96 protein-coding genes and 3 pseudogenes (1 of these 99 running past the window's edge) are annotated in these 115,343 nt (G+C 49.2%); 69 read left to right on the top strand and 30 right to left on the bottom strand.

Annotated elements, in window-relative coordinates:
* The 13 genes from PXY01_RS00005 to PXY01_RS00065 form a co-directional block, all read left to right on the top strand.
* Positions 1 to 1,675 (top strand): condensation domain-containing protein (locus PXY01_RS00005; protein ID WP_246027739.1); only part of this gene is annotated, 1,675 nt, incomplete at its 5' end.
* A 340-nt stretch (positions 1,676 to 2,015) separates the two neighbouring features.
* On the top strand, positions 2,016 to 3,854 hold the full coding sequence (locus tag PXY01_RS00010) for a CAP and S-layer homology domain-containing protein (RefSeq protein ID WP_127566007.1): 1,839 nt from the start codon (positions 2,016 to 2,018) through the stop codon (positions 3,852 to 3,854).
* A 301-nt stretch (positions 3,855 to 4,155) separates the two neighbouring features.
* Positions 4,156 to 4,698 carry a hypothetical protein gene (locus tag PXY01_RS00015; RefSeq protein WP_127566009.1) on the top strand — a complete coding sequence of 181 codons (543 nt, stop codon included), beginning with the start codon at positions 4,156 to 4,158 and terminating at the stop codon, positions 4,696 to 4,698.
* Positions 4,699 to 4,802: 104 nt separating this feature from the next.
* A complete protein-coding gene (locus PXY01_RS00020; protein WP_127566011.1) occupies positions 4,803 to 7,046 on the top strand; it encodes a hypothetical protein in 2,244 nt (747 codons plus the stop codon).
* A gap of 51 nt (positions 7,047 to 7,097) precedes the next feature.
* Positions 7,098 to 9,038 carry a hypothetical protein gene (locus PXY01_RS00025; RefSeq protein WP_127566013.1) on the top strand — a complete coding sequence of 647 codons (1,941 nt, stop codon included), beginning with the start codon at positions 7,098 to 7,100 and terminating at the stop codon, positions 9,036 to 9,038.
* Between the two features lie 17 nt (positions 9,039 to 9,055).
* Entirely contained in the window at positions 9,056 to 11,170 is a 2,115-nt protein-coding gene (locus PXY01_RS00030) for a Kelch repeat-containing protein (RefSeq protein ID WP_127566015.1), read from the top strand.
* A gap of 581 nt (positions 11,171 to 11,751) precedes the next feature.
* Positions 11,752 to 12,159 (top strand): acyl carrier protein, encoded by a 408-nt coding sequence (locus PXY01_RS00035; RefSeq protein WP_127566017.1) that lies wholly within the window; start codon positions 11,752 to 11,754, stop codon positions 12,157 to 12,159.
* Between the two features lie 67 nt (positions 12,160 to 12,226).
* Positions 12,227 to 14,599, top strand: a complete 2,373-nt coding sequence (locus tag PXY01_RS00040) for a beta-ketoacyl-[acyl-carrier-protein] synthase family protein (protein WP_164744241.1) — start codon at positions 12,227 to 12,229, stop codon at positions 14,597 to 14,599.
* Entirely contained in the window at positions 14,599 to 15,666 is a 1,068-nt protein-coding gene (locus tag PXY01_RS00045) for a 3-oxoacyl-ACP synthase III family protein (RefSeq protein WP_127566021.1), read from the top strand. The genes PXY01_RS00040 and PXY01_RS00045 overlap by 1 nt, the downstream gene beginning before the upstream one ends.
* Positions 15,663 to 16,427, top strand: a complete 765-nt coding sequence (locus PXY01_RS00050; protein WP_164744242.1) for a CPBP family intramembrane glutamic endopeptidase — start codon at positions 15,663 to 15,665, stop codon at positions 16,425 to 16,427. The genes PXY01_RS00045 and PXY01_RS00050 overlap by 4 nt, the downstream gene beginning before the upstream one ends.
* A 45-nt stretch (positions 16,428 to 16,472) precedes the next feature.
* Entirely contained in the window at positions 16,473 to 19,877 is a 3,405-nt protein-coding gene (locus PXY01_RS00055; RefSeq protein ID WP_127566025.1) for an alpha/beta fold hydrolase, read from the top strand.
* Positions 19,874 to 21,337 carry an MFS transporter gene (locus tag PXY01_RS00060; RefSeq protein ID WP_164744243.1) on the top strand — a complete coding sequence of 488 codons (1,464 nt, stop codon included), beginning with the start codon at positions 19,874 to 19,876 and terminating at the stop codon, positions 21,335 to 21,337. Before PXY01_RS00055 ends, PXY01_RS00060 begins: the two co-directional genes overlap by 4 nt.
* Complete coding sequence (locus tag PXY01_RS00065) at positions 21,318 to 22,562, top strand: FAD-dependent oxidoreductase (protein WP_164744244.1); 1,245 nt, start codon at positions 21,318 to 21,320, stop codon at positions 22,560 to 22,562. The genes PXY01_RS00060 and PXY01_RS00065 overlap by 20 nt, the downstream gene beginning before the upstream one ends.
* An 84-nt stretch (positions 22,563 to 22,646) precedes the next feature.
* On the opposite strand, the gene PXY01_RS00070 is transcribed toward PXY01_RS00065, so the two are convergent.
* A complete protein-coding gene (locus tag PXY01_RS00070; protein ID WP_246027761.1) occupies positions 22,647 to 23,258 on the bottom strand; it encodes a TetR/AcrR family transcriptional regulator in 612 nt (203 codons plus the stop codon).
* 165 nt (positions 23,259 to 23,423) lie between these two features.
* Between PXY01_RS00070 and PXY01_RS00075 the strand changes: the two genes are divergently transcribed.
* Together PXY01_RS00075 and PXY01_RS00080 are read left to right on the top strand one after the other, a co-directional pair.
* Complete coding sequence (locus PXY01_RS00075; RefSeq protein WP_127566033.1) at positions 23,424 to 25,703, top strand: MMPL family transporter; 2,280 nt, start codon at positions 23,424 to 23,426, stop codon at positions 25,701 to 25,703.
* A 160-nt stretch (positions 25,704 to 25,863) separates the two neighbouring features.
* Positions 25,864 to 26,106, top strand: a complete 243-nt coding sequence (locus PXY01_RS00080) for a PepSY domain-containing protein (RefSeq protein ID WP_127566035.1) — start codon at positions 25,864 to 25,866, stop codon at positions 26,104 to 26,106.
* 81 nt (positions 26,107 to 26,187) lie between these two features.
* On the opposite strand, the gene PXY01_RS00085 is transcribed toward PXY01_RS00080, so the two are convergent.
* Positions 26,188 to 27,372, bottom strand: a complete 1,185-nt coding sequence (locus tag PXY01_RS00085) for a cellulose binding domain-containing protein (protein WP_218028195.1) — start codon at positions 27,370 to 27,372, stop codon at positions 26,188 to 26,190.
* Positions 27,373 to 27,777: 405 nt separating this feature from the next.
* Between PXY01_RS00085 and PXY01_RS00090 the strand changes: the two are divergent.
* The 3 genes and pseudogenes from PXY01_RS00090 to PXY01_RS00100 all read left to right on the top strand — a co-directional run.
* A pseudogene (locus tag PXY01_RS00090) lies at positions 27,778 to 28,490 on the top strand (NAD(P)H-dependent flavin oxidoreductase); the annotation flags it as partial.
* A gap of 105 nt (positions 28,491 to 28,595) precedes the next feature.
* Positions 28,596 to 30,980, top strand: a complete 2,385-nt coding sequence (locus PXY01_RS00095) for a GH36-type glycosyl hydrolase domain-containing protein (RefSeq protein WP_127566037.1) — start codon at positions 28,596 to 28,598, stop codon at positions 30,978 to 30,980.
* 49 nt (positions 30,981 to 31,029) lie between these two features.
* Positions 31,030 to 31,476, top strand: a complete 447-nt coding sequence (locus PXY01_RS00100) for a cell wall hydrolase (protein ID WP_127566039.1) — start codon at positions 31,030 to 31,032, stop codon at positions 31,474 to 31,476.
* 65 nt (positions 31,477 to 31,541) lie between these two features.
* On the opposite strand, the gene PXY01_RS00105 is transcribed toward PXY01_RS00100, so the two are convergent.
* Positions 31,542 to 31,946 carry a cupredoxin domain-containing protein gene (locus PXY01_RS00105; RefSeq protein WP_127566041.1) on the bottom strand — a complete coding sequence of 135 codons (405 nt, stop codon included), beginning with the start codon at positions 31,944 to 31,946 and terminating at the stop codon, positions 31,542 to 31,544.
* Positions 31,947 to 32,138: 192 nt separating this feature from the next.
* Here PXY01_RS00105 and PXY01_RS00110 point away from each other — a divergent pair, with 192 nt between their 5' ends.
* The 3 genes from PXY01_RS00110 (at position 32,139) to PXY01_RS00120 (ending at position 35,470) form a co-directional block, all read left to right on the top strand.
* A complete protein-coding gene (locus PXY01_RS00110; RefSeq protein ID WP_246027740.1) occupies positions 32,139 to 32,384 on the top strand; it encodes a hypothetical protein in 246 nt (81 codons plus the stop codon).
* Positions 32,385 to 32,572: 188 nt separating this feature from the next.
* Positions 32,573 to 34,282, top strand: a complete 1,710-nt coding sequence (locus tag PXY01_RS00115) for a pyrroloquinoline quinone-dependent dehydrogenase (protein WP_127566043.1) — start codon at positions 32,573 to 32,575, stop codon at positions 34,280 to 34,282.
* A gap of 72 nt (positions 34,283 to 34,354) precedes the next feature.
* Entirely contained in the window at positions 34,355 to 35,470 is a 1,116-nt protein-coding gene (locus PXY01_RS00120) for a carboxypeptidase-like regulatory domain-containing protein (RefSeq protein ID WP_164744245.1), read from the top strand.
* Here PXY01_RS00120 and pqqE read toward each other — a convergent pair.
* From pqqE to PXY01_RS00150, 6 genes are all read right to left on the bottom strand, one after another.
* Positions 35,434 to 36,537 (bottom strand): pyrroloquinoline quinone biosynthesis protein PqqE, encoded by a 1,104-nt coding sequence (pqqE, locus tag PXY01_RS00125; protein WP_127566047.1) that lies wholly within the window; start codon positions 36,535 to 36,537, stop codon positions 35,434 to 35,436. The genes PXY01_RS00120 and pqqE overlap by 37 nt on opposite strands.
* Entirely contained in the window at positions 36,528 to 36,806 is a 279-nt protein-coding gene (gene pqqD / locus PXY01_RS00130) for a pyrroloquinoline quinone biosynthesis peptide chaperone PqqD (protein ID WP_127566049.1), read from the bottom strand. Before pqqD ends, pqqE begins: the two co-directional genes overlap by 10 nt.
* The gene (gene pqqC / locus PXY01_RS00135) at positions 36,803 to 37,513 is read right to left on the bottom strand and encodes a pyrroloquinoline-quinone synthase PqqC (protein ID WP_246027741.1); all 711 of its coding nucleotides are present in this window, start codon (positions 37,511 to 37,513) and stop codon (positions 36,803 to 36,805) included. Before pqqC ends, pqqD begins: the two co-directional genes overlap by 4 nt.
* Positions 37,514 to 37,516: 3 nt before the next feature.
* Positions 37,517 to 38,440 carry a pyrroloquinoline quinone biosynthesis protein PqqB gene (pqqB, locus tag PXY01_RS00140; protein ID WP_127566051.1) on the bottom strand — a complete coding sequence of 308 codons (924 nt, stop codon included), beginning with the start codon at positions 38,438 to 38,440 and terminating at the stop codon, positions 37,517 to 37,519.
* 39 nt (positions 38,441 to 38,479) lie between these two features.
* Positions 38,480 to 38,551 (bottom strand): pyrroloquinoline quinone precursor peptide PqqA, encoded by a 72-nt coding sequence (gene pqqA, locus PXY01_RS23195; protein ID WP_127566650.1) that lies wholly within the window; start codon positions 38,549 to 38,551, stop codon positions 38,480 to 38,482.
* 145 nt (positions 38,552 to 38,696) lie between these two features.
* Positions 38,697 to 39,188: a hypothetical protein gene (locus tag PXY01_RS00150; RefSeq protein ID WP_127566053.1), complete on the bottom strand. Its 492-nt coding sequence runs from the start codon at positions 39,186 to 39,188 to the stop codon at positions 38,697 to 38,699.
* 140 nt (positions 39,189 to 39,328) lie between these two features.
* On the opposite strand from PXY01_RS00150, the gene PXY01_RS00155 reads away from it, so the two are divergent.
* The gene (locus tag PXY01_RS00155; protein WP_127566055.1) at positions 39,329 to 39,883 is read left to right on the top strand and encodes a manganese efflux pump MntP; all 555 of its coding nucleotides are present in this window, start codon (positions 39,329 to 39,331) and stop codon (positions 39,881 to 39,883) included.
* A gap of 65 nt (positions 39,884 to 39,948) precedes the next feature.
* Here PXY01_RS00155 and PXY01_RS00160 read toward each other — a convergent pair whose 3' ends face one another.
* Complete coding sequence (locus PXY01_RS00160; RefSeq protein ID WP_373864266.1) at positions 39,949 to 41,034, bottom strand: exosporium leader peptide; 1,086 nt, start codon at positions 41,032 to 41,034, stop codon at positions 39,949 to 39,951.
* 663 nt (positions 41,035 to 41,697) lie between these two features.
* Here PXY01_RS00160 and PXY01_RS00165 point away from each other — a divergent pair.
* Complete coding sequence (locus tag PXY01_RS00165) at positions 41,698 to 43,110, top strand: family 43 glycosylhydrolase (protein ID WP_127566057.1); 1,413 nt, start codon at positions 41,698 to 41,700, stop codon at positions 43,108 to 43,110.
* A 92-nt stretch (positions 43,111 to 43,202) separates the two neighbouring features.
* On the opposite strand, the gene PXY01_RS00170 is transcribed toward PXY01_RS00165, so the two are convergent.
* On the bottom strand, positions 43,203 to 43,637 hold the full coding sequence (locus PXY01_RS00170; protein ID WP_127566059.1) for a hypothetical protein: 435 nt from the start codon (positions 43,635 to 43,637) through the stop codon (positions 43,203 to 43,205).
* 164 nt (positions 43,638 to 43,801) lie between these two features.
* Between PXY01_RS00170 and PXY01_RS00175 the strand changes: the two genes are divergently transcribed.
* From PXY01_RS00175 to PXY01_RS00285, 23 genes are all read left to right on the top strand, one after another.
* Positions 43,802 to 46,306: a glycoside hydrolase family 9 protein gene (locus tag PXY01_RS00175; RefSeq protein WP_127566061.1), complete on the top strand. Its 2,505-nt coding sequence runs from the start codon at positions 43,802 to 43,804 to the stop codon at positions 46,304 to 46,306.
* Between the two features lie 531 nt (positions 46,307 to 46,837).
* Positions 46,838 to 47,647 carry an indole-3-glycerol phosphate synthase TrpC gene (trpC, locus tag PXY01_RS00180; protein ID WP_127566063.1) on the top strand — a complete coding sequence of 270 codons (810 nt, stop codon included), beginning with the start codon at positions 46,838 to 46,840 and terminating at the stop codon, positions 47,645 to 47,647.
* 17 nt (positions 47,648 to 47,664) lie between these two features.
* Positions 47,665 to 48,858, top strand: coding sequence for a tryptophan synthase subunit beta (trpB, locus tag PXY01_RS00185; protein WP_127566065.1), 1,194 nt, complete (start codon positions 47,665 to 47,667; stop codon positions 48,856 to 48,858).
* Entirely contained in the window at positions 48,855 to 49,667 is an 813-nt protein-coding gene (gene trpA, locus PXY01_RS00190; protein WP_127566067.1) for a tryptophan synthase subunit alpha, read from the top strand. The genes trpB and trpA overlap by 4 nt, the downstream gene beginning before the upstream one ends.
* Before the next feature lie 74 nt (positions 49,668 to 49,741).
* Complete coding sequence (locus PXY01_RS00195) at positions 49,742 to 50,785, top strand: Gfo/Idh/MocA family protein (protein ID WP_127566069.1); 1,044 nt, start codon at positions 49,742 to 49,744, stop codon at positions 50,783 to 50,785.
* Between the two features lie 23 nt (positions 50,786 to 50,808).
* Entirely contained in the window at positions 50,809 to 51,939 is a 1,131-nt protein-coding gene (locus PXY01_RS00200) for a DegT/DnrJ/EryC1/StrS family aminotransferase (protein WP_174721784.1), read from the top strand.
* On the top strand, positions 51,936 to 53,066 hold the full coding sequence (locus tag PXY01_RS00205; protein WP_246027743.1) for a DegT/DnrJ/EryC1/StrS family aminotransferase: 1,131 nt from the start codon (positions 51,936 to 51,938) through the stop codon (positions 53,064 to 53,066). Before PXY01_RS00200 ends, PXY01_RS00205 begins: the two co-directional genes overlap by 4 nt.
* Positions 53,059 to 53,979, top strand: a complete 921-nt coding sequence (locus PXY01_RS00210; protein WP_127566071.1) for a sugar phosphate isomerase/epimerase family protein — start codon at positions 53,059 to 53,061, stop codon at positions 53,977 to 53,979. Before PXY01_RS00205 ends, PXY01_RS00210 begins: the two co-directional genes overlap by 8 nt.
* Positions 53,976 to 55,313: a M20/M25/M40 family metallo-hydrolase gene (locus tag PXY01_RS00215; protein ID WP_127566073.1), complete on the top strand. Its 1,338-nt coding sequence runs from the start codon at positions 53,976 to 53,978 to the stop codon at positions 55,311 to 55,313. The genes PXY01_RS00210 and PXY01_RS00215 overlap by 4 nt, the downstream gene beginning before the upstream one ends.
* Entirely contained in the window at positions 55,310 to 56,419 is a 1,110-nt protein-coding gene (locus PXY01_RS00220) for an Ldh family oxidoreductase (protein ID WP_127566075.1), read from the top strand. Before PXY01_RS00215 ends, PXY01_RS00220 begins: the two co-directional genes overlap by 4 nt.
* Before the next feature lie 37 nt (positions 56,420 to 56,456).
* Complete coding sequence (locus PXY01_RS00225) at positions 56,457 to 57,374, top strand: Gfo/Idh/MocA family protein (RefSeq protein ID WP_127566077.1); 918 nt, start codon at positions 56,457 to 56,459, stop codon at positions 57,372 to 57,374.
* Positions 57,371 to 57,760 (top strand): DUF6917 domain-containing protein, encoded by a 390-nt coding sequence (locus tag PXY01_RS00230; protein ID WP_127566079.1) that lies wholly within the window; start codon positions 57,371 to 57,373, stop codon positions 57,758 to 57,760. Before PXY01_RS00225 ends, PXY01_RS00230 begins: the two co-directional genes overlap by 4 nt.
* A 72-nt stretch (positions 57,761 to 57,832) precedes the next feature.
* Positions 57,833 to 59,179, top strand: coding sequence for a nucleotide sugar dehydrogenase (locus tag PXY01_RS00235; RefSeq protein ID WP_127566082.1), 1,347 nt, complete (start codon positions 57,833 to 57,835; stop codon positions 59,177 to 59,179).
* A 27-nt stretch (positions 59,180 to 59,206) separates the two neighbouring features.
* Positions 59,207 to 59,899, top strand: a complete 693-nt coding sequence (locus PXY01_RS00240; RefSeq protein WP_164744246.1) for a B3/B4 domain-containing protein — start codon at positions 59,207 to 59,209, stop codon at positions 59,897 to 59,899.
* A complete protein-coding gene (locus PXY01_RS00245; RefSeq protein ID WP_127566086.1) occupies positions 59,900 to 61,177 on the top strand; it encodes an MDR family MFS transporter in 1,278 nt (425 codons plus the stop codon). It abuts the gene before it with no gap.
* 81 nt (positions 61,178 to 61,258) lie between these two features.
* Positions 61,259 to 62,518: an ATP-grasp domain-containing protein gene (locus tag PXY01_RS00250; protein WP_164744247.1), complete on the top strand. Its 1,260-nt coding sequence runs from the start codon at positions 61,259 to 61,261 to the stop codon at positions 62,516 to 62,518.
* Positions 62,519 to 62,554: 36 nt separating this feature from the next.
* Positions 62,555 to 64,036 (top strand): ATP-grasp domain-containing protein, encoded by a 1,482-nt coding sequence (locus PXY01_RS00255; protein WP_127566090.1) that lies wholly within the window; start codon positions 62,555 to 62,557, stop codon positions 64,034 to 64,036.
* A 131-nt stretch (positions 64,037 to 64,167) separates the two neighbouring features.
* Positions 64,168 to 65,913: an ABC transporter ATP-binding protein gene (locus tag PXY01_RS00260; protein ID WP_127566092.1), complete on the top strand. Its 1,746-nt coding sequence runs from the start codon at positions 64,168 to 64,170 to the stop codon at positions 65,911 to 65,913.
* A 126-nt stretch (positions 65,914 to 66,039) separates the two neighbouring features.
* Positions 66,040 to 66,714 carry a TetR family transcriptional regulator gene (locus PXY01_RS00265; RefSeq protein WP_127566094.1) on the top strand — a complete coding sequence of 225 codons (675 nt, stop codon included), beginning with the start codon at positions 66,040 to 66,042 and terminating at the stop codon, positions 66,712 to 66,714.
* Positions 66,715 to 66,800: 86 nt separating this feature from the next.
* Positions 66,801 to 68,543 carry an ABC transporter ATP-binding protein gene (locus PXY01_RS00270; RefSeq protein ID WP_164744248.1) on the top strand — a complete coding sequence of 581 codons (1,743 nt, stop codon included), beginning with the start codon at positions 66,801 to 66,803 and terminating at the stop codon, positions 68,541 to 68,543.
* Entirely contained in the window at positions 68,540 to 70,312 is a 1,773-nt protein-coding gene (locus tag PXY01_RS00275) for an ABC transporter ATP-binding protein (RefSeq protein WP_127566098.1), read from the top strand. Before PXY01_RS00270 ends, PXY01_RS00275 begins: the two co-directional genes overlap by 4 nt.
* 155 nt (positions 70,313 to 70,467) lie before the next feature.
* On the top strand, positions 70,468 to 71,055 hold the full coding sequence (gene hisB, locus PXY01_RS00280) for an imidazoleglycerol-phosphate dehydratase HisB (RefSeq protein WP_127566100.1): 588 nt from the start codon (positions 70,468 to 70,470) through the stop codon (positions 71,053 to 71,055).
* Positions 71,056 to 71,360: 305 nt separating this feature from the next.
* Complete coding sequence (locus PXY01_RS00285; protein WP_127566102.1) at positions 71,361 to 72,356, top strand: Gfo/Idh/MocA family protein; 996 nt, start codon at positions 71,361 to 71,363, stop codon at positions 72,354 to 72,356.
* Between the two features lie 66 nt (positions 72,357 to 72,422).
* On the opposite strand, the gene PXY01_RS00290 is transcribed toward PXY01_RS00285, so the two are convergent.
* Positions 72,423 to 73,133 carry a class I SAM-dependent methyltransferase gene (locus PXY01_RS00290; RefSeq protein ID WP_127566104.1) on the bottom strand — a complete coding sequence of 237 codons (711 nt, stop codon included), beginning with the start codon at positions 73,131 to 73,133 and terminating at the stop codon, positions 72,423 to 72,425.
* A gap of 145 nt (positions 73,134 to 73,278) precedes the next feature.
* On the opposite strand from PXY01_RS00290, the gene PXY01_RS00295 reads away from it, so the two are divergent.
* Complete coding sequence (locus PXY01_RS00295; RefSeq protein ID WP_127566106.1) at positions 73,279 to 73,629, top strand: LSm family protein; 351 nt, start codon at positions 73,279 to 73,281, stop codon at positions 73,627 to 73,629.
* Positions 73,630 to 73,669: 40 nt separating this feature from the next.
* Positions 73,670 to 74,170: a hypothetical protein gene (locus tag PXY01_RS00300; RefSeq protein WP_127566108.1), complete on the top strand. Its 501-nt coding sequence runs from the start codon at positions 73,670 to 73,672 to the stop codon at positions 74,168 to 74,170.
* Between the two features lie 48 nt (positions 74,171 to 74,218).
* On the opposite strand, the gene PXY01_RS00305 is transcribed toward PXY01_RS00300, so the two are convergent.
* Positions 74,219 to 75,793 carry a leucine-rich repeat domain-containing protein gene (locus PXY01_RS00305; RefSeq protein ID WP_127566110.1) on the bottom strand — a complete coding sequence of 525 codons (1,575 nt, stop codon included), beginning with the start codon at positions 75,791 to 75,793 and terminating at the stop codon, positions 74,219 to 74,221.
* A gap of 98 nt (positions 75,794 to 75,891) precedes the next feature.
* On the opposite strand from PXY01_RS00305, the gene PXY01_RS00310 reads away from it, so the two are divergent.
* The gene (locus PXY01_RS00310; protein ID WP_127566112.1) at positions 75,892 to 76,476 is read left to right on the top strand and encodes a D-glycero-alpha-D-manno-heptose-1,7-bisphosphate 7-phosphatase; all 585 of its coding nucleotides are present in this window, start codon (positions 75,892 to 75,894) and stop codon (positions 76,474 to 76,476) included.
* A 95-nt stretch (positions 76,477 to 76,571) separates the two neighbouring features.
* Here PXY01_RS00310 and PXY01_RS00315 read toward each other — a convergent pair whose 3' ends face one another.
* Positions 76,572 to 77,144, bottom strand: coding sequence for a hydrolase (locus tag PXY01_RS00315; RefSeq protein WP_246027744.1), 573 nt, complete (start codon positions 77,142 to 77,144; stop codon positions 76,572 to 76,574).
* Between the two features lie 125 nt (positions 77,145 to 77,269).
* Between PXY01_RS00315 and PXY01_RS00320 the strand changes: the two genes are divergently transcribed.
* From PXY01_RS00320 to PXY01_RS00370, 11 genes are all read left to right on the top strand, one after another.
* Positions 77,270 to 78,163, top strand: coding sequence for a TetR/AcrR family transcriptional regulator (locus PXY01_RS00320; protein ID WP_127566116.1), 894 nt, complete (start codon positions 77,270 to 77,272; stop codon positions 78,161 to 78,163).
* A gap of 165 nt (positions 78,164 to 78,328) precedes the next feature.
* A complete protein-coding gene (locus tag PXY01_RS00325) occupies positions 78,329 to 78,757 on the top strand; it encodes a MarR family winged helix-turn-helix transcriptional regulator (protein ID WP_127566118.1) in 429 nt (142 codons plus the stop codon).
* 9 nt (positions 78,758 to 78,766) lie between these two features.
* Positions 78,767 to 79,324 carry an NADPH-dependent FMN reductase gene (locus PXY01_RS00330; RefSeq protein WP_127566120.1) on the top strand — a complete coding sequence of 186 codons (558 nt, stop codon included), beginning with the start codon at positions 78,767 to 78,769 and terminating at the stop codon, positions 79,322 to 79,324.
* A 652-nt stretch (positions 79,325 to 79,976) separates the two neighbouring features.
* Entirely contained in the window at positions 79,977 to 80,738 is a 762-nt protein-coding gene (locus tag PXY01_RS00335) for a prolipoprotein diacylglyceryl transferase (protein ID WP_127566122.1), read from the top strand.
* Between the two features lie 2 nt (positions 80,739 to 80,740).
* Positions 80,741 to 82,180 carry a radical SAM protein gene (locus tag PXY01_RS00340; RefSeq protein WP_127566124.1) on the top strand — a complete coding sequence of 480 codons (1,440 nt, stop codon included), beginning with the start codon at positions 80,741 to 80,743 and terminating at the stop codon, positions 82,178 to 82,180.
* Positions 82,164 to 82,466, top strand: a complete 303-nt coding sequence (locus PXY01_RS00345; RefSeq protein ID WP_127566126.1) for a hypothetical protein — start codon at positions 82,164 to 82,166, stop codon at positions 82,464 to 82,466. Before PXY01_RS00340 ends, PXY01_RS00345 begins: the two co-directional genes overlap by 17 nt.
* A 223-nt stretch (positions 82,467 to 82,689) precedes the next feature.
* Entirely contained in the window at positions 82,690 to 84,066 is a 1,377-nt protein-coding gene (locus PXY01_RS00350; RefSeq protein ID WP_164744249.1) for a right-handed parallel beta-helix repeat-containing protein, read from the top strand.
* Positions 84,063 to 84,644: a nitrous oxide reductase accessory protein NosL gene (locus tag PXY01_RS00355; RefSeq protein ID WP_127566130.1), complete on the top strand. Its 582-nt coding sequence runs from the start codon at positions 84,063 to 84,065 to the stop codon at positions 84,642 to 84,644. The genes PXY01_RS00350 and PXY01_RS00355 overlap by 4 nt, the downstream gene beginning before the upstream one ends.
* Positions 84,644 to 85,465, top strand: a complete 822-nt coding sequence (locus PXY01_RS00360; protein ID WP_127566132.1) for an ABC transporter permease — start codon at positions 84,644 to 84,646, stop codon at positions 85,463 to 85,465. Before PXY01_RS00355 ends, PXY01_RS00360 begins: the two co-directional genes overlap by 1 nt.
* Positions 85,458 to 86,180, top strand: a complete 723-nt coding sequence (locus PXY01_RS00365) for an ABC transporter ATP-binding protein (RefSeq protein ID WP_127566134.1) — start codon at positions 85,458 to 85,460, stop codon at positions 86,178 to 86,180. The genes PXY01_RS00360 and PXY01_RS00365 overlap by 8 nt, the downstream gene beginning before the upstream one ends.
* Positions 86,181 to 86,220: 40 nt before the next feature.
* A complete protein-coding gene (locus tag PXY01_RS00370; protein ID WP_164744250.1) occupies positions 86,221 to 86,727 on the top strand; it encodes a redoxin domain-containing protein in 507 nt (168 codons plus the stop codon).
* Between the two features lie 97 nt (positions 86,728 to 86,824).
* On the opposite strand, the gene PXY01_RS00375 is transcribed toward PXY01_RS00370, so the two are convergent.
* Positions 86,825 to 87,277, bottom strand: a complete 453-nt coding sequence (locus tag PXY01_RS00375; protein ID WP_164744251.1) for an aegerolysin family protein — start codon at positions 87,275 to 87,277, stop codon at positions 86,825 to 86,827.
* 510 nt (positions 87,278 to 87,787) lie between these two features.
* On the opposite strand from PXY01_RS00375, the gene PXY01_RS00385 reads away from it, so the two are divergent.
* The 3 genes from PXY01_RS00385 (at position 87,788) to PXY01_RS00395 (ending at position 90,198) form a co-directional block, all read left to right on the top strand.
* On the top strand, positions 87,788 to 88,483 hold the full coding sequence (locus tag PXY01_RS00385) for an aminoglycoside phosphotransferase family protein (RefSeq protein ID WP_127566140.1): 696 nt from the start codon (positions 87,788 to 87,790) through the stop codon (positions 88,481 to 88,483).
* A gap of 20 nt (positions 88,484 to 88,503) precedes the next feature.
* The gene (locus tag PXY01_RS00390; RefSeq protein WP_127566142.1) at positions 88,504 to 89,298 is read left to right on the top strand and encodes an arsenite methyltransferase; all 795 of its coding nucleotides are present in this window, start codon (positions 88,504 to 88,506) and stop codon (positions 89,296 to 89,298) included.
* 450 nt (positions 89,299 to 89,748) lie between these two features.
* Positions 89,749 to 90,198 (top strand): hypothetical protein, encoded by a 450-nt coding sequence (locus PXY01_RS00395; protein ID WP_127566144.1) that lies wholly within the window; start codon positions 89,749 to 89,751, stop codon positions 90,196 to 90,198.
* 110 nt (positions 90,199 to 90,308) lie between these two features.
* Here the strand turns inward: PXY01_RS00395 and PXY01_RS23200 are convergent.
* Both PXY01_RS23200 and PXY01_RS00400 read right to left on the bottom strand, forming a co-directional pair.
* Positions 90,309 to 90,445 (bottom strand): annotated as a pseudogene (locus tag PXY01_RS23200) (excinuclease ABC subunit A); the annotation flags it as partial.
* A 46-nt stretch (positions 90,446 to 90,491) separates the two neighbouring features.
* On the bottom strand, positions 90,492 to 90,857 hold the full coding sequence (locus tag PXY01_RS00400) for a VOC family protein (protein ID WP_127566145.1): 366 nt from the start codon (positions 90,855 to 90,857) through the stop codon (positions 90,492 to 90,494).
* Between the two features lie 233 nt (positions 90,858 to 91,090).
* Between PXY01_RS00400 and PXY01_RS23205 the strand changes: the two are divergent.
* Positions 91,091 to 91,201: pseudogene (locus PXY01_RS23205) on the top strand (DUF4269 domain-containing protein); the annotation flags it as partial.
* Positions 91,202 to 91,210: 9 nt separating this feature from the next.
* Here the strand turns inward: PXY01_RS23205 and PXY01_RS00410 are convergent.
* A complete protein-coding gene (locus PXY01_RS00410) occupies positions 91,211 to 92,020 on the bottom strand; it encodes a lipase family protein (RefSeq protein ID WP_127566147.1) in 810 nt (269 codons plus the stop codon).
* Positions 92,021 to 92,325: 305 nt separating this feature from the next.
* Between PXY01_RS00410 and PXY01_RS00415 the strand changes: the two genes are divergently transcribed.
* Both PXY01_RS00415 and PXY01_RS00420 read left to right on the top strand, forming a co-directional pair.
* On the top strand, positions 92,326 to 93,585 hold the full coding sequence (locus PXY01_RS00415; RefSeq protein WP_127566149.1) for a stalk domain-containing protein: 1,260 nt from the start codon (positions 92,326 to 92,328) through the stop codon (positions 93,583 to 93,585).
* Between the two features lie 245 nt (positions 93,586 to 93,830).
* Complete coding sequence (locus PXY01_RS00420; RefSeq protein ID WP_127566151.1) at positions 93,831 to 94,436, top strand: P-loop nucleotide/nucleoside kinase family protein; 606 nt, start codon at positions 93,831 to 93,833, stop codon at positions 94,434 to 94,436.
* A 119-nt stretch (positions 94,437 to 94,555) separates the two neighbouring features.
* On the opposite strand, the gene PXY01_RS00425 is transcribed toward PXY01_RS00420, so the two are convergent.
* Genes PXY01_RS00425 through PXY01_RS00440 form a run of 4 tightly spaced genes read right to left on the bottom strand, consistent with a single transcriptional unit; the run spans position 94,556 to position 102,623 of the window.
* Positions 94,556 to 95,884, bottom strand: a complete 1,329-nt coding sequence (locus tag PXY01_RS00425) for a DUF4129 domain-containing protein (protein WP_127566153.1) — start codon at positions 95,882 to 95,884, stop codon at positions 94,556 to 94,558.
* Positions 95,881 to 96,984, bottom strand: coding sequence for a DUF58 domain-containing protein (locus PXY01_RS00430; RefSeq protein WP_127566155.1), 1,104 nt, complete (start codon positions 96,982 to 96,984; stop codon positions 95,881 to 95,883). The genes PXY01_RS00425 and PXY01_RS00430 overlap by 4 nt, the downstream gene beginning before the upstream one ends.
* 13 nt (positions 96,985 to 96,997) lie before the next feature.
* Positions 96,998 to 97,960, bottom strand: coding sequence for an AAA family ATPase (locus tag PXY01_RS00435; protein ID WP_127566157.1), 963 nt, complete (start codon positions 97,958 to 97,960; stop codon positions 96,998 to 97,000).
* Between the two features lie 46 nt (positions 97,961 to 98,006).
* On the bottom strand, positions 98,007 to 102,623 hold the full coding sequence (locus PXY01_RS00440) for a DEAD/DEAH box helicase (protein WP_127566159.1): 4,617 nt from the start codon (positions 102,621 to 102,623) through the stop codon (positions 98,007 to 98,009).
* Between the two features lie 191 nt (positions 102,624 to 102,814).
* On the opposite strand from PXY01_RS00440, the gene xerS reads away from it, so the two are divergent.
* On the top strand, positions 102,815 to 103,891 hold the full coding sequence (xerS, locus tag PXY01_RS00445) for a tyrosine recombinase XerS (RefSeq protein ID WP_127566161.1): 1,077 nt from the start codon (positions 102,815 to 102,817) through the stop codon (positions 103,889 to 103,891).
* A 67-nt stretch (positions 103,892 to 103,958) separates the two neighbouring features.
* Positions 103,959 to 104,960, top strand: coding sequence for an LLM class flavin-dependent oxidoreductase (locus tag PXY01_RS00450; protein WP_127566163.1), 1,002 nt, complete (start codon positions 103,959 to 103,961; stop codon positions 104,958 to 104,960).
* A 55-nt stretch (positions 104,961 to 105,015) separates the two neighbouring features.
* On the opposite strand, the gene PXY01_RS00455 is transcribed toward PXY01_RS00450, so the two are convergent.
* The 3 genes from PXY01_RS00455 to PXY01_RS00465 all read right to left on the bottom strand — a co-directional run bounded on the left by PXY01_RS00455 (position 105,016) and on the right by PXY01_RS00465 (position 109,522).
* The gene (locus PXY01_RS00455; RefSeq protein ID WP_127566165.1) at positions 105,016 to 106,833 is read right to left on the bottom strand and encodes an ABC transporter ATP-binding protein; all 1,818 of its coding nucleotides are present in this window, start codon (positions 106,831 to 106,833) and stop codon (positions 105,016 to 105,018) included.
* A gap of 83 nt (positions 106,834 to 106,916) precedes the next feature.
* Positions 106,917 to 108,659 carry an ABC transporter ATP-binding protein gene (locus PXY01_RS00460; protein WP_127566167.1) on the bottom strand — a complete coding sequence of 581 codons (1,743 nt, stop codon included), beginning with the start codon at positions 108,657 to 108,659 and terminating at the stop codon, positions 106,917 to 106,919.
* Positions 108,660 to 108,988: 329 nt separating this feature from the next.
* Positions 108,989 to 109,522 carry an ADP-heptose synthase gene (locus PXY01_RS00465; RefSeq protein WP_127566169.1) on the bottom strand — a complete coding sequence of 178 codons (534 nt, stop codon included), beginning with the start codon at positions 109,520 to 109,522 and terminating at the stop codon, positions 108,989 to 108,991.
* A 169-nt stretch (positions 109,523 to 109,691) separates the two neighbouring features.
* On the opposite strand from PXY01_RS00465, the gene PXY01_RS00470 reads away from it, so the two are divergent.
* On the top strand, positions 109,692 to 110,702 hold the full coding sequence (locus PXY01_RS00470) for a YpdA family putative bacillithiol disulfide reductase (RefSeq protein WP_127566171.1): 1,011 nt from the start codon (positions 109,692 to 109,694) through the stop codon (positions 110,700 to 110,702).
* A 107-nt stretch (positions 110,703 to 110,809) separates the two neighbouring features.
* On the opposite strand, the gene PXY01_RS00475 is transcribed toward PXY01_RS00470, so the two are convergent.
* From PXY01_RS00475 to PXY01_RS00495, 5 genes are all read right to left on the bottom strand, one after another.
* On the bottom strand, positions 110,810 to 111,721 hold the full coding sequence (locus tag PXY01_RS00475) for a polysaccharide deacetylase family protein (protein ID WP_246027745.1): 912 nt from the start codon (positions 111,719 to 111,721) through the stop codon (positions 110,810 to 110,812).
* 60 nt (positions 111,722 to 111,781) lie between these two features.
* Positions 111,782 to 112,852, bottom strand: a complete 1,071-nt coding sequence (locus PXY01_RS00480) for a phosphotransferase (protein ID WP_127566175.1) — start codon at positions 112,850 to 112,852, stop codon at positions 111,782 to 111,784.
* A 98-nt stretch (positions 112,853 to 112,950) separates the two neighbouring features.
* Complete coding sequence (locus PXY01_RS00485) at positions 112,951 to 113,733, bottom strand: SDR family NAD(P)-dependent oxidoreductase (protein ID WP_127566177.1); 783 nt, start codon at positions 113,731 to 113,733, stop codon at positions 112,951 to 112,953.
* Between the two features lies 1 nt (position 113,734).
* Positions 113,735 to 114,418 carry an MOSC domain-containing protein gene (locus tag PXY01_RS00490; protein ID WP_127566179.1) on the bottom strand — a complete coding sequence of 228 codons (684 nt, stop codon included), beginning with the start codon at positions 114,416 to 114,418 and terminating at the stop codon, positions 113,735 to 113,737.
* Positions 114,419 to 114,608: 190 nt separating this feature from the next.
* Positions 114,609 to 115,343 carry the final stretch of an amino acid permease gene (locus PXY01_RS00495; protein ID WP_127566181.1) on the bottom strand. It continues 924 nt past the right edge of the window, so the window shows 735 of its 1,659 coding nt (coding positions 925-1,659); the start codon falls outside the window, past its right edge; the stop codon is at positions 114,609 to 114,611.

Raw genomic sequence — 115,343 nt, forward strand, 5'->3', positions numbered from 1 at the left:
GTTGGAAGCCGAACTGGCGGATAAAGCATATGACACGCAAGATGCTCCTTCGAATGAGCTGGAGAAACAGCTTCACCACATTTGGAAGGACATTCTCGGAACGGGGCAGATGGGCATTCATGATACCTTCTTCGAATGGGGGGGCGATTCACTCAGCGTGACGCTGCTTGTAAACCGGATTCGTAAAAGTGTGCAAGTAGAGGTAACACTGCAGGAGGTGTTCCGAGAGCCGACGATCCGAGGACTGGCTGAACTGATCCAATCGAAGAAGCAAAGCCATCTCCGGCTTGAGCCTCTCACAGCGGCAGGAATTGAAGATATCAGCATCGAACCTGCTCCGAAGATGGAGGTATATCCTGTCACTTCCGCTCAGAAGCGATTATATTTCATCGACTTCCTCAATGGGGCGGGGACAAGCTACAATGTTCCGGTTGTACATCTTCTTACAGGCAATCTGCAGCGAGCTCGAGTAGAGCATGCGCTTCATCAGCTTCTTCTCCGGCATGAAGCATTACGTACTGGGTTTACCGTTGTCGATGGAGAAGTTATGCAGTTCATTGAGGATTCCTCATCATTCGAGCTAGAGCTCGTGGAGCTGAAAGAGGACGACGTGGAGCCATATTTGCATTCGTTCATCCGTCCGTTCGATCTGAAGCATCCGCCTCTTATAAGAGCGGCGCTCGCTTCCATCGGACAAGATCGGCATCTGCTAATATTAGATATGCATCATATCGTAACGGACGGCTTGTCCATGACGATTTTGACGAAGGAATTCGCCGAGCTGTACGAGGGTAAAGAACTGCCTCCTCTTAAAATCCAGTACAAAGATTTTGCAGCGTGGCAGCATAAGCGACAGCTTAGCGATTCTTATCTGAGACAGGAACAGTTCTGGCTGGAAACACTTGCTGGTGAGCTAAAGCCGCTGGAGCTGGCTATCGCTTATCCAAGACCTTCTACCCGAAGCTTCGAGGGAGCTATTATCGAGAGTGCTCTTGAGCCCGCTGTAAGTCTGCAGCTGAGAGAGCTGGCTGCACAAAGCGGTACGACGCTGTTCATGCTACTAATGGCTGCTTACTCGATTCTGCTCTCAAAGCACAGCGGCAGGGAGGACATCATTATAGGAACACCGATCTCGGGAAGGGTATCCCAAGATGTAGAAGGCTTGATCGGCATGTTCGTCGGCACGCTTCCGATGCGATATTTCCCTTCGAAACGTACCGATATTGTAACTTACTTGTCTGAAGTGAAGGAGCGGACGCTGAAAGCCTTCGAAAACCAGGAATATCCGCTCGAAAAGATGGTAGAGAAGCTCGGCATCCAATGGGAAACGAATCGAAATCCGCTATTTGATACGATGTTCCAATACGACCACTACGGCATGCACGAGATCGTTCCCCTGACGGAGCTGTCCGTCACTCCGTACTCCGTTGAACAGCGTACAGCTAAGTTCGACTTGACCATGTCCACTTCCATGGAGGCGGACGTACTAAAGATAAAGCTGGAATATGCAACAGCGCTATTCAGTCGTCCGGCGGCACAAGCTTTGTTGTCAGACTACATCAAAATTGTGACGGCGATCGTCAGCAATCCGAAGCTGCTAATAGGAGAGATCGAGCTTGAAGCTCCATCACTAGGTGATGGTGAAGAGGTAACAGCGATAGAATTTCAGTTCTAGACTCTAATAGTAGAGAAGGGGCTTGTCTAGAAGTTAGTCAGTGCAAACGGACTACCGGACATGCCCCTTCCTTCATTTCATCTTTAACGAATTCACAAACAGATAGATTATTGCAAGTAATACATACATTAGGCTTAATAGATCGCTTGCGATAGTGGCGCTCGTCATTTCAGGTTAAGGTGATTATCCCCTCAAACTCCTTGATGTCATTTCAGACATTATAGAGTTATTATGCTTACTGTTATTGTAAATTAACACATTATTACCCTTACCCCAAAACTATTATCGTGGTAAAATAGTTCTAATTTTTTTCAAATCATATTGTGAGGTCGAAAATCTTATGAATTTGGGATCTATATTGAAAAAAACGGCGATTCTAAGTACAGCTGTTGCCGTTACAGCGGTTGCTGCCCTACCTTTATCGAGCCAAGCCTTCGCCGCAAGCAGCAACGTGCAGCTTAATACCCAAACGAGAACCGAGCAAGATATTAAAACGAAATGGAAGCAATATTTGCCGCAAAAGTTTACATTAGATACTCTGTTTGCTGTAAAGCCTAAAGTAACCTCGCCATACAGCGCCGGTCAATTGAACAGCAAGGTACTTCAAGACGCTTTGAACGCGACCAATTTTGCCCGTTATCTCGCTGGGCTGCCTGATGACGTTACGCTTGATATGAGTCTAGAAACGCAGCAGCAAGCAGGAGCGGTACTGTCGGCTCGTCATGGTGCAATTAGCCATTGGCCAAGCAAGCCTAGCGACATGGCTGACGACTTCTATCAATTAGGATACGATGCGGCATCCTCCAGCAATCTGTCGGCAGGCCGAGACTCGCTCTATAATACCGTAATTTTTGGGTTCATGGCGGACAATGGAACGAACAACCTCGATACTGTCGGCCATCGCCGGTGGATCATAAATCCGCAAATGAAGAAAACGATGTTCGGACTAGCTTATAATCCGAATTCGAAGTACGGCTATTATTCAACGATGTACGCGTTTAATAGAGACCGCGCCGAAGATGAAGTCCAATATGACTATATCGCATGGCCGTCGGCAGGAGCCTTTCCAACCGATATCCTGACCGCGAATGACCCGTGGTCGGTATCATTGAACACTGATCTTTATGATAAGAATAGAACGAGCGAGATCAAGGTGACCATCAAACGGGAGAGCGATAACAAAACGTGGTCGTTGGAAGCTGGAGACCGAAACTACGAGGGAGACTACTTCAATATTAACACCGGCTATTATGGAGTAGACTTCGTCATTATTTTCCGGCCGGGCCATATAGGCTCCTACTCGGCGAACGATGTATACCAAGTGACAATCGATAATATTTATACTACAAATGGTGAGAAAACGTCGATTGCGTATAAGACCTCGCTCTTTTCAATTCAGGCAACCTATAAGAATACGAAAATGTTACGGCCAATGCTTGTCGGACAGACTATGAAATTTCCTGTTCTAGGCAGCCCAAGCCGCTACGTTTCTTCGGACAGCAGCGTCGCCAGCGTGGATAGCAAAGGCGTCGTAACAGCTCATAAGAATGGACATGCTGAGATTACAGTCGACGGATATTTAGGTTATAACAATCATACAATTAATGTTTATGTCCTAAACCAAGAGTATGTGCAGCCTGTAAGCTCATGGGCGAAGTCTAGCATCACGAAAGCAATCGAATACGGCATCCTATCTACGAATCCGTACTACGACGATCTTACTTCCGCCGTCACGAGAGAGCAATTCGTCGACTATATGGTCGGTATGCTAAGTGTGTTAGATCCTGACTTAAATCTCAATGATGACGACAGTAAGAAGTCACCATTTACCGATGTTGATGACGATCAGAGCAGCGTGATTTGGGCCTATGAGAATGGCATCATTAGCGGTACCGGGAAAGGTAAGTTCTCTCCAGATGCGACGATAACGAGAGAGCAAGCGGCCGTGCTGCTGTTAAACGTTTATCATTACCTTGGCGGCCAAGACAGCAGCGGCGCCAAAGTGACATTCGCAGACCAAAATAAAGTTTCCGCATGGGCCAACTCTGCCGTACAGCGCGCGGTACAGCTGTCACTGCTTGGCGGTGTGTCGGGTAACAAGTTCGATCCGCAAGGTAAGTATTCCCAAGAGCAAACGATCGTGACCATCCTTCGACTGTACGAGAAGTTTATGAAATAAGTGATGTCTGCCCATAGCTCATGTTGAATATTCTCTATTATGATTATTACACCAAGCACCATGATGTCATTCTATTTGACATTATGGTGCTATTTTAATTCCACGACTTACATTTCGAGTATATTTGACACAAAACATTGTTTTTCTGCTAGACAGTGTAAAGGTTAAAAGGATAAAATTGGTCTGTTGGTTGAAAGGGATATGAGACTAAAGCACCACTTCAATCAAGATTCAACCCATTCGCAGCTCGAGATTACATAAGTTTACACAATAATCATACTATTTAAGGGAGTTGAAGGTAATGTCCATTACGTACACGCCAAATTATGGGTTCGGATTCAACATTACGCTCGGTTTAGGTCAAGATAACAAAGCGGTCAACATTACAGCAGAAGACATTAGTGACATTAAGACAAAAGGCATACATTTTGAGCTTCCAGCAGATACGACGGTCGAGTTGGGCAGTCTATCGGATCTGATCGGTTGGTTAAACCAGCAATTGAAAAGCATCGGCGTGGACGTGTCTCTTCCTTCCGCCGCATCACCAGACTGGCCGACTGTAATCAAAAACATCTTCGATGGCATTCTCAATACAAAAGTAACCGTCACTAAGCTGTGCCTCGACCAAGATCCTCAAGATGCGGAAGGCAATTATCCACCGATTCGATTGATCTTGGCCGTTACGGGACAAGCGGTCGACCCTAAAAATCCTGATACGCCTAAGCCAATTCAAATTATTGACGGTCTGTTCAGCGTCATCGGCGGCGGCATATCGCTGGATAGAAATTATACGAAATCAGAAGAATCAGCAGATACGAACGATGATCAACCTGACAAGCAATAATTGCTAATTCCTTCGTTATTCGTAACGCGGGCGGCCTCGCTCTTCACCAACTTTGGCAGGCCGCTCATTTTTGGTCATTGCAAATGGGTTAGGGGATATAAGACATGAAATATCAATCCAAGACTGAAGGCGTCTTCTATCTATTCAGTACGATGCAATTCGACGTAGGGATGCCCGTTCGCCTATACGGGGCGATACAAGTTACAACCTCCGCAGATTTATATTTCGTGTTATCCAAACATTTGCCGTACGATCCGAAACTTGCGCCTATCGAAGAGGTTACGACTTCCATCGCGAATCCTCTCGGTTTAAAAGGCGTCGTACTCGAACAACTTGATGTCACTTCCCATATTTATAAAGATGCGAATCAGAATATGACGGCGGATACCTCGCTGCAAGCTTCGGCCCGTTTTCCGAATTTGCCAGGCTTCAACCTAGCTGGCGGTATCGTCTTCGAGAAGTCGTCTCCGCGGCTTGCGATCATCCAGTTAACGGCCAATCCTCCCTTAACGTTATCCCAATTCATCACTCAGGTCATTGGGGGAACGTGGGACTGGGCGGACAGCGTGACCAATCAGTTCGCTTTTCAATCAGGGATGCTGTATGCGCTCTCGGCTCCGCCAGACGCTCGACCGAATTATTGCTATGAATATATCAATAACAATCAGCCTGCCAACAAGATAACTTGTTATCCCGGCTATCATGCAGACGCCATTGTGCGCATATTCGGCAAGTACGATTTTCGAATTAGCCTTAGCGTAACAGGCAATACGATCCTATTAGAAACGACAAGCTTATCGAGCTTCGATTTCGATTTCATTACGTTAACCAATACGAACTTGAAAATAAGCACTCAGCCTAATCATAAATATTTGACGATCGGGACGGACGTCATCATTCTGAACACCTCTGTAAGCGGCACTGTCAACGCCAGCTATGACCTGACGCAAAGCGCATTCGTTGGCAATGTCAGCGTAAATCTCGGCAGCGTGGACTTGCCCACCGAGAGCGGGACAAGTTCGAAAGAAGTAACATTAGGGGTCGAATTTATGTGGACGAAAGACTCAGGGGCCGGCAGCGGATTCAGAATCACTAAAATTAGCGGATTGCCCGTTAATTCATTGAATTGGCTTTCGAAATATTTAGAAGTCTTGAATAGGGGCGGCGGCTGCGCCAAGATCGTCACCGATTGGATGAAAGGACTGACGCAAACTTCACTAACTCCTAAGCTAAACGGCAGTCCTTCCAAGACGTCAGACGGAAAGATGCTGGTCCCTCTGAAGCTCACTTATACCATTATGGCGTCGGGACATACGATAGCGTCTAATGAAATATCGTTCAAGCCTGTATTCGACATACCTAATAGTTTGAAAGAATTACCTATCGCGATCTGGCAATCCATTCTTGACAGCGCGGGTACGATCATTCCGCAAATCTTAAGTCAACCCGATACATATAAGGCGATTGCCGAATATTCTGCCCTGCGCGGCGGAGCGAGCGCGGCGGCACGATTTATTTGCCGCGCGCTAGAGAACGGTAATGAGAACGTTGCCCGATCACTGGCAGATGAATTCGCCGATCTAGTGGGCGGTGCCGCACTGGCGGAAGCAGCCGAGCTCATCGCCGCTCTATCGTCGGTCGCCATGCTCGGCATTCCATCCCTCGTGTCCGGTTTGGTCGGTTTGTTCAAATCGTTCTGGGATTGGATAACCGGTGAGGATAAGCAGAAAAAGAGAGAAGCGGAGCAAAAGCTACAGGAGGCAAGGGATAAAATCCAGAGCGCGCTCAACATCATCTTTAATAAAATCGATCAAATCCAAGCGATGATTCAAATTCAGTCACTCAACGTCTCGCTTGATGCCCAGTCAAATTACACCGCTGCATGGATGCTGAACGGCAGCGTAGAGGACAAGCTCGGAACGGGAGCTGTGCTGCTATATGCGTTCAGCTTGCTGCAAGGGACGCCAGGAACGGATGCTGCCGTGTGGCCCGGTACCAGCGTCAAAGTATTGACGAACGATCAAATGTCTTATCAGATCCCGCTCCAGCAAATTCCGAATCTCGAGCATTATCGATTCAACGCATCCGTCGTCTCGACTGTAAGAGGGCTGACCTTCCTGTACGACAGCACTAGACAACAGCTCGTGGATGCCATCGATCAGCTCGACGGGATCGACAATGGCAAGGCCAAGCAGTATGCTTCAGAGCTGCGCGAACAGGTAAACCAGCTCACGGCCTACAACACTTCAGGTATCGCGTCGAAGCCAGTATATGCTCATTTCAATATGCCGACGTACTTGCAAGTCGGACAGAGCATTATCGGCGTCAATACGAGGTTGAAAGGTTAACATGGATTTGATACCACTGAGGAATGATGGGTCAGAAAAGGAGAAGGGGACATGGCGAACAACATGATTCCAACGATTCTCAAAGAGAGATATTATGCAAACCAGCTATTGAACGTCGACGATTTCAATAGAGAGAGAGATTTCCACATCGCCAGTCGCGAGCTGCTTTCGAGCTTCTTCATCCAAAGCGGTATTCTGCAAGGACTTGACGTATCCCAAGGAAGCCAGAACAACGTGCTGATCTCGCCGGGCGCAGCAATCGACGAACGAGGAAGCTTAATCCTATTAACGGATCGCGCGCAGCTGGCAGACAACACAATTGTCGCACAATCCGGAAGCGTGGCGATCGATCTTAGTGCGGACGTCTATGCCAATAAGACGTGGCTGCTCGTCATACAGGCCCATGATACGCAAGTTGCGGATAACGCGCTGCAATGCTGCCCGATCTTGACGCTTCTCGAACCATCAAGCGCATCGCCAGATAGTACGCAAATACCGTTGTCTAAAATTACCGTCACTTCTACTGGCACAACGCCGGAAGACATTACGATCACGATCTCACTCGATTCAAGTGTACGCCAACTCTCCAAATTGCAGGCGATACGCTTGCCTGAGCTATTAGCGTCACAAATCCCTGATTTGGACGCGAGTAAGGTCGTCTCCGGCGTGCTGGATGCTGCTCATATTCCTGATCTGGATGCAAGCAAGATCGCTTCCGGTTTGCTGGACGCTGCTCTTATACCTGCTCTGGATGCGAGTAAAATCGGCTTTGGCGTGCTGGACGCTGCTCATATTCCTGCGCTGGATGCGAGCCTAATCGCGTCAGGAACGCTGGATGTCGGCCGATTGCCGAGGATTCCTGCCTCCCATATCACAGGCTTGCCGACCTCGGAATTGATCACGTATTGGGCGTCTAATACCGCAATATACAGCAGCGGGGGAGTATTAGCGGCGTCCTCCTTGGCAGTGAGTAAGCCATCTTGTGTTATCGGTCTGCTGAAGATCGAATCGGATCAAGGCAACACCTATATCAGCCTTGGAATGGGCTTTCCGAGTACGGTCATTCGTTTCGATTCCGATCAAATGTCGAGAAGTACTATGTCCTTTCACGTCTATTCGGATCGTACACAATATAATTTATCCCAGGAGGGAGGCGCGGAAGGGGAGACGGCGACATCCGTACAATTCGTCGGACTGGATACGTCTTACTGCTTCTCGCTTCTTGTTCCAGAGAATGAGCTGCCTGCGGAAAACCAAGGGAAAATATGGAGCTTAGTCACATTTGGTACGCAAAAGGTATCCGCTGACTCTATGTCGTCGAACAGCATCTCGGACATTATCCGGAACATCCGAGATGCGATATCGCCGTTTTCCTATATCGCATACGCAGTTCCAAGCAGCATCAGTGAGCTAAAAGCCTCTCTCGCACAGCAGCTCAAATCCGATGGCCTATCAGCTCAGCAGGCTGCTCCGATACTTGCAGCCCATGCTCCTCAGCAGACGGTGGGCAACACAGCCGAGTTCCTGAAGACATTAACAGAGGTGTTCCCAGAAACGATGAGCGAGCCCTATCAAGCTGCCTGGGCTTTAAGCGCGGCAAGCATACCGGCCGCTGAAGCAATCTCGGCAATCGGGGTATTCTATCATCACCTAATTAGCGTGAGTGATTTTCTGCAGCTCATATTAGGTGCATATCCGCCCCCTGTAGTCGCGGCGCAAATATCAGCACAGCAATTATTAGGAGCTTCTGCCGCGGATGCGGCTCTCCCAATCAAGCAAAGCAGCCCGCAATTTGACTCGCTGCCAACTCAATTGGGCATCGTCTTGCGTATACACTTCGACGCTACGTCGAGCACGCCTCCATTAATGGCACACGCGCTTCGCGAGGCGGATTACTCTAAAGACGATGTCATATCCGCACTCGTCTTTCTATTTCCGACTGTACCCCAAGAGGATTTACTTAACGTCGTGAATTCGGAATTCGAATCGTAAGAAGGGGAGGTTCGCAGATGACAGATACCCAACTCACAATAGAGCCTGAGGTTCTCAATGCAGCCTATCAGGCTTGGATGCTTCGACTAGCATTTCCGACAGCTGCCGCAGTCGACATTGCGCAAGCCATCAAATCGGTCTATTCGTCTTTTAACGCAGGTGAGATGGCACTTATGATCAGATATGGTGCGCCAACGCCTGTTTATCCCGACATGGGCGCATTAGAGCTCGGAACGCTGTTGCTTTCACCAAGCTTATATCCGGATACGACCGCAGAGCAAATGCGAACTACCCTTCAGTCCGCCGGTTTCGAACTCAATGAAATCCGGCAGGTAATCGACCAATTGTACGAACAGCCGAACATCATCTATCCGCCGACAGGCTTAAAATTAACCTGCAATGGTTCATCCAGAGCACTGGATTTAACATGGGAGGCTGTCACATTACCTGCGAAGATGCAAGACAAGACGCCGACCTACAACGTAGCTCTATTCACCATAAATGATCAACAACATGCCATATCTACCTACGACAATGTTCAGGAGACAAGCACCAGCTTTTATGATAACAGCAGCAGATTGCGAACCAATGAACAATACGTTGCGAAAGTCCAGACCGTCGTCGAATCGTACCAGAGCGACTGGAGCGAGACATCGGCTCCCGCAACGTATTATGTTTTCAGCGCACCTCGGAACTTTAAGTATCTAGTCAACGACCCGAACACAATCATTTTATCCTGGGACCCTTTTACCGAAGTTGAACAGATGGATATCTATATTTTCGACACGGAAACCATCAAGACGGAAACCATCAAGCCTATATCTCCGCAACCCCCAGTTTATTTCAACGGCGGCAATGAAGTGAAAGTGGACCTTAGTTTTCTCCCGCCTGAGGCGATTACGTCGTTTCTGGTCAGAGGTTTATTTAGAGTCAGCACCTCCAGTGAATTAGTGCCGGGACCATGGAGCGATCCCGTCGTGTTCACAAGAAGACCGCAGCAGCCTCAGAACCTAGCTTATACTTGCTCGTATGCTACGAATGAGTGCCAAGTCACATGGCATACGGATAAACCTGGAATTACAGAATACCTTATTCAACTACTAGGCACCAATAATTCCGTCATATGGGAGAAGCGAACAAGCCAACAAGCCATTACGATCCCTTTGAACAAAGATACGATCAATGCGAATCGGCTTCAAGTGGCGGCGATCTGCTATAGACCTCAAAGTGCATTTACACAAATTGCGTTCACTCCCGTTCAACCGGCTAACTGGTATCAGGCGACGAAGCAATCCGGACTTCAGAACATGAATAAACTGGTCGCTCTCAATCACGATGGGAAAATGTGGGCGTACGCTGGCCAATACCAAAACAGCGTATACTGCTCAAGCGACGGAGTTAGCTGGGAGTGCGTCACTAAAGAGGCTCCTTGGATAGGGCGGCGCAGTTCGGCAGGTGTATCTTTCATGGAAGGGATGTGGCTATTCGGCGGGGATACGGTCAAAGGCGCTGCCAATGATGTATGGGTATCTTCTGATGGCATTAACTGGAAATGCACAACGCCCAACTCGTCTTGGCAGCCTCGCTTTGGGCATTGCGCTGTTGTATTTAACAAAATGATGTGGATTTTCGGTGGCATGGATCATAAAGGTAACGTCTATAACGACGTATGGGTATCAAGTGACGGGTCCAAATGGATTGAGATCACTCCTAATGCAGGCTGGAAGCCGCGCGATTCCGCGGCAGCTGTCGTCCATCAGGATAAGATCGTTTTGATGGGCGGCTCTAACTCTGGTAAAAGTTTGGATGACGTTTGGGCAACCTTTGATGGAAAGAGCTGGTGGAATGTGACCCATGGTCAGTGGATTTCCCGATTCGATGCGAAAGCCGTCTCCTTCGCGAACAAACTGTACTTGATTGGCGGAACGAACTCGGAGATGAGAGAAGTCAACGACATGTGGGTGACACAAAATGGTAGCCAATGGCAATTGGTCACACAAAAAGCGCCTTGGGCAGGAAGATGTCAGCAAGGAGTTGTCCTCTTTAAGGAGAAAATCTACATGTATGGCGGAATCAACTCTTATAATTTATACCAGGAAGACCAGTCCGTATGGTATTACACGCTATGGTGAATAGCAGCAGAATGGGAAGTATAGGCGAAAACGAACACTACATGAGGCGACCGGCCATTAGAGCCGGTCGCTGTTTTTATATTTTTTCTGCAATATTCGCGACACGTTATTTATTTGTAGACGCCAACAGGTCCATCGTCTAATGCTTAAAACATGTCACGAGTACTAAGTCATCTCCTTTCACCACGGGTATTGAGACTCTCTCGGATACCTATAGACAGGATGGATACGCTTAAAGTTCAATTTGATAATGGTAGCGCTTCACCATTAATACACCTTATAAATCATGATCGTTACTGTATTGTTATTAACGAAAAGCATGCTCGCAGCACTAAATAAGACAGCAAGTAAGGAGACATTCATAAATCTGCAAGCATGGACTATTGGGATCAAAGAAGGAAGAAGCACGCCGACGTAAGACCTCCCTATATAGTACACTGCATTAATATCTTAAGATTGAAAAAGAAGAGGATAGTTCATTTTTACTGTTTTTCATTAAATTAAAATCATTCTAAAAGACGCTGTTGAAGATCGTTTCCATATGGTATACCTTTCATAACAATCTTTGGGGGGGATGTAAAATGGAGTGGACCAACGTCAGAATCGAGGAATTGATTACCGCGAATATCCGCAAAACGTTACGAATGGGCAGCGCACCGATCGATCTTGACAGCTTGCTGGAAAGCGATCTCGGCATGGACTCGATCGACATGCTGGACCTTCTGCACGGCATTGAGAAATCGCTGCACGTTACGATCGAGCTGTCAGATTTCGCCGCTTATTTCCGCGGACCGCTGAGCGAAGAAGCATTTCGCGATGAGAACGGCTTAATGACGGAGGAAGGCTGCCGTCAAATTGAGAAGGTGCTGCCGCATGCGAGCGTGGAGCCAGGCACGCACATCCGTCATCTGTTTAAAGTACTTCGAGTTTCCGACCTCATCACATTCGTGTCGTTTAAAGCCGGCCTGCCCGTCTCTCAACCTACCTGAACTCTCTTACGCGCATCATCGGGATTCGCATTAGGCTTTACGAATTCGTAGTTTTGGGGGAATGGTTATGTTAAGTGACCAACAGGTTGTCGTTACAGGGATGGGCATTGTGTCGGCCATCGGAGGAGACGTCGATTCGTTCTGGGAGGCGATCGCCTCCGGTAAAAGCGGCATTACGAATGTCGAACATATCCTTGCTTTGGACCATTGCAAAAGCAAGCTTGGCGCGCCCATTCTCTCTTTTGACGATACCGGTCTGCTGCTGGAGCAGGGCTATGACGACCGCGGAATACGTTTGACGCTAGCTGCGCTCGAACAAGCAACCGCACAATCTCGTTATCGGGAAAGCCTAATTGATTCGGATCGCGTCGGCGTTGTGATCGGCACATGTGCGGGAGGAGTCGGAAGTGGACAACGCTGGCTTCAGCAGCAGCATGGCGGAGGGCATGACCCTGAGCCTCGGCTGCTTCGCATGTATGACTATAACACGGCAGCCGAGGTCGTCAGCCATGTGCTGAACGCACGCGGTCCAGTTATGACAGTCTCGACTGCCTGCGCTTCCAGTAATAACGCAATCGGTGTCGGCTGGGACTGGATTCGCGAAGGTAAGGCCGACATCGTATTCGTCGGTGGCTATGATAGTCTGCTGGAAACGGTATACAGCGGCTTCCATTCTGTTGACGCGCTCGACTCCTCGCCGTGCCGGCCCTACAGCGCGGATCGGGGCGGCTTGTCGCTCGGGGAAGGGGCAGCCTTCCTCGTACTTGAAAGCCGTAAGTCAGCGAGAAGGCGGAATGCTGCCATTAAAGCGGCGGTGCTCGGATACGGGCTTGCTGCGGACGGGTATCACCCGACAGCGCCGCACCCGGAAGGCGCCGGCGCCGCAAGAGCAATCCGAACGGCGCTTCGGAATGCGGGGCTTGAGCCTGGGCATATCGATTATATTAACGGGCACGGCACCGGAACGCTGCAGAACGATCAATCGGAAACGAATGCGATTATGTCGGTATTTGGCAGCGATGCCAGTCGTGTGCCGGTCAGCAGTACGAAAGCGGCAACCGGGCATACGCTCGGCGCGTCCGGCGTTATCGAAGGCATTGCAACCATATGCGCGATGGAGCACCGCTTTATTCCGCCGACAGTAGGATTATCGAACCCCGATGCAAGGCTTCCGCTTAACTTTGTAGGCTGCGAAGGACGGTCTGCGGATATCCGTTACGCCTTGTCCCATTCATTCGCCTTCGGCGGCAACAACGCTGTCGTTGTATTTGCGCATCCGGATGCCGAGCTTCCTTCTCAAGCCGTCAGACAGCAATCGGTCGTCGTCACCGGCATTGGCATCGTCACGCATGCCGGCGTCGGCAAAACCAACTTTTGGCATACTTTAACGAGCAAAGAAGAGCAGACGAACCACACCAAGCAGCTGCATCTGTCTATCTCGGAAGATATAGAGACCGATATTTCTCAATCGTTCGATCGAAAAGATATTCGCAGAATGGATCGGAATACACTGTTCATGCTGTACGGCGTGCTCGACGCCCTTCGAGATGCGTTGCTGCCGATCGAAACGGATTGTGCCAGACCGCAAACGATCGGAATCATGACCGGTCATGCTCATAGCGTCTTCGAGCATTTTACCGAGCTGTATCGTCCAATGCTGGAGCCAGACGTACGCGTCCGACCATCCGTTTTTCCAAATTCGGTATATAACGGAGCAGCCGGCTATATCGCCTCGCATTTTCAGCTGCTTGGACCTGCGAGTACGATCAACGGGGGGGCTGCCAGCACGGCGCTGGCGATTTGTCATGCATACGACAGGCTGCGCAACGGTGAATGCGACATCATGGTATGCGCAGGGTCCGATATCGTCAGCGAAGATACGGTTGAAGCATTCCGCAGCGCGGGATTATATGGCAGTGAACCAACCGGCGAAGCGGCGGCAGCCGTCGTTCTGGAAACCGAAAGCAGCGCCCGAGCGAGGGGGGCGCGTATTTATGCCCGTCTGAACGGTTACGCCATCAAATCGGATGCCGTGCTGTCTGACGGTCAATTGCCGAATAGTGACGCATTGGCGCGAGCGATATATGACGTGCTTCACAAGGAGGGGCAACGAACGCTCGAAACCGTCTGGGGGAACTGTAACGCAGATGACAGGCAAAGGCTGGAGGAACTGATATCCAATGAACGGGCGGCCTGCGCAGAGGAGCTGAACTACAAGTCTATTCGAGAACAATTCGGCCAGACGAATGGCGCTGAAGCAGCGCTCACGTTAGCAGGTGCTGCGCTAACATTGAAGCAGCAGAAGGAGCCGACGCTTCGACGCCGGTGCGCTGTCGTCAATGCTCGCAGCGGCAGCGGGGCGGTTTCCATAGTGCTGGAAGAGGCCGAACAGCGGCATAATGTTCACAATGAAGATCATTTGAGAGAAGGAGTGCGATAATGAACGTAACTCAAATTATCGGCACCGGTTCTTACTTGCCCGGTGAACCGCTAAAGGCGGAGCAGCTGCAAAAGGTTGTCGGCCATGTAGCCAAAGATCTGACGGAAGCGCTTGGCGCTACGGTTCGTTATTGGGCAGTTGATCCAAATACGGGTCAAATACAGGAAACAAACACCGATATGGCAGCCAAAGCGGCGATGCTCGCGATCGACAATGCGGGGATCGAAGCAGATGAAATCGATCTCATTGTTAGTGTGACGGCGACGCCGGACTATTCGCTGCCGGCGAACGGACCAATCATTCAAGATAAGCTGGGTATACGAGACTGCGCCGTCATCGAGCTGCGAGCCGGCTGCAACGGTGTGGCACAGGCCATTACAATTGCAGATCAATTCATACGTACCGGCTATTACCGAACCGCTCTTATTATTGGAAGCGAGCTTACGTCCTCGTACTCGGTGCCTTCCTATTTGAACGGTGACGAGAGCCTCACGAAAAACGATTTGCTCAATCTCGTCATGTTCGGTGACGGAGCGGGGGCAGTCGTACTGCGCGGCAATGTGGACAGCAGTGAACCAGGTATTATCGACACGTATCTCGCCTCAATCGGCGTAGGTATCGAGCCAGGCTTTCTGCTCCCGGCGGGCGGCTCAAAGCATCCGCTGAATGCGGAGGTTGTACGGGAGGGGTCTCATCGTTGGTACCACGACTATAAAGCGGTCTCGCGTATGGATGTGAAGATGGCGGTGGAGGCAATGAAAGGCATATTGGACAAAACAAATACACCGCCGGAGGACATCCAAATGATCATTGTGCCGCAAGCGAATTTTAACCGAATTAAGGAAGGTGCCAAGACGGAGGATAATCCGCTTGCCGCTTATGCCGACCGATTCTTCGTTAATGTCGATCGGGTTGGTAACACTTCGGCTGCCGGCGTCCTCATTGCGCTGGATGAGGTAAATCGCAAGCAGCTGCTGCGCCGGAACGATCTGTTCATGATCGTAGGGGCGGAATCTTCCAAGTGGCTATGCGGCTCCATTCTGCTGCGATGGTCGCGAGGCGCATGATCAGGAGGGCAGTCCGTCTAGAACCATTCCGTTTGAATGTCGCCGCAGCTCCATCTTACTTCATCGGGATCGCTGTGCTCGTTTCACTTGTGAGCGCTCTGGAGTCGATGAGGTTTTGGCCGTTTGCTCCGTTTCTATGGATACATGCGGTATTGTGCATCGCGCTTGCACTAGTCATTCGGCCGGACCCGTATGCGATTGCAATGCACGGCGGCTTTCAAATGCGATGGAAACCGGGAAAGGCGTTTTTAATCGGATTGTCGATTGGCATTGCCTGCATCGCAGCTTACTTAGCCATTTACTGGGCGCTCTATCATACACTGCAAGGCTCGTCAGCAACAGACGCCAATTTGTGGAGCGTCATGCGCGAGGTGTTCCGCGACAGCACACTGCAGCATGGCGATACGGTCACGATGCTATCCGCTTTCGTGCTGCTTGGCCTATGGGCGCCGATTGGCGAAGAGCTCTTCTATCGAAGACTTCTCTATGTCGGGCTAAGACAGCGTTGGACATTCACGGCAGCAGCGTTCGTCTCTGCAGCCTTCTTCGGGATACGGCATTCGCTTCAGCTGTTGTATTTGCTTCCCGGCCATTCTTATCCTTGGCTGTCTGGACTTGCCTATTTCGTATGGGCAGGGATGTTCGGCTACCTCTTCGCCTGGCTGTATGAGAAAAGTCGAAAGCTATGGGTACCAGCGGCTCTGCACGCGCTGAACGTGCTCTGGTCGCCGGTTGTCATCTATATCATGATCTACCGGTAATCGTCTCGTGCAGCCGCTTGCTGGAGTAGGAAAGGATGAACGTATATGTCCGATAGCCGCAATCGATACCGTGTCTCCGATCAGCAGATCGAGAAGGATATCGCTTGGTGTGAGAACGCATGGACGCCGCGGATGGTCGGAAGCCGTACGATGCACGTCATCGAACGGGGCACGGGTGTCCCGCTTGTTCTAATCCCCGTCTTTACGGGAACCGAGTTTATTTATTTGCCGCAGCTTCGCTCGTTATCTAATACGTTTCGCGTTCTGCTCTATAAGCGGAGGGAAAGCGTATGCGCTGTCATCTCGCTTGAAGACAGAGTTGAAGAGCTGCGCGATTTGCTTGATGCACATCGAATCGAGCAGACTCATCTATGCGCGCATTCCGACGGAGCAATGGTGGCGATCGCCTTCGCCGCCAAATATCCGGAGCGTGTCCTGTCGCTGGCGCTATTTTGCGTAGCGGACATCTATCGAATACCTCCGCAGCCGTTCATGCAGCTGTATATGCAACAGCTGGAAAAGCATCCGCTTGAGCATCTCGTACCGGATTCCGTCCTGAAACGGCTTCTCGCCTATTACGGCAGCAGCAACAGCGGGTTTACGCTGAAGCAGATCGCGGCGCAAACAGCGAAAATCGCTGACTTCGCCAAATTTTTCAAATATTCCATGCTGCCGCTGCTGCTCGACTATGACGGGCGAAAGCTTGCTCCGCGCGTCACTTGCCCCGTGCTGCTTATACACCACGCCAGCAAAGACCGTATATTGCGCATGAAGCAGATGGAGTCGCTTGCCAGCCTTTTTCCGGATTGCCGCGGTCTCCGAATCGTGCAGGGCGGCGGTCATATGTTCCCATACTGCGCCTCGGAGGAAGTAAATTATTATCTGGAGCAATTTTATGACGAGCTGGCTGATCATGCTTTGGATACGCCGCACATTGTTACGATTGACGAACCTGCTGCACTTCATAGTGTGCTGGTGGGACGGAAGGCGAGCAATCTTGCTCTACTCGTAAAGCAAAGGCTGAAGGTTCCGCCTGCGTTCGTCATTACGGCTGACGCACTTTCAGCAGAGGCAAAGCGGTGGGGCGCACCGCTTCGATCGGCTGATGCAGATGCAACGGACGTGAGCGCAGCTATGCGAAGCGCCACTATTACTAAGCTAATCAGGGACGGAGCGCTGTCCACCTCGTTCGAGCGGGAGCTGAAGGCGGCTTACGAGCAGCTGCTTCAGAATACCGGCGGCTCACCGGTAGCTGTTCGCTCGTCGTCCGCACTGGAGGACTTGGGGGAAGCGAGCTTCGCTGGTCAATACGAAACGATCTTAAATGTTACTTCCTATACGCAGCTGTTAAAAAGTGTGAAGCAATGTCTGGCCTCATACTGGTCGGAACGTGCTATCGGTTACCGGATGAACGCGAAGCTGGAGGATGGAACGATCCGTATGGGCATCATTGTTCAGACGATGTTGAGTCCGGTTTCATCGGGCATTTTGTTTACGCGAGATCCGAGAATACAAGCGGGAGAACCGCGAATGGTTGTCAATGCGGTATGGGGGCTTGGGGAGGCTGGCGTTTCCGGGACGGTGACGCCCGACGAATACGGCATTGACGCCAAATCCGGTAACCTGTTGTACGTATCGGTGGGGGATAAAGCGTTCAAGCTAACCGGACGTCAAGCGGGCGGCGTCGAGGAGCAAGCTCTCACGGCAGAAGAAGCGAAGTCGCGCGTGCTCTCCGACGAGCAGTTGTCGCAGCTTGCTGCGATCGGCCGAAGGCTGGAGCAATATTTTGACGGTCCGCAGGATATCGAATGGGGATTCGACGGCGTCCATTTTCATGTGCTACAGACACGTCCGATCACGGCATTATACAGTCCGTGGACGATTGATCGCAGAAGACACGGTTATTTCATTCGTTGGGGTGCTGTGCTGGAGTGGGGGAAAACGCCGATAAGTCCGATGACAGCATCGATTTTGAACGAAATTAATTTCGACAAAGGGCTGGGTCCAATCGGCATACACATGCGGAAGGATGTTATCCGGCTGTTCGATGGCTATTTGTACTCACAGGTTGCCATTAAGCTGACTTGGCGATGGCTTCTTACGCCATTTAAGCTCTGGAAAGGGTACAGAACGTTGCATCAATCGTTCGATCATGAGGTCGATGCTTATTTGAAGCGAATCAGGCCAATGATTCAGCTTGATGCTTCTAGCTGCTCAACCGATGAGCTGCTGCATGCCATACGCTCACTATCCGGCGTCATCGGTGATGCATTCGCCGAAATCATCGTCAAATATTTAGGCATTTGTATGCTGAGCGAGCTGCTGCTCGCCCGTTACTACAGATGGCTGAGCGGCGACTGCGAAGCGGGAGGGCACATTCCGCTGCTGCACGGCTTATCGAATAAATCGCTCGAATCTGACCATCTGCTATGGTCGCTCGCAGATGAGCTGAGAAGAAATGAGGAGCTGATGACGCTTCTTGAAAGGAACGAAGATGCCGCGGCTGCAATGCGCGCCTCGGCAAGCGGCGCCCAGTTCATGGATAGACTGCATCGCGCGCTCGACGAGGTTGGGCACCGGCTGCAGGATCTCGATATTACTTGCTCAACGTCCAAGGACGATCCCGAAGGCGTACTGATGCTGCTCCGTACAATGGCGGTAGCCGGCACGGCTAATCCAGCCGATGAGCTTGCAAGCCGCTCGAAGGAGCGCGAAAGAAGGCTGGAGCTCATACGAACGGCCGTCCGGCGCCGCCGGTTCACCGGCCGCTGGTTCGAGTCTGTCTACCAGCTTGCTGCAAGGTATAACGTCATCCGGGAGAACAGGCCGTTTTATCTAGGGATCGGCTGGCAGCGACTTCGGGAGCTGCTGCTGGAGCTCGGAGACCGTTATGTCCGAGAGGGCCGGCTTAAGCGTGCCGACGACATTTTCTACATTCGGCTTGAAGAATTAGTATCCGTCCAATCTACCTTCAGCTTTCTGAACATCGCCCAATCGCGCCGCAGCGAATGGGAAGGATGGCGAAGATCGTCAGCACCAGATGAGATTAATCCTCCTGTATGGCGGCGTATTGCCGCACGTAGACCGAAGATCATCCCAGCCGATATGAGCGGTGCTGCACTGACAGGAACGCCGGGCAGTCCGGGAACGGTTACAGGACATGTAAGGATTGTAAAGGGGCTCGCTGATTTTCCTTCCGTTCATCCCGGCGATATTATTGTTGCTCCTTCGACGACACCTGCGTGGACCGTCTTGTTCGGCATAGCAGCAGCTATTGTAACCGATGTCGGCGGAGCACTCTCGCATGCTGCTATAGTCGCTAGAGAGTATCGAATCCCAGCCGTGCTCGGTACGGGTAATGCTACAGCTGTGCTGAAGAACGGACAGTTGATCCGAATCGATGGCTCCTCCGGTCATATTACAGTACTCGATAAGGAGCCATCCCCTTGAATTGGAATAGACGATTTCTTGTCCTCTCGCTGCTGCTGGGCAGCTTGCTCAGCGCACTGGAGTTTACCGTTATTGCGTCCATCGCGCCATTGCTCGTCGCCGAGCTGGATAAGGCAGACTGGTTCGCATGGGCGTCCTCCGGCTACATGATTTCATCTACAGTGTTTACCTTAATTGCAGGTAAGCTGTGCGATCGGATCGGACGCAAACCTACGTTTATCGCCGGCACTGCCATCTTCGCCGCAGGCTCGATTGCGTGTGGGCTGGCTCCAAATATGCTCGTATTCATAATGGGCAGGCTCGTTCAAGGATTAGGAGGAGGATTGATGGTCCCGGCCAGCTCGACGATTGTCGGTGATTTATATGAGGGTCAGCGGCGCGTCAAAATACAAGGGGGATTCGCAGCGACTTGGGGAATATGTGCAATTGCAGGCCCAGTAGTAGGCCGTTTCGTCGCGGTCCAATGGGATTGGCGCTGGCTGTTTCTCGGGCTTATCCCGATTTCCATCCTCATAATTGCTATGATTTCGTTAACGATGCGCGAGACGATCATCAGTGAGAGCCGCACGCCTCTCGATTACAGGGGCATGGTGCTGTTATCAGGATCGATTTGCTCGTTGCTGCTGCTGTTCGAGACATCCGGGATGCTTCAGCTTAGCTTCTTTCTTACTGCTGTTATCCTGACTGGTCTATTGATCCGTTCCCTACGCGCTGCGACCGATCCGATTATAGAGCCCAGACTACTGCGGAGAGCCGATATTAACGTGATGTACGTTGTGGCAACGGTGATGGGGGCCAATACGTTTGTTGCAATAACATTTTTCCCTTTCACCGAGGCATGGGCGCTCGGTAAACAAGCAGCCGACAGCGGTCAGCTGCTTATTCCGCTAACATTAGGAGCGGTCGCTGCAACGATCAGCTGTGGAACACTTGTGAGGCTGTTATCGGTCAAAACGCTTCAGCTTATCGGGTTATCATTCATGCTGCTGGGCGATCTGATCGTGTGCATACTATCCGATTCATCGTCTGAACGGCTAGTCTCTGTCTCAGCTGTCTGTATCGGTGTCGGTACAGGATTGCTCATGCCTCTGCTGTCCTCTTATATCCAGCAGGGAGCAAATTGGTCGGATAAAGGGATGCTGACGGCATATCTTTCTTTTTTCCGTTCGGTCGGCGGCTCGCTGGGCGTCATTGCGGCTGCTTTCTTGTTTAAACAATCATTGCCCGCCAGCTTCGATTGGGTTAGCTTGAATAGTCCGGATATTCATCATGAAGCAATTGCTGCCGATTTGAACTTGCCGATTTCATTCAAACAGACCGTTATGAGCGGAATGCATACGGTATTCGGGCTGTGCGCCGCACTGTCGGCTGCAGGGATAGCAGCTGTGGCGATAATTCCACTTCAGTCTGTTATACACCACAATAAGGAGAGTGATTGGAGTGACGGCGAACGAATGTGACGTTCTTATTGCAGGAGGAGGGATTGCCGGAGCAACACTTGCGCTCATGCTTGGACAGCAGGGCTTCAAGGTGACCGTCATCGAGCGTCAGAACCAATTTCCTAAAATCTATAAAGGCGAGTTTCTACAGCCCATTTCGATTGAAATATTGAATAAGCTCGGTATTTTGCCGCAAGTCGCTGCTCACTGCGTCAAAGTAACGAAAATGAGCTACGGCATCGGAACAGAGAAGTGCATTACAGCGAGCTACGAGGACCTCGACATACCGTTTCGGTACGGATTAAATGGCGATCATTATTTGATCCATGAAGAGGTTCTCAACGCAGCGAGTTCACTGCCTAACGTCACGATTATGCGAGGAGTAACCGCTCGTCGTCTGCTGCGTGAAGGCGGCCGTGTTGTCGGTCTTGAAGCGGCGCACAACGGCGACAAGCTGACGTTCGTAAGCCGCGTGCTCGTCGGCGCGGACGGAATTAAATCAGTCATCCGCGAGCAGCTGGCTGTTCCATACGAACTGTTGTCATACGAGGAGAAGAAGGCCAAAATTTGCGCCTACACGCTGCACATGCCCGAGCCTCCGGAGGATGAAGTCGTATTTCTGTTCGGCAAAAGCAGTGGATGCGGAATTTTTCCGCTGTCGAACAATCGCATACGGATGTACTTGGCGATGACGAATGAGCTGTGGAATTCGATAAAGTCTAAAGGAGTGGAGGCCCTCCGCGAGATGGCAGCCGACTTTTTCCCTGCTTATAAGGAACAAATCGATCAGATTGAAGATATGAAGCAGATACAAATCATTCCATCATTTCACCTCCACACGAAAAGATGGGTGGCAGATGGAGCAGTTCTGCTCGGTGATGCGTGCCACGCGGTCAGTCCTGCACTGGGGCAAGGGATGAATTTGGCTATCCAAGGGGCAGACACATTAAGCCATACAATTGGAGAAGCATTGCGTATAGGAAGGACCGATGCCCAGACGCTTCGCCGTTACGAATATGAACGAAGAAAATTTGTCCGTCTCATTCAGCAAACGAGCAGCATTCATACGTATGCATGGCTTGTAAGCAATCCCGCCATCCAGACCGTACGCAACCGCCTGTTCAGACGAATCGGCAAATGCACATCGATCAAACAGACTCAGTTGGACATTGTAGCGGGCTATCGGAATGAGCACCCGCCGGTGAGTCAACTGATCCGGTTAATCGGCTTAGCACCTGCGAAATAATGGATAAAGTAATTAATAATGACCCGAACCACCAATTTAGCTACAACATTAATGGTTCGGGTCATTAATTATTTATAGGGTTTATTATAAGACGCTGTCATTGCTGTAGTCCGATGCGCAAATTCCTCTTAACACGATTTCGAGCTGCGCGCGAAACGATTCCTTCGGACTATAAGTATCGCCATCTCGAATCCAGTCAATCGTTGTATGAAAGTAGATTGCGAAGAGCAGAGAAACCGTTTGAACCGAATTTAGATCAGAACGTAATTCCCCGGAAGCGATGCCATTCTTAATGACTTCTTCGATGGCCGCCATCGCCTCGTTATAATTTTTACGCTCGCCAAACGTATAGCGGTACATAAATTCGTGCATGAAGAGCGAGACGTACAGTCTGTCTTCTTCATGGACGTCTGCCATCGCATCAAAGATCGCGTACAGCTTGTTCACGGCACCGTCAGCCTCGCTGATCCGCTGCTCGATCGCCTCCTTAATGAGCTTCACTCGTTTTTCACCGAAATGCGCGAGCAGCGCGTTTTTATTCGCAAAATGATTGAACAGCGTCCCTTTGGCAACATCAGCCTTCTCTGCAATTTGCTCCATCGTCGCCTGCTCAAAGCCGACCTCAGTGAACAAAGCATACGCGGCTTCGACGATCTTTTGCTTCGTTTGAATTTTTCGTTTCTCGTATCGTGACATTTCACTCAAGCGGTCATCCCCCTAAACCAATCATTCAGAAAACTTACAATATCAGGTTGAAAATAGCCAGTCGCTGATTTAAAATGTACCGTAGTACAATGTTGAACTGGAGTATAAAATATATGTTACTGAATTGGGCACGAATAACGTAAAAGGAGGTCCATTATGTTCCGAAGACTCGGACTGCTTGCTTCGAGCTATCCGAAGGCAACGATTGTGCTCTGGCTGCTTGTGCTAGCCGTCTCGGTACCCTTCAGCTCCAAGCTTCAGGATAACCTAGCCGGAGGAGACTTGGCAATCCAGACGAGCGAATCTGCACAAGCAGATTCGTTCATTGCGGAGCATTTCGAAGGCGTATCGGCGTCACGGCTTATTATTGTAGCAGAGAGCAAAGAAACGTCACCGGAAGCTTCTGAATTCCGACAATTCGTCGAGCGGCTACGAACGGTCACCGCCGGTAATCCAGACGTGTCGAGCATTTCCGATCCGTATGCTGCATCACAATCCGGTCAACTTGACTCTGATGCCAGGAGAGCGTTCATTTATGCGAATTTGGACATGGAGGAGCAGCAAAGCCGTAAATTCATCAAGCAGCTACGCGAAGATATAAAGGACGTTACGCCGGACGGTTATACCGTGAAGCTGACCGGATCACCCGCAATGAATGCGGAGGGCAGCCAAATCGCGAAAAATAATGTGAAGACGGTTGAAAAAATCGGGCTGCCGTTCGTTTTTATACTGCTGCTGATCGTATTCCGTTCAGTCGTCGCCGCACTGTTGCCGCTGCTTACAGGGGTAATCGCTATTGTGCTGGCGATGGCTGCCGCCTTCTTCTTCTCTAAGCATATGGATTTAAGCTCGTTGTTGACGAACATTATTACGATGCTCGGTCTCGGCATTGCAATCGACTACGCCTTATTTATTACACAGCGTTATCGAGATGAGCTTGCTTCCGGTAAAGATACGGGGGAGGCTGCGGTTAGCTCCGTAGCAACCGCCGGCCGCTCGGTCTTTTTCGCCGGCGTCACGGTAGCGATCAGTACCGTATCGATTCTATTCTCGAATACAGCATTCGCACGTTCCATCGCATTAGGCGGTACGCTCGTCGTAATTGCTGCTGTCGTGGTATCCGTAACGCTGCTGCCCGCGGTCCTGACTCTCATAGGCAAACGAATTGATGCGCTCGCGATTCCATTTCTGCGTAGGCGTAAGGAAGGAGGAGGCTCGTGGCGTAAGTCGGTCATCGCCATTATGCAGCGGCCGCTGCTGTATCTGGTGCTTGCACTCATTCCAATTGGCGTTTTCATTCCTCCATTGTTCCAGATTGAGCTGCATCTTCCGGCGGCCAACTTTAACGAGCTGCCGGAAGACAGCGAGGCTCGACAAGGTATGGAGGCTGTTACGGAGCAAATGGGGGCAGGGACATTATTCCCGGTTAAGCTGCTGCTGCAGTCAAGCGGCAATGTATTCGAGCCGGCTTCTATGGCTGAGCTTAGGCGGATAACCGATCAAATCCATACGCTTCCGAACGTCAAAGAGGTACAGTCGATTCTGTCATTTGTGACGCCGGAACGAACGGCAGAGCAGTGGAGACATCTAATCGAGAGAGGCGACGAGCTGCAGGAGCCGATCAAAAGCCGCATGCAGTCGTTCGTCAGCCGGGATGCGCGATCGACTTTACTATATATTGTGCCTGAGATGGAGGCGAGCTCGGCAGCAACGAGAGCACTAGTTGACAGCATCAAAGATCACATTATGCCCGGAATATCATCGCAATTTACAGGAAGCGTTACGGGAGCAACGGCTTCCGGGCTCGATTATGACGCCGAAGTGCTGAGCCATATTCCAATCATCGTCAGCTTCGTACTCGTACTAACCTTCTTGCTGTTATATGCCGCTTTCCGGTCGATCGTTATCCCGCTGGTAGCAATCATCATGAATTTATTTGTGACAGCCTCGACATTCGGTTTTATCGTCCTTATGTATCAGTACGGCTATATGCCTGGAGCCGAGTCGTTCCCGCTTAATATTAACACTCCGCTGACATTGTTCGTGCTGTTGTTCGGACTCAGTATGGATTACGAGGTAATCCTTATTTCCCGAATGCGCGAGTACTACAAGGAAACCGGACAGCATGAAGAAAGCGTTACGGACGGGATCGTCACAACTGCAGGAATGATTAACGGTGCGGCATCGATCATGGTCGTCGTGTTCGGGGTTTTCTTGTTAGCAGATTTTCAGTTAATCGAGGAGCTTGGCGTAGGACTCGCTTTTGCGATTCTGATCGATGCGTTTCTCGTTCGCACGCTGCTGGTGCCAATTTCGATGAAGCTGCTTGGCAAGTATAATTGGTGGAGCTTCACCGACTGGCTGTCCGCGATCTTCACCAAGCAGCGGGCGTCTGTATATGACAGCCAGGTGAAGGAGGGCAAAAACGGTTCATAAGATCGCACGCCTACTTTTCAGCGATGGCAGGGGCTGATGAGACTTGCCTGCGGCACAGTTTTGTTCGTTACGACGAGAGCTTGCTTTCACCACAACGATGCTCCGTACATATACATAAATGTCCCAATTTATTATTGGTTAAATAAAGGTGTGATCTAATATGTACGGTAGTGGATATTATAACGGGCCGAAATATCGACAAAGAATCTCACTGCAGCAGGCGCAAGAAATCGCCCTCAGACATGTATCTGGGCAAGTTATTCATACCGGGATGGATTTTGAGAATGGCGTCTTCATTTATGAGATCTTCATATTGACACCGCAAAATAAAATTTTCGAGGTTGAAATCATAGCTAGGACGGGACGGATCTTAAAAATTGAAGAGGAAGATGATTGGGATTGATCTAAATGATCGAAGGCTATTGCCGCACATAGACTGAGGGTCAGCGGCCGTTAACGGCCGCTGACCCTCGATTTTTTTGATTTATGGATTACAGCCGATCCGCGAGCTGCTGAAGGCGATATCATCGAACCACAGCGTATCGCTGTCTCCGCCATAGCTTTCCCAGCCGAGCCGGAAATCGGTTGGCTTCGGACGATACGTCGTGCCCCAGCCGTTCGCGTCAACATCAGGAGTCGGCGTGCTGTCGGCACGCAAGCCCGTTATTTCCTCGTCATTCAGCCACGTGCGGATGCCGTCTGCGCCAACCATTACCTCTACACACATCCATTGGTCGGTCGGCAGCGGCTTGCTGAGCGCAACACCTGCCGGGCTTTGTGCAGGAAGAGTAGCATCATCATTCTCACGGTTCCACTGCAACGCTGCGTTTTGTCCGCCCATGCGAAGATCCTTGCCCGACGTCGTATCCTTCATCGCGAGGAAGGTAACGTGACCCTGAGGGAGTGGAGTTGTATGATTAACCCAGAATCGGGCGTAATAGTTCGGTCCTAGATTATCAAAAGCGGTAGTATTGGTGAGAAATACGTGGTTACAGTAGTTACCCCCACCGTTAACGCGTATCGAGGTGCTTCCGGAGTGAGCCTTCGTACGGTCGACGGTCACGGTGCCGGTTCCCGAGCAATTCGGCGTCGTCACCGACCAACTGCCGGACGGTGAACTGCCGGTTTGGTTTTCAAAGCTGTCGCAAACCGCAGCTCCATTACAGCCTGTTGGATTGGTTGGATTGGTTGGATTGGTTGGGTCTGTCGGGTTCGTTGGGTTCGTTGGGTTCGTTGGGTTCGTTGGATTCGTCGGATCTGTTGGATCTGTTGGGTTTGTCGGATTCGTCGGATCTGTTGGGTTTGTCGGATTCGTCGGTGTGCTGGAATCGCAAGAAACGCCGTTAAAGCTCCAGTTGGTCGGAGCATTCACCGTCGAATCGGAGTTGCTGGCTTGATAACCGAAGCTCGTGCTTGCACCAGGGGCAAGATTTCCGTTATAGCCCGCGTCGCTAGCCGTTACAGTGCCCGAGGTTCCGGTCAATTTCGCGTTCCACGCATTCGATATCGTCTGACCTGAAGCGAGCGTAAAGGTCGTGTTCCATGTACTGATCGGCGACGTCCCATCATTCTTTACTGTAACGGTCGCTTGGTACGCGCCAGGCCAGGAATTTTCAAGCTTCCATGTAACCTGACAATCGGCAGCTGAAGCGGCAGACGTCGATTTCATTACAAGAGCCATCCAAACGGATGACAATAGGATACTTACAATTAAGCAATAGAGAAATGTCCTTCTGGATTGTTTCCGGATCGAGCTTTCCATTACTTTAACTCCTTTCGAATTCTAATTATCGAATGTACATATCACATCTGTGTGGAATAGGTTAGGCCTCCTTTTCCGACCAATCGCTAGAATGAATGATGACTAATACCGTATTAAAGCTTTGTGTAAGCATTGTCATATTCTCCCTTGACAACAACAACCGTTACCGATTCCATGCTGAACTATATGAGCGTCGTTATATTCTGTTCTTCTTCTCACCCCCTAATTGCTTACGAATATCATTATACGCCCATCGGACTAAAAATAGTTTATTCTATCAAAAATGTTTATTTTTATATGTTCCAATGAGTGGATTTTCTCCATACGTACCGTGCCAAATTTGGAATAGATCAAAATCCTTCAACTCCGTATGTCTTAGAAACTTTTGAGGAGCAGGTGCAAGTATTATTAGAGGAGAAAGCTCCGGGATTTAGCTTCACGTTCGGTATCCCCCCGATAGATGTGATTCAGGCTATGAAGCAGCGCGGGATATTTGTAATTGGGACGGCAACAACCGTGGAAGAGGCTGAGCACTTAGATGCAGCGGGTGTTAACGCCATAGTAGCTCAAGGATATGAAGCTGGAGGTCATCGAGGGACATTTATAAATCCGGCATCGACGTCTCTAATTGGCACCATTGCTCTCGTTCCACAGGTTGTAGATCATGTCACCATTCCAGTCATCGCAGCTGGAGGAATTACAAACAGAAAATTCTCTCATCCCATGAGAACTCTACTGATGTCACCTACGCATATTCGGGTAAAGCGGCAAGAGGGATACGAACTCAATATATGCGTGATATTGAGCGCTACCCTGGAGCCATACCTGCCTATCCGATTCAGAACAGCTTGACAAGAGGCATTCGACAGACGGCTTCACAAGCAAATGATGCTGAGTATATGTCACTTTGGGCAGGGCAAGGTCTTAGGCTAGCGCAAAACATATCAGCTGCAGAAGTCGTCAACCAAACGATTGAGCAAGCTAAAGCTTTAGTGAATAACAGCTTTCACTGCCGCCGGATTTGAAACTTCAGAACAGAGCAAAAGGCTAGCCGGTTTATTGATTTAGAGGAAATTAATAGGCATAATAGGATGGTCAGATCCAGAGTAAAAGGGAGTGGAAATCCACGAATGATAAGAGCATCTGAAGACAACGAATATTATATCCTTACAAGTCCCACCGTACTGCCAAAGGCTACGGGATTTTTGTGGAACGACAAAATGATGATTCAAGTAAGCTGCCGCGGCTATGCGACGTCACAATTTATGCAGCCGGAACCAGCAAAATATTCCCACGCACCGAATTTGGAAGCAAAATCGTTTATGCAGCCGGAGCAGCCATACTATGCCCATCATCCAGGTCGATTCGTATATATTAAAGACGAAGCGAACGGACAGCTTTTTTCAGCGCCTTACGAGCCTGTGCGCTCGCATTACGACCGGTATACGTTTGCGGCAGGCAAGCATCGGATCGTATGGACTACCGAAAGCGATGAGATCGCCGTCGAGATGAGCTTGAGTCTGCCCCGAGAGGAGGCAATTGAGCTATGGCGGGTGAAGGTAAAGAACGTTTCGGCTAGAGCTCGTAATATCAGCGTCTATCCGTATTTTACGGTCGGATACATGTCGTGGATGAATCAATCCGGCGAATACAACGAAGATTTGCAGGCGATCGTTTGCTCTTCGATTACGCCATACCAGAAGGTCAAAGACTACGATATGATCAAGCTGCTGAAGGACAAAACTTATCTGCTTGCGGAGCGGAAGCCACATGCTTGGGAAGTGAGCCAGGAGGCGTTCGAAGGAGAAGGCGGGCTTGCTCGTCCAAGCTCCATCGAGAACGAAACGCTGGGTAACGGAGACGCGCGGTACGAAATGCCGACGGCGGTGCTGCAATATCGAATCCAATTGGCGGCGGGGGAGGAGAGCGAATTCCGCTTTCTGTTTGGCCCGGCTAAGGACGAAGACGAGATTGCACAGATCCGGCGCAAATATTTTACGGATACGAACGCCAATGTCGAAAACGGTTTTGATCAAGCAGAGCTGGAATATGCCGAATATGTGAGAGAAGGCCAAGGCTGCCTCGAGATTAGCACTCCCGATGCTGATTTCGACAATTTCATCAATCATTGGCTGCCGCGGCAAATGTATTATCACGGCCTAACGAATCGGCTCACGACTGACCCCCAGACGCGCAACTATTTGCAGGATCATATGGGAATGAGTTATATCAAGCCTCAGATCGCCAGACAGTCGTTTCTTACCGCATTAAGTCAGCAACACGCAGACGGAGGGATGCCGGATGGTATTCTGCTGCACGAGGAAGCCGAGCTGAAATATATTAACCAAGTGCCGCATTCGGATCATAACGTTTGGCTGCCAATTTGCATAAGCGCTTATTTAGACGAGACAAATGATTATTCCCTATTGGAAGAGCAAGTACCTTTTGTGGACAGCGAAGAAATGGCGACCGTATCGGAGCATATCGATCGAGCGATGCAATGGCTAATACAAGACCGCGATGAACGCGGCCTCAATTATATTCACCAAGGGGATTGGTGCGATCCGATGAATATGGTCGGTGTCCGAGGCAAAGGCGTATCCGGTTGGCTGACCATTGCAAGGGCTTATGCGTTCAACATTTGGGCGGACATATGCGAGTCTAGCGGCCGATTGGAGGCTAGCCAAGCGTTCCGAATCGCAGCAGCGGAGACGAACGAGGCTGTCAATCGCTATCTGTGGGATGGCGACTGGTATGCACGAGGAATAACAGACGACAACGTAGCGTTCGGGGTTAAAGGTGACAAGGAAGGCCGAATCTTTATAAACCCGCAAGGCTGGGCGCTGTTAAGCGGTGCAGCAGATGACGAGAAGAAGGAGAAGCTTATCCGGTCCGTCGAAGAACAATTGGAAACCCCATACGGCGTCGAAAAGCTGGCTCCTTCATACACCGCCATGCGTGAGGATGTGGGACGGGTTACGCAGAAGCATCCGGGTACTGCAGAGAACGGGGCGGTATATAACCATGCAGCGGCATTTTACATTTTCGGGCTGTATGCTGTCGGGAAACAAGATCAAGCTTTTCGGCTGCTCCGCAAAATGATTCCTGGACCCGATCACGAGGATATCGTCCGGAGGGGTCAATTGCCCATATTTATCCCGAACTATTATCGCGGGGCTTATCGGCAATTTCCACGCACCGCCGGCCGTTCCAGTCATTTGTTCAATACAGGCACGACGGCTTGGGTATACCGCTGCTTAATCGACGGTTTATTCGGCCTAAAGGGCTGCCCATCCGGACTGCAAGTCAAGCCTCAGCTTCCGACGAATTGGCAGGAGGCTGCCGTTAAGCGCAAATTTAGAGGAGCGCTTCTCCATATCCAAATGAAACGAGTTGAAGACGTGCAGTCAGTAGAAGTGTATGTGAACGGCGAGCTTGTTCCGTCGGGCATTCTTCATCATTTGCAGCCAGACGTCGAATACGACGTACAGGTCAAATTACCTCAATTCCAGTAACATTTCCACTTCGCCTACAATATGATGTGTCTAGAGGTGAGGTGAGCTAATGGCAGTCGTAAAAGCCAGGCAGCAGGATATCGATATGTTGGCAAGACTGCTTCGAGCGGAAGCGGAGGGCGAGGGCGAGATGGGCATGCTTCTGGTCGGAAACGTAGGCATTAACCGAGTTAGAGCGAACTGCTCCGATTTTAAAGGACTTCGTACAATCCCTCAAATGATTAATCAGCCGCATGCGTTCGAGGCGCTGCAGCATGGGATGTTCTATCAAAGCGCCAGAGACAGAGAGCGCCGTTTGGCACAGCGCGTTGTCGATGGAGAGCGGTTCTGGCCGGCTAAATTTTCCCTATGGTATTTCCGCCCAGGTACGTTCGAAAGCCCCGGCCCATGCCCGCCAACCTGGTATAACCAGCCGTTCGTCGGGCGATGGAAGAAGCACTGCTTCTATGAGCCAACCGCCCAAGAATGTGAAAATGTATATAATACGTTCGGATGACGAGAACCGAATCGTAATGACAAAAGTGAAGCTGCTGGTATGGCGGCTTCACTTTTGTTGTTAGGTTATTCGACTATAATCTGTCCCACCATATTGTCATGACCTTGTCCGCATTGAATACTGCAATGAAACTCATACGTTCCGGCTTTATCCAATTTAATCGTCGCGGTTTCACCGTTCTTCAGATTGATGCCTAGATCATCACTTTGCAAGCCGTGAACTCCCGTCTCATTGTTCAAGGTAAGCTTAAGCGTATCGCCCACTTTAGCTCTAATCTCAGGCTCACTGAAGGACCAGTTGATCGCATTCTCTGTAATTTCCTGTGTAGTTCCGCCGCCTTCCTCTTGCGTCGGAGCTTGCGGCGTTTCGGTGTTTGAATCATTGTTGTTGTCCGAGCCGCCGCAAGCGGTAAGCGCGAAGAGAGCCATTAGCGCGAGAACCACCCACAATTTGACGAAATGTTGTTTCATGTCGAGTAAAACCCTCCTGGAGTTAGAGTGAATCATTGCTAGTATGTCCATTGCCGGCTGAACTAATCCTTAAGAGATGCAGCGTTCTCAATAACAAGCGGTAGAAGGAATTCTCGGCATAATTGTACTTGTCCCCAGCATACATTCGATGTAGAGAAGCAGCAATGCTCCCGTCAAAACGGAGGTGTGCGAATGGCTAAATTAAGTTTACACTCGCCAGCGAAAGGCGTACTAATGGGAGTGGGAATGACCGGTGGCTGGCTCTTGGCCGATCTGCTGCTTCCAGAGCCTTGGGGAGACGTTGTCTTATTCGGGGCAATGGCAGTGGTGAATATCGGAATCGGGTGGAAGCTTGGAAGGCTGTACGACTTACATAATAAGGAGGCAACCGTCGCCGCCGATACGAAGAACGAGGCTAATTACGAAATTCAATCTTAAGAAGAGAGCTGACGCTACGTCATCGCTCTTTCGACTTTGGAACAAGAAGTCGAGAGGGCGTTTTTTTTCATGTTCAAGATAATGGGAAGTGAAGCTGATGCAAATTACATAATTTCAACGAATTAGGAAATACCTTAATTAACGAAGATTTCGAGAAGCACACACTAATAGAGCATGGAGGTTTCACCGTGAAAAAAATTCATTCAACACTAGGAGCAGCACTTGCTGTATTGCTGCTGCTGAGTGCTTGTAGCGGGAACAAGAACGACGAAGAGGCCGCACCTTCTCCAGCGCAAGAGCCTAAGGGCGGTGTAACAGGAACCGTCTTTAAAAACTGGGGCTCCTACGGTTATACGCTGGCCAATAACCGCCACGCTCCTTTCAAGGAAATTACCGCCGATAACGTGAACGATCTTGGCATCATTTGGTCCGCTGACTTAAAGACGCTCGATCCAGATGTCAAAAACGGAAATCAATCATATCCCGTCGTTGTCGATGGGGTCATCTATATCACGACTTCAGGAAATCAGGTGTTTGCGTTTGACGCTGTGACAGGGAATACGATCTGGCATTGGAAGCCCGATGCGGAGCAGGCAGCGAACTTCTCGAAGGCAGGGATTATCGCGAATCGCGGCGTAGCGGTAGGCGAAGGCAAAGTATTTACGCTTGCTGTCGATAACTCGCTAATCTCCTTGGATCAGAAGACGGGTAAGCTCATCAAATTGATTAAGCTTGGCGACTATATTGACGGAGTTACACTCGAGAACGGTTACTATGAGACTACAGCTCCCCAATACTACAAAGGCAATGTTTATATCGGAAGCAGCGGCAGCGACAACGGCGTACGAGGCTTCGTAGCCGCCTTCAAGGCGAGCGATTTGTCGCCAGCCTGGGATTCACCGTTCTGGACCGTGCCGCCCAAAGGGCAAGATTGGCTGGCGAACAGTAAGTTCCAGGGGGGCGGAGCTGTATGGAATCCGGTAGCGATCGACGAAGAGACCGACATCATGTACTTCGCGACAGGCAATCCGTCGCCAGATTTCTACGGTGCTGGTCGTCCCGGAGACAACCCAAACACCGACTCCGTCGTGGCCGTGAACGCAATGACTGGCGAGCTTGTCTGGGCTAAGCAGGAAGTTAGCCACGATATGTGGGATTATGACGCGTCCGCTTCGCCGATGATTATTAATGCCACCGCTAAAGGTCAGAAAAAAAAGCTTGTCGTACAAGGCGGCAAGAATGGTTTGTGGTATGCATGGGATGCGGCTACAGGTGATGTGGTCTGGGACGGTATCCCGTTCGCCAAGATCGATAAGAAGGATCCGACACCTGAAGGCACGATAAGCTGGCCAGGAGTGCTCGGCGGGGAAAACTATGCGCCAGAATGCTATCACCCTGGGACGAATTACGTCTTAATTCCGGGCATCGAATCGCCTTCCCTTTACAAATCAGCGAAGAGTGAAGCGGAAGCGGCTACCCCGGACCTTCCCGGCGCAGCGGCATTCGGTACGGCAACGGAAGAGGTGGCCGATGTTAAAGGATACGGAACCGTCACCGCGATTAATGTGGATACCGGCAAACAGGCCTATCAGATCAAAACAACAGATCCGCAGCGCGGCGGCTTAACGTGTACCGATTCCGGACTAGCATTCTTCGGTGAGCTGGACGGCAAAATTAACGCTCTCGATATTAAGGCAGGTAAAGTGATCTGGACGTTCCAGACGTCTGGAGATAACGTGCAGGCCGCGCCATCCATCTTCGCCGTCGACGACAAGGAATATATCGTCTTCACCACAGGCGGAACGAAGCCGAAAGTGCATGTGTTCGGCTTAGGCGGCGATAAGACGCAAGGGAAGGCGGGTACAGCTGAGACTGGCGGAGGCCATTCCGCTCAATAGCTCGAACCAAGCGGCCAAGACAGGACAAGTATAGTCTTGTCTTGGCTATTTTATGGAAAGGAGACACCTCATTTGACGTACATAACAAGAGCAAGGCTGCTGATCCTCTTTGCCACCGCATTACTGCTATGTACAGCTTATCGATCAGAAGCAACAGCACAGAAGGCAATCCCTCAAGGCACAATTGAGCTTGAACAGACGTCATTTGCCGCTAAATCATGGAAGAGCGACGGCTCTCACCTTACGGCTGTAAAGGGCAGGCTAACATTAGGCGAACGGCCGGTGGCCCATGCGCTTCTGCAAGTTCAACCGCAAGGAAGAACTATTGTGACAGAAGAGGATGGCTCCTTCAAGCTGCTCGTCGACCGCAGTCTAGTCGCCTCCAGACCTTTAACCGTACTATCGGTACATGACGCCAAGATTGCCGGCAAGCCGGTTGAGAAGGAAGAAGCCGATTCTATCCGTTCGGCCACTTCCAGGATCAACGTATACTATCCGATCGAGGTGATTCAAGTATCGCCCTCTGATACAGACAAGAGCAAAGTAAAGGTGCACGCTAGACTTAACGTCGAGAACGACGATAAAATTTCCTTTTTCAAAATCGATAAATATCGGATTGCAGGTAAAGTTACGGATGCGGATGGCAATCCAGTGAAAGGCGCTGTCGTATGGATCGATCGGGATAGCGGTGAAGGCTTCGCCAAGTCGACGCCGACGGATCGAAACGGGAACTATGAGATGTACTACTGGCCGGAGGAAGAGGAAACGAACCTTACCGTAATCGTCGGAACACGTCGTTACGAGCTGCCGAAAGGTAAAGTAATTCATCTACCTCATCACACGAGCGTAGACATTCGCATTCGTCTGCCAAGAGAAGGCCTCGTGCTCGACGACAGACCTCCTAATCTGGTATGCACGACCTCGAAGGGAGTGACGTACACCGGTCTGCTCGCCGGACTTGACGTACCGACCGGAACCTCTTATTCGGTGACAATTCCCGATCGTCAAGGAAGGTTTGTCGTGACGGTATCCAAGGATGTGTGGGAGACACGACCGCTCTTTTACGAGACTGTGCTCACGAGGTTCATCGCGCAGGACAAAATATTTGAAGCTGGGGACGAGCTGCCTGATGGATTATTAGAGCCGGGCAATCAAGATCCGAGAGTTTCCGCTCGTCTGCCTCGATAAGAAAAGGAGGGAGCAGGAGCATCGCTTTGTTCGAAGGAGCTGATCCGTTCAATAATTGTTGACCGATCGGGAGACCACTTGCATACAGGATCTGCCGCTCGTGCGTCTCCGGTCCACAAGAAGGCTTGACAACGGCAGCCGCCATAGTCAAGCTCGCGGCGTTCACAGCTTCTGCAAGGCTCGGGCATCCAATCGTATCCTCGAAACGCGTTAAAGGAAGGGGAGTGGTACCAAATCCACGCTAATGAGCGTTCCTTCACATTCTCGAATGACATGCTCCGAATTTCGGAGGCCGCTGTGCAGGGCAATACCCGACCATCGGGAGCTATCGTAAGCGAGAGTTTACCCCAGCCGCCCATGCATGGTTTAGGGAATTCTTCATAGTAATCGGGTAAGATCCATATCAGTTCAATTTGATTGCTGAATCGCTCACTCGCCCGAGAATAAACAGCTTCGGCTTCTTGCAGCTGCTCCCTTGACGGCAGCAATTGCTGAACATTGCTTAGCGCCCAGCCATAATATTGAGCATTAGCCAGCTCCAGCCGCTGGGCTCCCCATTCTACACAGAGCTCGATAATCTCTTCAAGCTGATGCAGATTAGCCCGGTGGAGTACGACGTTCATATGTAAAGGAAGCCCGCTTGAACGAATTCGCTGTGCGGCTTGACGCTTCAAATCATAGGATCGGAAGCCTGCGATCGAATCAGCCAGCTCCGCAGATGCAGCTTGAACGCTCAGCTGAATGCTATCTAATCCTGCCGCTACAAGCTGCCGGATACGTTCCTCGGTCAAGCCTACGCCGCTCGTAATAAGATTGATGTACATTTCCGCATCCCTGGCATGTCGCACGAGCAATTCTAGATCTGACCGAAGAAGCGGTTCTCCGCCTGTGAAATGAATCTGCGCAACGCCCAGCTCGCCGGCTTGCTCCAGCACATTGATCCAGTCATTCGTCGACAGCTCATTCTCTCTGCGATGAAGCTCGATAGGATTCGAACAGTAGGGGCAGTGAAGCGGACAGCGATGGGTGACTTCTGCCGTCAAAGCATAGGGGAAATTTACGGGCATAGCTCTAACCAGCCTCTCTCCGCTGCCGAAGCGATAAATTCGACGATATCGTCACCTAGGCCATTCTGAACGAATCTCGCTTCGAGCTCCTCGATCATTTGTGCAATCGTAAGCTGACCGTCGCACAGCCTTAGAATCGCTCCCGCCGCCTCATTCAGCTCAATGACCCGCTCCGGCAGCAGCAGTAACTCCAACTGCCGGACTTTGTCGTATTTCATCCTTCCAGGACTGCGCAGCCTCGGTCGATCCGTCATAGTCAAGGCGTTCATCGGCCGTTCTCTCCAATAGGGAAAGCTAAGGATAACGCGTCTAGAAGTGCCCAGAGGACGTTACATTTAAACTGCAAAGCACCGATCGCCTGCTCTTGCTCCCGACGATCTCTGCATTCGCGTAAGACGAGTCTTAATCCGTGTTCCGCATCGCGCGGTGCTTGGGTGAGCCGTGCTTGAAAGTAGGCGAGCCCTTCGGGCCGTATCCATGGATACAGCTGCTCGAACACGCCAATTCGCTTCGAGACGAGAGTAGGAGCGAACAGCTCCGTTAGAGAGGAGGCGACGGCAATAGGCCATGGCTCCAGACGACAAAAGTTCACGTAAGCATCGACGGCGAAGCGGACGGCCGGAAGGACGTGACGTTCATCGAGCATTTCATCTCGAGGAATGCCCGCCGCTTCTCCTAGCCGTATCCAAGCTTCAATGCCGCCCTCGCTGCCACCTCTGCCATCATGGTCGATGATTCGCTGAATCCATTCGCGGCGATCCTCGCGGGACGGCAGCTTGGACAAGATCAGCGCGTCTTTAACCGGAATATTCTTCTGATAATAGAACCGATTGGCGATCCAAGCCCGCATTTGAACGGGTGTCAGCCTGCCTTCATGCATGGCGATATGAAAGGGATGCTTATCGTGATAGCGTTCCTCTCCCACCTGACGCAAACGCTGCGTAAATTGTTCATTCGAGAGCAAATACGATTCCAACCGTTAAACCTCCATTTCCATCCCGTCAAACCCGATTTCAATTCCTAAGTCGGTCAGTACTCGCCGTGCCGGCGAATGCTCATGCAGCATCGGATTCGTGTTATTGATGTGAATGTATACTTTGCGGCGTGCATGCAAACCTGCGAGCCGCTGTGCGCTTCCGCCAGGTCCGGAAACGGGAAGATGACCCATATCGGCGGCTTGCAGCTCCGATACGCCAAGCTCGCGCAGCTCATCGTTCGTCCAGAAGGTACCGTCCAGCAAAATACAGTCAGCATCTGTCAGATGCCGCTCAAGCGTTATCGTCCATGCCTCGATGCCTGGCGCATAGACGACGGTACCGCCTGTTGACAGGTCTGTAATGCGATAACCAACATTCCAAGGTTCCTGCTCCTGTCTAGTGACGTCATGAAGTGCATTCGCCGAGACATAACGAGGGGGCTTATCGCCCAAACAGAATGGACATACCCATAATTTTCCCTCAAATAGTGAAAAAGATTCCTCCAGCTTCGTCTCATGCCATCGAAAGCTTGCGTACGGTTCCACGATCCGTCTCACCGGAAAGCTGGCTTCCAGCGCAGCTAGAACAGGCCGTGCAGCATAAACGTCAATGGACGAGCCTTGTCTAAGCTGAAGAAGTCCGGTTGTATGGTCCAATTCCGCATCCGTGAGCAGGACAGCTTGAATGGGGGAGCTGCGTAAGGAAGGACCCGGATGGAGACAGTCGTTCTCTTCGATCTGAAGACAGACATCCGGGCCAGCGTTGAGCAGCATCCATTGTCGACCATCCGGGCTTACGGCAATCGAATCATTCCTTCGTGAGCGGGAGGACGGATCGCCAGATCTTACGCGTCTGCAATGAGGACAGGCGCAATTCCATTGCGGGTATCCTCCTCCCGCAGCAGAGCCTAGCAGCTTAATAATCATCGTTACGCCCCTTATAGAAGAGATGCCGGCTATCTATGATCATTTGCGATAAGCATAGGCCGTTACTTCTGCGCAAAGCTCGACAATTTTAAAATCAGGCTTCACCCACATACCTATTACACCTCCTCTTGGAAGTTCAACACAAAACCTGTTTCATTGTATGTCGGCATATGAATGTCCAAGAAGTAAAAAAACGATGCACGGTCTCAGCTGCACTTCGAAGTGAGACCTGCATCGTTATTCATCGATCATATACTTAGCGATCGCGCTGCGGGTTACGGTTACCAAGAAGGCCGAAAAGCCCGAGCAGGCCAAGCCATCCAAGCCAATTCCATCCCATTCCTCTGGAAGAGCCTGTATCCTGTGCGCGATATAAGTCACTCGTGTATGACTGCGCACGATAACCTGTATCTCGGTCCGCCGTGACACTATCGTACTTGTTCACATTCGGATCAAGGTTAAAGAACTGACTGCCTGTTCCTGTTCCATACACGCTGACGTCATACTGGGAAGTAGAGCTCGTCCTTAGACCATTGCTGGTCGACTGAGCATGCATTCCATGATCGGATCGATTAACGGAGCTTTCATTGCCCGTGCTGCGTGTTACACTACCCATCCCATTGCCAAGCCCGCCGTTGCCTCCATTTGGCGTATTCGAAGCAGCATAGGCCGCTGAAGCCGAGGCCGGGAGCACAAGCAAAAAAGAAATGACTGCCGCCCATATTCCACATAATATCTTGCTTCTCATGACCTTACCTGCCTTTAAAGGTTAGTGTTTTTTCTTTGATTAAGGTTTCACAATTGCAGCAATTCTATACGAAGCTTGTACTATGACAAGAAACGAATGTATATATTGGTAACCAAGGATAGTGATGAAGGAGTGTGATCATGGAAACGCTGCTCGCCTGGATGCTAACCTTGTCATTAGGCTTCGATGCTCTAATCGTTTCCGCTTCATTAGGTCTGAGAAAAGAGACAAAATATAAAATAAAGACAGCGCTTGTGTTCGCTTCAGCCGAAACGCTTATGCCAATTGCAGGGATGATGATCGGAGGTGCTCTAGGCCATTTGTTCCAAGGTGCACTATCCATCATGGGTGCTCTATTATTAATCGGGGTAGCAATCTATTTCCTTTTTCTTGAAAAGGAAGAGGATGAGCATGCAGCGCTTGGGCATCAGCTCACTGGATGGCCATTAATAGCGGTAGCAATCGGCATTAGCTTGGACGAGCTCGCCGTAGGCTTTAGCGCCGGCTTGATGCAAGCACCTATCGTATTGACGATTACTCTAATTGCTGTGCAGTCGTTCGCACTATCGATGATAGGCATTACCTTCGGAGCCAAATTCAAGCCATATTTAGGCGAATGGGCCGAGAAAGCTTCGGGCCTTATGCTTGGACTCATTGGTTTATGGATGCTGATCGATACATTACCTTCAACATAGTACTTACGAATAATATTCAAGAGGCCGACGGGTGATCCGTCGGCCTCTTGGCATGTATGGTCCGTTTACACAGGACTAATTTTAGCTGCAATCCGATCCAACGCTTCTTGTACAGTAGTCGGGAGAGGCAATGTCCAATCTGCGGGATTGCCTGGCGTATAAGCTACCCCGAACGCGTCATCCACTCGAACTAATGTCGTATTCGCACCTACAAGCGTCACACGTGAACGGATCGGGATCGAATCCTCAGTAGCTCTTACTCTCGTTATGACATTGTCTACACCATTGACGATCAAGCTTCCCGAGTTAGGAAACGGATTAAAAATATTTTCCGTAATGGCGAAGCTGGATAAATTCAACGGATCAATCGGAATATGCCCAGATTGCACGTTAATAATGACGTTACCGTTAATTCCACCGCCGACGAGATTCACCTGTGTATCTGTTGTCGCTTGAGAATTGATCGTAATATTCCCGCTGGACACAAATGAGGCGAACATGGACATGTTTATTCCGTTCTGCGTATATCCGCCAGACAGCATTGAATCGCGAATATTGACTTGGTTAACGGAGGTAGTCAGAGCTGTGAACACAGGAGTAGGGGTTATATTAACGCTGACGAAAAATAACTTGCCGCTGAAGCTGCTCGCTGTTACAAAGTTAAAATCAAGCGGCCCAGACAGCAGCGTCAAATCTGCGAAGCCCGAACGGTTGTCGTTAACAAAGCCCGTTTCAAACCATGAAGGATCGTTAATATCGAAAGGGATAGACAACCTGGTCAGCAGCGTGCTGGCCCCAATCAATTGTACGTTTGCTTTCAAATGAATTAGTGGCTCTGAGTAATTGCCCGGGCCGATAGAAATCGCATATCTTTTATTGGGCGTCGCGTCTGTAATGGAGGCCATCGCTGCTGTAACCGTCAAGAAGGGATGGCATTCACTGCCGTCAGCGGCTGCATCATCTCCGGCTTTGTTGACATATACGATTTGTGTCGCAACGGGAAGCGGCGGCGTGCATCCCGGTCCAGGAGGACCTTGAGGACCCTGTGGACCAGGAATTCCAGGAGGACCGGGAGGACCAGGCATCCCCGGAGACCCCGGCTGGAGCAAGACGAAACCAAGCACGTTTTGAACATTCTGAATAGAGGTCATGAGGCTGTTAATGACGATTTGCTCGTTCTGCAGCAGTTGGAAGGTGACGGCAAGCTGCACGAGCGTCAAATTGATATTGTTAACGATGTTTAGACTAGAAACCGGAAATTTCTTGAGAATCGAATTAAATTCGTTAATAATCGTTGTAATTTCGGTCTTCACAATTGGACACAGCTTCGCTTTATTCAACGTTCGAGACATTCGTCGAAGCTGAATTTTTAAAGCTTTAATATTGTAGGCGTCCTGATGCAGGATGACAGGCTGCATACACCGGGCAATCTCTCTTAAGATATGTCTAATCTTCAAGACTTCTCTATCAGTCAGCCAATTATTGCAAGGCCGCTTCTTGCAGCATTTGCACAGGACAATACATTTCTTATATCCCGACTTTTTGCGCCGAGCAGTCGACGCGTTTATACTCGGAAGCTTTCGAAGGCGCAGCCTCATATCATCCTCCCCCTCAATATACTTGGAAACATTGTATGTAATTAGGTCTAGCCCGTATATGCCATTAACACGATCATCCAAAATGTTGGATAAAATGAAGTAGGAAGAAAGGCTTTTGCGCGATGGAAAGTATTGTTGAGAGGAAAAGAAAGCGTTACAATTGGAATGTACGCACGTACATAGCTGTTATCGTATAGGAAGGGAAATGAATGAGACATGAACAGACAAGGCTTTAATCCATACCTTCCCTCTTGGGAATACATACCGGATGGTGAACCGTATGTTTTTGGCGATCGTGTATATGTATACGGTTCACATGACCGTTTCAACGGACATGCTTATTGCTTGAACGATTACGTCTGCTGGTCGGCTCCGGTCAATGACTTGTCGGATTGGAGATATGAAGGTGTCATTTATCAGAAAACCGACGCCCCCTATAACGAGGACGGCGATATGTGCCTCTTCGCCCCAGACGTCGCATTGGGACCTGATGGAAGATATTACTTATATTATGTATTGAATAGGAACAACTTCGTATCCGTGGCGGTATGTGATACTCCTGCAGGGAAGTACGAATATTACGGGGATGTTCATTACCCTGACGGCACACTTCTTGGAGCTAAAGAGGGCGACGAGCCGCAATTCGACCCCGGCGTCTTAGTAGAAGGGAATAACGTCTACCTGTATACCGGATTTTGCTTCCAGAATGATACGTCCCGCTCCGGTCCGATGGCGACCGTGCTGGAGCCGGACATGATTACGATCAAGGAAGGCCCAAAGTTTATTGCACCAAGCGCTCCTTATAGTCAAGGATCAGGCTATGAGGGACATGAATTTTTTGAGGCTTCTTCGATGCGCAAGATCGGAGATACCTATTATTTTATTTATTCATCCATTCTATTTCACGAGCTATGCTATGCGACAAGCAAGCATCCTACTCATGGATTCGAATTCCGCGGTACGATCGTTAGCAATAACGATACCGGTATCGATACTTATAAGCCGGCCAATAAGCCGATGTTCTATGGCGGTAACAACCACGGCAGCATTATCGAGATTAACGGCCAATGGTACGTCTTCTATCACCGCCATACGAATGGAACGAACTATAGCAGACAAGCCTGCTTAGAACCAATCCAGGTGTTAGAGGACGGAACGATTCCTCAAGTGGAGATGTCCTCTTGTGGTCCGAATGGCGGTCCGTTAGTTGGAAAGGGAGAATACCCTGCATATATCGCTTGTCAATTGTTCTGCAAGGAGGAAGAAGCATACACGGCAGGTCCCGGCGATTGGATGGACAGCCGGTTTCCGAAGATTACGCAGGACGGCAAGGACGGGGACGAGGAGAATGGTTATATCGCCAATATGAGAGACGGCGCCGTAGCGGGCTTCAAGTACTTCGATTGCAAAGGGGTGCGACGCATTTCGATCCAAGTACGCGGAGGAGAAGGCTCCGTAGAAATTATGACAGCATGGGACGGCAAGCCGCTTGGAAGTATTCCGATCCAGACGAGCAACGACTGGAAGCGATTCTCGGCTGACATTACAATTCCGGATGGCGTACATGCCCTATATTTCAAATATGTCGGACCAAGCAGAACAAGTCTGGCATCGTTCACGCTTGAATAGCGAGGATGGGAATATGGCGATCACACCCTGGCATCAACCAAGAAGTGATCGCCAATTTGCTATGGATTAATCGTTTGAATACACATTCATTTCTAGTAAACGCTTATTACGTAACTATTAGTAGTAGGTAAAGAGTTGGTCACATCGATGTACGCCGTTGCAGTCGGATACAGTATGATGTCATAGACATAGAGCCCAGGCTGCATCGAGATATAGTGTATCCGTCCCTGTCCCGAAATCTGGATGCTCGATGTATACACGTTGGCCGATGCCGAGCTTGAAACCAACAATTGATACGCCCTAGCGTACTTACCATCCGTATTGTCAATTCGGTATGACTCTGTTGCGTAAGGCCCTAATGTACGATAGAAACTTTGGCCGGTATCAATAGGGGTATAATACGAAGAGGCTGTTATCGAAGCCCTTGCATCTGCGGCTGCATTAGAAGTAGCCGGCAGCGTGCCGAGAAGAAGAACAGCACCGAGTAATGCAACAGAGCCTTTCTTTAACCATTTTTTCATCATCATTTATCACCCTCCTAAATGTCCCTATCATTGGACTGGCCAGCCCTTTATATAACTTACCGTTACTCATTATTTTATGGAATAGGGAACTGGAACCATTTTACTTTTCTGGTCTATAAGTAGGTGGTTTGATTCTTTCGAAATAATCGCGAAGAGGAGACTGTAGAATGTTACTGGAAAATGCTTCCACTCTCTCTGAAAATTCGGGCTTCAAGTTAAATCAAACCTCTGGCTATTTTCAAAATCTCGGTGTGGATGTGATGGCCTTCGACGACATTTATCCAGAAGGACATCAGTCCGGTGTAAGTATCATTATGCACGGCAATCGCGTCGCTACGAACGGCGATATTCGGTTCGAGCAGACGCCCGGGCAATGGCAGCCGGTCCCTAAGCAGGGGAAGCGTGATCTCGATGAAGAATCGAATACGATCACGACTTCACTGAGCTTCCCGGACCGTTCGAGACACTTAAAAGGATTCAACCCGATGATCTACCCAGACTTCGAGTTCAATTACAAGGTTATCGTTAAGGGTGAAGGCTCGTCGCTCATCGTTACCGTCGACATGGATCGACCGATCCCTGACAAATATTGCGGCAAAATATGCTTTAACCTAGAGCTGTTTCCCGGCGCGCTGTTCGGTAAGCCTTGGATTATGGACCACAAGCATGGAATTTTCCCTGAACAGCCGAATGGTCCCGTTCGATCGCAGCCATCCAACTATTCGCATGCCGGAGATTTCTGCGAAGCAGATGCCCGTGCGGATCTGAAGCTTCTGTCGGGCGACAACAAGGAATACAATCCGATCATTGCCGATGATCTCATTGCCGAGCCGTATGCAGTTGGCAAACGGTTCACCGTTCGGCCCGAGGACCCTTACAACCGCTTTACGATTGAAAGCCAAAAAGCTGAGCTTAAGCTGTATGACGGGCGAATGAACCATAATAACGGATGGTTTGTCATTAGCAGCGAAGTACCAGCTGGAGCTACGAATGATGCAATTCGATGGATCATTACACCCCATGTCGTAGAAGACTGGGTTTATCCGCCTGTCGTACAAACGTCGCAGGTAGGATACCATCCAAGCCAATCGAAAATCGCAATCATTGAGCTTGATAAACGGGAGAACAGACGGGAAAAACCGGAGCTTGTCCGAATAACCGAGACAGGCGAACAGCTCGTGCTTTCAGCTGAAGGACAGGAATGGGGGCAATTTCTCCGCTACCATTACTTGAAATTTGATTTTACAGCGGTAAGGGAAGAAGGGCTCTACAAGGTTCGCTATGGTTCGTCGGAGTCATCCGTCTTCAGCATCGCAAGCGATGTTTATGACCGAGGCGTCTGGCAGCCGGTGCTGGAATATTTTCTGCCTGTACAAATGTGTCATATGCGGGTAAGCGAGAAATACCGTGTATGGCATGGCCTCTGTCATCACGATGACGCTAGAATGGCCCCGGTGAATCTTAACCACTTTGACGGATACGTACAGGGGCCTTCAACTCTGACCCGATACCAGCCAGGCGACGTTGTTCCAGGGCTGAATATTGGCGGATGGCACGATGCCGGCGACTTTGACCTGCGCATAGAGTCACAATCGGGGGAATTTTATACACTCGCTTTAGCGTACGAAGCCTTTAATGTCTATTACGATGCGACAACGATTGACCAAGACCGACGAGTTGTCGAAATTCACCAGCCTGACGGTAAAAACGACATCTTGCAGCAAATTGAGCACGGCGTCCTGTCTGTAGTGGGAGGCTATCAAGCATTAGGACGGCTTTATCGGGGAATTATCGAGAACGATCTTCGGCAATACGTACATCTTGGCGATAGTGCGGTCATGTCAGACGGAATTCAAGGGAATGCGGACGATCGCTGGGTGTTTACGGAGGATAACCCGCCGAGAGAGTTAACAACCGCGGCCCATCTGGCAGCCGCTTCCCGAGCTTTGAAGGATTTCAATCCCGCGCTAAGCAGCCAAGCCTTACTGACGGCTTGTGAGATATACAATGTTACGGATGGAACGGGTCCTGCCAGAATCGCCAAAATTCATGCTGCTGTAGAATTGTACCTGGCCACAGGCGAACTCGTCTACAAAGACTATCTTATGTCGGAAGCCGATTATATCGCCGAATCTATAGATAAGGTAGGCTGGTTTGTCGCTCGTGCCGAGCAAACGATGAATGATACTGGCTTTACCCGAAAGCTGCGAGAAGCATTGCCCGCTCTGAAAGAGCAGTTAACGAAGCAAAGTGCCGAGACGCCGTACGGAATCCCATATCGTCCGCATATTTGGGGAGCGGGCTGGGGAATCCAGCGACTAGGATTCGAATACTTTTTCCTGCACAAGGCTTATCCCGATCTGTTCGATTCCGAACTGATATTCAATGCGCTGAACTTTGTATTGGGCTGTCATCCGGGTTCCAATACGATGTCATTCGCATCGGGCGTAGGTGCCAAATCAGCAACGGTAGGGTATGGACTAAATCGGGCTGATTGGTCGTATATTCCAGGCGGCGTCATATCGGGTACCGCACTAATTCGTCCAGACTTCCCTGAGCTGCTCGTGTTCCCGTACCTGTGGCAGCAGGTGGAATATGTACTAGGAGGCGGATCATCGCATTTCATGTTTATCGCACTGGCCGCCCAGCATCTGACAAAAGGTACAGCCTAATCAGCAGAGTTTGTCGTATACTTGCCACTATCGACCCGAACCAACAAGAGCTGCCATTTCGGCAGCTCTTTATAATATATACATATTTATACTACATGCAAAAAAATGGGCCTTCATGATTAAATAACAACAATCAAGTCCTATGATTGCCTTATGCGCTCAATCGAAAGGGATGAAATGTGTCGATTCATACACTTAATCCCTGCAAAAGTCCCGTCTGAAAATGTGGAATCATGCTCCATATCAGCCTTTTGGACCAAGATGTTAACTTCTTGTGAAGCGTGTAGACGTTTGAAATAGTTTTTGTTATGCTTCATTATGTAGCAAGAGTTGTTACAAAATTGAGCTGAATATTTTTCGTATTCGCTCAAATTTCTCCGGGTTCATACAAAATGCGATGGAATCATTGAAATTTTACACCATGCAGTAGGGAGATTTCATTAAGGCACAAGTATGGACATATTGATACATTATGTATCTTTTGTCGATGCAGGAGCCGCCTTACGTTAAATCCAAAGGAGGACATGCCTCATGTTTATGCTGAATGAGATCATTGCTAACAAGCATCAGGAGATCGATCTGAAAAAAAAGAATCAGCCCGTAGAGAGCCTCAAAGCGAAAGTGCAGGAAGCAAGAGCAGTTCGCGACTTTTATCGTGCATTGTCGGCTCCGGGAATTTCGCTTATTGCAGAGATCAAGCGTAAATCGCCATCTAAGGGAGAATTCCGGACTGATTTTGACCCTGTCGCATTAGGGCGCATCTATTCTCGGAGTGGGGCAAGAGCAATCTCTGTTCTTGCGGATGAAGTCTTTTTCGGCGGTGGCGCTCATATCGTCGAGAGGGTAGCCAACGATAATGAGGTCCATCTTCCTGTCATGTATAAAGAATTTATTATTGATCCGTACCAAATCTATGAGGCACGTTCAGTAGGTGCCGATGCCGTTTTATTAATCGTCAGATGTATCGATAAGCCCGGTATGTTAGCCCAGATGATTGAGCTGGTTCATGAACTCGGCATGAACGCGTTAGTCGAATGCTTCACCGAGGAGGATGCTGCTAAAGCGGTCGAGGCGGGTGCTCGTATTTTCGGCATTAATAATCGTGATCTACAAACGTTCGAAGTAGATCTGAAACGTTCCGAGCAGATTCGATCTGTTCTTCCGAAAGACGCGTTAACCGTTAGTGAAAGCGGTCTTTCCTCGCGGGAAGATGCGCTCCAAGCAGAAGCTTTAGGGTTCGATGCCATGCTGGTAGGAGAAGCACTATTAAAAACACCAGACATTGAAAGAAGGGTGAGAGAGTTCTCAGGACTTGATGCAGCAGCACCCAATAAAGCTTAGAAAGAAGGGATCCCATAATGAAAGGCTTTTACGGCCAATTTGGCGGCGCTTTTGTAGCGGAGACGCTAATCCGAAATCTGGAAGAGCTGAGCAGGGAATATGAGCGTGTGAAGGACGATCCGTCATTCCTGGCGGAAGTCGATCAAATGCTGAAGGAGTTTGTCGGACGACCTACCCCGATTACCCCCCTTCACCGAATGACCACTGATCTGGGAGGGGCGAAAATTTATTTGAAGCGGGAGGACCTAGCCCATACAGGCGCACACAAAATTAACAATGCGCTTGCTCAGGCTATACTCGCTAAACGGATAGGAAAAAAACGAATTGTTGCGGAAACGGGTGCCGGTCAGCATGGTGTAGCGGTTGCAACGGTCTGCTGCTTGCTTGGACTTGAATGCGTCATTTATATGGGTGCGGTAGATGCGGAGCGGCAAGCTCCTAACGTCGACCGGATGAGAATGCTCGGAGCGAACTTAAAGCTGGTTCAACTCGGACAGAGAACATTGAAGGATGCAATCAATGAAGCTATTCGCGATTGGATCGCCAACGTGTCCGATACGCATTATTTGCTTGGCTCGGCGGTTGGTCCTCATCCATTCCCAGAGATCGTCCGGGATTTCCAATCCGTAATCGGCAGAGAAGCCCGTGCTCAAATTCTAGAGAAGGAAGGGCGCTTGCCAGATTGTGTTATCGCCTGCGTCGGAGGAGGAAGCAACTCAATCGGCATGTTCAGCGCATTCCTGGATGATGCTGATGTTAAGCTCATCGGTGTACAGGCAGCCGGCGATGGACTGGATACGAGTCGGCATGCAGCACCCCTTATCAAAGGAAAGCTGGGCATCGTACAAGGAAGTATGACTTATATGCTGCAGGATAAGGATGGGCAAATTCTTGAAACCCATAGTATAGCGCCGGGGTTAGATTATCCGGGAGTCGGGCCGCAGCATAGTTATTTGAAAGATATCGGCAGGGTGGAATATACGTCCGTTAATGACCAAGAGGCATTGCATGCCTTCCAATATCTATGCCGCATGGAAGGGATTCTGCCTGCCCTTGAATCGTCTCATGCAGTAGCACAGGCGTTGAAGGTTGCTCCTACGTTGAAGAAAGATGCGATCCTCCTCGTCAATCTGTCCGGACGAGGCGACAAGGACCTTGAGCAAGCAATTGCAGCCATTAATCGTATGAATGAAACGGAGGTGCCGGTATGAGCCGTATTGAAACGATGTTTGCCCGTTTGAAGGAGCGTGGAGAACGGGCCCTCATTCCTTATATTACGGTCGGGTATCCGACGGCTGAAGGCTCGGAATCGCTCATCCGCACGATTGCAGAGTCGGGCGCTGACATGATTGAACTAGGTATTCCGTATGCCGACCCGCTTGCAGACGGCCCTACTATTCAAGAGGCTAGTCTAACCGCAGTCCATAACGGAATAACGTTAGCCTCGTGTCTTGAAACGGTTCGTTCTTTGCGTGAATCCGGTCTTGAACTCCCCCTTGTTCTGATGGGCTACTGTAACTCCTTGTTAGCCTATGGGCTGGAGCGCTTAGCACATGATGCCAAAGCTGCTGGTGTTGACGGCTTCATCATTCCGGATTTACCGTCCACGATGGCGCAGCCTTGGGTGGACATATTCGAGCCTCACGGCTTGGATGTTATTTTCTTCCTGGCGCCGACGACGACAGAGGAGCGCGCGGCTGCAGTTGTGAGACAGGGACGGGGCTTCCTTTATTGCATTTCTGTAACAGGTGTGACAGGGGAACGAAAATCACTTCCTCAAGAGCTGCCTGAATTTCTGAATCAGGTTCGTAAGGTTACCTCACTTCCGCTGGCAGTCGGCTTCGGCATCTCTGGAGCACATCATGTGCGGGAAGTAAGCGAATATGCAGACGGAGCGATCGTCGGCAGTGCGCTCATTAATCTGATTCGGCAGACGCCTCCAGAGCTCGTAGAACAAGAAGTGAGCCGGTTTATTGCCGAGTTAAAGCAAGCGACCCGCTTAACGTCTGCTCAAGTGTAGAGAGCAAGTGCAGTAAATTGGTCACAGATCGAAATTTAGAAGTTTAACTAGATAAAAAGCTTGGAGGCATTCGAATGCGGCGATCTTTGATTGTCGGCTTTGGAAGAGCGGGAAGAGGGCTTCATTATCATTGCTTACGAAAGGCCATCCAATTGGAGACAGGCAGCGCCCTGTTTGATCCCTCTATCGGAATCATTGATCCGCAGCTGGCGGAAATCGGTATTGCTGACCCGAATTTAGAGCTGTTCAAGGATTGGGATGAAGCCAAATCCCGATTCCAGCCCGACCTCACCGTCGTGCATATCTGTACCCCACCGGAGCTGCATGCTGCTGCACTGCGGCAGGCCGCCGAGCATGGTTACCACACGATCATTATGGAGAAGCCGCTAGCATCCAGCTTAATCGAGTTGGAAGAAATTCAGCAGCTTCAATCTGCATACCGCTTGGACGTGTTGGTCGTTGCCAATTGGCTGTCAAGCAGCTTGACCAAACGGATTCAGCAGCTTCTTCAAACTGGTGAGCTAGGTCCGCTTCGCGGCATAACAGCTTATCAGAATAAGCCGCGGCTGTCGCGTACTTTAGCTAACTCCAGTCACGGTAATGCTTTTGATGTCGAAATACCGCACATAGCCGCATTAGCATTAGCTATCGGAGGAATGACAGCAGAGGTCGTCGCAGCAGACGTTGCGGACATGCGAATCGGACAAGTTCAAATCCCGAAGATGGGCTCTGCACATATTACGCTGCAGCATACCGATGGGGTCGTTACCCGACTTAGCTCCAATCTGGCTTCGCCGGTTCGCGAACGCGCCATTGAGCTGGAGTTTGAGCGTCATACCGTCTGCGGCTACTACCCATCGGGTCAAGATGATAGCTATTCTTGGCTGCGGATGTACACGAAGGAAGGACAACTAATTTCGGAAGAAATCGTATTTGATGATCCGCTGACAGCAGTGTTCGAAGATTTTTACAGCTATTTCAACGGACACGGCCCGAAACCGGTAAGTGATCTCTCTTTTAATGCACATGTAGTAAGAACGATCTGTCAGGCTAAGTCGTTATGCGGCCTGATGAGTCACAACGAGTCGAGTACGATCACTGTGGCAGCACAACGATAAGGAATGATCAATGAGGTGATGATGTGAGTGTAGCTTTTTATTCAGGAGCCCGTTCATTTGAAAGGCAGTGGCCGATTATCGAGCAAACATTGGATCGAATACTGGACAACGGACAGTTCACCAATGGCCCGATTGTAAAAGAGCTGGAGGAGGCGCTAAAAATATATACCGGCGCCAAACATTGCATCGCCGTTGGCAATGCTACGGATGCACTCATTCTAATGCTTCATGCTGCAGGCATTGGTCCCGGCGATGAGGTTATCGTACCATGCTATTCGTTCTTCGCCACTGCATCCTCAGTTGCCCATACAGGGGCAACCCCCGTATTTTGCGATATTGATCCCGTTACGTACAGCATTGACGCAGCCGCCATTGAGGAGAAGATTACCGAGCGGACGAAGGCGATCATGCCCGTTCATCTGTTCACCCAGATGGCTGACATGGCCCGGATTCGGGAGGTAGCGCGGAAATATAATTTGCTGGTGCTGGAGGACAGCGCCGAGGGGATCGGTATGTTCTGTGAAGGGAAGCATGCGGGCTTGCTGGGGGATTGCGGCGTCATTTCTTTCTTCCCGACCAAAACGTTAGGTGCTATTGGCGATGCGGGGCTGCTGTTGACGAACGATGATGAACTAGCAAAGCAGCTGCGTAGGCTTCGCATTCACGGTCAAGAGGAGGATACGCCTTATATTTATCACAGGATCGGCTTGAACAGCCGGATGGATGATGTGCAAGCTGCTGTTCTTTCGGCACGGCTTAGTTCCCTGCAGCACGATATCGCCCGCCGCGCATGGCTAGCTTCCTTGTATGATCAGGAACTGGCAAAAATTCCGCAGGTTACTCCGCCGTCCATCAAGCAACGGACGGATGCTGCAAATCCCGTCTATTACGTGTACCTGATCGAAGCGGAAAACCGCGATCAGCTGGTGTCTTATCTCAGCGAGCTTGGCATTGGTACGGAAGTGTACTACCCAATCCCGCTCCATCTGCAGCCTTGCTTTGCACAGCTTGGCTACAAGACAGGAGATATGCCGGTTGCTGAACGGGCTGCCCGTCGTGCTGTCGGACTGCCGTTATATCCAGATTTGATGGATGAACAGGTCATGGAAGTATGCCGTGCAATACGGAGCTTTTACGAAGGCGGGGTGCTATGATGAAGATTCCTTTTTTTAATTATCCGTTAAGATATGCTTCGGATCGCGAGGCGATCAAAGAAATTGTCTATCGCGTCGGCACATCCGACAACTTCATTTTGAAGGAGCATGTGCAGGAGCTAGAAGAACGCATAGGTCAGTATACGAAGGCTAAGCATGTCATTGCTGTTGCGAATGGAACGGCCGCCCTGACGATTTTGCTGCGCGCAATGGGGGTTGGACCAGGTGTTGATGTGCTTACGCCGGCCTTTTCCTTTATCTCGACGGCTAGCACGATTTCGCTGCTGGGGGGCCGTCCCGTCTTTGTTGATGTTGATCCGAAGATGGGGATGATGGACCCGGAAGATCTCGAAGCTCGAATTACGCCAGCAAGTAAGGTCGTCATTCCGACTCATCTGTTCTCCGTAATGGCGGACATGGAGAGAATAGCACAAGTCGCAGAGCGGCATCAGCTTACGATTCTGGAGGACAGTGCTGTGTCGCTCGGTGCAAGTGTGAACGGTACAATGGCCGGTACATTAGGCGATGCGGGACTGTATTCCTTCTTCCCGGCGAAGTCTCTTGGCGGAATCGGTGATGGAGCCGTCATCGTGACAAATAACGATGAGCTTGGTCGAACAAGCCGTATGCTGCGCAATCACGGTCAGGACGGCATTCACCGTTTCCTCCATCACAAACTCGGGTACAACATGCGGATGGATGAAACGGTAGCCGGTTATCTGTTGCACAAATTCCAGCGCTACGAACAGCTTCTACAGCGCAGGAGAGAGATTGCTTCGCGCTATCATGCAGCATTCGCGGAGTGGTCTTCTCAAATCAAAATCGTAACCGATAACCATGACTCCCGAGTGTATTACACGTATGTCATTCAAGCCGAGCATCGCGATGATCTGCAAAGAAGCTTGGCCGAACAGGGCATTGAGACGCAAATTTACTATCCGCTGGCGCTTCCGCTTCAGCCGGCATTCTCATATCTTGGGCACAAAGAAGGCGAGTTCCCGAACGCCGAGGCCATTACCAAGAGCTCTCTCGCACTCCCGTTGTATCCGGAAATGCCAGATGACCATGTCGAGCAAGTTATCGAAGCGGTGATCGGCTTCTATACGAAGGTTAAAGTCCATGCCTAACCCGTATCGCATCGAGTTGTCCGGACTGGGGGACGAAGCCGGTGCTTCACTGGAAGCTCAACTGCATACTCACTTGGAGCTGGGATGGAACGAGATTGAGCTGCGATCAGCAAATGGACAAGCGTTCTCCGAATGGGACACTGCTTTCTACCGCCAGGCTTGCCGTGCATTGAGTGCTTCCGGTGTGCGCGTTACCGCGGTAGCCTCACGTATCGCCAATTGGGAGCGGCCGATTACCGGCGATTTCGAGTCGGATATGGAGGAGCTCAAACGTGCAGCCGACAAAATGCGTGCAATCGGTGCGCGATATATCCGGGTTATGTCATATCCGAATGACGGTTTGCCGGAAGAGGAATGGAAGGCAAGGGTATTGGACCGCTTTCATCGATTGACTGACGCGGCGAAGGATGAAGGTGTCGTTCTGCTCCATGAAAATTGCTCAGGCTGGGCGGGAACGAATCCCGACAATGCTCTTGAGCTTGTGGAGACTATTCGAAGCCCTTATCTGCGGTTAATGTTTGATACCGGGAACGGGATTGCTTACCGTTACAATACTTTAGCCTATTTGAAGCGGGTATGGCCATACGTCGAGCACGTACACATCAAGGACGGTACATTACATGGCGAGGAGGCGGTATATAGTTTTCCCGGCGAGGGTGCTTCACAGGTGCGGGAATGTCTGCTTTGGCTATTGGACCACGGGTATAACGGCATTCTAGCGATTGAGCCGCATCTTCATCTCATTCCGCATTTGAAGCAGACCGGTGAGGGAGCAGACCTAAGCGGCTCGTATATTGCCTATGGACGTCGATTGGAACAGCTGCTCGAAGAGCTGTACATGACTTATGGCCCACGACATGTAAGCATGGACTCAACGGCTGCACTTCAAGAAGAAAGGCAGGTCAACCGATGAAGGAAGGAGCTCAAGAACGGCTCGTTACGGCTGAGTATGTCGATTTGCTCATGAAGCTGCTGCAGACGAATACCGTTTCGCCCATGGAGACCGGAGAGCCATCCGAGCTGGCGGCAGCGATGGACTTGTATGCACGATTTGCCGCAGAACGGTTGAACGGCGAGGTTGTCTATTACAAAGCGCCGCAGCCTGAGGAAATCGACAGCTTCTACATGCCTGTAAGTGTACAGGAGTGTGCCGATCGAATGGGACCTAGCTTCTGGGAATCTCAGCCGAGCATGGTGATAAGGCTTGGCCCGAAGCGGCCCATGACGCATACTTTAATGTTTAATTTTCATATGGATACCGTCGCTGGTTCATTCCCCGTCTCCTTTGACGGGGAACGATTTATCGGACGGGGCGCTGTCGATATGAAAGGTCCGGCAGTTGCTTTGCTTGCCGGCCTGGAAGGAGCGATTAATGAACATCCGGCGTTAACTGATAACCTTAGTATCCTGATTCAATGTGTCAGCGGAGAGGAAGGAGGAGCGATGGGGGTCTATGGCACGAAGCTGCTGGCGGATCATGGCTACATTGGCAGCCTGAACCTGTTTGCTGAGCCTTCCGCCGGGGTTTATTTTGACAAGTCCACCACCTCCATGACAGCCCGAATTGAAGTCCTCGGTATCGATGCGACCGATGATGCGCCGCATCTGGGACATAACGCTACGCTTCTGCTTGGCTACTTGGCTCAGCGATTGTTGACCGAGCTTTCTCCAACAATTACGGAAGAGGGAGGCAAAATGTGTCTGGCAGGACTCCATACCGGCACCATGCACAATAAAGTGTACGGAACCGGCCGGATGCTTATCAATTTCGCGTATACCTCGACGGAGAGCGGGCAACGGATTCGAACGATGACCGAGCAAGCATTCGCGCTGTTGCTCGATCAATTCGCTGAACAATATCAAGACAATCCGTTCAGTCGATTGACGGCGGAAGCAGCCAGCGACATATGTAAGCTTACTTGGCTTAAGCAAGGGCTGCCCGTGTTAAATAACCGCAGCGAGGCGTGGGAAGGCTTCCTCGCCGGGCTTGGCTGGCAGCGGAACCCAGAGAAGCTTGAGGACAATGCTTTTACATGTGATGCGATGTGGGCACAACGGGAGGATACTTACACGATCGTCTTCGGACCTGGAAGCTTAAGCGCGAATCTTGCCCATGCCGAGGGAGAATTTATTACGATTACAGAGATGGAGCAGTATGCGAGCGAAATAATGAAGCTGCTCATCGCTTGCGGCGCGGGACATCCGAAGCTCGCATTGCTCGGAAGGAAGGGAGAGACCGTAACATGAGTCATGAGGTTAGAGTAGAGCGGAAAGAGCTAAGGCGATTTATTGAGCACGTATTTGCAGCTTGCGGTGTTTCAGAGGAACATAGCCGCACAGCAGCGGATGTGCTGTGCTATGCGGATGAGGCAGGGTTTGATACCCATGGCGTTGCGAATTTAGAACGGATTTATGTAACGAAGCTGCAAGGAGGGCGGATTAACCCAACTGCTGAATTTATGATCGTCTCTGAGACTCCCGGGATTGCAGTGATGGACGCAGGACAAGGGCTCGGGCTGGTCGCCGGCGTTCACGCGATGAATCTAGCCATCGCTAAGGCACGTCAGGTCGGGGTCGGATGCGTAGCGGTTCGCAATTCGTCCCATTTCGGCGGGGCCGGTTATTACGTAAAGCAAGCGCTTGAAGCGGGAATGATCGGCATTGCGATGAGCAACTTAGGAGCACAGACGATTGCAAGGCCTTTGAACGGTACGGTGAACATGCTTGGCTCGAACCCGATTTCCATGAGCGCACCTGCTGACAGTCTACCGCCCTTCGTGCTGGAAATGGGCACGACCGTCGTTGCCACCGGTAAGGTGCTTGCCGCCAAGCGCAAGGGAGAATCGATACCGGAAGGATGGCTGGTCGACGATAACGGCAAGCCGGTTACCGATCCAGAAGCTTACTATAACGGAACAGGGCACATCCAAATGCTAGGGGGATCTTTAGAAACAGGCGGGGCCAAAGGATACGGTCTAGCCGTCATGGTTGATATTCTTTGTGGAGCACTATCCGGCGCGAAAATGGGGCCTGATCCAAGCCTGCTGGACCCTAACAATGCTAATGCAGGTAAAGTAGACGACGATGTAGGCCACTTCTTCCTGGCACTTGATGTGGCCGCTTTCCGCCCATTGAAAGAATTTCAATCCTCAATGGATACCATGCTGCAAGCTTTGCTTTCATGCCCAACGAGCTCACCGGAGAAGAAGGTCGTATATGCGGGCTATCCGGAAGCGATGCATCAGAAGAACAGCAATTCGATTGCCATTCATCAGCAGCTGTTTGAATCTCTTGAAGAATTGGCAAGCCGCTTAAATATCCCTTCATTAGCCTATTCAATGTCCATCTCATAACAGTGTTCAACAATACGACTATAAAAGGAGGAAATTCATGTTCGTGCGTGTTGGAATGATTGGAATGGGTGTCATCTCCAAATTTTATGTAGACGCCTTGAAGAACCGTCTTGACAATCCGCAATTGGTAGCGGTATGCGATCTAAGCGAGGATCGGCTACGGCCCTTTAAGGAGCAAGGTCTTCACTGCTTTCTAGATTATAAAGAAATGCTTCGCCAAGAAAATATCGACGCCGTTATCGTCAATGTACCCAATGATAAGCATTATGAAATTTGCCGGGATGCCTTGCTGGCCGGCAAGCATGTTTGCTGTGAGAAGCCGATGACCCTAACGCTCTCCGAAGCGGAAGATCTGGTCCGTTTGTCCCGTTCCACCGGGCGAACGATGTTTACGGCATTCCATAGACGCTATAACGTTCATTTTGTACGTGCACTTAGCAGCTTGCCGAGAGAGGATATCGTCTCCGTATCAGCCAGCTACTTGGAGAAAATTGAGGACCATGCCGGCTTCGATCAATGGTATTTGGAGCCGGAGCGATGCGGCGGCGGCTGTGTTGCCGATAACGGGCCGAACGTGTATGATACGCTCGCTTTCTTCCTGGGACGGTTGACGGTAGTTTCTACTGATATTGTCCGCAATGAAAGGAACGTCGATATCGAAGCGAAGGTGGAGCTCGTGACGCAGACCGGCATTCCAGTTTCCGTCCATTTGGATTGGGCATATCCCTATGGGGAGAAGAAAGATGTCATCATCCAGTTAAGTAACGGCGACACGATTACGGTAGATATGCTGGCTGGATTTACTGAGTTTAAATCGTCCCTTTATCACGAATACGAGGAAATATTAAAAGACTTTGTTTTCCAAATTCAAGCTGGGGATTGCCACGGCGAGGATGGCCTTGATGCGGTCCGCCTCGTTCACGAAACCTATGGCATGGAGGCCGTTACGAAATGAGCCGTACAGAGAAAAGGCTAGTAGAAGGGGTCTTCGTCAAGCTGCTGTTTCATAAGCAGGAGGATCGGGGAATGCAGCTCATCGAGTTCGATACACGGTGCGTACGCCAGGGTGAAATTCATGAAATTGTGACCACGACGGAACGGACTGCGGTATGCGGTGACCGGATCAATCATGTCGGATTTTTAGGATTTGTTGAATTGAGCTGCGGCGGAATCATCCAACGGGGTGACCAAGTACGAGTCAGAGATCGTGTTATTGGTCAAGTAATTGGCTTCGACGAATGCCACTTCCCTAATCATTACAACATTTTGATCGCTTCTGATGAATTGTTGGCGGCAGATGATCTAGATTTGTCCGTAGAGACGGCAATCGCCTTCGGCTAAGCGGGCCATTAATCGTTCCAAATATCTGATCTGGATCAACAGTGCCACAGAATGAATATAGGAGTGAGTCGAATGCATCTCCAATTGAAAATCAAAAACAAAGAGGCGAAAATCGGAATTGTTGGCATGGGTTATGTTGGTTTGCCACTAGCTCTTGAATTTGCCAGGGCAGGATTTCCGGTAACGGGGATCGATCTCAACGAGGATAAGGTTCGCATTTTGAATAATGGCGACAGCTACATTGTAGGGGTAGATCATTTCCACGATGTTATCACCGAAGGAAAGTTTCGGGCCACAACAGACTTTCAAATCATAAGCACCATGGACGTCATCTGCATATGCGTACCTACACCACTTAGTAAAAATCAGGATCCTGACTTAACTTATATCCGATCGGTCGTCGAAGAATTGAAGAAATATATGACGACGGAAACCTTAGTTGTATTGGAAAGTACAACCTATCCGGGCACGACGGACGAAATAATCGGCAAGGAACTGGCGAACATTGGTCTCCATGCTGGCAACGATTATTATCTGTGCTATTCGCCGGAACGGGTAGATCCTGGTAACAAGAAATACAGCATTCGCAACACTCCGAAGGTCATTGGCGGAGCGACGCCGAAATGTCTGGAGCTTGGGGAGATGCTGTATGCTTCCATCGTCGAATCCACCGTTAAAGTGACCTCGACGCGATCTGCCGAAATGTCCAAGCTGTTGGAAAATACGTTCAGAAGTGTAAATATTGCCTTCATTAACGAAATAGCGCTGCTCTGCGACAGACTCGGCGTTAGTGTATGGGAAGTTATACAAGCAGCGGCAACGAAGCCCTTCGGCTTTATGCCGTTCTATCCGGGTCCTGGAATCGGCGGACACTGCATTCCGCTTGATCCGATGTACTTATCATGGAAAGCTAAAGGCGAAAATTTCTTCAGTCGGTTTATTGAGCTGTCCCAAGATATGAACCGGAACATGCCAAGGTATGTGGTACAAAAAATTTCAGATGTTTTAAATGCGAAAGGGAAGCCCATTAACGGATCAAAAATATTACTGCTTGGAATGGCCTACAAGCCTGACGTGAACGATTGGCGCGAATCTCCAAGCTTGGAGGTCTATGAGCTGCTTCATGCCAAAGGAGCCAAGCTGACTGCCAACGATCCGTTCTGTGACACGATTGTAACCGACGGAGGATATACGATTAAACCGGAGACTGTCATCGATAAAAGTAGCCTGCCTGGCTATGATTGCGTCGTTCTGCTGACGGCTCATTCCAGTTATCATCTGCCGGACATCGTCAACTCGGGTGTACCAGTGCTCGATACGCGAAACGCATTTGCAGGGATGAATATGCCGAACGTTGTCCGAATCGGCGACGCCATGCCAGCATTGCAGCAGAAGGAGCGGACGCTGATGAGCGTCTGATCGAAATTTATGACAGGGAGGAAGCATATGTTCAATCGGATTGAAATAACTGAGCAAGTGAAGGAGCGTCTGGGTGGCATTAACGTGTACGGCTGTCGGCTTCAGCTAAGTCCTAAGGAGGCAGCAGCTGACTATTCAGATTTGTGGGAGCAAATTCATAGCCGCTGGCGGGGCAAAACAAAGGCCGAGGTCGCTTCAACTCCGTTAGTGGCAGTGTATTCTCAGTTTTATGCCAGTATTGGATTGGATACGAAGAAAACGCCCCCATCTGTCCAAAATATGCTCCAGCGCTTCTTCATCAAGGATGAGCTAGAGAGAGTACCACTGATACATCCAATTGTGGATGCCGTCAATATCGCTGCTTTGCAGCATCTCATTCCTCTTGGCGTATTCGATGCAGATTGTGTCAACGGACCTCTGCGGTTGACCTACACCAAAGGAGGAGAGCCATTCCAAGGCTTGGGGGCAGCTGAACCCGAGCTGCTGCCGGAAGGTCTGCTTGTGCTTGCCGACGATGAAAAAACGCTATCCCGGTTCTGTTACCGGGATAGTGAGGTACAGAAGGTTACCGATAAGACACGCAATATCTGCCTACTAGGCTGTCAGGTGCCGGGCGTTGATCAAGAAATTGTGGAGCAATCGTTACGGACGGCAATCGAGCTGCTGGAGCGGAAGTACCGATGGGAAGCCGCTGAGGAACTGAGCAGCGAGAGGGTGTAAATGGTGGGAGCGACGAACAAATGGATAGGCCTTCTGCATCGTTATGACGCTGCAATATGGATACGGGTGGCAGGTAACGCCATCAACGCCATGACAACCTTTATTATCCGCCCGTTTCTGGCTCTATATCTGTTTGATAAATTAAACGGTTCCATCCTGGACGCGATGCTCGTTATTGGATTGCAGCCTTTCGCAGGAATGCTTACCGGGATGTTATCAGGCGGTTTAAGCGACCGGTTCGGACGGAAGCCTGTTATGATTGCAGCGCTATTCATTCAAGTGCTATGCCTCGGCGCCTATTCGCTGGCGGATAGTGTATGGGCCTTCGCCGTCATTACCGCTATAATCGGCGTCGGCTCCGCTCTATTCACGCCGGCCGCCAATGCAATGATTTCGGATGTGGTGGAGCTCGACAAGCAGGCTGAAGTATTCGCTCTGCTTCACACCGCCTCCAATGTCGGAACCGCAATGGGTCCAGCCATCGGACTAATGCTGTTTCAATGGAACCCGAACGTCGTATTTTTGGGCAGTGCGTTCGTGCTCTTAGCTTATATCTTTCTCGTATTATGGAAAGTTCCAGAATCCTATAAAGCTGCCCGCAAGGTAGAAAAACAGGCTGTGAGCAGCACTTATTCCCGTTGGACAGACCATAAGTCTCTTTATGCGTTGATGCTTCTAGCAACGCCTATCGGACTAATCTATGCGCTGGTTATTTCGATGCTTCCATTTCATCTCGGGGATCACTTTAAGCAGCCGGAAGATATTCTAGCTTCGCTCATGACACTTAACGGCATACTCGTCATCGCTTTGCAGATGTGGCTGGTTAAACGTACCGAGCGCTTTGCGGCAGCGTCCATCGTCGGTGTATCGTATGCCATGTTCGCCGCCGTTGCCTTCGGCTATGCTTACTCGCCGTATATTTACTTGTTATTCATTACCGAAACTATTTTCTCCGTAGCTGAGATGTTGATTGGTCCTCATTTGCAGAGAACCGTATCCGCGATTGCACCAGAGGAGAAACGGGGATTCTACTTTTCTATCTTCAGCTTGCACATGCATCTTCCGCTCGCTCTCGGACCGGTCGCTGGCGGACTTCTTTATGAGGCTTTCGATGGTCAGGTTTTATTTACAATGCTTGGCTTAGTCTTCGTGACTGCCGGAACGCTGCAGACGATATTAATCCGCAGGCTGAAACATAAGCTGCACCGAGATGAGCATACGAGAAGCAGCTTAATTGAGCATAAAGCGGAGAAGAAAGTACAAATATCTGCACCGTAAGCATGGTTGACGATACACAGCATGATGCACTTTCGTCAGGTGCAATGTACTGAAAATCGTTGTTTAGGAGGCGGCTCTTTTATGAAATCAGGACAGGTTATCGCAATCATTCATCGGTTTGGAGATTACGTTTTTGGCGGCTTCGTAAATTACACGAACGTCATTAATCACTCGGACAATCGGGTCATCTATTTCGTCAATCAGAGAGGACATAAAGATATTGAGGCCTATGCGGACCAGGCCGCTGCAATATATGAGCTTGAAGATATCGAGGACTATGAGGCTCTCGAGGTTGCTGCCGCTGAAGCCGTGAACTCGTATGGACCGATCGACCTGCTGATTGCTTTGTCGGAATTTGATCTGATCAATGCTGCTAAGCTTCGGACTAAATTCAACATACCAGGCATTTCGGAACAAAGAATAGCGCTCTACCGCGACAAAATTGTAATGAAAGAACGTGTAAGAAGAGACGGGATACGAGTTCCAGAATTTTTGGATTACACCTCAACGGACGATGCCGTAGCATTTGCCTCACGTGTCGGCTATCCGATCATGCTGAAGCCTAAGCGAGGGGCCGCCAGTCAAGGGGTCAAAAAGGCTGACAACGAGTCTGAGCTTAAGAAAATATTAGAAGAGATCGAACAAGCAGGAGAGACGGACAATTATCAATGTGAAGAGTTCATCAACGGACCTATTTTCCATATTGACGGCTTGATTCATAAGGGGCAGCTGCAGTTCATCGCGGTGTCCCAATATGTGAACGGTTGTTATGCTTTCTCGCAAGGAATACCGAATGGTTCGTTCATCGTGACAGACAGGCTGGAGCTCAAAGAACGGATGACCCGCTTCACCGAGAAGGTGCTGCATTCTCTTGAGCTTCTCAATGGCTGTTTTCATCTGGAGGTCATCGACCGCAATAGCTGCGAAGCCGTATTCTTGGAAATCGGTGCGCGGATGGGCGGAGCCGAGACTCCATTCTTGACGCAGGATCTTTACGGAGTGAACTTGTGTGAGGAATGGATTAGAATCGAGCTCGGCACCTTTACGCCGCTGAAAGTGCCAGAGAGCGGTGTGCATGGCGGATTACTGCAATTCCCTGAGCCTCCAGGTACACCTGTCGAAGTCATAAGCGTAACGAGCCTGCTTGGAGTCATTCCTGAAATTTATCACGAACGGATTCCAGAGCCAGGTGAGATCATGGACGGCAAAGGCTCTTATTATCATATTAGCGGCAGATATATGTTTCGAGGCGACAGCGAAGCACAGGTCGAACAGGCAATTCATCGTGCGATCGAATGCTTCCGGATCGAAGCGAAGCCGCTGGAGCAGGTGCAAGCATAATCGTTCATACAGTAGGATGAAGAGAGGTGCGGCCGAATGAAAAACATTTTACTCGTCAGCGATCTGGGAGGGTTTCCGCCTTCCGTTGAAACGTTATCGAAGCTGGCGAATGTATCGGTATATGTTCCGCGTCCCAGTGCGGTAACGAGGAAGTATATGGAGACCGTTCACCGCTATGCGCACGCTGTTCTGCAAGAACGTACGGCCTTCTCTCCGAGCGGATATGTCCATCCGGATTGGGTCACATTCAAGGGAGCGGAGCCATATACGTTATCGGATGATGAGATGGTAGAGGCTATTATATCAGCTGCTAGGAAGTTCGAGGCGGACGGAATTATTTTCGGCGGAGCGGAAAATATGGTGCTGTCCGTTGCGCGTGCAGCTGAAGCGCTCGGTCTGCGGTCCGCAGGAGTCATGCCTGCACGGAGGGCGCGCAACAAGCTAACGATGAGAGAGACGTTCCGATCAGCAGCTGTTCCGTCGCCAGAATTCCGCGCCATTAACAGCGAGGAGGATTTACGAGATGCGGTACGTGAGTTAGGTTATCCGCTTGTGCTGAAGCCAACCTACTTAGCTTGCTCCATCGGCGTAACGCTGCTTGATGGCACACGTGATCCGATTGAAGTGTATCGGCAGGTTCGGCAAAGCATCAGCGCAGATTCAGGCGATCTGCTCCTATTCAATGATGATTGCCTCTTCATTGTAGAGTCCTATATGGAGGGCTGCAACGCAGATTGGTATGACGATCCGAGATTCGCCGATTACGTTTCGGTAGAAGGGATGATGGTCGGCGGACGTTATCATCCGATTGCGATTACAGATAAGGCTCCTATGCATTCGAGCTTCACGGAGACAGCTCACATTGTACCGAGTGTGCTGGACGAGGAGGCAAGAGCCATTATCGTGGAAGCTTGCCGGAAGGCGAACGAAAGCTTAGGACTGGAGAATTGTCCAACCCATACCGAAGTAAAGCTGATGAAGAATAGGCAGGTTGGCATCATCGAGACTGCAGCTCGGTTTGGTGGCTGGAACATTATTCCGCAAATAAATCAGGTTTATGGTCTAGATCTTACCAAAGCTTGGGCGGAAGTGATTCTGTATGGTCAGACAGACGAATTGCCTGCGACGTGCTTGGCTGAATCGTCCATATCCCGCTGCAACGTACGGATCTATCTAGAGGACGATGTCACGATCAAGAGCAATCAGTCCTACCAATATAACGGTCACACGCCTTTGGACGAGCTGTTGCCGCCTGGTGTGAAGCTTGTACAAGAGAGTGAAATTGCTTTAGGCTCGACCGTAAGTACGATCCCAGAGCTGAACGCGATGAGCTTTGTTTCGACGCTCGATCTGGAAGCTGAAGATTCTCGATCGCTAGGAGAAGCTGTTCAGCAAATTCGCCACAAGGTACGGTTAGATGTAGAGAAGCTTCCGAATGTAAGCATAACGCAGGAGCTGCCGCCTAAATCCTCCGCCAATGAAACGAAGGAAGCTTTGCTGACGGGAAACCGTGCTTAATATTTTCATGCATCTATCATCCGCGAACACTCATACGAGTGTTCGTTTTTTTGTTACACTACAAATATGTTCATCAGGGGGATATAATGAAACACAGTTATGGAGGAGATTTTTGAAAGGAGCTTATGATCTTGTCTAATTTCAGGGCCTATTTTAGTTTCGTCAAGCCCTACTGGCATCTAGTCATACTTACAGTCGTTATCGGCGTCATAAAGTTCGCTATACCATTAACTTTGCCTCTTATTCTGAAATATGCGGTAGACGACGTATTATTATCATCGCAGCCTGATAAGGAAAAGATAACAAGACTGTTTACGATGATTGGAGCTGCTTCGGTATTGTTTGTCGTTATACGCTATCCGATTGAGTATTACCGGCAATATTTTGCGCAGCTCATCACCTCTCGAACCTTATTTGATATTCGGAATAAACTGTACTCGCACTCACAACGTTTATCGCTGCGTTATTATCATAATCATAAGTCTGGCGAGATTATTTCCCGCATGATGAATGATGTGGAACAGACGAAGAGCCTCGTGGAGACGGGGATGATGAATATATGGCTGGATCTTATCACGCTCTCCATCGCGTTAGGAATTATGAGTTACATGGATGCCTCCTTAACGCTCGTAGCGATCGCGATTCTTCCGTTTTATGCGATCGCCGTCAAGCTGCTCTATAAGCGTTTGCGGCAGTTAACGAAAGCGAGATCACAATCCTTAGCCGAAATGCAGGGCTACCTGTATGAGCGGATCAATGGAATACCGGTCATCAAGAGCTTTACTTTAGAGCAGCACGAGCAGCGGCAGTTCGGCCACAAAAATGAACAATTTCTTAAACGGGCAATTGCACAGACCCGATGGAATGCGCTTACGAACGGCATTATTAACACGTTAACTGATATCGCCCCGCTATTAGTCATTGCATATGGCGGATATCAGGTCATCCAAGGTCATCTCACCGTCGGGGCATTCGTGGCATTCTTCGGATATTTGGAGAGGCTCTATAACCCACTTCGACGAATTGTCAATTCTTCGACGGAGCTTACGCAAGCTAGTGCGTCACTGGAACGTGTGCTGGAATTTATGAGAGAGCCCTATGATATTGATGATGCTCCTCATGCCAAGCCAATAAGGGATATACAGGGACGAATCCAGTTCAACGATGTATGGTTCAAATATGCCGATGAATCCGACTGGGTGCTGAAAGGGATTACCCTTGACATTCGTCCTGGTGAAACGATCGCGTTCGTCGGGATGAGCGGGGGAGGCAAATCGTCTATCGTCGGGTTAATTCCGCGCTTATATGATGTCCAACAGGGGACAGTCACCTTTGACCATGAGGATGTTCGTAATCTTACGCTGAATAGTTTACGAAGCCAGATCGGCATCGTACTGCAGGACAATATTTTGTTTAGCGGCACGATATACGAGAACATATTGCTAGGAAGACCTGACGCTACAGAGGAAGAGGTACGAGAAGCAGCCAGAGCTGCGAATGCGCATCATTTTATTGAAGAGCTGCCGCAAGGATACGATACACAAATTGGCGAGAAGGGCGTCAAACTATCGGGCGGACAAAAGCAGCGGGTCGCTATAGCGCGTGTATTTCTGAAAAATCCGCTTGTCATTATATTGGATGAAGCGACATCGGCACTGGATCTTGAATCCGAGCATCTCGTCCAGGAATCACTCGAGCAGCTGGCCCGCCAGCGCACGACGATCATCATTGCCCATCGACTGTCGACGATTACCCATGCGGACAAAATTGTTCTCATTGAACATGGTGAAATTAAAGAGGTAGGTACGCACCAGGAGCTAATGGAGCTAGATGGCGCTTATGCGCGGCTGTTTAGCATTCAAAACGTTGGAGAGTAAGAAGTAGTGTAATCTATTTAAGAGCTGCCTTATTGAGGAGCTCTTTTTTTTCTGCCGCTCCCTATATTGACAATCTGCCATCAATATCCATACAATATGAATGAATCATTCATTTCGAGGTGATATATGGCTGACGCGAGACTTCATAGCATCTATTTTCATGCAGGCAGACTTTTCAATACCAAGCGTTACGCGAATACGAAAGTATCTGAAATTGCTGCGGCTGCTGGCATTGCCACGGGCACGATCTACAATCTATTTACTAGTAAGAAGGCCATCCTGACCTTTGTCATCCGTGCTTCATTGGACAAGGATTACCTTGACTCCGATATTTCGCTTCCAATCGAAGATGCCGACATGAACCATCTGAACGACCTTTGCGTAAAGCTGTATAATCGAATCTTCAACGATGTTTTACGAATCGTGGATGAGGAAGGGGCAATTATTAAAAGCTTCAAACAGATGATATCCGATATTTTTGACATGAATGCGGACGTCTTGCTTGCAACTGGCAATATCGAGACGAACGCGAGCATTCTACGCGAATTGGCTAACGCCTTTTTCCCAGCGAAGGAAAGGTTTTTCCAAGTCTTCGAGCATAATTTAACGATCTACATGGAAGCAGGCGAAATTCAAAAGCTCGATTACCCGCGCGTCCACGTTCAATGTATCAACGACATATTGACCTGGTGGGCGATGAACGCAAACATCTTAATGCCCGACATCTCTGTACCGCGCGATAAAGCACGTGAAACTGCTGTCGATCTCGTGACGAGGGCATACTTCATTGACCCTAATTAAATCCGGCACGCTCTACGCGTGCCAAATAAAATGAACGAAAATGAATGAATGGTTCATTCATAACAATCGCAAAAGGAGATGCTCTTATGAAAGCAAGCTTCAGTATGCCTGAAATGTCCAGTTCAACCCCAAGCACTTTACAGGTCATGCGGCGCTATCTGACAATCAATGCGAAACATTCCTCGATTCTCGTACTAACGATCTTTTTCTCGTTATTGACATCCGTCGTATTAGGTTTTATGACGCAATGTCTTCATGCCATCATAGATGATTACGGCGTGAGGGGCACCATCGTTAATAAGCAAACCGTCATGTTATTCATCTCTCTAATGTTATTAATTCCCTCGCAATATTTGCAGCAATTTCTTGGTATTAAATACAGCGAGCTATGCGACCGTACGATGCGCGATAAAACATTTACGATCGTCGCCAAAATCGACAAGCAAACTCTTGATAGCCACACGGTGGGTGACATCCTGTCACGTGCCAATAGCGATCTAAACCAAATTAACGGTTCCTTGCAAAATTATTTCTCCGTACGGCTGCCGCAGCAAATCATCGGCCTCGCGGCGCTATTCGTATCCCTCTATATAAACTGGCAATTAACGCTGTTCTCGCTTGCCATTGTGCCGGTAATCGCAATGCTGCAAGTAAAAATTTCCAGCCCATTAACCCGCTACGTGCAGCAATGGCAGCAAGCCGCCGGCGAATCGCTGTCTATTGCGAATAACTTGATGGGCGGTTATGAAATCGCTAAAGCGTACAATTTAGCCGAGCGTATACGTCACCGTTACGATGCAGCGGTGGATCAATCGGCAATAAATGGAATCAAGGCCAATCGAGCGACCCTATGGCTATCTCCACTAGGACAGGTTATGTTCTTCCTTCCTCAAATCATTATTTGCGGCTTTGGCGTATATTTGGCCAGCATTCATCAAATCAGTTCAGGGGGCGTTATGTCCGTCATTATATTAAGTGTGTTTATCGGAAATCCGATCGGGGACCTCTCATCCGTGCTTGCCAATTTCAAAACAGCGCGAGGTTGCGCTTCAAGGGTGTTCGAACTGTGGGATCTGCCGCTTGAATCGACGGGTGGACCCGTAACAGAGCCGGAAGGCGACGTTATCCTGTTCAATAACGTTGTGTTCTCCTATCCGAACAAGCAGCTCTTGTTAACAGGAATAACGTTCTCCGTCAAGCGTGGTGAACATATCGCACTTGTCGGAGCAAGCGGCTCGGGAAAGTCAACCGCAATAAAGCTGCTCATGGCGCTTTACCGCAAGCAGGGAGGCGATATATCTCTATTCGGCCATTCCATAGAAGCATGGTCAACGGATGCGCTTCGTGAACAAATCTCCTACGTTGGACAGGAAGCGTATCTGTTTGCCGGGAGCATATGGGACAACGTAGCGATTGGAAAGCAAGGAGCATCGAACTCGCAAATACAAGCCGCAATCGATGCCGCGCTGCTTAACGATATCGATTTGAATAGAGAAATTGGCGAACGCGGACTTCGTCTTTCCGGCGGACAGCGACAACGAGTCGCGATCGCCCGGGCAATGTTGAAGGACGCTCCTGTCCTCGTACTAGACGAGCCTACCTCCGCGCTAGATACACAAAGCGAAGCATTGGTGTCGGAAGCGCTACGGCGGCTTATGCAAGGACGCACCACAATCGTTATCGCACACCGGTTGTCTGCGCTGCGAAATGTCGATCGCATTGTATGCCTCGAAGAAGGACGAATTGCGGAGAGCGGTACACATGAACAACTGATGGCGTCTCAAGGCGTCTATTATCGACTCTACAAATCGCAGGAGGAGACCATATGAAATCAGCATTATATAACATCCGACACACCTTCAAAATGATGGCATGGTCATGGCGGTTTATTCGGTCGTGGCAAAAGCGATATTGGCTATGCTCCACACTTAGTGTTCTACAGAACGCATGGATGACGATCACCTCCGCCTACCTAATAGGACAGACGACAGCTCACGCCGCATCGGGTAACTTTGCAGCGATGCTCAATACAATCGCCATAGTTACTGTCATTATGATGATTGGCATTATGGTCATTACGTCGGTAAATTATTACACTTCACAAATCTATGTCCTGGGCCTGGCACAATTACGCAAAGCGTTGTTCGCCAAATTAACCGGGATGCCCGCAGCGGCAGCCAATCGCCATCTATCCGGTGATTTGACCAATCGGATGAGCATGGATGTAGAACATACAGCCTCGTTTTTCGGTCCCATGGTGACTGGTAATCGTAGTTTATTTGCCATCCCTGTCAGTATTCTGACCGCGATAGTGATTTGCATCGTAAAGCAGCCCACCATTGGCATCATGAATCTCATTTTTGTACTGATTAGCATCTATGCGAATCTGGCATGCATTCGACGAGAATATACATGGCATACGAAACGAGTGGGCATCCTGTCGACTTTAACGCAGCGAATGATCGACGTCATTTCAGGCAGCATCACCGTGCGTATGTTCGGACTTTCTTCGCATTTGCAAGAGCAATATCGGATAGACTCTGAAACAGCCTATTCCTATTCAATGCGCGGTGCTCACTATAACGCGATGCGTTCATCTTCGAGCTCTGCGATCCAATGGAGCGCGATTATGGTCACTCTTGTTGCAGGGAGCTTGTTCGTTCATATGGGCATGACCGATTTAGCAACGGTAGTGTTCATTGTGCTCCTCCAGTCGCAAATCAATAATGACGTGTTGTTGATGACTAACTCTTACCATCAGCTGCAATACGCAACGATTGCCGCAGCGCGCGTCAAGGAGATCCTCGATCATCCCGATGAACAGATGAGAGAAAATAAGGCTCTACCGAATCTAAACAGAGAGCATGCGATCGATATACGATGCGTCACGGTGTCGTATGATAATCAGCTTCCTGTCCTCAACAATATGTCCTTACAAGTAAAGAGCGGCGAGAAACTGGCTATTGTCGGCAGCAGCGGCGGAGGGAAGACGACACTGATTCGCTATTTGATGGAGCTTGCAGAAGCGGATCAAGGGGATGTTTATTTATTCGGGCAGCCTCGAGAGTGGTACTCACAGAAAGCGGTACGAGAGCTTATTGCCTATGTACCTCAAAACTGTTATCTATTTGACGGTACGATTCGAGATAATATTGCCTGGGGCCATTCCGAGGCAACAGATGAGATGATTATGCACGCCATTCGCGAAGCTGCTTTGGAGGAATTTATCCGGCAGTTGCCCAACGGTTGGGATATGCGTGTCGGGGATCAAGGCGCTCAATTATCGGGCGGTCAGAGACAGCGTATCGCTATTGCACGTGCAATTGTAAAGGACGCGCCCATATTGCTCTTAGATGAAGCAACATCTGCACTGGATGGTGAATCGGAGGAGCACGTGCAGCTAGCACTGGAGCGACTCATGGAGGGACGTACGACGATTGTAATTGCGCATCGTTTATCCACGATCCGCAACGCTGATCGTATTATCGTAATGGAGAATGGAGTAATTGTAGAAGAAGGTAACCATGACCAGCTGCTGATGCATTCCGGGAGATACGCACAGCTTTACCAACTGCAATTTTCTCAACATCCATATTGAATATATCTCCATACTAATTAACTAATTTTCATAAAACGATGCATATATAGAAAAAGTAGATTGATATAAATGGTAATTCGTATTATTCTTTGTGGGAAGAGATGGAAACGCAACAACAACGGCTTGCCGCAAAGTGCGGTAGAAGGGAGCTTACTATGGCAAGAGAAGCACTCATCAAAAGAACAACGAAAGAAACTGATATTACTCTTAAGCTTAATCTCGATGAATTCGGAGAAAGCAGCATTAATAGCGGAATCGGCTTTTTTGACCATATGCTCACGCTTTTTGCTTTCCGGGCGGGGATAACGCTGCATGTGGATTGCCAAGGCGACCTAGAGATTGATGGGCATCATACAGTAGAGGACATTGGAATATGTCTAGGTCAAGCTATCAAGAAGGCTTTAGGGGATAAAAGAGGAATCAACCGTTACGGCAGCTCGCGCATTCCGATGGATGAAAGCTTAGCAGTAGTGGATCTAAGCGTAGCGAATCGCTCTTTCTTAGTATTTAACGCAGAAATGCCGTCCCCACTGGTAGGGGGATATGAAACCGAACTTACCGAAGAGTTTTTTCACGCTGTAGCGAATAATGGCGGCATTACGATTCATATCAATTTGGAATATGGTAAAAACACCCATCATATTAATGAAGCGATTTTCGTTGCATTCGGCGATGCACTGAGGAAGGCAGTTCAAATCACAAGCGATAGAATTCCGTCTACGAAGGGCACGTTATCAGTCTAGGATACTTACAAATACGTAATTCGTATGAAAGCGGCTGTAAGGGCATGTCCGCCTACACTGCCGCTTTACTCATCTTTCGATGCATAATTGAAGAAAATACTACCACTTATATGTTTGGTTAATGTAAAATCAAAAACATATCATTAATGTAATTTTTATAGCCTCAACTGATAAGGAGACATCATGACTGCTGCCAAGATTCCTACATAGCAGATGGTTTTGGATTATATTAATTGCCCTAATACTAATCCTTAGGTTTTTCATTAATCCTAATTAAGAAGTTGAAAAATAAAGGAGAAATCGTCATGGCAGAACAACGCATCGTAAAATGGGGCATTATGGGGCCGGGAGGCATCTCCGACACCTTCGCTACAGAGCTGCCGTACGCGCCGGGCGCAGAGCTTGTCGCTGTCGCGGGACGCTCGCTCGACAAAGCGCAAGCGTTCGCAAAGAAATTCGGTATTCCTCGAGCATATGGCAGCTGTGAAGAGCTCGCTGCAGATCCGGATGTCGAAATCGTCTATATCGGCACGCTGCACCCGGTCCACAAAGAGAACGCGCTGACGCTGCTTCGCGGCGGCAAGTCTGTCCTCTGTGAGAAGCCGTTCACCATGAACGCTGCCGAGGCGAAAGAGCTTGCGGATCTGGCTAGCCATAAGTGCTTATTCTTGATGGAAGCCATGTGGACGCGGTACCTGCCAGCGATCGTGAAGGTTCGGGAGTGGCTGGACAGCGGTGTAATTGGCGATGTGCGCATCGTGAAAGCTGAATTCGGCTTCGATGCGGGCTGGAATCCCGAAGGCCGGTTGCTGAATAAAGAAAAGGGCGGCGGCACGCTGCTCGATGCTGGTATTTATCCGGTGTCGTTCGCGTCGATGGTTTACGGCGGTGAACAGCCATCCAAGATCGCGAGCTCTGCCCTGATCGGTGAGACTGGCGTAGATGAGCAGTACTCGCTTCTATTCGAATACGAGAACGGTCGTACTGCAAGCCTGCATGGCTCGGTTCGACTAGCGATGACCAACGAGGCCGTCATCTACGGCACAAAGGGGCGAATTGAAATTCCTCAGTTCCTGTTCGCTAAGTCTGCTGCACTGCATGTGAACGGAGAAGAGCCTGTCTTCTTCAAGCAAGACCTCGAACCGTCCGGCCACTTCTATCAGGCGATCGAAGCGATGGAATGCCTGCGCGCAGGTCGCAAGGAGAGCCCGATCATGACCGTCAATGAGACGGTTCGTATTATGGAGACGCTTGACCGAATCAGGGAGCAATGGGGACTTAAGTATCCAAGCGAAGCGTAATCGAATGAAATAAAAAAGTCGCGGAATCGCGGCTTTTTTGTTTCTTAATATATGCTACAACAGCATTCATTCTTTCCACGCCGTAATGACGATGCTGCCCATCACGTTGGAAAAGCTATCCATCAGGCGTTCATTTGTCATCATCATCGCAATGGCATCCGGCTTCGAGAATAGCTCATGATCCACGATTCGCAATGGATCGTTATCACTGGTCGGTTGATTCAAGGGTTGAAAAGGGGACGCTGAGTAATGATGAAACCTCGATTGGCTTAGAAGCTTCATCCACTCCTGAACCGTTCGCATATGATGGAGTCCGTAATAGGACTGGAGTTTTTTCTTCTGCTGTGTAGTTAATTTTTGGGCAAATGCCAACTCACGATCGTACAGCACCCCTGCCGGTTTCAGCACTCGCCAATATTCACGAATCGCAGCGCTACCTTGGGTAAAGGCTGTAACCGACTCTGTAAAAACAGAATCAAACGTTTCATCCGAAAAGGGCAGGGAAGTGACATCCGCCTGAACGATACGGACAGGAATTCTGCTCATGCTCGCACGCTGGATCGCTTTATGAATCATATGCCTGTTCCGGTCTATAGCGGTCACGTTACAGCCTAAACTGGCTAAATAACACGCAGTACGACCTGTTCCGCATCCAGCCTCCAGTATTTTGGTACCGCGAGGAAAACCAATTTGTTCAATTAATTGTTGAGTCGCCTGGAAGCCGCCAGGATGCGCGCTTCCTTCGCCGAGCCGTGCTAATAGTGTATGATAGTCCAACACCTTCTCACCTCTTCCGATATCCTATGCATAACTGCCGCAAGAAGAGCACATCTTGTGCCTTCCACAGACAATCGTACAGTCCGTATAGCAGACATTCTCATAATCTAACATATATTAGCTGCAGGTTAGGAGGGACGAAATATTGCAGGAAGTTTATCCAATATCCCATCAGACGGTCTACCCGTACATCGGACGAAGGGTGAGTGCGGTTACGTATGATGGAAGGCATTTTATCGGAACGATAAAAGCTGTAGATGACGGTAAGCTCATGCTGTCAGATTGTTGGGTTGACAATAAACCTTTATCGTTCGCATCCGCTCAGAGCGAGAAAGTTTCCACAAAGCAGATCCGCTCCATGCATACAGCCAGACTGTCGAGTTATTATGGTGGTTATGGCGGCTACGGTGGCTGGGATGGATACGGCGGAGGAGAATTCTTTTTTTCGTTTGCACTACTTGCTTCCCTTTTCATTTTGCCTTTCTTCTGTATTTGATTAAGGCTGGCGATTTTTAATAGCGAAGAGAGGGAATACGGTGGCACCCAAGAAAACTCCTATTAAAAAAGAAGCAGAGAAAAAAGGTATCACGGTCAAAAAAGCTAACCGGTATATCGGGCAGCCTGTGTGCGTGCTGCTGAACAACGGTGAGTGTTATGTAGGAACAGTTCAAGCGATTCATGACCATCAACTGCTCCTGTCCGAATCGAGAAGCTGTGGGAGAGTGAAGCCGTCGAATCGGTCCAAGTCACCTGAAGTCCAAGTATCGGGACTGCTGGATACGTTGATAGGAGGAATCGGCGCCCTCAATTCTTTGGGGACAATGGCAGCAAGCTTATTTAAACCGAACGTTTCCGGTCCGTCATTTGTGCCAGGTACGGGAGTTCAAAAACAAGAAGCTTCGGTAGGTCCGTTAGGGCCAGCAGGCGGGGGACAGGACGGCTTTTACGGTTCTTTCCAACAAATGCTGCCGACAATCCAATTCGGACTTAATATGGTGAAGTCGATTATGCCTTTAATGGGCATGTTCAAAATTTAATGCGAAAGCCCGCGATGTTCGCGGGCTTTCACTTATAATAAGACGAGCTTACAAGATATGCAGACTTTTCCCCTTATCCTCAAATGTCTGTTTAAACTGTTCGAGCATAGGGCCGGATTGTTCGTCACCGCTAACAAGAAGCAGCTTCAATGTAGGATGATCCTGCAATTGTCCAATAAACGTTAGATCGTTGAGCGGATTGTTGGATAATCCGACATCTTCGATGGCCGGAAGCTCCAGCAATGGCTGTAATGAAGTGATTTGATTGGATTCTGCGTCCAAGGTTTTAAGATTAGATGCCCCAGATAGCGGCTCGATAGAATCGATGTTGTTGCCAACGAGCGTTAACCATTCTAAATGGTTCAGTTGACGAAGCGGCTCGAGATCCTGAACTCTCGTATATCTAACATCCAAATGCTTCAAGCTTGATAACCCTTCAACGCCTGCTAACGATGTCAGTTCATTTCTCCAAATATATAGCTCTTTCAAATTCACTAACGTATGGAGAGAGGATATATCTTCAATTTGGGCTGGACCGATCGTTAGTTTATTCAGATTGATAAGGGTGTGCAGTGGACTGACATCCGAAATATTACTAGCGGTAATTGTCAGCTCTTTAAGCTGCGTCAAATGGCTAAGCGGAGTCACATCCGAGATGCTATTTCTCTCCGTAAAGGTTAACTTGTTCAGATTCTTCAGGCTGCTTAATGGAGCGACGTCTGATAAAGCTTCGTGTCCTGCAATCGATAGCTCCTTAAGCTGGGTTAAGCGGCTAATGCCATCCAGCTTCTGCACGGGTGCGTCGATCTCTAATGAGGTTAATTGACTTAATGAACTTAACCCGCTGAGATCGCTGCCGATAAAATTCACGGATAGTTTTTTGAGCGATTTGATCTTTCCTAACGGCGAGATATCTTTAGCATTGCTCTTAATGTCGAGGCTCTCTAAATGTTTAAGCTTGCTCAGCGGTTCTAACGAGCGAATATCTCCCTGAATCGTCAATGATTTCAAAGCTGTTAGCTGCTCAATTCCGCTAAGATCGCTTGGCTCATATACGACACGAGGCGGATCTAAATCGAGGATATCACTTTCCAGATGGGTTAGCTGCGCAACATCGCTTTGCAGAATGGGCAACTTGGAGTTCAGCTTGCCGATCGAAGACCTCACTAAACTTTCTAGTCTGGAGTCTTTAAACTGCAGGCCGTTAACGTCAATTCGCTGTTTCGCGTTACTCCAGAGCACTTCGGCTCCAGATACAGTACTTACAAATCTCAATGGAATAAGCGTTTTACCTTTCACAACGCGAGGCACCGTATCGATGACCACCTTGTTGCCGTTAACTACTGCGTTATTTTGATTCATCTTCATTTGAAGCTTTAAGCCTGATTTCGTTCCTGTAACCGTCTTGCTTCGTGCGTCCCATGTGAGCTTAATGCCAAGCGCTTCGAATAGCGAGCGCGCCTCGACAATCGTTCTTCCATTCTCCACAAACGGCGCTATGTTATAGGCGATTTGATTGCCTTCTACAAATATTGAAAGGTTGTGCTTGCTTTGTGCCGTCGCGTGAGTAGCAGGCAGAACAAGCAGGAAAGCAAGTATGAATGTTACAGCTTTTAATCTCATTACTCTAGCTCCTATCTATGGTGTATATATTATTCGACGTAAAATTCCACGTTAAGTTGCATGGTAGTTGTTGGTATTCACTAGAGCTGTAAACGTGTATGATTTCATCTAACGAGGGCGATGCTCAAAATAGAGAAAACAACGAAAACGGAGACACATTGATTATGAAAGCATTTATTCTCGACCGAGACGGAGTCATTAATGTTGGCGGCAGCATTAATAAGAAGGAAGAGTTCATCCTTATTGCAGGTGCAGCGGAGGCCATTAAGAAGCTAAACCAGCTCGGATATGAGGTGTTCGTTGCTTCTAACCAGGGAGGGGTCGGATTAGGTTACATGTCTAAATCAGCTTTAGCTAAACTTAATGAGTATATGCTGGAGCTCATTCGCGCCGAGGGTGGAGTAATTCGCGATACCCGCTACTGCATCCATAAACCACATGCTCGCTGCCGCTGCAGAAAACCAATGCCTGGCATGCTGAACGATCTCATTGAAGCCTATGGAATAGATCGATTATGTTCCTTCATGGTTGGTGATCGGGATACCGATATACAAGCGGGAAAAAGTGCCCGTCTTCAAACTATATTTATCGGTCAAGCAGCCCCCCGTGGAGCCAATCCTGATTATCAGTTCGAGAGCTTAGCGATTGCAGTTACAGAACTTCATCGAGCAGGGATCATTTGAGATGATCGAACCTTACTCGTTGATACAAGAAGACAGCCGATTTGTTGCTTGTTCGGCTGCCTTCGGAATGGGAAAGTCAGCTTCTATGTCGATGATCAGCTGTCTGATAGGGCAGAGATGATATCCTGCGTTGTCCGGTTACGCCCGATACGTGGAAAAATGAAATTTGTTACGTGTTCATGCCCGGCTTCGGTAAAGCCCGTCATCGCATCAATTGCCAATATGAGCTGATATCCGTGCATAAAAGCTTCCCGCGCAGTCGTATCGACGCCAAACTCGGTCGCGATGCCGCATAAGACGATCGTATCAATTCCCCGGCGGCGTAGCTGAAGATCGAGCTCTGTTCCATAAAAGGCACCCCATTGCTTCTTCGTAATGATATGATCGGTCTCGGCGACGCGCATTTCCGGGACGATTTGATCCCATCCCTCAGTCAGATTCAGGGGAGGTGCAGGAGAATCCAGCTTTGGACGAGGGAGATCCTTCATATCTTTACTCGATACTCGGACCAGTACAACCATCGAGCCCTGCTCACGGAAAGTTTCTGCCAGCGCAGCGGCGTTAGACACTACCTGTTCAGCGGAGTAAGGGGCGTATTGATTTCCGATCCATCGTTGAAGATCAATGACAACTAATGCTGTTCTGTTTGGGTCCCATAATCGTTCCATACTTTTTATTCTCCTCATCTCATCGATTTGACCATAAGTTCATTTTTTAAGACATACGGTCATTTGACTTCATGTTTATAATTTTGTACGATGATTCATAAATCGTCAAGGGTGGGCATTTTGTTATGAGTGTGTCTAGGGAAGAGGTATTAAAATCGGCGACGAAGCTATTTAAAGAGCAAGGGTTTCTTTCGACGACGATACAGGATATTGCCGAGGACTGCGGTATTGCCAAGGGGTCTGTATACAAATATTTTCCTTCCAAGGAGGACCTGTTCAGTGAGGTTTTTGATCAATGTCATAACGAATATTTTGACCAAGTAAATGAGCTGAAGCGATATCACGAACTTTCGCCAGAAGAGCAGTTCCTGCAGCAGATTATTCTACGATTCCGTTATTTTATGGAGTACAAGCATATTTTGGTCGAATTCACAGAGCTCCCGATCCAACAGGACCCCAAGTTCCAACCGTTGAGACATAAGGTAAGAGGGCGGCTCATCCGATGGCATAAGGAGTGCTTAATACAGGTTTATGGCGAAGGAATTTATCCGTTCCTGTGGGATCTAGTTTCCATCTATCGTGCGATTCTGAAGGAGTATTTATTTTGGATCATATATGAAGAAAAGACCTTATCGCTCGAGGAAACGGCAAAGTTCATTTTGGACAAGCTCAATGTGCTCGTTAAGCATATGACGGTCTCCAACGTGAAGCCTTTGCTGAAGCAAGCTTCATTCGAGAGGTATTTAAGCTGGGGGCTTGAGGACCGCCATGGGGACAAAGAGCAGCTGCTTACCGAGATGCTCCAGGAGATCGATTCGGCCATAAATGTTCTTCCATCCGGCGCCAAGCATCGATCCGAGCTGAAAGAAATCGTACAATTTATCCAGAACGAGGTTCGCAAGACAGAACCGAATTTCCCATTACTACAGGCTTCACTCTACTATTTAGAGAAAGAGAAGGAGCTTAAAAGTCAGGTCATCCAGCTGAGGAATATTATTGATTCAAGCAGGGGGAAATAGTAGAGTGTATAAAACTATTAGTAATAAAAAGCATTGACATAAAGACTAGCTAGAACTAAAATTTAGTACTAGCTAGTACAAAAGAATGGAAGACAGTTCAATGTACCTCCACAAAGTTAAAGTAACATATGCATGGTGACTTAATTACAGGGGTATGCTATTCATATGAAGCAGGATTTTACCAATGTACTTGAGATTATGAAGTTATATCGATTAAGTCATCGGAGAGTACATCTAGAGCTAAGTTCTACTTTAAGTAAAGCTGGACTTACACCTTTGCAGTTCAATATTCTAGAACTCCTTTATGAACAAGGCGAGCTAACCATTAGTCAGCTGATGAATCAACTATGTGCAACAAAAGGTAATATGACGGTCGTAATAAAAAACATGGTTGATAAGGAATGGATTTATCGACTTCCTTCTGAGTCGGATAAACGAAGCAGTATTATTGGATTACTTCCCGAGGGAAGAAAGAAGACAGAAAGCTATTTACCCATTCATCACGAAACGATTCGGAAAATGTACGAGTCGTTCTCGAATGAAGAATTGATGATGTTTGGAGATTTACTCCACAAAATAAATGAAAGAAAGTAGGAATATGTGATGGCCAAAAATATCGCTTTTGTTAACGGATCCTTGCGCAAAGGATCATTTAATCAAAACATTGTAGAGTATGTGAAATCTAAACTTGAAGCGAAAGGATATTCAGTAACTCAACTGAATTTTTCGAATCTACCGCTGTTTAATCAGGATATCGAATTTCCAGCACCTGAATCTGTTGCCGCTATTCGCGAAGAACTGAAAAAAGCAGATGCTCTATGGATTGTAACGCCAGAGTATAATGGTAGTGTTCCTGGACCTTTGAAAAATATGCTGGATTGGATTTCTCGTCCTGTTGAAATTGGAGTATTCGGTGCGCCAGATTTTGTGAAAGGTAAATTGGTTGCAATCAGTGGTGCAGCAGGAAGCTCGAAAGCGGCATACGTTATGGAAGAATTAAAAGGTCTTCTTGGACGTATGGCCATGAACCCATTAGAACAGCTGGCTGGTATTGCATTGACAATGGAGGCTTTCCAAACAGGAAAATTCACTTTGTCAGATGCGGATAAAGAGCTGTTGGATACGCAAATTGAGAAGTTCTTGGAAGCACTCAATTCCTAATAAAAATTGAGATAAGAACATTGAACAGTTGCCACATAACTGTTCAATGTTCTTTTTTTGTTTTACTTAGTTGAATCGTGCAAATGTCGTCGAGAACAGATTTGAAAGAGTATGAGGCTTAGACGATCTTAATTTTCTATAAAAAATTGGGGAACTTGATAGATTTTATGGATCTATTTAGATATTATTCAAGTAAACGTCAGCGCTCCACTGGCGGCGATATAGCTTACCGATATGATAGGCATGATGATTGGTCTCATCGGTTGCTTCTTCGGTTTTAATATAGAATCAAAAAAGTGAGGACTTTAATTTGAACAAAGTGGGGTTAGTTTTAGGCGGAGACGAGGTTCGAGGTCTAATACCTCTGAACGCAATCACAGTTGTCTTCATTTAGCGGACATGATTGTGCGACCAGATGTAGGCCAGTATGCAGCCTTTGATTTTACCAAATCGATGGAATGTATTACTGCGGGTGAACAGGCCAAGGATGCACGAGTATCAGAATTGATACAGCTGCTAACTTAAATGATCAGTCGTCATAGGTTCCAATACTGCGTCATACATAGACTTCGTGCCACTTTCCCCAAAAGACAAGCAACAAATTAAAATCGCGTTACTGCGGCTTTATAATAATACGGAACTGGTGACCGCTATGACTTTCCCTATATGGATCGATCTTGGTTTTATAAAGCTCCACCCGCATGCGGTATTCGAGACACTTGCATATTTTATCGGATTTCGTGTGTACTTGTACACCCGAAGCAAGGACAAGCTCCCGATTATACAAGGGATGTGGATCATCGTCGGAGCTATTCTTGGGGCTGCCATCGGTTCTAAAGTGCTGTATTGGCTTGAGGACCCCTTGCAGACGATTGAGAACTGGCACAGCTACTCCTACTTAATGGAGGGCAAGACGATAGTCGGCGGTTTGTTAGGCGGGCTGATCGGTGTAGAGTGGACTAAGAAGCGCATCGGCGTTACACGCTCCACCGGCGATGACATGGCTGTACCGATTATCATCGGCATGATAATCGGCCGCATCGGCTGCTTTATGACCGGGCTAGATGACCATACCTATGGCACATCAACTGCTTGGATAACAGGTATTGATTTTGGCGATGGCATTCGCAGGCATCCGACACAGCTTTATGAAATTGCTTTCTTACTTGTGCTTGGCGGGATGCTCCTAAGATGGAAGAGAAGAGCTGTATTACCTGACGGAGCAATCTTCCAGCTGTTGATGACAGGGTATCTCACGTTTCGTTTCGCTACTGATTTTATTAAGCCGACACCTCATCCTTATTTCGGACTTAATAATATACAGCTTGCCTGTATCGCAGGACTAATTTATTATTCGACATTAATCTATAAGTGGCAGGGGAAACCGAAGCATACACATCCAAAGGAGCTGTAACGATGGCGACGAAAAATAGACCGTATATTTTCTACGAGCTTACGAACAGCATCTGTTCAAAATGTTTGCGCAAGGTTGAAGCGAAAGTCATCATTGAGGACAATCAAGTATTCTTGCTCAAGTATTGCGGACAGCACGGGCGGGAGAAGGTGCTCATCGCAAGCGATGCTGATTATTATAAGAAATGCCGCGAATTTCTAAAGCCTGCGGAAATGCCGGAGCAGTGGAACACACCGATCCGCTACGGCTGTCCATACGATTGCGGTCTTTGTCCAGATCATGAGCAGCACAGCTGTCTGACACTTGTTGAAGTTACGGAACGCTGTAATCTGCAATGTCCGATTTGCTATGCGGAATCCTCACCGTATAACGGTGCGTGGCGCTCGTTAGAACAGATCGAGGCCATGCTTGATGCTATTGTCCGCAATGAGGGTGAACCTGACGTTGTACAAATTAGCGGGGGAGAACCTACCATTCATCCACAGTTCTTTGAAATATTGGACATCGCCAAAAGCAAGCCGATCAAGCATATTATGGTGAATACTAACGGCCTCCGTATAGCTCAGGACCGCGGCTTTGCCGAGCGGTTAGCGAAATATATGCCTGGCTTTGAAATTTACCTGCAGTTCGACAGCTTCCAAGAGGAGGCGCTGCTACAGCTTCGCGGTGTTGATTTGCGCGATGTCCGCCGCCGTGCGCTAGAGCATTTGAATAAATTCAATATTTCGACCACGCTGGTCGTTACGCTCAAGAAAGGGCTGAACGATCATGAAATCGGCGACATCATTCAGTTCGGCCTTAAACAGCCTGCCGTACGCGGTGTAACCTTTCAGCCGATCCAAGCGGCAGGTCGATTGGAAGAGTACGATCCGGCAGTAGATCGTCTAACTCTAAGTGAAGTGAGACAGGGGATTATTGATCAATCCGGTATTTTCAGCGCGGAGGATATTATTCCGGTACCATGCCATCCAGATTGTTTGGCGATGGGTTACGCCTTGAAGCTAGACGGGGAAGTGCTGCCGCTTACCGGACTAATAGATCCCCAAATTTTACTAGAGGGCGGCCGCAATACGATCGTATTTGAGCAGGATCAGACGCTAAAATCGAAGATATTCGAGCTATTCTCAACAGCTCATTCACCTGTCTCTTCGGCACTCTCGTTGAAAAGTCTGCTTTGCTGCTTGCCAATGGTCGCTGTACCTGATCGGATTAACTACGACAATGTGTTTCGTGTCATCATTATGCAATTTCTAGATCCATACAATTTCGATGTACGCTCCGTCAAAAAATCGTGCGTACATATCGTACACCCCGATGGACGAATCATTCCCTTCGACACGTATAACATGTTCTATCGTGGAGACCAGGAGAAGAAGTTAGCGAAGCTCCGAGATGAATTTGATATGCGCCCGGGAGGTAAAGTCAATGACTGGAATGAATGATGAGGAGAATAAAAATAAGAAAGTTATCCGACAAAGTCATTCCGACCATATCAAGCAGGTGTTGCTCGGAATCGGGCTATTGGCCGCTTTGCATTCGTTACTTTTTCTAATTCCTACAGCATTCTTTTTTATCAGCTTTGCACAAATCTTGTACCTGGTTCCCGCAATCTTAATTTTTAATAAAAAAAGCGGTATTGTGCAGGGACTGCTGATCGGTGCGGGGATTACGTTTCTATTGAACGTAGCCTGCTTCGGTCTCTTCGCTAGCGGCTATATTCGTCTTTAGATACATACGCCGGTCATTTTATATGGTTACTGTTAGAAAATTTCGAAAAAATGTCGCAATAAGCGGCATTTTTTTTATTTTTTATGATACGAGTCTTACAAGAAGTCATAAATCGTTCAAATAAGAAGGCCTGCTATAGCACTTTCGAGTCATTTAGGTTGAGCCATAACAGGATACAATAATAAAACAATTTCAAAGCGAGGATGACCACATGAGAAGGATCATGCGATTAAGATGGGCAATATGCGGCTGCTCGATTGCGTTGCTAGCTGGATTCTCTAGCAGTACTTCCGGGCAATCAGTGGACCCATCTGGCAAATTAGCGAGCCCTCCGTTGTATGCCACAGCATCACAAGCCAGCAGCGACAAGATACAACAGCTTATTGACGAGGCCAATGAGGGGGACACCATCGTCATTGCACCAGGTGAATATGTCGGTAAGATTGAGGTGAATAAAAGAATTACACTGCGCGGAGATCCAGGTGCGAAACTCATCCATGACGATGCAAGTCCAGCTGTACGAATTACGGCAGAGGGCGTACGCTTATCCGGACTTACGATCGAACAAAGGTCACTGGAGGAATCAGCTGCAGTCGAGTTGGCCGCTTCGAGGGTTACATTAGATCACTTAGACGTTATCACCCATACGTTCGGCATACGGTTGCGAGAATCAGACCATAATCAGATTCTCGATAATAAAATCACGTGGTTAACCGATGCTGATACAAAGAAGGTGAAAACGTCCATCAAACGCAACGGGATAGACCTGTTCGATTCACATTATAATGACATACGTGCAAACCAGATCTCCTCGATGAGTGACGGGATCTATATGGAGAGCAGTCATCACAATACCGTATCGGACAATAAGATCGAGCATTCTCGCTATGGCATTCATTGCATGTATACGGAAGGGACGATCGTTCGAAGCAATATCGGCACGTATAATGTGACGGGTGCAATGATCATGGGGGTAATGGATGCAGTTGTGGAGAACAATTCGTTCACGAAACAAAGTGAGAATGTGAACTCACAAGGTCTTCTGTTATTTGATGTTCATTCGTCGAGAATATCCGGGAACAACGTAGAAGGTAACCGCGTTGGCTTCTATATTGAAGAATCGAGCGATAACAGCATACGAGACAATCGGATAACTCGCAATTTTGTTGGCGTGCAATTGCTCGAATCGAAGGAGAACGAATTAACAGGGAACGATTTTATCGCCAATGTTATTAACGCCGAAGCGATTAGCAGCACGAACAATCGTTTGTCAGGAAACTTCTGGGATACCTTTGATGGCATCGACACAGACGGCGACGGACATAGCAATATAGCTTATGCGATTAATCCGTTCTTCCAGCAGATGACTTCCCGTACGCCGCCATTCCAGTTGTTCTTCCAATCGCCAGGTATGCTGTTCCTCGAGGAACTAATGGAGACTGGCAAATCAACATGGACGACAGATAAGGCTCCTCTCATGAAGCCTTCGGGAACCGTCGCAGATTCCCATCGTGTAAATTACAATTCAGTCATTGCAAGTCTGCTTATGCTGGCTATAAGCCTACTAACTATATACAATGCGGGGGTTAAACGAACATGAAAAAAACTTGGAAATCGATGCTCGTTATTCAATGCTTATTGATCGCTCTACTCTTAATGACGGGCTGCGGAGAGTCTAAATACAAAGCGGTTGCCATTAATGAAGAGACGGACAAATGTGACAATTGCAACATGCAGGTCAAAGATGATGCATTTGCGACTCAGCTTACGACCAAGGAAGGCAAAACGTATGTGTTCGACGATATCGGCTGTATGAACGAATGGTTAACCAAGCATTCCGACGAGAAGATCGGCGCTTCCTTTGTCCGTGATTACAACAATAGCGAGTGGATCAAGTACGAGGACGCTTACTATGCTTATGACCCTTCGTTCCGTTCACCAATGGCTTATGGAATCCTTTCTTTCAAGGATAAGGAGTCTGCAGAGCAGTTCGTGAAATCGCAGAACAAAGGCATCGTGATGACAAGTGAAGAGCTAGCGAATCATTCATGGGCTCGGAATACCGAGATGATGCACGGGATGATGGAGATGGGACAAGAGCACGACGAGCAGGCGCATTCAGAATCGGCTGCAACGATGCACATGGACAAATCCGATGAAGGCAAGGTTCACAATTAATGCACGACTTTAGAACAATTGCCGCGCGTGAAATAAGAATGGGATTCCGTAACGTTTGGGCTTATTCGTTCATGGCTCTCTTTACGGTATTCACGATCATATTACTGCTCATTAACGCCCGCAATGCGGTCGAAGGCTATTCCGGCGCAACGAGCTCGATGCTTAATTTGATTCTATATCTCGTTCCGCTTATGTCGCTGCTCCTTGGCGCTTTCTCCTTAACAGCTGAGAAAGAGGAGGGGAGCTGGCAGCTGCTTTGGGCTTATCCGTTAGGGACGCTCTCCTACATACTCGGAAAGTATGCAGGGCTGTCATTAGTACTGTGGACGATTATGTTTTTCGGCTATGGGCTTTCGGGTTTATTAGGCGCAGTTGCGGGCAGTATGTTTGCCTTCCATGATTTTATGTTGTTCGTCATCTTCTCCATGGGATTATCCTTCTTATTCTTAGCGATAGCTTTGTTGATTGGAACATTCGCGCGCAATCGGTGGCAAGCATTAACGATCTGTGTAGCTGTCTGGTTCTTCGCCATCATTGGATGGCCATCCGTGCTGTTGGCCGTGCTCGGGATGCTCCCGTTCATGTACGTAAAACCATTGCTGGTCATCCTTACTTTCTTGAACCCGGCTGAGCTTGTCCGATTGTTCGTTATCGTAAAGCTAGGGGGCGGCTCCATTCTAGGCCCCGAATATTACGAATGGGTCGGCTGGATCAGTAAGCCGACAGGGTCCGTATGGTTTGCGTGTATCGTTTTATGTTGGGCGACAGCTGCTTCGGCAGTATCATATATCATCTGGGAGAGAAGGCGTTCGCATGGATAAACCAGTCTTATACGTCGATCATGTTCAGAAGACGATTAAGAAGCAAGCGATCATTCATGGCATTAGCCTTCAAGCAGCCAGGGGGAGTACGATTGCTCTATGCGGCGGCAACGGCGCAGGCAAGAGTACGCTGCTGCGGATGATCGCTGGCATCTCACAGCCGACAAGCGGCTCTATTACAGTGGCTGGAGTGGAATGGAAGGAGAACCGGAAGCAGTATGCCAGACAGATCGGTTATATGCCGGATGACTATATGTTTAGTCAGGGCTTGTCAGCACAAGAAACTCTGACCTTCTGGTCTTCCCTTCGTAAAGTCGATCCAGCTAGTGTACAAGACTTGCTAAAGCTCGTCGGCCTAGCGGATGTACAACGCAAGCTAGTGACCTCCTTCTCCAAGGGGATGCGTCAAAGATTGTTATTCGCACAAGCGCTATTAGGGAAACCCCCTTTGCTTATTATGGATGAGCCTACGAATGGGCTGGACCCTTACTGGATGGATTCCTTTGTTGAGCTCGTCAATAAAGTCAAGGAAGAAGGACACACGGTCATTTTTTCAACCCATCAGATGCATGTAGCCGATGCTGTTGCCGATACGGTCATTTTTTTGAAAGAAGGCAAGGTTGCACGAAGCGGCACTATAGCCTCTTATCGTAAGGACGATGAAACATATGGACTACACAAAGCATTCCGAGAACTTTATGGCTATGAAGCTTAAGTCCATGATGCTTAAGCAGCGCGGCAGATCGGTGGGGCACATGAAACGATTGATACATGTTACGACGTGTATAGCTGCAGCCGTCACGTTAGTTACAGCCACTATATGGGTGCTATTTCAACAATCCAATCCGGAAAGACCGCTAATGGAGATAGGGAAAGAAGCACCTAACATTACGTTAACCACTCTTGAAGGAAGCACGGTTCGCTTGTCCGAATACCGCGGCAAGCCTGTCCTGCTCCAATTCTGGGGCTCATGGTGCACCTCTTGTGTGAACGAGATGCCTGTGATTGACCAATACTATAAGCAGGGCAAGGTAAATGTACTCGGAATAAATGTAGGACAGTCGCGCGGCACAGTAGCATCGTTTATACAATCACTTGGAGTATCCTATCCACAGTTTCTTGATCCTTCCGGCACAGCTGCAGAGGCCTATCGCGTAAAGGAGCTGCCGGTTACATTCTTGATCGATTCCAATCAAAAGCTGACTCGTATTATAACAGGCGAGTTAACGAATGTATCACAGTTAGAGTCGCGGAGTCGTTGAGATGAACGTTAGAGGCTGATCAAGTTCTTGTCATCATTAATGAGCAAGAACTTGATCCCATTCCCGACAAAATAGCGAAGCGTGTAGGGGAACTATTTTACCATCGTCTATAAGGCGGCTTGCTAACATCCCATATCCGAAGCAGTGCATCTCCAATAGCCGTTCCAGTATGTTTGCGCTCGCTAGGATAATTACGATAACCCGGATAAAAATCGAAGCGAAAAAAAGTGTCATCGCTTGTCACAAGGTCGGACTTGTTAAGATGATGGCCAAACGGGCAATCCCATATGTAAGTTGCAATCCAATTGTTATTAGAATCGAACAGCTCGAAGCTGCCTTGAGGTCCGGAAGGCGACCAGTCGCGACCGCAAGCGCAGAACCACATTTTAGTTCCTGCGTTAATTACCGTTCCTTCCATCTCCTCGACTGGAATCTCATCATCTTTATTACCGTACTTATAGAGCTTTCCCCATTCTACCTTCAAATTGCGGATCGTAACATCGGCATTGTAGTTGTCGATTAACAATTCCACATACAAACTATACGCCACTAACAAAACCTCCAATTATTTTTTAAATCAAGCTGAATAACAACAAAACTATATATTATTATCGGTGCCATACAGCGGTATTTTAAAGTACTGTAAAAAATGTGAAGAAAGAGAGGACAAAAGAGTGAAGCTGGATAAAATATCATTACTTCGTGGCGAACAACAGCGGTTTATTCCGCAAAAGATATTTTACCCGATCATTTACTTCTCGAAGTACAAAATATGTTCAGGGGAAAATTCTATATATTCCAACTTCAGTAGAAAGAAAAAAGTGGGAAAAAATACGGGTCACAGAGAGTTTCTACTTAAACAAAACAACGAGATTAGGGAATTATCCCACAAGGGAATGAGCCTAGATCAACTTTCAAGCTCATTTTGTCTCTCCTATGATAGTATAAAGAAAATTGTCTATAATACAAAGAAATAACAAACCAAGAGCTCGAGTATCTAACGCGAGCTCTTTTTATACCTTTTATGAATGATGCTGACGATAAGAGAAAGGAGAGGGGCATGAGTGATTCCATGAATCAATATGAACGTTTTCGCAGTTCCATTCCTCTACTAAGAAACATTGCAAAGCTTGAGCAAGTTCACAAGGGATACTCAAGTAATGATAAATACATCGTACATGATAGCAATGGTCATCCCCGATACATATTAAGAACCTACAGCATAGATCAGGATAAGTACAAGAAATTGGAATTCAATGGATTGAGGATGATGGAAAAGCATGATGTGAAATGCTCTAGACCTATTGAAATTGGTGTGCTACCTGAGCAAGACCTCGGTTACATGATCATCTCATTCATTGAAGGAAATGATGCATCAGCAGAATTATTACTTTTAACGGAAGAAGAGCAATACAACATCGGTATACAATCGGGAGTCGAATTAATAAAGATCCATCAGATTATCTGTCCTGATAACATGCAGTCTTGGGATGAAAGAATGGCCGCAAAGCATCATCGATACAGAATGGAATATTCCAAATGCGGAGTTGCAATAAATAACGAAGATAAGTTGTTATCCTTTATTGATAACAACTTATACTTAATGAAGGATAGGCCCAATATTTTCCAACATGATGATTACCATATTGGAAATCTTATCGTTAAGGACGGGAAGCTTTCAGGAATTATTGATTTCAACAGGTATGACTGGGGAGATCCATACTTGCAAATTACAACTAATATTAACCCATTTTAAGGGAAAAGGAGAGATTATTCATGAACCAAGAAAAGAATGATCAGATTCGTCAAAATGTACGCAGTCGTTATAAGGAAATCGCCTTGCAAGATTTAGAGCAGAGTTCTTGCTGCTCGCCAGCTTCAAGTTGCTGCGGAACGGCCGATGACGTTTCTTCGCAGTTGGGCTATTCAACCGAAGAATTAAATGCAGCTCCGGAAGGTGCAAATCTCGGCCTTGGTTGTGGTAACCCACAAGCCATTGCGGAGCTAAAGCCCGGAGAAGTCGTATTGGACCTCGGCAGCGGCGGCGGTTTCGATTGTTTTTTAGCGTCTCGGCAAGTAGGGGAAGCCGGCTATGTAATCGGGGTCGATATGACACCGGAAATGGTGAGCCGCGCGCGCAACAACGCCGTAAAAGGCGGTTTCACAAACACGGATTTTAGACTGGGAGAAATCGAGCATTTACCGGTTCCAGATCATACGGTGGATGTTATCATTTCCAACTGCGTCATTAATCTTTCGCCGGATAAACAGCAAGTTTTTAATGAATCGTTCCGCGTTCTGCGATCCGGTGGGCGTTTGGCCATTTCCGATGTTGTAACGACAGCAGAACTTCCGGCGGAAATAAAAAATGACCTGGATGTTCTATATACAGGCTGCATATCCGGCGCTTCGTCCGTTGACGAGTTGAAAGTGATGCTTTCACAAAGTGGATTTATGGATGTAGTGGTAGAGCCAAAGGAGGAATCTAGGGAGTTCATCAAAGATTGGGTTCCCGGATCGAAAGTGGAAGATTACATTGTATCTGCTGTGATTAAAGCAACTAAACCTTAATTAACTTATCGCAGACGGTCTGTATACAACATAAACATACATGTGAGAAGAAACAGTTGATCATGATTATCGGCTGTTTCTTTTTTTAGACGATAAATTGTTATCAAGTTCTTGTCAAAACCAAATGACATAAGCTTGAAAAATTACCGATGAATGGCAAGAACTTTATTACATTACTGAATAAATTCGAATTGCAAGATGCAGCGTCTGCAGCCAACAGAGTCACAAGTCGGGGTTTTTATGTCGGAGAAGGGACGGTAAGTGCGTCCGGAAAGGAAAGAGGATCTGCCATCATAAGCAACTGTAAAGTATGAGATGAAGAGTGCGGTGTCATAATTGATGAGAAAATCGATCGACTTTTTTGTCAAATTAATAGCCACATATACCTTTCATAGGAACATGCTTGTACATATCTTATCAATAAGTCTATAGAATAGGAGACGTGAAAGAATGCCCGCTAAACTTCTTGATTATAAAGTCAGCCAACCTAGCAATGGAGAGCCTGGCGGTGTACTGCCTGGTGGAGTCCAATTACCGTATGTGTTAGCCTCGTCAAATTCGATTATACTAGCTGATGTCGGCATATATCTTAGTAGCGGTCCACCCAATCGTATTGAATTAGGCATTACCGTCGGGCTTGGCCATCCACAAAACGATAAAATAGAGATGACGATCGAATTTCTTAGGGACGAGGGTGTAATTTGGATTGGGAGATATGAACTTCCAGGGGTTAACGACTTTGAAGTGAATGAGCTACATCTCATCACCACGATGGGCGCTGATTTCAACGCACCTGCGGGGTTTCATGTTTATAAATGTCGACTAACACCTATAACTTCGGGCATTGTGCGAATTGATGGACCCGTCACACTGAGCGGAACAGCGTATGCAATGACTTAACATAGAGAACAGTTGAATGTGGGTTTTATAGACATATGTACAAAATACGAGTTTTGTGAAAAAGTTATACATTAAAAAAGACTCCTCGTAAATTCAAACCTTCAAACCATCCGTCTTCCCTCTTCATATAAAATATCAAAGGCCAGGCTTGACTTCCCTGACCCGCTGACTCCTGTAAATACTACGAATTACCTTTTGGAATGTTCACATCAACATTCTTGAGATGGTGAACTCGTGCACCTCGTATTTAGATGTGGTTCATAGTAAACCTCCGGCTTGTGATTATTTCTCGACTACCCGATCTCGATAATCGTCAGAATATTGCCGTCAAGATCAAAAAAGTCAAATCGTTTCGGCTCACCTTCGCGATAACCGGTCATCCTGACTCCGCTTTCCTCCAGCTTAGCCCGTACTGCGTCCAAATCCCTAGCAGCAAAGTTAAAAGGGCAGTAATTCTGATTCACAATGTAATCCTTCACCTCGACAAGATGAAAGCCTACATTGTTGCCTACGTTTAAACCTGCAAATCTTTGATTCTCCCAACGAACTTCGAATCCAAATACTTCAGTATACCAGTCAATCGCTTTCCTTAAATCCCGCACTGGCAAAAAGACCGCATCAATTCGCTCGACCAATTTCTCTTTCTGAAGTTCTCTCATAGACTTCCCACCTCATTGTCAAATTTATAGATTATGATGTTGGCTTCGATATTATGGATGCCAGTCATATAAAAAAGCTAACAAAATCAGAGAGAAAATAATAAAATAGATATCGTTTAAGTGCATGGCGAATTGAGCAGTAGCATCGTCAGTGGTTAAAACACATCGGCTGTTAGCTTTAGCAGGGATGAATGCAAGAGATAACATACGAAAATTGAAAAGACTCGGTAAAATCCGAGCCCGCATTTGCAAAATATTTTAATATTGACGGAGACCCTTATTCTGAACTGTTAGTCCTTGGAGGACTTTCTGACACTGAACTTAAGAATAAGCTTAATTTATAGAAGAACCCGTTAGGAGCCGGAGCGCGTGCGGCATTTGTCAATGTTCGCTTGTGAGTCTCCCATGACGTAGAGATACGTGCTGAGCGCATGATAACATGACACCGAATGCTTAATAGGGTACAAACCGGAGTTGATTTCGATGCCAGGCTCGAGGTGGCGGTAACCGAACAACTCGATTGGAACCGTTGGTACAACGTCCGGCTTATTAAATACGCGAGTATTCGCAATATTCATCCGCTCGAACGCCTCTACGAATGCTCGATCCCCTACACGTGGGGAGGCGAATGTGACGAGCTCTACGGCGATATTTTTGCTTCCGGCCAAGAAGGCGTGCAGTGTCGCGAGCGAGCTGCCAAGACTGTGCCCCGTCACGACGAGCCTCGTACCTGAAGGCAGATGGTCAAGCGTCTCGCTGAGCAGCTCCGATGGCCGGCTTGGATCAACGTACTCGACTTTCATGCTGCGGTATAAGTTCGTGAAGCCTACTTCTGTCTTACCACCGTTCGGTACTTCGTGGAACGTCTCCAACTCGAATTCGAAGTCCATCAGCCAATCGAGCGCGCTTTCCGTTCCACGGATGACGACAGCCTGAAGGGTTGCGTCACTTAATGACTGGGCGATATATCCGGCAAATTCCTTCTCCTTCATCGACCCCAGCCGAGGCGTCATCGTTAAGTTCGCGACCCGCTCCCAACCTACCGGAAAATCATTAGGCGTCCCGGGCGACCGATGATTGGTTTTGTACATTTCGTACGCAGCTTCTACAAATTTCCCCCAGCTAACTAACGGCTCCATATTCACTTGAACGGAATCTCCCATTATGACAATACTCCCTTTCTATGGTCTAAATAGGTTTCTAATCGATTAATTCTATAGAAAAAGGAATTAACCTTCAACTGGCATGGAATATACTCTGGCGTATTAACCCCCAACATAATTGCAGGTGTCAATAAGCGCCTCTCTTAAAGGGATATTTCTGTAACCGGATAGTAATTTTTTCCTTCTCATAGTTAATCTTTCTTCTTCATGCAACTTTACCTCCTACGAAATCGTTAAGATAATAAAAGATGATAGATTCGAATATTCAATATATACTATGAAATAATTATTAAAGGAGAACCCCCATGTCATCGAAAATTAAATCGTTCTTCCTCACCTCCTGCTCTGTCATTGTTCTGCTTTCGACATTCAATAACACAGCACCCACTGCTTCAGCAGCATCCAAGCCTGTCACGATAATGCTCGATGGATACCCGCTTCCGTTCCCAAATACGCCATACGTGACCCAAGGAACGACAATGGTTCCGTTCCGGGCGATTGCCGAGGCGCTGAACATACAAGTGACTTGGTCCAATGCCTCGCACACGTTAACGGCTACAAAAACACGTGATGGCTCCAAAATAAAGGTTATCCTCCGCAGCGGGGACAAGAAAGCTATCGTGAATGGGCAGACGAAGCAGCTTAACGTCGCGCCAGCGTTGAAGAACGGCTCCCTGTTCGTACCGCTCAGTTTCTTCAGTACACAGTTCGGCGCTGGTGTCAGCTGGAATGGTAGCACGCAGACGGTCACAATCACTTCCCCCGTAGAGAAAATATTTACAGAAGCATTCTACGCCATCCGCTCTTATGACGAAGTCAGGTTCGTACCGAAGTTTGATGCAGTTTCGTTCGGCTGGACGAGGCTCGATCCGAATACCGGTAATCTTACGCTCACTGGCCAAGATTTTTATTGGCCGAAGCCAGCCGGTGATGTTACTCCTGAATCGATAGTACAAAGTAAGGTGCAGTCCGGAGGCGAGGCGAAATTGATGGTAGCCGCAATGGACGGACACGGTGAATTAACGAAAATGCTGCACAATTCCACCATGCAGGACAACACCATCGATCAATTGATCGCACTAGCTGCCGACAACCATTTTACAGGCATTACGCTTGATTTCGAGGGGCTTGGCTTAACAGGGGATTATATAGAGGCTCAGCAATCGTTCAACTCCTTCGTGAAGAAGCTGGACCGACGCGCAGAAGCTGCTAATTTGACGTTATCTCTTGCCCTGCATCCGCTCAACAGCTCTTTCCGCGGTTATGATTACAAGACACTAGCTTCATATGCCGACGAGATCATCATTATGGCGTATGACTATTCAACTGAAGATGGCCCAGAGCCAATGAACAAGGTCGACGAAGCGATTCAGCTTGCTCTGAAGCAGGTAAGTGCATCAAAGCTTGTACTCGGTATTTCAACGAACAGCGAGAATGCGCAGACAATCAATGATAAAATCGGGCTTGCCAAACGGTACAGCTTGAAGGGCATCGCGATCTGGCGTCTCGGTATAACCGGTGAATCCATTATGACAGCGATGCATAAATCCATCGTGATGAACTAAATCTACCTCAAGTTATTGCTAGAGGCTGTTCTGAAAGTCAGTGTAAACGGACGGATGAACCATCCCTCTCTCAATTCATATATATATATAAATATATAGTATGACCTACCCTTTAAATTATTATAATCAAATTTAATTAATTGATCTTCCATCAACAACGTTATCCTGTAAGGATGTGCTATTTTCCTCTTTGGTGATTAATGTTACAATATATAAATCTATTAATTATGTGGAGGATTTATATATTGCAGAAACTAATCTTTTTCGTAGGCGTTGCTGGTACTGGTAAGACGACGGTTGCACGCAAGCTCGCAGCTCGTATTCCAGCGTCCTTCCTTGACCGTGACACAGTAGGAGGACGCTTCGTGGAACATATTCTCATTCAGAACGGTCTCGACCCGAACGACCGTGATTCCGAATTTTATAAGGAAAATCTCCGCGATCTCGAATATGACACGACCAAGGATATTTGTATTGAGAATCTCGCCGCTGGTCAGAACGTATTTATGATCAGTCCCTTCACGGCGGAGCTGAAGAATAAGCAGTGGATCGAAGACGTTATCGCTTCCGCAGGTCTCACCCGCTCCGAAGTCGATGTGAAAGTTATCGTCGTTACGCTAACGGACATGGAACTGCAGAAGAATCGTATTATCGATCGCCAGACCGTTCGAGATCAATGGAAGTTGAGTAACTGGGATTCGTTCGCTACACGCGTGCAGTTCGTACCGGAAATTAACTGGGACATTCCAGCATCTTCTATTACGGTCTTCGACAACAGCGGAGACTTAACAGATGAGAAGGTTGAATCGCTATACCGGTTCGTTACCGAGAAGCAGCCGATTTCGCTGTAATACATACTCTCAACCTTCTCAGGTTGACCGAGTCATCAGCGGCCTTCTTTGAGTAAAACAAACAGCCCTTTTCGTATCCATATGGATGCTGAAAGGGCTGTTTATTTTGCTAGGAGCGATCAAGATCGTTTCTTCTTGGTCGAAACTTCTATTAATCGAGCTTCTTCTGCTTCGCTATCTTTAATAGATGCACCACCGTATCGAGCACGCTCATAAAGAGTAACGACTATCTCCGGAAGATCTCGAATTGAAGCATCCGCACTCTTGAGCTCATGTGCTGTCTCACGAGGTGTTAAATGCGGCTTCGGGTGGTAGCCTTCTTGCTCTCGCGCAAGAAGAGCTGTACGGTACAAATATCGGATACGGGCGGCGTTATCGGGTAATCGGTCCCATTCATCGGCGTGCCGCGTTGGTCTAAGTCCGGAAGCGAAACGCTTGAATCGGTCGGACAACGGCGTATGATTAATCTCTTCCGTCTCGTCCACGTAGCCGGCCTGTGCTGCAGCCATACGTTCCTTGCCCATGATCCGCTGCATCCACCGCTCCAGCATCCGAACGACGAAAGGTAATTTTCGTATGACCCGATACAGCGTCCAGATCGCAGCAGCAATGATTAAGGCCGTAAAGAAGTAAATCGCTACTTGTCCCAGCATCTCGATCCAATGACTCGGTTTGCCTGAATCGAGCGAACTCAGAACTTGCTCTTGGCTGTTCGATATCGGTCCGGGCTTATCGACATAGGGCGCTCTGTTCAGCCACTCTTTCAATTGATTCAGAATCTGTGACAGAAGCCGACGAAGCCAGGCACTTATATCCGATAGGAACGATACGATTAATATCAAACCGCCAATAATCGTAACAAGAAGTCGATTGTGCCAAAGGATCGATTGAGATACGCCTCCGCCGCCGTTACGATCAGCGTACGATTCCCTTCGAACCGCGTTCTTATTAAATAAGAACAGGGATACCACAAGCGTCACTGCACCGCTGACGTTCAGAAGACGCGAGTAGAACGACACGTTAGGCTCCTCTTGCAGAATAAATGAAACTAATGCATACATTAGAAAAGAAATAATGTACAGAACAAGCGGCGCTGACCAGACCGCTCCGTCACGAGGCCGGAACGTACCAAATATGATAATGCCAACAAATACGAGATCGCTTAGAAAGGACACTTTCGATGTCCCATATACTAGATATACATACGAGAGCGCGAGCAGCACCGCAATCACTTCGAGCAGCCAACGTCTTCGTCCGGCGAACAACCGGGCGAGTAGTTCTCCCGCTGCGAAGACGAACGGTACGGTCAATATCCATTGCAGCCGCTCGTCGGTCGGAACCGCATACAGAGCAAGCGCGATAACAGCTGGCAACAGCAGCATCGAGATGAAAATAGCCCGTAGCACAACATGTAGTGCTGTGTGCCGGAATCGAGTGAGGCTAGTCATGATATATTCGCCTCTCTTTCAGACCAGAGCCGTTGATAGACGACACGATGACCATCAGCCTCCAGCCGCCCTGCCGCTTCATATACCCGTTCATCCGTATAGGTAGTTATTACAATAATATCGGTTGCAGTGTCTAATTTGTTCACGAGCTCAAGTAGGTACTCGTGCAGCGGCATTAGCCTCTCAATCTGAAGCAGCGCCATCGTCTCATACAGCTGATATAAATGCGGCTCTCCGCCTGAAATTGGCACATAGACAAGCGATTGCTTGTCATCCTCCAAGCAGCCATTGCTGCCGAAGCCGACCTCCATACCGCTGCGGATAAGCTCGTTGGCGATGCCTGCAGCGATGCGAATGCCGCTCTCGATCGTTTCTACGTCTACTATGTCTCGCCATACCCCTGCATGATCTTCGACATTCAAAACAACAAGAACCGAATAATCGGCCGTCGTATCAAGCTGATGAACCTGCAGCTCGCCTGTTCTTGCTGTTGCATTCCAGTTGACGAGCCGAAGCGAGTCAGTTGGCCGGTAGGGCCGTACGCCAATGCGCCTGAACGGGTCCTCGACCACCCACCGCTGCACCGACAGCTCGCCTTGCCAGCTTCGTGCAGGCAGTGTAATGTCTTCGGGCAGCAGCGGAATCGGGTATACAATCATTCGATCTGTGAACACGAGCTGCTTCGTTTGCGCGCTAATGCCAAGTAGATCACCCGCTGTTAACGTCACGGTCGACAGCGTATATACGCCGCGCTTAGCAGCCGTCACCTTATGCGATCTTCGAATTCTGCGCCAAGGCATGAGACTGAAGAAGCTTTTATGATTTTGCATAAACTGGCCCGTGCTAATGTCCAAATTCGCCGCGGGATCGGCGCCGAAGAGCAGCGAAGAGCTAAGCAATGATTCGACGCGAAGCCACGGAATCGGAAACCACTTCTCGTTGCCGATGGTCTCTACCATCAGCACCTCGTCTCCTTCGAAGCATACGCTACGATCGAATTGCCGATCATAGGTAACCTTGCGTAAGGCTACCCTGCGATATATAACATGCTGAATATAGATTATTACTACGCTGATAATGATAAAACCGTACGCCGTCATAAGCTTCCCGCTCCTATGAACGAAGCGGCTCGGCCGGCACCTCGACGCTGCCCAGCACACGCTCGATCAATCGTTCGGCGGCACTGCGGTCGCCTCTTGCCCGTGCTGTGCTTTTGAGCACTAACCGATGTGCCAGCGCTGGCACCGCAAGCTGCTTCACATCGTCCGGCGTGACATAATCACGTCCGGCTAGCGCCGCTTTCGCTTGTGCCGCTGCCATTAGCGCCTGCATGCCGCGTGGACTTACGCCGGTCGCGACCTCTTCAAGCTTGCGCGATAGCTCGGCTATCTCGACGATATAGCGCAGGATGTCATCGCTCACCTTAACCTTCGCAACCGAACGCTGAGCTTCCACGATTGAGGTAGGGTCCGTGACAGGCAGCAAGCTATCGAGCGGTTTATTGTCCTTAAATCGACTCAGGATGTTAATGCTCTCCTCTGTCGTCGGATAACCCATATTCAGCTTGAACAGGAAGCGGTCAAGCTGTGCCTCTGGAAGCGGGAAGGTCCCTTGCTGCTCAATCGGATTTTGCGTAGCGATAACGAAGAACGGCAGCTGCAGCACATGCGTCGTACCATCTATACTGACTTGCCGCTCCTCCATACATTCCAGCAGGCTCGATTGCGTTCTCGGTGTCGCGCGGTTGATCTCATCGGCCAACAGCAAATTCGTAAACAAAGGACCGGGCCGGAATTCGAATTCCCCCTGCTTCTGATTGTAGAAATTAATGCCGCTTAGATCAGATGGCAGCAAATCCGGCGTGAACTGTACACGCTTGAAGCTGCAGTCAATCGAACGTGCCAGCGACTTTGCGAGCAGTGTCTTGCCAGTGCCCGGCACGTCTTCGAGTAGGACGTGCCCGGACGTAAGGAGTGCAATGATGAGCTGATCGACGATCTGCTCCTTTCCTACAATAACTTGACCTACATTACGGCGAATTTGTTCCGCCAACGACTGAATAACATTCACGCTCATAAACGAACTCTCCCTTGAAGTTATAATGGTGTTCGTAAAATCGGTCTTACGTAAGCGTACTTGGCCAGAATACGAGACGCTGCCCATCCCGCTCTGCGCCAATACCAAGCAGTTCCACTCCTTGATCCGTTGATAGAATCGAGCTACCGTTCCATAGCTCAACGACGATTTTGCTCAGCCGTTGACGGCGCAATATAGCTGACAAAGACAGCCGAAGCTCCAGCAAGGATGAATCCATTACAGCCGCTTCACCGCTAATTGTATGTATCCGCCTGCCGTTATTCTCGATCCAGTACAACCATTCGCCACCGCAAAGCACGAGATAATGACCAGCCTTTCTCGCGAAAGAACAGCGCTCTAGTTTCGGCCACGGAGCAATCAAGCCATAAGGATTCGCAGGATCGATCGATGACAGCACGGTGACGCTGCGGTCTTGCGAATCCGGCACTGGCGATCGGATCGCCTCCGCAATATCTGGCGTCGTAAATTGCATCGCTGCTTCTCCATCGACGAACTTGCCGCGAGTAATTGTCCCCCATTCCTCCAGCTGCTTCAATACGGGAAGTAGAGCATCCCATGAGAATGGCGTTAACTGGCTGACAAGCTCCTTCGTCACGATGCCGCAGCTATCCAGCAGATGCCGGACCCAGTGTATCGCTGACGATTCTGTCGCATTCGACAATGCGGAGTGAGCTTCCGAACGTTGTACTTGCGCTTCTGTCTCGTCTCGCTTTGAAGTCTGCGATGCGCCGGAAGAATCCGAATTGTCCGACAGACTACCGGTCCAATACCATCTGCCAAGACCGGAGCCGCTGCGAGCCCAGTCGCTCTTCTTCTTGCTCGCGTGCAGCCGCAGCGGAGCGAATTGGTCGTTCGAGGCTTGTCCTTCCCAGACGAGCGACAAGAGGCCGTTCAGCGTACCAGACGGCGCCTCCCCTATATCTCGGGCAAGCTTCGCCAAGAAGCTCGCTCCCCCTGAACGAAGTGCTGCAAGCAAGTCCGGCCGTAACGAAGGCTTGGTGTCGAGCGCAGATACATATGGCTCATACAAAGGCTTACTGTCCGCCAGAAAGAAAGCGATGCGCCCTTCTTTCTCCCCATTATCCTGCTTGCCCAGCCAAATGACATCCCCTGTTGCGCACAGAAGATCCAGCAGCTCCGGACGGTAATCGATCATACGGGACGGGAAAATGATCGTTTCCCAGTGCGACAAAGGCAAAAAGAGCCCTTGCAGCCTGCTAATGATCGTTCTAAGCCCTTCCTCGCCGCGAAGCTGCGTGCCGCTAAGCACATGCTGGCGCATCGCCATCTGAACGAACCAACGGTTCGGATGAGCGGGCTTAATCCGATCACGCGCCTCATGAATGGACAGCCGAATAAGCCGTTCGGCCGTTCGGCGTCCTGTCCACAGCCGTTCATCCGGTCCTGAAGCAAACGGTGCCTGCTCAATTAACTGTTGATCCAGCAGCAATGCAACGGCTTCCCTGGCAGCCTTCAGCGTTAATGCCGGATATCGTTCACACAGCTCCGGCTCTGTGAACGATATTTGATGCTCAGCGAATCGGCCAATGATGAAGGAGACAGACGCAGGATCATGCGGAAACTGGCTGTACAGCTCCTGCTCATCCCGGCATATCCAACGAAGCGTTCGCTCCGCCGAGGTCGGCACGACCGTTTCGGATACGGAATCTGATTCGGATACAGCAGTAAGCTTAATCGTATTCAAATCACTTAAATCAACAAGGACGATCGCACCACGACTGCTCAGCTCTGCCACCCATGCGAGAGCCGCTTCACCGCCCAGCTTGACGATTTCATCCGTTCCCATGTCGCCTCGGATTTTAAGCCATGACAACAGATCGTCCGAAGAGGATAGTCGACCGTCAGTATTCGATAACCGTTCACGCTCCGCTTCAATTACCTTAACCGATAAGGCGCTGCGAATGGCATCGTCTCCGAATACTTTGCCGGCCAGCTCTTTGCTAACATTGAGCAGCTGCATTCGAATGACGTCATCCAAGCCGTCTCCTTCGTAAATCCTCATGTTGACGTATTCTGCAATAAACTGCGTTGCCATCGGTGATGGATACTGCGTCTCGCGAATGACGAATTCCAGCTGTCCATTACCAATCGCTTCAAGAATACCTCGCAGCCCGTCCACATCAAGATACCGGTGCAAGCATTCTCTCATTGCTTCATCTAAAAAAGGAAACCGCTCGGCGTACGGCATCGCTTCCCGCAGCAGTTCTTCACTGCGGAGCCGTTTCTGCCACAACGGTGTTCGATTAAAGCTTCGGGACAGCAGGAGCGAAGTTTCTGCCAAATGGCGAAATGCGATAGCTAATAGCGGCGATCCCGTCACCGCCTCCGTGAGCAGCGTTGTCACATTGCCCGGCATGACATGCCAGATTGACTGCAACCATGAAGAATCCCAATCAGGCAGCACAAATTCTATGCCATTATCCTTCGCATTGCCGTACAGCTTATATGGAAGCAGCTGTTCAAACTGCCGCTCGATCGCAAGTAGCCATGTTCGATTAAGCCTACGGCCGAACCAGTTATGGACAATAACGTGAGTCTGATTCGAAACGTCGCGATAGTGCTCCACAATAATGGTACGGTCGGTTGGCAAGCCGCAGAAGGCGTGCTGTGCACGGATATACGCGACCAGCGTCTCCGCCGAAGCGCCATCCAGCCCGTAACTGTCCACTAACCAATCCGTTACAGAACGATCAACTAACGGATCATCATCATCCGCACTGGACACTTCCCCGCTTCCGTCCCTTAACTTTAATCGTTCCGCTGCCTCACGTATGAACTGGCCAATCTTTAACCCCAGCTCGACGGATCGTCCGTCGGCCTCGTTGCGCCAGAACGGAATTTCACTAAAGCTGTTCGGTGCTTCCGTCACATATATACGGTCTCTATCGATTCGCCGGATCATCCAGCTGTTCGTACCGAGCTGGAACACATCTCCGACTCTGCTCTCATGCACATATTCCTCATCAAGCTCGCCTAAATGCACACGGCTGTCAAGATGATGAACCGGATAGGCAGAGCTGCTCGGGATCGTGCCCGCTCCCGTCAGCGCCGCAATGGCGCCGCTCTGTCTGCCTGTTATCGTATCGGTCTCCCGGTTCCAATCAAGCAGCGGTCGAGCGAACGGATAAAGCCCGCTTAACACTTGCAGCATAGAAATTAATCGATCATATGGCAATGCAGCGAAGCTGTCGCTGCGGACGATAAGCTCATACAGCTCACGGACCGTCCAATCTCGGCCTGCCGCCATCGATACAGTGTGCTGTGACAAAACGTCCAGCGGATGCTTCGGAATGGTGATCGGCTCGATATCACGATCCGCAATCAGCTTGGACAGTACAGCCGCTTCCGGCAAAGCGCCGCGGTGACGAACGATCATCGCCCCTCGACTTATGCCGCCGACCGAATGACCGGCTCGTCCGATTCGCTGAATTCCCGATGCCGCATTGAATGGCGGGTCGATCTGAATTACAAGATCGACATGCCCGACATCGATACCAAGCTCCAGCGATGAGGTGGCGACGATACAGCGCAGCTCGCCGGATTTCAGCATTCGTTCTGCTTCAAGACGACGCTCTTTCGCTAGACTGCCGTGATGAGCCCGGCTCAGCTCATAGCCTGCCGCATCGTTAAGGCGTAGACAAATTCGCTCGCACAGCCTGCGGCTATTCACGAAGATGAGCACGGTCCGGCTGCCTTCCATTAGCGCGAACAGACGCTGCAGCAACGGCTGCCATATCGCCTCGAGCGAGGTCATCGGCTTCGTCTGATCCGGCATCGTTAATTGAACCTGCATCGGTTTAGGCATGGTACTTTCAACAATCGCGACAGATCTAGGCACATAGCCTAGCGGGTGAACGGGCCTCTCGAGCGATGGATCAGCCAGCATCGTATCGCATTCATCTGCTTCTTTCGATTTCGAATCCGGTTCCCAGCCGCCCAGAAACCGGGCGACTCGCCACATCGGCTTCTGCGTAGCGGAGACGCCAATCCGTTGAATAGCCCCGTTGCACAACTGAACGAGTCTCTCCAGCGATAATGACAAATGCGAGCCGCGCTTATCGGCCGCCAAGTCGTGAATCTCGTCGACTACAACGTACCGGACCGTACGCAGCATATCCATACCGCTCTTTGACGTCAGCAATATATACAGAGACTCCGGCGTCGTCATCAGTACGTCGGGCGGACGCTTCGCCATTGAAGAACGCTGCGACGGCGGCGTATCTCCCGTTCGAACTGCGCAGCGTATGCCGGGCCACATCGTATCCCGCTCCGCCGCAGCACAGTCAATCGATTCTATGAAAGATACCAGATGCTCGAATATATCATTATTAAGCGCTTTCAAAGGTGACACATAAAGGACGCGAACACCTCGAGCTTCCTTATCCACTTGCAAGCTCGAGGAGTCGGTATCTTTGGCAAGCTTATCACGTACAACGGCATCCAGACACGGCAGCAAGGCCGCCAACGTTTTGCCCGAACCGGTCGGGGCGGCAATTAACGTGTGTTTACCGTCTTGTATCGCCCGCCATGCACGTACCTGCACATCGGTTGGCTCTCCGAAGGCACTTACGAACCATTCGGCTATGACGGGATGAAACGGCTGCAGCGGCACTAATGTCACCGAATATCAACTCCTGGAAGCCTTATCATACTCCTCATTATATCAGCATACTTAGGGACATTAAAACAGTCAGGTTACAAATTTTACAACGATTCCCTTCCCTCATCCGGCCCAGTTGTTCTCATCTGCACCGTGGGCGTATAATGATGAGGGATGAATGTTACTTTTTTTTGGTAAGGAGCTGACCCGCCATGAACGTCATTAAGATCAAGGACCGACAGGAGCTGGATAAGAAAGTGCCGCTCATGCCGTGGTACGTTGAGAAATTTATTAACTACAAGCTGCCCGACCTTTCCCCCTCCTCGCTGCTTGAATACGTGCGGGATTACGATACGTTCTTCTCTTATCTACTTGCCGAAGGGCTCGCTGAGGGTCCGACTGTGAAGGATATAAAGCTTGAAGAGCTGGAACGACTTCATATGGACAGCATCGATTCGTTCCGAATGTTCCTCATGACAAGGACCGAGCATACGAATATGCGCGTGACCGTGACTCGAAAGCTGTCCTCTCTGCGCTCACTGTTCCATTATTTAAGCCAAATTGCCGAGGACGAACAATTTTATCCGCTGTTGAAACGGAATGTCATGGCCAAAGTATCCATTAAGCGAACGCATAAACCGAAGGATACGGCCGCGAAGCTTGAAGGCAAGCTGCTGCAGGAGCAGGAAATTGACGAGTTTCTCTCCTATGTACAGCGCGAATATGAGAACGACATTGCAACGAACAAGCAAGCGCTGTACAGCTATCACATTAATAAAGTTCGAGATGCCTGTATCATCAATCTCATTCTGCATTCCGGTCTGCGTGTATCGGAGGTCGTCAATCTGAATGTGGAAGATATCGATTTGAAGAAGAAGCTGACATACGTATTCCGTAAAGGCAAAAATGATGACACATTCAAGACGCCAGTCTATTTCCGGCAGGAAGCGGTCGAGCAGCTAAGTGCATATTTGAGCATTCGGGAGACGACCTATAATGCGCCCAAGCGGGAGAAAGCTTTATTTCTCGCCGTCGCCAACGGCAAGAAGGAGGGCTCGCGTATGACGAAGCGGGCCATTCAAGAGATGGTCATCAAATACGCAAAGCGGTTCGGCAAGCCTTATCTGTCCGTCCATAAGCTGCGGCATTCATTCGCGACCGACTACTACTTGCGCAACGATATATATAAAACGCAGGAGCAGCTTGGACACGCATCACCGGAGACGACACAAATCTACGCCCATCTGACCGACCGAACGATGGCTGAAGCAATTGATCACAACACTTAGCACTAGTTACAGCTGCAATAAGCTGGTGCACCAGATGAATTAATCAGCTGACGAGGTGAGACTTTCAATGAAGCTTAGTATATTAGACCAATCACAAGTCGCCGAAGGACGCACCGCTGCTGACGCACTGAGAGAAACGACGCAGCTAGCGATTGAAGCCGACCGGCTTGGCTATTACCGGTATTGGGTATCCGAGCATCACGCATCAGGCGCACTGGCGCATTCCAGCCCGGAAGTGCTGATCGCTCATTTGGCGGCGCATACGTCACGTATTCGTCTCGGCTCTGGAGGGGTCATGCTCCCTCATTACAGCGCCTATAAGGTCGCCGAAAACTTCCGGCTGCTCGAAGCGCTGCACCCTGGCCGGATCGACGTCGGACTTGGCCGCGCTCCAGGCGGCATGCCCCTGTCAACACGCGCACTGCAGGAAGGGAAATATACGAGCATCGACCGATATCCTCAGCAGGTTACAGACCTCATTACTTACTTGTATGATCAAGCAGGACCGACACATACGTATCCGAATCTGTTCGCTTCGCCGATCATCGATACCGCTCCTGAAATATGGCTGCTCGGCTCCAGCGGCGAAAGCGCAAGGCTGTCCGCACAGCTAGGCCTGAGGTTCGGCTTTGCCCAGTTTTTCGGCGTACCAGGCGGCGAGGCGGCTGTCCGCAGTTACAAGGAACAGTTCAAGCCGTCTGCACTGAATGACAAGCCGCATGCTTTGGCAGCCGTATACGTCGTCTGTGCCGATACGCAGGAGGAAGCGGAACGGCTTGCGACCAGTACGTCATTATTCTTCTTAATGCTCCATCGCGGCGGCAATCTCCGTTATTTCCCTTCTGTGGAGACATCCGAGTCGTACCCGTACGACGAAATCGATATTGAGCTGATCAATAACCGCCGAAGCCAGATCATCGTCGGCACGCCGGACGTCGTGAAGGAGAAGCTCATCGCAATTCGCGAACGATTCGATGCCGATGAGCTGATGATCGTCACGAATACTCACAGCTTCGAAGCACGGATCCGATCCTATCGACTCGTAGCCGAGGCATTCGGGATGAAGTAAACGATACAAGGGCTGACTCATCGCCATATGGTGATGAATCAGCCCTCTTTATTCCTTAACCTGTCCTGCTGTTTAAGATCTCATTGAATGACTGCTGCATAAGCAGCTGGGACTGGACGAGGTTAGCGTATAGACCGCTCGACTTCATCAGCTCCTCATGTGTACCTTGCTCGGTTATGCGGCCATCACGAATGACAATAATGAGATCCGCATCACGAATCGTCGACAGACGGTGCGCGATAATGAACGCCGTCCTCCCCTCCAGTACCCGCTTCAACGCCGATTGAATATGCTGCTCCGTCTCCGTGTCGACGCTCGATGTCGCTTCGTCCAGAATGAGAATACGCGGATCGCTAAGCAGCACTCGACCGAATGCGAGCAGCTGCCGTTGTCCGACAGACAGCTTGCTGCCCCGTTCTTCCACCTGCGTCTGATACCCGTCCGGGAACTTGCTAACGAACTGATCGATGCGTACACTCTTCGCTGCCTCCAGCAGCGCTTCTTCGGACGCATCCTCGTTACCGTAACGCAAGTTTTCTTCAATCGTCCCGGAGAAAATAAACGAGTCCTGCAGCACAATGCCCATTTGACGTCGAAGGGATTCAAGCGTAACGTCTTTCACATCATGTCCGTCGATCAGTACTTGACCGTCAGTCGCATCGTAGAAACGCATTAGCAGGTTGACAATCGTACTCTTGCCTGCTCCCGTTGGACCGACAACGGCGATACGTTGACCCGGCTTTACGCGAAGATTAATACCATGAAGCACTTCCGGTTTGTCTGGGCCGTAGCGGAATGAAACATCTCGAAACTCGACCTCACCTCGAATTGAAGGAAGCTCCTTCGCTTGTGCCGTATTTTTAATCTCCGGCTTGGTATCTAATATTTCGAACAGCCGCTCCGCTGAGGCCATCGCAGACAACAGTTGACTGTACACTTTGGACAGCGCGCTAAGCGGCCCCCAGAACCGCCATAAATAGTTAATGAATGCCATGACGAAGCCGACCGTCAGCGCATCATCCATGACGCGCTTCGCACCGAACCAAATCACAATACATGTCCCGAGCATCCCGATTAACTCCACGATCGGCCATACCGTCGATTCCAGCCGGACTGCACGCATAAACGCATTTTTATTATTTAAGTTAATGTCATTAAATTTGGCGTTGTTAACCGACTGTCGAGAGAACGCCTGTACGACGCGAATACCTTGAATCGTCTCATTTACATTGCCGTTAATGGCAGACATGGTGCGGCGGGACTTCGACCAGGAGCCTTCAATCTTCGGTCTCAGCTTGGCAACCACTAGATAAAGCAGCGGCATAGTAGCAAAAGAAAGAAGCGTAAGCTGCCAATCCATCCAAAATAAAATTACGACGATACCGAGCAGATGCGTCACTTCCATTACGGTTGTGATCAATCCACCGTTAATTAATTCCCCAATCGCGTTCGTATCGTTCGTAATACGGGACATAATTTTACCGGCTGGACGACCGTCGAAGAACCGGAACGAGAGTGTTTGCAAATGATTAAACAGCTGCTGACGCAAGTCGAACAACACTCGTTGACCGGTAAAATTAATCAGCTTCGTATGAAGCCAGCCGAACAACCAGCCGATTAATCGGATGCTTAACAAGGCTATGCCGGTCCACATGATGAAATCATAATCTTTCTTCACGATGCCCTCGTCGATAATAAATCCTAACATTAGCGGCTCAGCAAGACTAAGCACCATGTTCAACAGAACGATAACGATTACGAAGCCTAAAGTTCGCTTATATGGCAGCACATACCGGAATAATCGGCGCAAATAATCGAACTGAAACGGTCGTTCTTCCAGCTCGTCTTCCGAATCCCACTCGACTTGACTCACGGGCTTTCCCCCCCAATGCATTATCAAATATGATTAATTATTAATACGATTAATTTCCCATCAAGTAATGTATCCGATAATTCCTATTCACCCGACGCCACGGCCATCTCCTGTTTCTCCAACAGCTTGCGGAAAAATCCATCCTGCTCATTCAACTCGGCATGTGAGCCTTGCTGAATGATACGTCCATTGTCGAGTACAATAATGCGGTCAGCGCGGCGAATCGAGGACAGCCGCTGGGCGATTATGAAGGTGGTGCGATCCTGCATCACCTCGAGCAGCGCCTCATGGATCGCCGACTCCGTCGCCGTATCGACGGATGCCGTCGCTTCGTCAAGCACGAGTATGGGCGGATTCATTAGAATCGCACGCGCAAGGGCAACGCGTTGCCGCTGACCGCCCGATAATCCGACGCCGCGTTCGCCGATAAGCGTATCGTAGCCATACGGCATATTGATAATAAAATCATGAATTTGCGCGCGTATCGCTGCATTCTCAATCTGTTCTTGAGTCGCTTCAGGGAACCCATAAGCGATGTTGTCGCGAATGGATGCCGAGAATAGAAATGTCTCCTGCGGCACGATGCCAATGCTGCGACGAAGGCTTTCCAGATTATAGTCACGTACGTCGATACCGTCGATCCGCACTGCCCCCTCCGTTACGTCGTAGAAGCGGGACAGCAGCGCGATCAGACTGCTTTTGCCCGAGCCGGTTGCGCCAAGCACTGCAATCACCTCACCTGGCTTAACCTCCAGATTAATGTTATGAAGAACAGGAGCAGAACCAGAAGCAAAGGCGAACGAGACTCGTTCGAACGAGACCGCCCCTTTCATTGTATCGGTACCGGCGCCGCCAGCAGCCGGGGATTGAATTTCTACCTCCGTATCCAGCACCTCGAATACGCGAGGAGCAGCCTTAATGGCCTGCTGTAAAATGTTAATTTGCCAGCCCAGCATATTAAGCGGCCAAATCAAGCCCCATGTATACCATTGAAATGCCATGAACGTACCCAGCGTCATTTCGTCCTTGGCCACGTATACGGCACCGAGCCATATCATAATAAGAAAAGTCAATCCTCCCAAAAAGCCCATTAACGGGAATGCTGTCGCCTCCAGTTTGGCACGGTACATGTTCGTATCGAAATTGTGCTCATTGCGCTCGGAGAACTTCGTTCGTTCCTTCCCTTCTCTTGCGAACGCTTTCACAACTCGTATGCCGGAAATATTCTCCTGCAGTGTCGTTGTAAGTCTTCCCATCTGTTCCCGAATATTTCCCCACGCAGGACCGACCTTGCGGCTAAATATCCACATGACAAGCAGAAGCGGCGGAATCGGGCTAAGCGCCAGCAGCGTTACTTCCCACTGCATGGACAGCATAAAGATTAACGTTCCGACGAATGTGAAGATGCCGGTAATGAGCATCATCGCACCGAAGCCAACGAAGTTTTTGACGGCCTCGATATCTCCAGTCATCCGTGACATTAACTGTCCCGTCTGCGCTGTGTCATAATATTTGAAGGGCAGCCGCTGCAACTGGGCATACATTTGCTTCCTTAGTGTAAAGACGACGTTCTGACCAACCATTTCCTGCGTATATCCCTGGCCGAATGCGCCTAAGCTCTTCACCAGCTGAATACCGAATAACGCAAGCGTTAATAGAATAACAACCTCCATGTCCCCCTTAGCGATTCCGTCATCAAACACTTTACGCAATACCCAAGGAGCAATTAGGTCAATAATGGTTGCGAGCAGCATTAGCGCGATCGCTGCCGCCGCCCATTTGGCGCTCGGTCTTACATACTTCAACAACCGGAGTAGTGTTGCCATCGTCTTATCTCTCTCCTCTCTAGACCTTCCCTTCGAATTGCAGCAACAACAACAAAAAAGACCTGCATCCAATAAGGCACAGGTCTTCTCGTAAACGACAAGGCAAACGATAGAGTCAGCTCTGACGTTATGCACAATGACACGAAAAGATAGAGCCTATAACTGCGTAATTCATCCGTTCAATGTTCATTGAAGCAAAATTCTGATTACGCATGTTCAGCCCTCCTCTCGTACTAGTCGAAGATTTTGTTGTCAATACAAGCAAATATTAGCATCGATTTCCGCTATAAGCAATACCTTAATCTCATAAAATTTTAATAAATCTATACTTACAAATCCCGATGCTCGATCAAATCCTCCGGTCCAATGCCGCCTTCAACCGCGAACTCGAAATCTTCGATATCGTATATTTGTACCGGGACTTCCGCGTCGATCAGCCGTTCCTGAAACTCAATCTGATCGGATAGAATCGGTATGCCAAGCTTCATGCCTGTCAATAAAATCTCCGTCTCGATCGGATCGAACAGCTCACCGTATTGGGCATTGTCGAGCGAATGGACAATCGTGAACTGAATTTTATCATCGAGCAAGAGCGGAGCGCTTTCGCGCCACGGCACTTGAAGCGCCTTTTCAATTTTCTTACGATTTAGCGGATCCTCGAAAAAAGCGATTAATTCGCCGATCTTTTCTTTCACATGTCTATCGTCAGACGGGTCCTCCATTACAGGCTCAGCACCGTCCTTCATATCGTATAGCTCAACAATTGTTGAATAAGGAACGACATAATCAACCGGACGGCTTGGCACGAGCAAATGCCCGTAGGTAGCCACCATCACCGCTTCAATTACAAAACGCCGTCGCATCTAGCATCCTCCCAGTCTTACATTTCAACATCATTATACATGTTTCGAAAGCTCGTACCTAGTACCATTCGTTGATTTATTGACAGCTTATATATCCGGTTTGCGCAAGGGAGTGCCGCAACGGTACAATATAGGATATGAATCTGACCCAGGAGGCTAACCTGCCATCATGCTAGATACGAACTCTATCCAATCCGAAGACATCATTATTGTCGGCGCCGGCCCTTGCGGACTTGCGGCCGCGTATGAGCTGCAGCAGCTTGGACTGCAACCGCTTATTATCGAAAGCCGTAACGTTGTCCACTCTATATCACAATATCCGACCTATATGAAATTTTTCAGTACGCCGGAACTGCTGGAGATCGGCGGCATCCCGTTTACGACAGCCGGAGATAAACCGACACGCCAGGAGGCGCTCAATTATTACCGCACCGTTATGCTGCGTCATAATATCCGTGTTAATGCTTATGAAACGGTCAACGAAGTGATACAAGACGAGGATGGAACGTTCCTCGTCCAATCAACAGATAAAAGCGGCAGCACCAGATTATATCGCTGTAACCGCGTCATCATCGCCACTGGATACTTCGATCATCCGAACACACTCGGCATACCAGGAGAAGAGCTGGACAAAGTGAGCCATTTCTTCCGCGAAGCTCATCCCTATACCCGCATGAAGGTCGTCATAATTGGCGGAAGCAACTCCGCAATCGACGCGGCGCTTGAGTTGGAGCGGGTCGGCGCAGAAGTAACCGTCGTCTACCGCGGCGAGGGCTATGCGTCCGGCATTAAGCCGTGGGTGCTTCCGCTCTTCGAGAGCTTGGTAGCGAAGGGACGTATTCGGATGATGTTCCGCTCCCGCGTCGTTCACATCGATCTCTCAACGGTCACCGTCGAGCACGAAGGAGGGAAAGAACTGCTGCCGAACGATTTTGTCCTCGCGCTTACCGGCTTCCACCCTGATCGCGTATTCTTAACGAAAATCGGTGTCACACTCGAAGAGGACGGCAGTCCGAGCTTCGATGATTCGACGATGGAGACGAATGTGCCAGGCGTATATCTGGCAGGCGTCGTAGCATCCAGGAAGCAGGCGAACGAAGTATTTATCGAGACCGGACGTTATCATGGCCGATTAATCGCGAGCCATCTCGCTAGTCAGATGAACCGTTCAACCCGCTAACGTTCACTGTTATCAATAATATTAATATTATGAATAATACAACCTTCGCATTTGCGGTGATTGATGTCGCACGGCGAAGGTTGCTTTTATATCCGATAATGACCGAGCTACAACCTCATTTGCAGCTTCTGCAGCTCCCTCCAGCCAATTCGAATGAGCTGCTGCTCCTCGAATGTACGAAGTACCTCCGGATCTTGCAGCAGCCTTACATCCCAACCGCGCTTTTGCGCCTCTGTGTGGAAAGCGTTCAGTTCCTCGGTCGGATCAGCCGGATGAATAATAATCTCAGATACCCCTGGCTGTAATCCGGTTAACAGCTGGATAAATTGCGCCCGATATGACTCATAGGTTTCGTTGAACTGCATCGCGAATGGCAGCCCTAGCAAATAATCCAGCACGACAACGCCGCACGCTTCCGCTTCCTCAGCCCGCTTCTTTGCTAGCTCTGCCAATTCCGGAGGCGCTACTTGTCCGGTCTCCGTCAGCAAGTTCCGAGGTAGACGGAATGGGAGGCCGTACTCCGCACACACTTCGAATACCTGTGTCAAAAAGTCGCGTCCCGTCTCCAAGCCATACAAGCTGCCCATATGATTGTCAGCATGGGTCGGCCGCAAGCCCAGCTGAAGCGCCATCTGTACCTGCGCGATCAGCTCTGTCTTAACCTGAGCAGGGTCAGCTTGTCTTTCGAACGTCTTCGCCTCTTTTGGGAAATACCCTTCTTCTGTAACCAACGACTCGACAGCTGCCGTCCGGCATACCGGCCCCCACTTGTAGGCGTCCCATTCGCTCGTAAATGTGAAATGAATGCCTACATCAACCTTTGGATTTCTCGCGCTCCATAGAGCAGCTTCCTTCGCCCAACCGCACGGCAGCATTAACGTAGCCGACTGGATGAATCCATCGGATAACAGCCTGCTAATTGCCTCGTTCGCTGCATGACATAAGCCAAAGTCATCTGCATTCACAATGACCAGCCGTTCGCGTTCACCATAACCGAGTAATTGTGCTGTACTCCTCATCGCGCTCATCCTCCGTTCCATATCCCTACCAAGAACAGTATATGGCGGAGGCTTGTACGATCATTCGCTTAAAGAACTACGAAGAATGTCTATCAGTAACGGCTCGTTCATTTGTATCCACCGGCAGACAGAATCGGCATGGCGTATTTGTCCTTCCCACACCGCAGGTTCATCCAATCCTTCCGACCTTCTTCCGGCAAAATGCAAAAATACGTCCAGCATGCGCAGCTTCATCAATCCGGGAATCGCATCCGCTTCTTCTCTCGTCAGCTTACGCGTCTCCCCAAACCCACCGGTGTATTCCGCAATGGATGTGATCCGTTCATGTTCGGTTCGGTCCGCATGAATGAAATCGACGAGCACGACTGCCGGCTCCATCGCACGCAAATCGATTGTACAAAACTCGAAATCAAGAATACCGACAATACAGTCATCGACGGCCACAGCATTGGAGAAATTCAAATCGCCATGAATCCACTGATGCGGCAAAGAACGAATCGATTGAAGAAAACCGTTCATACTCTTCCTTATCTCTAAGATGCGATGGATGGCCTCCATCTCCTGCAAGCCAAGCTTCGACCGTTCGGCTAGTGAAATAATATTCTCATTACTCCAGTCCGCATAAGATTGGTCGAGTTCATAATAAGGTTTATAGACCGGTACACGATCGGACTGGTACGAAGCAAGTGCTGCGCTCAGTAAACCAGTAGCCCGCCCTAGCGACCGGATATGCACTGCATTGCGCGAAGACGGACGGTCGCCATCGATATAACGAAATAACGATGCCAGCTTCCCGCTGTTGGATACGGTAATCGTGTTTCCGGCCATATTTCGGATCGGCTCTGGCACTTTAAGTGCGAAATTTAATTCTATTAAATAAAAGAGCATATCATGCTCTAACGCTACAATGGAGTTGTCTTGGTGATTATCATACACCCGAATTGCAAACCTGCCGACAACTGATTCGATGAGACGAGTCGTATTGTTCATTCCAGAATGACGTATAACAGCCTGCCATTGCTCAAGCCCGTACTGACCGAGAATATCGGCAATAACTAAATCAACTTGATCCATTTCTTGGCTGCCGGTCAACTGACGTTTCTGCGAATCTATACTTCCGCTGTTATTCAAAGTAAGCTGAGCCCCTCCTTAATTCGCTGCATCAAATATTAATTACATTAATAAAAGATTTTAGGCAAACGGATACCCTATTCCAGAGATACCGAAAGCTATGGCTCGTAAATCATTTTGACCGTCATGCCACCGTCCACCGTCAGGTTCATTCCTGTCACGAAGTCGTTCTCTCGGTCGGTCAAGTACATGCAGGCGCGTACAATATCATCAGTCCGCCCGACGCGCCCGGCTGGATGCTGTGCATGATCGACCTCCCTAAGCGCGCTGTAGTCACCTGTCTCGATCCAGCCAGGACTAATACAATTGACGCGTATACCGTCCGTTCCTAGCGACACCGCCATCGCATGCGTAAGCGATACAATCCCCCCCTTAGATGCGGCATAAGCCTCTGTATTCGCCTCCGACATCGCCGCCCGTGTAGAGGCGATATTGACGATTCGCCCGCCAGTTCCTTGCGCCTTCATGACCATCGCTGCAGCTCGCGAGCATAGAAACGTTCCTCGCAGATTCGTATCGATGACATCATCCCACTGCTCGATCGACAGATCGTAAGGCGATACCGTATGCCCGAAGCCAGCGTTATTAATAAGAACATCCACCGTGCCAAAACGTTCAACCGCCGCTTGGAATAATCGTTCGATTTGATCCGGGAACCGAAGATCGGTAAGCTGAAACATGATCTGGTCTTCGCGAATCCCCTTCTTCCGCAGCATGTCAATCGTATGACGGCCCGTTTCCTCGTTCCGATCGGACAGGACAACGCGATTACCTGCCGCTGCGTAAGCAGCAGCAAGCGCCGAACCGATGCCGCCTGCCGCTCCTGTAATGACAACCGTATCGACCGGGCTGCGCTCGGCTTGTTGAATGCTGTCTCGCATCTTAATTCACCTTCTCCAATTCCGATTCACCCGTAAGTCGATCGAGACGAGCTTGAAGCGTCTTGCGCCAGCTTGCGGAGAGCTCATCGACAGCAAGCAGCTTACGGATGCCAGCCAGGTCTGATTTATTATGGTGCATAACAAGATTCGCCTCGGCGATCGTAATAGCAGCGTCATGCCTTTCCTCGATCACGGCCTTATCCCCTGCCTTTACTTCTCCTTCGATTAACACCCTGAAATAAAATCCGGTATACCCCGTCGCTGTAACCCACTCGCCTAATTCCGGAACGCCATGTCTGGCGCCAAGCTTGAAGCAAGGCTGACGCGGTTGGCTGACCTGCAGAAGAGCGGTGCCGATTCGCACCTTATCGCCGATGCACCAATCTTCTTCATCCCGACCGGACAAAGTGAAATTTTCTCCGAATGAGCCCGCCTCCAGTTGACGGCCCAACCGTTCCTCCCAATATGGATAATGATCGAAGCTATAGACACATACTGCTTTATCAGGACCGCCGTGATTAACCAAATCCGCTTGACCATCGCCTGGCAGTCCGTCGAACGATACCTTTATCCTGTCTTGTACCGATTGCTTGCGAATGCCGGAGACAACAACCTTTTCTCCATGCTTCAGCGAGGCTGGAAGCCCGACGTTCACGGAAATAATCGTCGCATTCGTACCTTTCATTTCCCGATTCCCCCCTTATTGCTCGCTGTAATAATCTGCGCTCATTATACCGAGAAACGCCAAACGATGGCAATTGCGGCGTTCCGTCGCCAATACTTCGACACAATTTGTCCACAATTTGTCACGTATCTGTTGTCGAAACCTTGACAACTGTGTATTTTTATGCGTTTCCCCGGGAAATACCGCATACTCATTTCCCATCCAGAAATAGCGGTCCGAATTTTCTTTCAATTCGTTGAAGCTCCAATCGGGTACGACGTGACGATAGACGCAATTTACTCTCGAAACGTTTCCCTCGAATAATCGATGCAGCCCAAGCGAGCGCTGCTACAAGAAGGAATGTATAGCCAACAGAATAGCCGAACAACAGTATACATCCGCTGGCGCTGCCAACCATGCCAATCCATGCCGTCCAATGAACGGCTGTGCTAACCCATCCTAGCCGCCAAGGCGCGTCATGCAGTTCCCTCCTGCTGCCACCGAACAAACGAAGACCAATCGGAATAGCACAGGCCGCTTGTACGGATGCTATCGCGAGGCCGGCTATCGTCAGAATCCCCTCTCCCCCGCTTCCATTCAGACCGAAATAGACGGCTCCTAGAATACCGGATATGAAGGCAGCTGCCGTAATAGCTGCGGATGGCTTACCCGTATGGACAGAGACCTTACTTAAGCGGCTTTGATCCGGTAGCGCTCCATCCCTGGACATGGCAAACAATGAACGCGACATCGCATTCATTCCTTGCATACCATTTAGGCCGATCGATACTGCAAGCAAGAGAACGAGCAAAAGCTCCCACCCTCGCCAAACGCCGATAATCGATGCAAGCCAAGACGCGAAGGACAGATTATTCCATGAGGGATTCAGCGGTAATGTAACCGTTAAGATACAGAGCAGAACGAAGCCGATTAAGAAAACATAGAC

Source organism: Paenibacillus xylaniclasticus (assembly GCF_004001065.1).
GTDB classification, from domain to species: domain Bacteria; phylum Bacillota; class Bacilli; order Paenibacillales; family Paenibacillaceae; genus Paenibacillus_T; species Paenibacillus_T xylaniclasticus.

Coding starts and splice junctions, on each gene's coding strand:
- PXY01_RS00010 (WP_127566007.1), top strand. CDS start 2,016: ATGAATTTGGGATCTATATTGAAAAAAACGGCGATTCTAAGTACAGCT.
- PXY01_RS00015 (WP_127566009.1), top strand. CDS start 4,156: ATGTCCATTACGTACACGCCAAATTATGGGTTCGGATTCAACATTACG.
- PXY01_RS00020 (WP_127566011.1), top strand. CDS start 4,803: ATGAAATATCAATCCAAGACTGAAGGCGTCTTCTATCTATTCAGTACG.
- PXY01_RS00025 (WP_127566013.1), top strand. CDS start 7,098: ATGGCGAACAACATGATTCCAACGATTCTCAAAGAGAGATATTATGCA.
- PXY01_RS00030 (WP_127566015.1), top strand. CDS start 9,056: ATGACAGATACCCAACTCACAATAGAGCCTGAGGTTCTCAATGCAGCC.
- PXY01_RS00035 (WP_127566017.1), top strand. CDS start 11,752: ATGGAGTGGACCAACGTCAGAATCGAGGAATTGATTACCGCGAATATC.
- PXY01_RS00040 (WP_164744241.1), top strand. CDS start 12,227: ATGTTAAGTGACCAACAGGTTGTCGTTACAGGGATGGGCATTGTGTCG.
- PXY01_RS00045 (WP_127566021.1), top strand. CDS start 14,599: ATGAACGTAACTCAAATTATCGGCACCGGTTCTTACTTGCCCGGTGAA.
- PXY01_RS00050 (WP_164744242.1), top strand. CDS start 15,663: ATGATCAGGAGGGCAGTCCGTCTAGAACCATTCCGTTTGAATGTCGCC.
- PXY01_RS00055 (WP_127566025.1), top strand. CDS start 16,473: ATGTCCGATAGCCGCAATCGATACCGTGTCTCCGATCAGCAGATCGAG.
- PXY01_RS00070 (WP_246027761.1), bottom strand. CDS start 23,258: ATGTCACGATACGAGAAACGAAAAATTCAAACGAAGCAAAAGATCGTC.
- PXY01_RS00075 (WP_127566033.1), top strand. CDS start 23,424: ATGTTCCGAAGACTCGGACTGCTTGCTTCGAGCTATCCGAAGGCAACG.
- PXY01_RS00080 (WP_127566035.1), top strand. CDS start 25,864: ATGTACGGTAGTGGATATTATAACGGGCCGAAATATCGACAAAGAATC.
- PXY01_RS00085 (WP_218028195.1), bottom strand. CDS start 27,372: ATGAAATCGACGTCTGCCGCTTCAGCTGCCGATTGTCAGGTTACATGG.
- PXY01_RS00095 (WP_127566037.1), top strand. CDS start 28,596: ATGATAAGAGCATCTGAAGACAACGAATATTATATCCTTACAAGTCCC.
- PXY01_RS00100 (WP_127566039.1), top strand. CDS start 31,030: ATGGCAGTCGTAAAAGCCAGGCAGCAGGATATCGATATGTTGGCAAGA.
- PXY01_RS00105 (WP_127566041.1), bottom strand. CDS start 31,946: ATGAAACAACATTTCGTCAAATTGTGGGTGGTTCTCGCGCTAATGGCT.
- PXY01_RS00110 (WP_246027740.1), top strand. CDS start 32,139: ATGGCTAAATTAAGTTTACACTCGCCAGCGAAAGGCGTACTAATGGGA.
- pqqE (WP_127566047.1), bottom strand. CDS start 36,537: ATGCCCGTAAATTTCCCCTATGCTTTGACGGCAGAAGTCACCCATCGC.
- pqqD (WP_127566049.1), bottom strand. CDS start 36,806: ATGAACGCCTTGACTATGACGGATCGACCGAGGCTGCGCAGTCCTGGA.
- pqqB (WP_127566051.1), bottom strand. CDS start 38,440: ATGATTATTAAGCTGCTAGGCTCTGCTGCGGGAGGAGGATACCCGCAA.
- PXY01_RS00150 (WP_127566053.1), bottom strand. CDS start 39,188: ATGAGAAGCAAGATATTATGTGGAATATGGGCGGCAGTCATTTCTTTT.
- PXY01_RS00155 (WP_127566055.1), top strand. CDS start 39,329: ATGGAAACGCTGCTCGCCTGGATGCTAACCTTGTCATTAGGCTTCGAT.
- PXY01_RS00160 (WP_373864266.1), bottom strand. CDS start 41,034: ATGACCTCTATTCAGAATGTTCAAAACGTGCTTGGTTTCGTCTTGCTC.
- PXY01_RS00165 (WP_127566057.1), top strand. CDS start 41,698: ATGAACAGACAAGGCTTTAATCCATACCTTCCCTCTTGGGAATACATA.
- PXY01_RS00170 (WP_127566059.1), bottom strand. CDS start 43,637: ATGATGATGAAAAAATGGTTAAAGAAAGGCTCTGTTGCATTACTCGGT.
- PXY01_RS00175 (WP_127566061.1), top strand. CDS start 43,802: ATGTTACTGGAAAATGCTTCCACTCTCTCTGAAAATTCGGGCTTCAAG.
- trpC (WP_127566063.1), top strand. CDS start 46,838: ATGTTTATGCTGAATGAGATCATTGCTAACAAGCATCAGGAGATCGAT.
- trpB (WP_127566065.1), top strand. CDS start 47,665: ATGAAAGGCTTTTACGGCCAATTTGGCGGCGCTTTTGTAGCGGAGACG.
- trpA (WP_127566067.1), top strand. CDS start 48,855: ATGAGCCGTATTGAAACGATGTTTGCCCGTTTGAAGGAGCGTGGAGAA.
- PXY01_RS00195 (WP_127566069.1), top strand. CDS start 49,742: ATGCGGCGATCTTTGATTGTCGGCTTTGGAAGAGCGGGAAGAGGGCTT.
- PXY01_RS00205 (WP_246027743.1), top strand. CDS start 51,936: ATGATGAAGATTCCTTTTTTTAATTATCCGTTAAGATATGCTTCGGAT.
- PXY01_RS00210 (WP_127566071.1), top strand. CDS start 53,059: ATGCCTAACCCGTATCGCATCGAGTTGTCCGGACTGGGGGACGAAGCC.
- PXY01_RS00215 (WP_127566073.1), top strand. CDS start 53,976: ATGAAGGAAGGAGCTCAAGAACGGCTCGTTACGGCTGAGTATGTCGAT.
- PXY01_RS00220 (WP_127566075.1), top strand. CDS start 55,310: ATGAGTCATGAGGTTAGAGTAGAGCGGAAAGAGCTAAGGCGATTTATT.
- PXY01_RS00225 (WP_127566077.1), top strand. CDS start 56,457: ATGTTCGTGCGTGTTGGAATGATTGGAATGGGTGTCATCTCCAAATTT.
- PXY01_RS00230 (WP_127566079.1), top strand. CDS start 57,371: ATGAGCCGTACAGAGAAAAGGCTAGTAGAAGGGGTCTTCGTCAAGCTG.
- PXY01_RS00235 (WP_127566082.1), top strand. CDS start 57,833: ATGCATCTCCAATTGAAAATCAAAAACAAAGAGGCGAAAATCGGAATT.
- PXY01_RS00240 (WP_164744246.1), top strand. CDS start 59,207: ATGTTCAATCGGATTGAAATAACTGAGCAAGTGAAGGAGCGTCTGGGT.
- PXY01_RS00245 (WP_127566086.1), top strand. CDS start 59,900: ATGGTGGGAGCGACGAACAAATGGATAGGCCTTCTGCATCGTTATGAC.
- PXY01_RS00250 (WP_164744247.1), top strand. CDS start 61,259: ATGAAATCAGGACAGGTTATCGCAATCATTCATCGGTTTGGAGATTAC.
- PXY01_RS00255 (WP_127566090.1), top strand. CDS start 62,555: ATGAAAAACATTTTACTCGTCAGCGATCTGGGAGGGTTTCCGCCTTCC.
- PXY01_RS00265 (WP_127566094.1), top strand. CDS start 66,040: ATGGCTGACGCGAGACTTCATAGCATCTATTTTCATGCAGGCAGACTT.
- PXY01_RS00270 (WP_164744248.1), top strand. CDS start 66,801: ATGAAAGCAAGCTTCAGTATGCCTGAAATGTCCAGTTCAACCCCAAGC.
- PXY01_RS00275 (WP_127566098.1), top strand. CDS start 68,540: ATGAAATCAGCATTATATAACATCCGACACACCTTCAAAATGATGGCA.
- hisB (WP_127566100.1), top strand. CDS start 70,468: ATGGCAAGAGAAGCACTCATCAAAAGAACAACGAAAGAAACTGATATT.
- PXY01_RS00285 (WP_127566102.1), top strand. CDS start 71,361: ATGGCAGAACAACGCATCGTAAAATGGGGCATTATGGGGCCGGGAGGC.
- PXY01_RS00305 (WP_127566110.1), bottom strand. CDS start 75,793: ATGAGATTAAAAGCTGTAACATTCATACTTGCTTTCCTGCTTGTTCTG.
- PXY01_RS00310 (WP_127566112.1), top strand. CDS start 75,892: ATGATTTCATCTAACGAGGGCGATGCTCAAAATAGAGAAAACAACGAA.
- PXY01_RS00315 (WP_246027744.1), bottom strand. CDS start 77,144: ATGGAACGATTATGGGACCCAAACAGAACAGCATTAGTTGTCATTGAT.
- PXY01_RS00320 (WP_127566116.1), top strand. CDS start 77,270: ATGAGTGTGTCTAGGGAAGAGGTATTAAAATCGGCGACGAAGCTATTT.
- PXY01_RS00325 (WP_127566118.1), top strand. CDS start 78,329: ATGAAGCAGGATTTTACCAATGTACTTGAGATTATGAAGTTATATCGA.
- PXY01_RS00330 (WP_127566120.1), top strand. CDS start 78,767: ATGGCCAAAAATATCGCTTTTGTTAACGGATCCTTGCGCAAAGGATCA.
- PXY01_RS00335 (WP_127566122.1), top strand. CDS start 79,977: ATGACTTTCCCTATATGGATCGATCTTGGTTTTATAAAGCTCCACCCG.
- PXY01_RS00340 (WP_127566124.1), top strand. CDS start 80,741: ATGGCGACGAAAAATAGACCGTATATTTTCTACGAGCTTACGAACAGC.
- PXY01_RS00345 (WP_127566126.1), top strand. CDS start 82,164: ATGACTGGAATGAATGATGAGGAGAATAAAAATAAGAAAGTTATCCGA.
- PXY01_RS00350 (WP_164744249.1), top strand. CDS start 82,690: ATGCGATTAAGATGGGCAATATGCGGCTGCTCGATTGCGTTGCTAGCT.
- PXY01_RS00355 (WP_127566130.1), top strand. CDS start 84,063: ATGAAAAAAACTTGGAAATCGATGCTCGTTATTCAATGCTTATTGATC.
- PXY01_RS00360 (WP_127566132.1), top strand. CDS start 84,644: ATGCACGACTTTAGAACAATTGCCGCGCGTGAAATAAGAATGGGATTC.
- PXY01_RS00365 (WP_127566134.1), top strand. CDS start 85,458: ATGGATAAACCAGTCTTATACGTCGATCATGTTCAGAAGACGATTAAG.
- PXY01_RS00370 (WP_164744250.1), top strand. CDS start 86,221: ATGAAACGATTGATACATGTTACGACGTGTATAGCTGCAGCCGTCACG.
- PXY01_RS00385 (WP_127566140.1), top strand. CDS start 87,788: ATGAGTGATTCCATGAATCAATATGAACGTTTTCGCAGTTCCATTCCT.
- PXY01_RS00390 (WP_127566142.1), top strand. CDS start 88,504: ATGAACCAAGAAAAGAATGATCAGATTCGTCAAAATGTACGCAGTCGT.
- PXY01_RS00395 (WP_127566144.1), top strand. CDS start 89,749: ATGCCCGCTAAACTTCTTGATTATAAAGTCAGCCAACCTAGCAATGGA.
- PXY01_RS00400 (WP_127566145.1), bottom strand. CDS start 90,857: ATGAGAGAACTTCAGAAAGAGAAATTGGTCGAGCGAATTGATGCGGTC.
- PXY01_RS00410 (WP_127566147.1), bottom strand. CDS start 92,020: ATGGGAGATTCCGTTCAAGTGAATATGGAGCCGTTAGTTAGCTGGGGG.
- PXY01_RS00415 (WP_127566149.1), top strand. CDS start 92,326: ATGTCATCGAAAATTAAATCGTTCTTCCTCACCTCCTGCTCTGTCATT.
- PXY01_RS00425 (WP_127566153.1), bottom strand. CDS start 95,884: ATGACTAGCCTCACTCGATTCCGGCACACAGCACTACATGTTGTGCTA.
- PXY01_RS00430 (WP_127566155.1), bottom strand. CDS start 96,984: ATGACGGCGTACGGTTTTATCATTATCAGCGTAGTAATAATCTATATT.
- PXY01_RS00435 (WP_127566157.1), bottom strand. CDS start 97,960: ATGAGCGTGAATGTTATTCAGTCGTTGGCGGAACAAATTCGCCGTAAT.
- xerS (WP_127566161.1), top strand. CDS start 102,815: ATGAACGTCATTAAGATCAAGGACCGACAGGAGCTGGATAAGAAAGTG.
- PXY01_RS00450 (WP_127566163.1), top strand. CDS start 103,959: ATGAAGCTTAGTATATTAGACCAATCACAAGTCGCCGAAGGACGCACC.
- PXY01_RS00460 (WP_127566167.1), bottom strand. CDS start 108,659: ATGGCAACACTACTCCGGTTGTTGAAGTATGTAAGACCGAGCGCCAAA.
- PXY01_RS00465 (WP_127566169.1), bottom strand. CDS start 109,522: ATGCGACGGCGTTTTGTAATTGAAGCGGTGATGGTGGCTACCTACGGG.
- PXY01_RS00470 (WP_127566171.1), top strand. CDS start 109,692: ATGCTAGATACGAACTCTATCCAATCCGAAGACATCATTATTGTCGGC.
- PXY01_RS00475 (WP_246027745.1), bottom strand. CDS start 111,721: ATGAGGAGTACAGCACAATTACTCGGTTATGGTGAACGCGAACGGCTG.
- PXY01_RS00485 (WP_127566177.1), bottom strand. CDS start 113,733: ATGCGAGACAGCATTCAACAAGCCGAGCGCAGCCCGGTCGATACGGTT.
- PXY01_RS00490 (WP_127566179.1), bottom strand. CDS start 114,418: ATGAAAGGTACGAATGCGACGATTATTTCCGTGAACGTCGGGCTTCCA.